Origin of the sequence: Hymenobacter nivis (assembly GCF_003149515.1) — a bacterium.
Classification (GTDB): domain Bacteria; phylum Bacteroidota; class Bacteroidia; order Cytophagales; family Hymenobacteraceae; genus Hymenobacter; species Hymenobacter nivis.
Genome location: NZ_CP029145.1, coordinates 1948476 through 2059815 on the forward strand (window position 1 = coordinate 1948476; position 111340 = coordinate 2059815).

The window sequence follows — 111340 nt, forward strand, 5'->3', positions numbered from 1 at the left end:
CAGGCCCTGCGCGGAGCCCTGCAAACCGGCCGCCTGGGCCTGGTAGTACTGGCCGATGCCGCGCCGCTGCCCGCCGCTACCCCGGCGCGGGCCGATTTTGCCGTGGTGCCGCACCCTACGGCAGCCACGCCCCAACTGCTAGCCTGGACCGATGCGCCCGCCGCCGTGCGCGCCCCGCTGCCCGCTACGCTGCGCCCCAGTACCGCACTTCAACCGCTGGTGCAGGGCCCCGACGCGGCACTGGTGGCCGCCAAGCGCCGCTTCGGGCTGGGCGCGGTGGTCGTATCGGTAGTACCCGAAACCTTCCGCTGGGCCCTGCAAGGGCAGGACGCCGGGTATGCCTCGTTTTGGAACCGGCTGCTGAGCGCGGCCACGCCCGCCGCGCCGGCCGCCGCCACCTGGCGCGTAGCCACGGGCTGGCCCAAGGCCCAGAACTCCACGGCATTGCACTTAGAAGCGGGGGCCTTCCCAAGCGCGCCGCCCACTGTGCGGGCACTGGCCGGGGGCCCCACCGTGGCCCTGCCCCTGCGCCAGGACCCGCGCCTGCCCGAGTGGAGCACGGCCCTGTTTTGGCCCGCCGCGGCCGGCTGGCACCAGGTGCAGGGCCCCGGCAAAACCAGTTTTTCCTTCTACGTGTTCGGGCCCGACGACTGGCAGGGCCCCGAGGCCCAGCAGCGCCAGCTGGCCGCCGCGCAACGTGCCAGCGCCGCCCCTGGCCCGGCCGCCACAGCCCCCGGCGCGGTGCAGGAGCCCTGGCCGGCGGGCTGGTTTTTCGGCTTGTTCCTGCTCGCCGCGGGGTACTTGTGGCTGGAGGAAAAGCTGTAGCTTCGGGCTTTCTAAGTTAATAAAACGGTCATGCTGAGCGCAGTCGAAGCACCTCTGCCGCAGCAGTAATTAATAAGTTAGTCTGCGGGAGAGATGCTTCGACAGGCTCAGCATGACGGCCTTAAGGCACCCTTAAGATAACCCAGCAGCTTCTAACAAAACCGTTCAATACGGATGGCTAGCGGTGGTTTCGGGGATGACTACGAGGTAATCGTAGCCCAGCAGCACGCGCTGCACGGGCTGGCCCACTACCAGCTTGCCCGCGCTGAGGGCCCGGCGGGCGGGGCGCAGGTCCACCACGTTCCAGGCGGGGCCAGTGGTTTGGTCGAAGAACAATTTTAGCGACGGCTCCTCGGCGGCAGTGTAGGCACGGGGCTTTGATGAGGGACTGGGGCTCAGGCTAGTGGCTGCGGTGCCTTGCTTGCCCATCACCAGAATGTGCAGCGATTTCTGGTCCTGCGCCTCGGCCAGATCCTGCGCCAAGTTGCCCACGTCGTAAAACTCGCCAAACGAGGCCAGGCTGAGGCCCCGCGCCAGGTGGTTGGACCCGAATTTGAACAGCATTTTGGGCAGCGGCTGCCCCGCCGGGCCCTGGGCACTGCGGGCGTAGCGCAGCAGGTTGCGGCGCATCAGGTTCAGGCGCTCCTGGTGGCCGCCAGTGCCGTGGATTTGGCCCTGGTAAATCTGGTAGCTTAGGGCATAGTCGTGCACCATTTGCCGCACGGCGGGGCCCTCCTCGTGGGTGGCGGCCACCAAGCTGTCGAGGGCGCTTTGCCGCTGCTCGGCCATGCTGAACTGGTCCTTGCCTGCGTGCTCAAACGCCTCGCCTTGTGCCTGGTAGGCGGCAGCCTGCCGGCGCAGGTAGGCCCGGGCGGGCTTGCCTTTGGCCGGTTCGGCCAGCAGGGCGTAGAAGCGGCCGGCCATGGCAATGAACACCTGGTCGAGCCCCAGCACTTGCACGCGCTGGGCCCGCAGCGTTCGAATCAGCTCGAACTCTTCGGCCCAGTTGTAGAAGCACAGCGCCTCGGGGTACTGCTGCAAATAAGCCGTAGGGGGCCCCGGCTGCGCCGCTAGGGCCGTCAGGTCCTGGGCCACGTAGGGGTCAATTTCGGCCACGAACACCGCCGGCTTGAGCACCTGCGCCACGGCCGCCGTGAACAGCGGAATCTGGGCCAGGCCGTGGGCCTCACCGATAAACACAAACTAGCTCTTTTGGATGCTTTGCTGCAACTTATCCCAGCCCGCGCCGGAAAACTGGGCCCCAGCGGCCATCAGCGGCAACTAGTGCTGCCGGATGAGGCGCGTGAGGGTACTGTCCTGGGCGCGGACGGGGCCGGCGGGCCACCAGGCCAGCAGAACCAGCAGCAGCGCGGGCAAAAAGCGGGGCCCCCAGCGGAGGCAGCAGGGCGCAAAAAAGGTGGCATATGGCGGGCAAAGTGTTGGTTGACAGGGCGAAGGTGCCCGGCCGGCCCCGCCCCCTGCAAAAATATTATCCCAACCGCCCCAAATTGGCTGTAACACCAGAGCCCCTGGCCCGGTACCCGCGGCGGGCGGGTTGCTCCCAGGAAACCAGGCTTTGGGATAATAAACTACCGGCAGCGGTTCGGCGCGGGTAGCCTTGGCCCAGCAACCATACCCGCCGTTTTCCACCCTCTTTCACCCCCTTACGTTCTGTTTATGAAACTCTTCCGCTTATTGCTGCCAGCCCTGGTGCTAGGCACCACCGTAGCTGCCGTACCGCCCGCAGCCCCCACCACTACCCCCGCGCCCACCGCCCAGGAAGTGCGCGACGTGCCCGCCTTCACGAAGGTGAACCTGGCCACGTCGGTGGCCGTGGAGGTGCAACAGGGCAGCCCGCAGCAAGTGGTAGCGGAGGGCGCACCCGACGACCTGGCCCAGCTGCGCACCACCGTGGACGGAGGCCGCCTGCTCATCGAAACCAAATCGGGCGCCGACTGGAAGGAGTTTCTGCGCAGCCACCGCAACTTGGGCAAGGTGACCGTGCGCATCACCATGCCCACCATCAACGCGCTGAGCGTGAGCAGCTCCGGCTCGCTTAGGGCCCCCAGCGTGCGGGCCGACAACCTGACGCTGAGCGTGAGCAGCTCCGGCTCGGTGGACGTGGCCCAGGTGCAGGCCACCCATGTGCGGGCCGCGGTGAGCAGCTCGGGGCACGTCGGCATCGGCCAGCTGCAGGCCACCGAGCTGCACTCGGCCTTGTCGAGTTCGGGCAGCATCAAGGTAGCTAGCGGCACTTGCCCACGCCACGAGGTAGCCATCAGTGGCTCGGGCTCGGTGGCGGCCCCCGACCTGCGCTCGGCCGCCTGCGAGGCGCGCATCAGCGGCTCGGGCAGCTGCCGCGTGCAGACCACCGAAACGCTCGACGCCCGCATCAGCGGCTCGGGCGAAGTGTTCGTAACCGGCAACCCCAAAACCACGAGCCGCACCAGCGGCAGCGGCGGTGTGCGCCGAGGGTAGGTTTTTAGCTGTTCGTTGCTCGTTGTCGGTTGTCAGTGAACTAATCAGGCCGTCATGCAGAGCGCAGCGAAGCATCTCTACTGCGTAACTAATCCAATCAATTGGGTTTGCTGCCGCAGTAGAGATGCTTCGCTGCACTCTGCATGACGGCCTGATTATTACGTGACATCTTAACTATCAACCACTCACGGACAACGAGCAACCGACAACTAAAACTACGCCGCCTGCTTTTGGGCGTGCCAGAGTACCAGCTGCCAGCCGGCGGGGCCCTTGATGTAGGCTACCGCGTACTTGATGCGGGTGGTGAGGGGCTGGCCGTCGGGGCCGGGGCCCAGGTCGATGCGCACGGTGCCGTTCACGAGGGCCGTGCGCTCGTCGTTGTAGGGGCGAATGCTCAGGGCCTCGATGTCCACCTGGTCGTAGCGGCTTTGGCCGGCGCGGATGCTGGCGAGGTAGCTCGCCTTGGTGTCCTGGTGGCCGTTGGCGTGGGTGTAGACGAGGTCGTCGGCGAAGATTTTTTCCAGCACGGCGTAATCCTTGGCTATTTGCGCGGCGAAGCGCTGGCGTTCGAGCTGTTCAACTTCCTGAATGGCGGTCATTTTGAAAAGGGAAAGCGCCCGGCCAACCCGGCTGGGGCCCCGCAAAGAAACCACCCGCCCGACGCATCAGCCCCGACGGCCGCATCGGCGGCACCCGCGAAATGGCCCGGGCCGGCCGCGACGCGGAGCAAATCGTGCGGGCCCCGGCGCTGGTGCTGGCGCGCACCAGGCGGGTGTTCATGCCCCACAGCAAGGCAAGTGCTTCTGGCTGCCGGGGAGGGAAACTACTAGATAAACGAACATTTGTTAGTTAATTCCAGTAGCTTTGTTATCTCCCAACCACCCCGGCGCTTATGCTCTTCAACCCCGCGGCCGAGCGGATGCCCCTGCCCCAGCTACGGGCCCTGCAAAACGACCGCCTGCGCGCCCAAGTGGCCTACGTGCACGCCCGGGTGCCGTTCTACCAGCAGCGGCTAGCCGCGGCGGGCCTCACGCCGGCGGGCTTCCGCGGTCTGGAGGACCTGCCCAAGCTGGGCTTCACCAAGAAGACGGATTTCCGGGATCATTACCCCTTCGGCCTGTTTGCGGTGCCCGAAGCCGAGGTGGCGCGGCTGCACTGCTCCAGCGGCACCACGGGCAAGGCCACGGTGGTGGGCTACACCGCCGCCGACCTTGCCGTGTTTGCCGAGCTGGTGGCCCGCTCGCTGGCCGCCGCCGGCTGCCGGCCGGGCATGAAGCTGCAAAACGCCTACGGCTACGGCCTCTTCACCGGGGGCCTGGGCATTCACTACGGGGCCGAAAAGCTGGGGCTGACGGTCATCCCCGTGTCGGGCGGCAGCACTGACCGGCAGCTACAGCTGCTGCAAGACTTCCGGCCCGAAATCCTCTGCGCCACGCCCTCCTACGCCCAGGTGCTGGCCGAAGAAATCGAGCGGCGCGGCCTGGACTTAGGGGCCATTAACCTGCAATACGCCGTGCTGGGGGCCGAGCCCTGGACAGAGGCCATCCGCCAGCAGGTGCAGGCCGGACTGCGGGTGGCGGCCACCAACATCTATGGCCTGAGCGAGATCATGGGCCCCGGCGTGTCGCAGGAAGACGTGGACGAGCGCGGCACGGGCAGCTACGTGTGGGAAGACCACTTCTACCCTGAAATTGTGGACCGCCTCACCGGCGAGCCCCTCCCCCACGGCGCACCAGGCGTACTGGTGCTCAGCACCCTGACGAAGCAGGCGCTGCCCATTCTGCGGTACTGGACGGGCGACATTACGCACCTTTCGTACGAGCATTCGGGCAAGCGCACCCACGTGAAAATGGGCCCCATCCGCGGGCGGGCCGACGATATGCTCATCATCCGGGGGGTGAATTTCTTCCCCACCCAAATCGAGGACCTGCTCCAGCACGCGGAGCATCTGAGCCCCTGCTACCAGGTGGTGGCCACCCGCCGCGGCCGCCTCGACGAGGTGGCGGTGCACGTGGAAGTGGCCGCTGCTCTATGGCAGGCCCTGGGCCTGGGGGCCCCCGGCGCCGCGCCGGGACCCCCGCCCGATGCTCTGGTGCGCGTGCAGGGTGCGCTGGCCAAAAAAATCAAGGACAACATCGGCCTCAGCATGGCCGTGCACCTGGTGGGCCCCGGCCAGCTGCCGCGCAGCGAGGGCGGCAAGCTCAACCGGGTGCAGGACCTGCGCCACCTCTAGCCCCGGGGCCCCTGAACACTACGCTTAAACTGACTAATAATTAGCTTCTTATAATGGTAGAGACCAAGAAGATATCGAAGCGCCAGCTCATTTTGGCCGAGGCCGCCAAGCTCTTCAAAGACCGGGGCTACAGCGGCACGTCGATGCGCGATTTGGCCGGGCAGGTAGGCATGGAGGCGGCCAGCATGTACAACCACATCAAGGCCAAGGACGAAATTTTGGCCAGCATCTGCTTCCGGATTTCCGACCTCTACATCTCGCAGCTGGGCGAAATTTCGGCTACCGACGCCAGCTACGGCGACAAAATCAAGGCCTTGATTCGCCTGCACATCCGGCTGATGGTGGAGGACGGCCCGGCCGTATCCGTGGCCAACCATGACTGGAAATACCTGCCAGAGCCCAAGCTGGGCGAGTTCAAGCAGGCCCGCAAAACCTACGAGAAAGGCTTCGCCGCCCTCATCGAGGCCGGCATTGCCGCCGGCGAGTTCCAGCCCGTGAACGTGTCAGTGGCCTTGTTCACCATCCTCTCCGCCGTGCGCTGGATAGAGCTGTGGTACCGCCCCGGCCGCGAGCTATCGGCCGAAGAGCTGGAGGCCAACATTATCACCGTGCTCCTCCACGGCCTGGAGCGGCATTAGGGCGGCTTCTTGGTTCATGTACCGCAGCGCGAGCTTTAGCTGCGGTGCCCATCAACCTGGGTTTTGCGCTAGTGGTGCTTAGTTAGCTCAACGGTAAAACCGTCCTGGGGGCCCTTGGGTGCGGCCCGCAGCAGTCCGGGGCCGCGGTACCTTTGGGGGCCCCAAGCCCCATCCAAGCCCGTGCTGCCAGTATCACCATTATTTTGCCAAGGGTGTTTGGCGCTGAAGCAGCAAGCGCGGCTGAAAAAGCCGATCTGTTCCGCGCGCCTCCGGGCCCCCGGGAACCAGGCGCCGTAGCGCGAACTTTGCAGTTCGCGGCCCTCGTTTCATCTTGCCTTTTATCGTTTAACTACCAGAGTTGTTCCTGAATAAAAAACCGTAAAAAAAGAGCATCCTGCTTCGCTCGTGCTGCATGAAGTTTTACCTTTTTTCAGTTCAGGAACAAGCCTACCGTCTAAAAGCGCGGACTACAACCAAAAGGCAGCGTAGCTACAGTCCACGCCACGGCTTGCTGCTTACCATTTTGCCCGTTCTCTTCTTTGGCCACCCTACCACCCATGAGCCGCTTCCATTCCCTCGCTGTTAAAAGTATTACCCGCGAAACGCCCGACTGCGTGAGCGTATCATTCGACGTGCCCGCCGAGCTGCGCGAAGCCTTTAGCTACGTGCCGGGCCAGTACCTCACACTGCGCCGCACCCACGGCGGCGAGGAGTTACGCCGCTCCTACTCGCTGTGCAGCAGCCCCTTGGACGACGAATGGCGCGTGGCCATCAAGCGCGTGCCGGGCGGCCGGTTTTCCAACCTGGTGGTGGGCGACGACGGCCTGCGCCCCGGCGACCGGCTCGACGTGATGCCGCCGCAGGGCCGTTTCACACCGCCCGCCCTGCGCCCCGAAAATGCCAAGCTATACGTGCTCTTCGCGGCGGGCAGCGGCATCACGCCGGTGTTTTCCATCGCCAAAACCGTGCTCCTCGCCGAGCCCGACAGCCAGGTGTACTTGGTGTATGGCAACCGCGGCCGCAACTCCATTATATTTAAGGAAGGCATTGAGGCCCTGAAAAATAAGTTCCTGCGCCGCCTGAGCGTGTACCACGTGCTGAGCCGCGAGCAGGGCGACGCCGACCTGCTGTTCGGCCGCATCGACCGCGAGAAAACTACGCAGTTTTTGCAGAAAATCGTGCCCGCGGGGCGCATCGATGAGTGCTTCATTTGCGGGCCCGAGGAGATGATTGTGGGCGTGCGGGAAGCGCTGGCCGACGCCGGCGTGGCCCCGGAAAAAGTCCACTTCGAGCTGTTTGCTACCGGGGCCCCCAAGGCCGCCCAGGGCCCCAGCCGCCCCGCCGGCACCGACGATCAAAAGAGCCAGGTCACCGTGCAGCTCGACGGCCGCGCCTACCGCCTCGATATGTCGTACTACGGCGACACGATTCTCGACGCCGCCCTGGCCGCCGGAGCCGACGCGCCCTACTCTTGCAAAAACGGCATGTGCAGCACCTGCCGCGCCCGCATCACGGAAGGCACCGCGGCGATGGACGTAAACTACTCGTTATCAGAAGATGAAATAGCCCGCGGCTACGTCCTCACGTGCCAGGCCCGACCCACCGCGGCCCAGGTAGCGGTGGATTTCGACCAGTAGCGCGGGGGCGATGCAGCGGCGTCGGTAGCGGGGCCCGGTTCGGGCGGCGGCAACCTAGAATAATTTTCAAGTCAGTGTACAGTCCATACGAACGGCGTGTAGAACGGAGTGGCACTCCGTTTCCGGGCGAACGCCAAACGGAGTGCCACTCCGTTCTACAGCACCAGGTACGCCGATTCAAAAGCCGCTCTGGCTTTACCGCATTCCGCTCGTTATGAATAGCTTCGAAACCATTCTGGTGTTGTTGGCCCTGCTCGCGGCCCTGTCGGTGCTGTTCCAGCGGAGCCGGCTGCCGCAGGCGGTGCTGCTGGTAGCGGCGGGCCTGGCGCTGGGCTTCGTGCCCGGTCTGCCCCCCATCAAGCTGGAACCCGACGTCGTGTTTCTGCTGATTTTGCCGCCGCTGCTCTACTACGCGGGCTTCAACCTCACCTGGCAGGATTTCAACCACTACCGCCGGCCCATTTTGCTGCTGGCCGTAGGGCTGGTGGCGTTCACGACGGTGGCCGTGGCCGTGGTGGCGCACTACTTCCTGCCGGGCTTCGGCTGGCCGCTGGCGTTCGTGCTGGGGGCCATCGTGTCGCCGCCCGATGCCGTGGCGGCCAGCAGCGCCACCCAGGGCCTGGGCCTTCCCAAGAGCGTGAGCGTGACGCTGGAAGGCGAGGGCCTGGTGAACGACGCCACCGCCCTGATTGCCTACCGCTACGCCGTAGCGGCCGTGGTCAGCGGCGGGTTTGTGGCGTGGCGGGCGGGCGGGCAGTTTGTGCTGGTGGCCGGCGGCGGCGTGGCCCTCGGGGTGGCGGCTGGCTACGGCACGGCGTGGCTGCAAGCCCATGTGCGCGAGGCCACGACGGCCACGGTTATTTCGCTGCTGCTGCCGTTTCTGGTGTACTTGCTGGCTGAGCGCTTGGGGACCTCGGGGGTACTGGCGGTAGTGTTCATGGGCCTGGTGATGTCGCAGCGGGCCCCGGAGGTATACTCGGGGCCCACGCGCCTGCAAAACGCCAGCTTTTGGCGCGTGGTCAACTTCCTGCTGAACGGCTTTGTGTTCATCCTCATCGGAATGCAGCTGCCGGCCGTGCTGCGCGGCCTGCCGCCCGGCAACTTGCCCGCGCTGTGCGGGTACGGGCTGCTCATCAGTGCCGTAGCCATCGTCATCCGCATCGTGTGGATTTTTCCGGTCACGGCACTCGTCACCTTTTTCCGCCGCTCAACCGGCGACCCGGGCCCGCCGCTCATCAGCTGGCGCGAGCTACTGGTAACCTCGTGGGCCGGCATGCGCGGGGTGGTGTCACTGGCCACGGCCCTGGCCCTGCCGCTGGCACTGGCCGACGGCCGCGCCTTCCCGCAGCGAAACGTGCTGCTGTTCCTCACCTTCGCTGTTATTCTGGTGACGCTGCTGGTGCAAGGCCTCACGCTGCCGTGGCTGGTGCGCCGCCTGGGCGTGCACGGGGAAACGGCCGCCGCCGACCGCCACGAGCAGGCCCTGCGCCTGGAGCTTGCCACCGATTCGCTGGCGTTTCTGCACGACACCCTGGCCCCCTGCACCGCCCCCGAGGTGCTAGCCCTGCTGGAGCAGCGCCTCACCCAGCAGATCGACCTGCTGCAAGCCAACGCCGACGAGCCGGCAGCCCCCGGCGCGGCCGGACCGGGCCCCGGGCAGCGCCGGCATCAGCAAGTGCTGCGTACCGATTTGGCCTTGGTGCAACACCAGCTCGGCCTGCTTGTGCAGCACCACAAGCAGGGCCACGCCGAGGTCGAAACCATCCGCAAGCTCCAGCGCGAGCTGGATTTGGCCGAACTGGACCTGCAAACGCAGCTGGAGGAAAGCGGCGCAGTGGGTAACTAAGGGCCCCGGCGCAACGGGAAGGACGCGGAGCCGCGGGGCCGGGCGGGTCGGGCCCTGGGCCCTAATTCTTGGATGTTATCCGAATAGGGAGTGTCATACTGACGAAAGAAGCATCCTATCAAGATAGAACAGGTCGTTCAGCGGTGGTAAGTAAGCAGTCAGTAGCAAGACCATAATGATATGATAATCAAGAATCAGCACGATTCTTACTACTCATTACTTTTGTCTTGCTACCTATTACTTGCCAGCCAAGAACTTGCTAATGTTGTCGTTCAGAAACTTCGCGTCGGCGGGGTTGCTGGCGGCCCCGGCGGTGTGGCCCCACAGCGACGGGATGGGCAGCAGCGTGACGCCTGGAATGAACGCGGCCTCGTAGCGCGCATCACCCACGGGGAAGTACAAATCCGTTTCCGACGGCATATAGAGGATGGGCACTTTGATGCTGCGCAGGGCCTTCTCAACGTCGCCGCCGAAACCGGGCGTGGTGCCCACGTCGTGGCGCTCCCAGGTACGCATTTGCAGGATGAGGTCGTTGGCGTCGGCCCCGGGGATGAAGTCGGTGCGGAAGCCATTGAGCACCTGCTCGAACGTGGTGCCGGGCGGCGAATACGTGCGCCACAGTTCTTTGCGCCACCACTCCTGCGAAAACAGCCAGCCCGTCCAGACCGTGCCAAATGCTTCGAGGCCCTTCTTGGGCGGTGCGGTGTAGTCGCCGTTATTGAAAGTGGCGTCGGCGGTGAGGGCCGCAATCTGGCCTTCGAGGCGCACCACGCCGTGCGGGTAGTTCTTGGCCGTGCCCGACGTGCCCACGATGCGGTCGGCAAAGGTAGGGTAGCTCACGGCCCACTGAAACGCCTGCTGCGTCCCCATCGAAAAGCCGATGATGGCGCGCAAATGCGTAATCTTGAGCTCTTTCGTCAACAGTTCGTGCACCGCCGCCACGTTGTCGCGGATGGTCATGACGGGGAAGCGGGGCCCGTGGAACGGCTCGGGCGTATTGCTGGGCGAAGACGAATGTCCATTACCAAACAGCTCGGTGGTCACTAGGAACAGCTTGGCCGTGTCCAGGGCCTGGCCGGGGCCGATGAGCCACTCGTAGCCGTGGTGGTCGGCCATATAGTGCGAGGGCAGCAGGATGGCGTTGTCGCGCTTGGCGTTGAGGTGGCCGTAGGTGCCGTAGCCCACCCGGGCCTGGGGCAGCACCGCTCCGCCCTCGGTGCGGAAGTTGGCCAGCACAAAGAAGTGGTGCGGTACCCGGTCGGCGGGCTTAGCGGGGGTTTGGGCCCCGGCGGCGGCGAAGCACAGCAGCAGGACAAGGGTAAGGAGTTGGCGCATAACGAGCAGGTTGGGAAGGCGAAACGGGCGGCGCACGGGTAGTTTTCGCCCCGCGGGCCCGGCTGCCCGTAAAGGTAGCCAGCGCACGGTCCCGCCCGGGCCCCTCATGCGTCCTTCATCCGCCCCGGCAATGGACCAGCTTTCTACCCCGCCGTCTTCGCCGGCTTCCCTCACCGGCTACGCGCGGCGCGTGGGCATTGCGGTGGGCATCGTCTCCGTTGTCTTGTTCTCAACAGGGCTATTGGGCACGGCCTTCGGGGTGTTTTTGCGGGTGCTGGCGGCGCTGCTCATTGCGCTGCCGCTACAAGCCGGGGCCCAGTGGCTGCACCGCCGCACCCGCCTGCCGCAGGGCCTGGCGCTGCTACTGGTGGCGCTGCTGGTGGTGGGGGCCCTGGTAGGCACGGGCTGGCTGTTTTCAACGCACATCGGCGAGCAAGTGGCCGAGCTACGAAAGCAGCTGCCGCAGGCCCTGCGCGACGTGCAGGCGCGCGCGCGCGGCACCGAGTGGGGCCAGTGGGTGGCCAACGAAAAACTGGATTTTGGTAGCATCACGGGCGGCGGCTCGGCTTGGGTGGGCCGGGTCACGGGCATCTTCTCCACCACCTTCGGCGTGCTGGCCGATGGCTACGTCATCATCTTCCTGGCCTTGTTCATTGCCTTGCAGCCCAAGCTGTACCGCGCCGGCCTGGTAATGCTGGTGCCCAAGCCCGGCCGCGCCCGGGCCCACGAGGTGCTCGACAAAATCAGCGATACGCTGGTGAAATGGGTGCTGGGCCGGCTGGTGTCGATGCTGGCCGTGGGCGTGCTCACGGCGCTGGGGCTGTGGGCGTTGGGCCTACCGCTGGCCTGGGTGCTGGCCCTGTTCGCGGGACTGGTCACGTTCATTCCCAACATTGGGCCCATCGTTGCGATGGTGCCGGCGCTGCTGCTGGCCTTCTTCCACGGGGGCTCCACGGAGGCGCTGTACGTGCTGGCGCTATACCTGGGCGTGCAAACACTGGAGAGCGTGGCCGTGTCGCCGGTGGTGCAGCAGCGGCTCATTCTGCTGCCACCCGCCCTCATTTTTGTGGGGCAGCTGGTCATCGGCTCGTTCACCGGCCTGCTGGGCCTTACGCTGGCCACGCCCATCATCGCCATCGGCGTGATTCTGGTGAAAATGCTCTACGTGCAGGACGTGCTGGGCGACGATTCGGTGGAGCTGTAGCGCGGACGCGGCGCGTCCGCGCTACAGCTCTACTTCAAGGCCAGAATCTGCTTTAGCTCGGCCGGCGACACGGTGAGCAGGCCCACTTTGGGCAGGCGCTCGGTGAGGATGCGCCAGTTGGGTTCCTGCCGGAAAATGGGTTTCAGCAGGGCCAGGGCAGCGGGCACCTGCTGCTTGTTGGCCAGCGTGATGGCGTGCCAATACTTCATTTCGAGGTTCTGGGGGAACATCTTTTCGGCGGCCTGGTACTCCTGAACGGCGGCGGGCATGTCGTTTTTCTCCACAGCCAGGTCGCCGGCGTTCATGTGGTCGTAGGCCCGATGCAGCTTGAGGAGGCGGTGCAGCTCGGGCAGCGGGGCGGGGCTGTCGTCCACGCGCAGGTCCACGAGGCGGTCGGCCCAGGGGCCCTCGGTGGCGGTGCCGCGCACCACCAGCAGCGCCGCCGACTGCCGGCCGCGGACGTCGCCCCCGGCGGCCTGGGCCGCGTCGAGGGCTCCCAGCACGCGCTCGGCCAGGGGCAGGGCGGCGCCGGCTTCGTAGGCCCGGGCCATCGCGCCCCACACCGTGTTGTTCAGCATCATGTTGGCCTGCACCGAGAACTGGGGGCCCTGCTGGTGGCCGGCCATATCCACGCACTTTTTGCCGGTGTGCGTCGCCACGCGGCCCTGGTTGTCGAGGATGGCCACCTGGCGCACGTCGCGGCTTTCGTCGGCGGCCAGCAGCTCGTCCAGCGCCTGCTGGGCGGTTTTGCCGCTTTTCAGCAGGGCCAGGCCGCGCAGGCCGAACGACTTGTTAGTGAACGACTGGGTGGCCACCACGCCCACCCCGGCCTCGGCCCAGCTGACGGAGGTGCCCACCGAAAACCAGTGGCTTTGCACCGCCACGGCCATTTCGCCGGTTTTGGCGTCGCGGGCCACAATGCTGAAGGTATGAGCCAGCGGGTCGGTGGCGGAGTAGATGGACTGGGCGGCGGCGGGCAGCGCCAGCAGGGCCCCCAGCGAGCAGCAGAGCAAGTAGCGTAACTTGTGTAGCATTGGGCAGAACGATGAATAAATGGTAGTAAAAAGCAGTATCTGCGCGGCGTAGCGATGCATCTTTGCGTCTCAGGGTTGAACGGCTTGGCTGGGCACTGCTACCGCTGGTCGTTCAATCCTGAGACGCAAGGATGCGTCTCTACACCGTTCTGCTGGCAATCCAAATCGTGGCGAGGCAATGAATCTGCCGCGGCCCAAGGTACGGCCGGTTCCGGGGCCCCGGTATTTTTTCCTTACTTTTACAAACTAACGCTTGTTAGCCCTTGTTAGCTGTTCTATGGAAACGCTCGAAAAAGACCTCAGCCGCGACGACCAGTTTCAGGCCCGCATCGATGCCGACGTGCGCATCGAGCCCAAGGACTGGATGCCCGACGCCTACCGCAAAACCCTGATCCGGCAGATTTCGCAGCACGCGCACTCCGAAATCGTGGGTATGCTGCCCGAAGGCAACTGGATTACCAGGGCCCCCAGCCTGAAGCGCAAGGCCATTTTGCTAGCCAAGGTGCAGGACGAGGCCGGCCACGGCCTCTACCTCTACAGCGCCGCCGAAACGCTGGGCGCCAGCCGCGACCAGATGCTGGCCGACCTGCACAGCGGCAAGGCCAAGTACAGCAGCATCTTCAACTACCCCACCCTGAGCTGGGCCGACATGGGCTGCGTGGGCTGGCTCGTGGACGGCGCCGCCATTCTCAACCAGGTGCCGCTGTGCCGCACCAGCTACGGCCCGTATGCCCGGGCCATGGTGCGCGTGTGCAAGGAGGAGAGTTTTCACCAGCGCCAGGGCTTCGAGATTATGCAGACGCTCTGCGCCGGGGCCCCCGTGCAAAAGGAGATGGCCCAGGAGGCCCTCAACCGCTGGTGGTGGCCTACGCTGATGATGTTCGGCCCGAAGGATTCGGAATCGCCCAACACCGAGCAGAGCATGAAGTGGCGCATCAAGCGCTTCACCAACGACGAGTTACGCCAGAAATTCGTGGACATGATGGTGCCCCAGGCCGAGTTCCTGGGCCTGACCGTGCCCGACGAAAAAGCCAAATGGAACGAGACACGCCAAGCCTACGACTTCGGCGAAGTGGACTGGAACGAGTTTTGGAGCGTAGTAAAAGGCAACGGCCTCTGCAACCACGACCGCCTGCAAGCCCGCGTGCAAGCACACGAGGGAGGTGCCTGGGTGCGCGAGGCCGCCTTGGCCCACGCCGCCAAGCGCGCCGCGCGGGAAGTAGTGGCGGCATAGGGGCCCGGGGGCCCCAACGGGGGAGACTCACCCCCGGCCCCTTTCCAAAAGAGAGGGGTGCGTTCAATTTGCTCCTTATCAGTACTGACTCCTAGCTGACGACTGGCACCCCTCTCTTTTGGAGAGGGGCCGGGGGTGAGTCTCCCCCAGGGCCCCATCTCCGCACATAGTTTAAAACAGTCTTCAAAAAATGGTACAATCAGAATGGCCCCTGTGGGAGGTATTCATCCGCAGCAAGCAGGGGCTGGACCACAAGCACGTGGGCAGCCTGCACGCCGCCGACGCCACCATGGCCATGCAAAACGCCCGCGACGTGTACACGCGCCGCCTGGAGGGCGTAAGCATCTGGGTGGTGGAGTCGACGAACATTCACGCCTCCAACCCTGACGAGGCGGCCGAGTTCTTCGATCCGGCGGCCGATAAAGTATACCGGCACCCCACGTTTTATACCGTGCCGGACTCCATCAAACACATGTAAATTCCTAGCGCGGTTTTCAAGTTGGTGTACTCGGTAGCTTTTAGCTTTCGTTGCACTGCATGAATTCAGACAAACGCTAACAGCTATTGGCTAAAAGCTAACCGCTCAGAAAATGGACCACCCCGCTGATTTGCAACCCGCCCCCGCCGCCATTGCCCACGCCCCCACCGTGCGGCAGCAACTCTTCGAGTTCGTGCTGCAACTGGCCGATACCAGCCTCGTGCTGGGCCATCGCCTGAGCGAGTGGTGCGGCCACGGGCCCGTGCTGGAGCAGGATTTGGCCCTGGCCAACATCGCCCTCGACCTGCTGGGCGAAACCCGCAGCCTCTACCAATACGCTGCCGAGCTGGAAGGCCAGGGCCGCACCGAGGACGACCTCGCCTATCTGCGTCCCGCCACCGCCTACCGCAATCCCCTGCTGGTGGAGCAGCCTAACGGCGACTTCGCCCACACTGTGGTGCGCCAGTTCTTGTTCGACAACTACCATTACCACTTGCTGTTGGCGCTAAAAGAGGGCCCCGACGCGCCCCTGGCCGGCATCGCCGGGAAGTCGGTGAAGGAGGCCGCCTACCACCTCAAGTGGAGTTCGGAGTGGGTGATTCGCCTGGGCGACGGTACCGCCGAAAGTCGCCAGCGGCTGGATAAAGCTCTGGCCATCCTCTGGCGCTACGCCGCCGAGCTGACCGCCCCCACCGCCACCGAGGCCGCCCTGCAAGATCTCGGCCTCGTACCCGATTACGCCGACATTTTGCCCGCCATGCAGGCCCACGCGGCCCACGTGCTGGCCGAAGCCACCGTGCCCCTGCCCCAAATCGCGCCCTTCGCCCAAAAGGGCGGCAAGGCCGGCCAGCACTCCGAGCACCTGGGCTACCTGCTCGCCGAGCTGCAATATATGCAACGCGCCTACCCCGGCCTGACGTGGTAGTTTTTTAAGCTGTTAGCTATCTACTATTTTAAGCTATTAGCTGTCAGCTACTAGCTGTTAGCTTTTTTAGTATGAATACCGCAACAACAGAGCTAACAGCTAACGACCAACAGCTAACAGCCAAAGTATGGCAGCTGCTGGAGGAAGTGACGGATCCCGAGGTGCCCGTGCTTAGCATTCTCGACCTGGGCATTGTGCGGGCCGTGCAGGTGGCGGGCGAGCAGGTGACGGTGACCATCACGCCCACCTACTCGGGCTGCCCGGCCATGAACACCATCGCCACCGACATCCGCCTGCGCCTGCTGGCCGAGGGCATCACGCAACTCACCGTGCACAACCAGCTCAGCCCGGCCTGGACGACGGACTGGATGAGCGCCGCGGGCCGCGCCAAGCTCACCGCCTACGGCATTGCCCCGCCCGTAGACGGCACTGCTACCGGCCACGTGCTCAATCTCTTCGGCAAGGCCACGGTCGTAGCCTGTCCGCTGTGCGGATCGGAAAATACCCAGCTCATCAACCAATTCGGCTCCACGGCGTGCAAGGCGCTCTACCAGTGCCAGGACTGCCGCGAGCCGTTCGATTACTTCAAGTGCCACTGACGCTTATCATTTAATATTTATCAGTTAACATTTAACATTTATAAGTATTCAGATTATTGAAAATAAGCTAACTACTTAGCTTTACCCTGTTAAATATTAATTGATAAATGTTAAATGATATGACCATCGGAATCATCGGTAGCGGGGCCATGGGCGCGGGCATTGCCCAGGTACTGGTTACCGCCGGCCATCCCGTCCGCCTGCTCGACCAGCACGCCGGGGCCCTCGAAAAAGCCAAGGCCGGCATCGAAGCCAATCTGCGCCGGCTGGTGGAGAAAGGCCAGCTCACGGCCGACGCCGCTGGCCTGGCCGCCGCCCGCCTCCAGCCCACCACCAGCTTACCCGATTTTGCCGACTGCGAGCTGGTGATTGAGGCCGTGGTGGAAGACCTAGCCGCCAAGCAGCAGCTGTTCCGCGAGGTGGAGCTAGTGGTGGCCCCCGCGTGCATTCTGGCCAGCAACACGTCGTCGCTCTCGCTGGCGTCCATCGCGGCGGCGTGCCAGCGGCCGGAGCGGTTCATTGGCTTGCACTTTTTCAACCCAGCGCCGCTCATGCGCCTGGTCGAAATCATCCCAGCAGTGCAGACGCGCGCCGGCTTGGCCGACGAGTTGCGGGCCCTGGTGCAGGGCTGGGGCAAGCAGCCCGTGGTGGCGCAGGATACGCCCGGCTTCATCGTGAACCGGGTGGCGCGGCCCTTCTACAGCGAGGCCCTGCGCATGATGGAAGAAGGCATTGCCGACGCGCCCACCATCGATTGGGCCCTGACGACGCTCGGCGGCTTCCGCATGGGGCCCTTCGCACTGATGGACTTCATCGGCCACGACGTGAATTACCGCGTGACGGAAGCGGTGTTCGCCGGCTTTTACTTCGACCCGCGCTACCGGCCCGCCATTGCCCAGAAACGCCTGCTGGAAGCTGGCTTTCTGGGGCGGAAGTCGGGCCGTGGCTTTTATGATTATTCCGCCGGGGCCCCGGTGCCCGCCCCCACCCCGGATGAGGAGCTGGGCCACCTCATTCTGTACCGCATGCTAGCCATGCTCATTAACGAAGCGGCCGACGCGCTGCACCGCGGCGTGGCCTCGGCCGGCGACCTGGAGCTGGCCATGACCCAGGGTGTGAACTACCCCCACGGCCTGCTGGCCTGGGCCGACGCCCTGGGCCCGCCCCGTGTGCTGTCCTGGCTCGACGCCCTCTACGACGAGTACCACGAGGAGCGCTACCGCGCCAGCCCGCTGCTGCGCAAGCTGGCACGCACCAATCAGTTATTCATTCCGCATGAGCGCGTTGCCCAAGCCTGACGCCGGGGCCCCCACCACGGCCGAAACCGTTAAAAACCTGATGCTGGCCCACGATGCCTTCAGCCGCTGGCTGGGGGTGGCTGTGGCCGCGGTGGGCCCCGGCTACGCCTGCCTCACGCTGGCCGTGCGCCCCGAGATGCTCAACGGCTTCGGGGCCCTGCACGGCGGCGTCACGTTTGCGGCCGCCGACACGGCCTTCGGGCTGGCCTGCAACAGCCACGGCCGCCAAGCCGTGGGCCTGAGCGTAACCATTGACTACCTCGCAGCCGGCCGCCCCGGCGACGTGCTCACCGTGGAAGCCCGCGAGGAAAGCCTCACGCATAAAATCGGCGTGTACCAGGTGCGCATCAGCAACCAGCACGGCGCCGCGCTGGCCCTTTTCAAAGGCACTGCTTACCGCTCAGACAAGGAAATCCCAATTTAAAGCAGACTGTTACACAGCTGCAGCTACGCTGACCTTCGGTTGTAGTCCGCGGCTTTCGCTTCGTCCTGCCGATAATTGTTTAGAAGCTATTTGAGTTACTAAAACACTCATGCTTCGACTGCGCTCAGCATGAGTGTTTTATCGATTCGAGTAACTTTTAACAAATACCGTTCAACAGCGCGGACTCGCAGCGTCCACGCTACTTTAACTTATGAAAGACGCATTTATCGTTGACGGCATTCGCACGCCGATTGGCAACTTTGGCGGGGCCCTGGCCACCGTGCGGCCCGACGACCTGGGGGCCCTGGTCATCCAGGAGCTGCTGCGGCGCAATCCCTCGGCCGACCCGGCCGGCGTGGCCGACGTGCTACTGGGCTGCGCCAACCAGGCCGGCGACGACAACCGCAACGTGGCCCGCATGGCTTTGCTGCTGGCCGGCCTGCCGGCCGCGGTGCCCGGCGAAACCGTGAACCGCCTCTGCGCCAGCGGGCTTTCGGCCGGCGTGGCGGCGGCCCGCGCCATTCAGTGCGGCGACGGCGACCTGTTCATCGCCGGCGGCGTGGAGAGCATGACCCGGGGGCCCTTGGTGATTTCCAAGGCCAGCGCCGCCTTCGGGCGCGACGCGCAAATGGCCGATTCGAGCTTCGGCTGGCGCTTCGTCAATCCCCGCATGGAGGAGCTGTACGGCACCGACGGCATGGGCGAAACGGCCGAAAACCTGGCCGAGCGCGACGGCATCAGCCGCGCCGACCAGGACCAGTTTGCCCTGGCCTCGCAGCACAAAGCCGCCGCTGCCCAAAGCAGCGGCCGCCTGGCCCAGGAGATTGTGCCCGTGCCCATTCCGCAGCGCAAGGGCCCCCCGGTACTGTTTGCCGAGGACGAATTTATCAAGCCCAGCACTACCCTGGAGGGCCTGGCCAAGCTGCGCCCCGCCTTCCGAAAAAGCGGTGGCACCGTGACGGCCGGCAACGCCTCGGGCCTGAACGACGGGGCCGCCGCCCTACTCCTGGCCTCGGAAGATGGGCTGAAGCAGTACAATCTCACGCCGCGGGCCCGCTTCGTGAGCATGGGCGTGGCCGGCGTCGAGCCGCGCTTCATGGGCATCGGGCCGGTGCCGGCTACTCAAATGGCGCTGAAAAAAGCCGGCCTCACGCTGGATCAAATCGACCTGATTGAGCTGAACGAAGCCTTCGCCGCGCAGGCGCTGGCCTGCATCCGGGCCCTGGGCCTGGCCGACAACGACCCGCGCCTCAACCCCAACGGCGGCGCCATTGCCCTGGGCCATCCGCTGGGCATGAGCGGTGCCCGCCTGCTCCAAACCGCCGCCCTGGAGCTGCACCGCCAGCACAAGCGCTACGCTTTAGTGACGATGTGCATCGGCGTGGGCCAGGGCTACGCCGCGATTATCGAACGGGTGTAAACAGCTCTGAACAGCTGTAGCGCGGACTTTAGCTACGCTACAGCTGTTCAGAGCTGTAGCGTAGCTAAAGTCCGCGCTACATTCTAATCTTTCTTCCATATGTCTACCCAACTACTTGAAAACTATACCCTTGGCCGCTGGCTACCCGGCGGGGGCCCCCAGCAAGAGCTGCTTGACGCCAGCACCGGCGAAATAATTGCCCTGGCCAATACCGAAGGCGTTGACTACGAAGAGGTTTTGGCCTACGGGCGGCGCGTGGGCAACCCGGCCCTGCGGAAAATGACCTTTCACGAGCGGGGGCGGATGCTGAAGGCGCTGGCCTTCCACTTGCAGGAAAAGAAAGAGGTTTTTTACGAGCTGAGCTACCGCTCGGGGGCCACGCGGGCCGACTCGTGGATTGACATTGAGGGCGGCATCGGCAACCTGTTTGCCAACGCCTCGCTGCGGCGCAAATTCCCCGACCAGCCGTTTTACGTGGAGGGCGAGCCGGTGGGCCTGAGCAAGGGCGGCACCTTTGTGGCCCAGCACCTGCTGGTGCCCAAGGAGGGCGTGGCGGTGCACATCAACGCCTACAATTTCCCCATCTGGGGCATGCTGGAGAAAATTGCTGTGAACCTGCTGGCCGGCATGCCCGCCGTGGTGAAGCCCGCCGTGCCCACGGCCTACCTCACCGAGGCCGTGGTGCGTGAAATCATCGCCTCCGGCATTTTGCCCGCCGGGGCCCTGCAACTAGTCTCGGGCTCAGGCCAGGGCATTCTCGACCACCTCACTTACCAGGACGTGGTGACCTTCACCGGCTCGGCCACCACCGGCCGGCTGCTGCGCGCCCATCCGCGCATTATTGAGGAGGCCGTACCGTTTACTATGGAGGCCGACTCGCTGAACGCCGCCGTACTGGGGCCCGATGCGAAGCCGGGCACGCCGGAATTCGACCTGTTTGTGAAGGAAGTGCGCAAGGAAATGACGGCCAAGTGCGGGCAGAAGTGCACCGCCATCCGCCGCGCCATCGTGCCCGCCGAGCTACTAGAGGACGTGCAGATTACCCTGGGCAAGGCCCTGGCCCAGACCACCATCGGCCACCCGCGGGCCGAGGGCGTGCGGATGGGGGCCCTGGCCGGCCGGGCGCAGGCCGCGCAGTTCCGGGCGCGGGTGCAGGAGCTGGCCCGCCACTCGCCCATCGTGTACGGCACGCTGGATGACGTGGAAATCCGGGGCCAGGAGCTGGGGGCCCACGCCGGCCGGGGCGCCTTCGCCTCGCCCATCGTGCTGCGCAACGACGAGCCATTTCGCCACCTCGACTCGCACGAAATTGAGGCCTTCGGGCCGGTGGTGACGCTGATGCCCTACCACGATTTGGGCGAGGCCGTGCAGCTGGCCAACCTAGGCAAGGGTTCGCTAGTCTGCTCGCTGGCCACGGCCGACGCGGGCGTGGCCACGGAGTTTGTGCTGGGCGCGGCCACCCACCACGGCCGCATTCTGGTCCTCAACGAGGAGATGGCCAAGGAAAGCACCGGCCACGGCTCGCCGCTGCCACAGCTCATCCACGGGGGCCCCGGGCGGGCCGGCGGCGGCCAGGAAATGGGCGGCATCCGGGGCGTGGAGCACTTCATGCAGCGCGTGGCCCTGCAAGGCTCGCCGAGCATGGTTACCGCCATCACGCAGGTGTACCAGACAGGTGCTAAGCAAATCGAGCGCGACAAGCACCCGTTCCAGCACTACTTTGAGGAACTGGAAATTGGGCAGACCTACACCACCCACCGCCACACCGTGACGGAGGCCGACATCACGAGTTTCGCCCAGGTATCGGGCGATAATTTCTACGCCCACGTGGACGCTACTTCCCTGGAAGGCACGCTGTTTACGGGGCGCGTGGCCCACGGCTACTACATCCTCAGCAAGGCCGCCGGCATGTTCGTGGACCCGCGCAAGGGCCCCGTGCTGCTCAATTACGGCCTCGACGAGTGCCGCTTCACCAAGCCCGTGTACCCGGGCATGACCATCGGCGTGCAGCTCACGGTGAAAGAGAAAGTTGGCCAGGAAAAACGCGACGACACCGACGTGGCCAAGGGCATCGTGCGCTGGCTGGTGACCGTGACCGACGAAACCGGCGACACCGTGGCCGTGGCCACGATTTTGACGATGGTGAAGAAGCGCGACCAAAGCTAAAAATCCGTAGGAGAAGCCGTTTGCTGGGCACAGTGCGTTTGCCAGAGCCTTTCCACCGCGTTTTTATACTCGTCACGAAGTAGGGTACGGGGCTTGTTCCCGCCCGTCGTTGAACGAAAGCCGACTGAACCGTTCAAGGACGGGCGGGGGCAAGCCCCTCACCCTACTTCGTTTTCGCATTCCACTTCGTGAGCAGTATAAGCAGCTGCTTGACTTAGTTTTTTGGCTCCTGGCACGGGGGCAGCGACGCAAGGATGCGTTGCTGCCCCCGTTTTTGCGTTAACGCGAACAGCTTTTACGGGCGTTGAGCGATGCGGCAGAGGCATTTTAGGGAGAACTAGGCGACTTTTCTCGCAGGCGCCAAGAAATTGTTTGGGTCATTAAAATACTAATAATGAACGTTTAGCATATCTTTATGACCAACTCAAGCCTTTCGGGTTGGCGGCCGGCGCCGGCCAACAAGGTGGGGCGGGCCTTGGGGCCCCTGGGGTTTATTTCGCATACGTACCTATACTTGTGCTGGGCCCAGCTACGTCCGCGCTGCTCGCTGTTTTACTGGCTGCCTACCTACCCCACCCGGCCATGCCCATTGCCCCCTCCTCCCCCGCTGCTCCCCAAGGCGTTGCGCCCCCAGCGCCCGAAAAGGCCCGCGCCGAGTATACGGAAACCGCCCTCGCCCTGGCCCAGGCCCGCATCGCTGCCCTCGAAGGCCAGCTGGCGGCCACCGTCGAAACCGCTCAACGCCCATACGCCCAGCTAATTGCCTTGGTGCAGGCCCTGCAAGTGGGCCTGGTACTAGTCGACCCCGAAGGCCAGATACAGTTCGTCAATCCGCACTTTTGGGAGCTGTTTGGCCTGGCGCCCCGGGCCATCCCGGGGCCCGGGGCCCCGCCCCTGGTCCCGGCCGATATATTTATCGACGGGGCGTTTGAGGACCCGGCAGCCTTCGGGGCCCGGGCCCGGGCGCTGCACGCGGCAGGGCAAACGGCCCTGCAAGAGGCGTTTGCCCTGGCCGACGGGCGGGTAGTGGAGCTGGATTACCTGGTGCTGGACCAGGGGCAGGGCGGGCGCCTGATTTGCTACCGCGACGTGACCAGCCGCTACCAGCGCGACGCGCAGCTGGTCGCGCAGCGTGCCTTCTACGAGTGCGTGCTGGCGCAGGTGCCCATCGCGGTGGCCGTGTTCGACGCCGACCACCGCTACCTGTTCGTCAACCCTGCGGTGGAGCCCGACCCCGTGGTGCGCGCCTGGATGCTGGGCAAAACCAGCACGGAAGCCTGCCAGCGCCGCCAGCGCCCGCCGGCCGTGGCCGCGCAGCGCGCCGCCGCCTTTGCCAATGCCGCGCGCACGGGCCAGGAAGTGGCGTGGGAAGAAACCAGCCTGGGCCCCGGTGCGGCGCGGCAAATGCTGGTGCAGTACCGGCCCGTGCAGGGCCCCGATGGGGCCCTGCACCAGGTAATCAGCTCCAGCACCGACGTTACGGCCCACAAGCAGGCCGAGGAGCGCCTGGCCGAGCAGCAGGAATTTTACGAAGCCGTGCTGAACCTGCTGCCAGTGGACGTGGCCGTATTCGACGCCGACCACCGCTTCCTGTTCGTCAACCCCTCGTCCATCTCGGACCCCGTGGTGCGCCAGCAAATCATTGGCCTCACCAACACGGAGTACTTTGCCCAGCGCCCGGGGCAGCCCGCCGCGCTGGCCGCGCAGCGGGAGCAGTACTTTGCCCAAGCCGTGCGCACCCGGCAAGACGTGGTGTGGGAAGAACTGCGCCCCAACGGGCCCCGCGGCCCGCAGCTGATGCTGCGGCACCTGCGGCCCGTGTTTGGGCCCGGCGGGGCCCTGCGCCTGATGGTGGGCTCCGGCATCGACATCACAGCCCGGTATGCGGCCGAAGAAAGCCAGCGCCAGGCGCAGGAGCAATTGCAGGAGCAGCAGGCTTTCATCCGCCAGGTGGTGGACGCCCTGCCCGCCGTGCTATACATGATGGGCCCCGACGGCCGCCCAGCCTTCGCCAACGCGGCTTTCCAAACCTCGATATTGCACAGCGACTACGCCCAGCCCGGCTCCGAAAAGAACGCCGTTGTGCAGGACGAGCTACGGCAGATCAGGGCCCTCAACGAACTGGTTATGCGCACCCAGCAGCCCCATACGAAGGAACTACCCTTTACGCCGACCACCGGCGGCACACGGTATTTCCACGTGTACAAGCAACCCATGCGGCAGCTCGACGGGGCGCCGGGCATCCTCACGGTGAGCACCGACGTGACCGAGGTGAAGCGGGCCCGGCAGGCCCTGGAGCAGCGCGAAAAGCAATACCACGACCTGGTGCACTACTCCCAGGCCCTCATTTGTACCCACGACCTAGATGGCCGGCTGCTCTCGGTGAACCCGGCCATCGAGCGGCTCATGGGCCGCCCAGCCGCCCAACTAGTGGGCCTGTACCTGCAGGACGCCCTGCTGCCCGAGCACCGCGCCGAGCTGCAAAGCTACCTTGCTGGCACCCTGCCCGAGCTACCCGAGCCCCGCACCGTGGCGGTGCAAACCGCGGCCGGCGAGCGGCGCTACCTGCACTACTATACCCACCGTGTGGCCGAGCCCGGCCAGCCGCCCTACGTGGTGGCCTCGGGCTACGACGTGACGGCGGGCGTGCGGGCGCAGCGGGCCCTGGAACAAGCCAAGCAGCAAGCCGAGGAAAACGCCCGCGCCAAGGAGGCCTTCCTGGCGCACATGAGCCACGAAATTCGCACGCCGCTGAACGGAGTGCTGGGCATGGCCGCCCTGCTTCAAAAAACGCCCCTCACCGAGCCGCAGGCGGAGTACCTGCACACCATGCAGCACGCAGGCCGCCACCTGCTGGCCCTGCTCAACGACGTGCTGGAAATGGCCAAGATCACGGCCCAACAGCTCGAGCTTGACCATGCGCCCTTCGACCTGGCTGTGGTGCTGCAAGGCGCCTGCCAAACAGTGGCCGCCCTCGCCGAAGAAAAAGGCTTAAATCTGACGGGTACCCTCTGGCCCGAAGGCCTGGCCCCGCGCGTGCTCGGCGACGCGTACCGGCTGCATCAGGTGCTGCTCAACCTGCTTGGCAACGCCATCAAGTTCACCGAGCGGGGGCGCGTGCGGCTGGGGGCCGACGTGCTGCGCGACGCCCCCGGGGCCCTCACCGTGCGCTTCTGGGTGGAAGACACCGGCATTGGCATCGCCCCCGAGCAGCAGGCCCACATCTTCGAGGCCTTTGCCCAGGCCGGCGCCGAAACCAGCCAGCGCTTTGGCGGCACGGGCCTGGGGCTGGCCATCAGCCAGCAGCTGGTGGCCCAGATGGGCGGCGTGCTGCGCCTGACCAGCACGCCCGGCCACGGCACCACGTTTGCGTTTCAGCTCACGCTGCCCCGGCCCATCCCAGCCGCCAAGCAGGCGCCGCCAGCCGCCCCCCCGGCCTACGATGGGCTCCGGGGCCGGCGCGTGCTGCTGGCCGAGGATAACCCCGTCAACCAGTTCATTGCCGTGGTGGTGCTGGAGCGCTGGGGCATGCAGGTGCAGGCCGTGGCCAACGGCACCGACGCGCTGGACTACCTGCGTACCCAGCCCTTCGACGCGGCCCTACTCGACATCCGGATGCCGGGCCTGAACGGGGTGGCCGTTACCCTGGCCATCCGCCAGCACCCCGACCCGGTGCGCGCCACCGTGCCCATCATCGCCCTCACGGCTAACGCCTTCGATACCGACCGCGCCGGCTACCTCGCCGCCGGCATGGACGCCTGCCTCACCAAACCCTACGAGGAAGCCGCTCTCTACCAGCTGCTGGTGCAGCTGCTAGCCCGCGCCCAGGGCCCCGAAGACTAAGTTCTGTTTTGTTAGTCAATATCTTATGAATTAACTAGCAACTGACAATGAGAGCAGCTTCAGGTCCGTGTACGGTCCGGTTGGCCAGCAGTAACCAGGCTATACACGGACCTGAAAACTACTCTAATAACCAACAACCTGGCAGCCGGCCGTAGGCCCCGGGGCGGAGGGGGCCCCAGCGCAGGGCTACCTTTGCGGCGGGAATGGCGCGCGTGGCGCCAGCCCTTTTGCCCGCTGCTCGTTGTGAAAGAACACCTCCGCCCTACCCTACTATTAGCTTACCCCGTCGTCCTCTCGCAGCTCGGCCACATGCTGGTGAGCGTATGCGACTCGGTGATGGTGGGTAACCAGCCTGGGGCCCTCGGCACGGCCTCGCTGGCCGCCATCAGCGTGGGCGTGAGCACCACCAACGTGCTGCTCATCCTGGGCATTGGCCTGAGCATGGGGGCCGTACCGCTGGTGGCCGCCGCCGCCGGCCGCCGCGACGAGCCCGCCCTGCGCCGCCTGCTGGTGAGCAGCGTGTGGCTGTGCACGCTGGCCGGCCTGGTGCTAGCCGGCCTCAGCGAGCTGCTGCCCCGCGTGATGCCCCACCTCGGGCAGGCCCCGGCGGTGGTGGCCATGGCCGCGCCCTGGGTGCGGGTGGTGGGCTGGTCGCTGCTCCCGCTGATGGTATTCCAGGGCTTCCGCGAATTTGCCGAGGGGCTGGGCCTCACGCGGCAGGCCATGTGGCTGTCCATCGGGGCCAACGTGGTGAACGCGCTACTCTGCTACGCCTTCATCTTCGGGCACTGGGGGGCCCCGAAAATGGGCCTCATTGGCTCGGCCTGGGCCACGCTCATCTCGCGCGTGCTGATGGCTATCCTCATGGCCGGCTACGTGCTGCGCGCCGCGCGCCTGCGCCCCTACCGCGCTACCGCGGCCGGGTGGCTGCGGCCCCACACGGCGGTTCTGCGCCGCCTGGTGGGGCTGGGGGCCCCCATCGGCAGCCAAATGATGTTTGAGATGGGCGCCTTCGCCTTTTCGGCTTTGATGATTGGCTGGCTGGGCGCCGTGCCCCAGGCGGCCCACCAAATCGCCATCAACGTGGCGGGCGTGACCTACATGGCGGCCAGCGGCATTGCGGCGGCGGCCACCATCCGGGTGGGCAACCTGCGCGGGGCCGGCGACGCGGCCGGGGCCCGGCAGGCGGGCTTCGCGGCCTACTGGCTGGCGTTTGGCTTCATGAGCAGCATGGGGCTAGTGCTGGTGCTGGCCCGCCACCTGGTGCCGCAGCTGTATAACCACGACCCCGCGGTGCTGGCCCAGGCCAGTACGCTGCTGCTCATCGCGGCCGGCTTCCAGGTATCCGACGGCTTGCAGGTGGTGGGCCTGGGGGCCCTGCGCGGGCTGGAGGACGTGAAGGTGCCCTCGCTGGTGGCCCTGCTGGCGTACTGGGCGGTGGCGCTGCCGCTGGGCTACTTCCTGGGCTTCCACCTGCACCTGGGGGCCCCGGGCGTGTGGGCGGCGCTGCTGCTGGGCCTTACCATCGTGGCCGGGGTACTGCTGCTGCGCTTCCGCCACGAAACCGAACCGGGGGTCCCGCTGTCCACCGGCCCCACCACGCTCTTGCCCGAAGCGGAACTGCTAAAAGCGTAACCGTAGCACGAATTGTAGTGCGGACTTTGTAGTCCGTACTACAATTCGTGCTACGCACTTTTCGGGCCTGGTTGTTGTTTTGGCGGCCTTCCAATTGATGGCTTATTCCGCTATGCGTACTATTTTTTTAGGATTTGCTTTATTACTGGCGGGGCCCCGGGCAGCCAGTGCCCAGGCCCCCGCCAAGCCCGCCGCGCCCAAGCCGGCGGGCATTGCCTGGGCCACCAACCGGCCACTCACGTGGGCCGATTTCCAGGGCCGGCCGAAGTTTGGCGAGCCCGAGGCGGCCCTTACCTCAGCCGATTTGCTGTCGGACGCCAAGTGCGTCGATTTTGTGTTTTCGGCCACCGTTACGCCCACCTTCGACCCCATTACCTCGTGGGTGCGCGATGCCAAAGCGGCTTCGCCCGCGCTGCTGCGCCACGAGCAGCTGCACTTCGACCTGGCGGAGGTGTACGCCCGCCACCTGCGCCAAAAACTTAAAACCGCCACCCTCGACTGCCAGAAGCTGCAACCCGCCTTCGGCCGCCTCACCCAAGCCGTGTACGACCAGTGGAGCGACGAGGAAAACCGCTACGATATCGACACCAACCACGGCCTCAACGCCGCCAAACAAGCCGTTTGGGAAAAGAAAGTGCAGCAACAACTGGCTGAAATGGCGGCGTTTGCGCAGTAGTTATCAGTAGGCTAATAAGGCCGTCATGCAGAGCGCAGCGAAGCATTTCTCCCGTGGCAGTGAACCCAATCGATTGGATTAATGCCGTGGTAGAGATGCTTCGCTGCGCTCAGCATGACGGCCTGGGGGCCCTACTACCAACTGACAACTGACTACCAAACCCCTACACCAAACGGGTGCCGTTGGGCACGGGGGCGGCCACGGCGGCCAGCACGATGTGGCCGTCAGCATCGGCGAGGCCCGTAACTAGGACTTCGGACAGGAACTTGCCGATTTGCTTGGGCGGAAAATTGACCACGGCCAGCACCTGGCGGCCCACCAGGTCGGCGGGCGCGTAGTGGTGCGTGATTTGGGCGCTAGAGTTTTTCAGGCCGATTTCGGGGCCGAAGTCGATGCGCAGCCGGTAGGCCGGGCGGCGGGCTTCGGGGAAGGCACGGGCCTCCACGACGGTGCCCACGCGCAAATCGACGCGGGCAAATTCTTCCCAGGCGAGCGGAGTGGCGGGCGGGTCCAAAGCTACAGGGGGTGCCCGGCGGGCGGGCCGTAGCGGGGGTTGGTGGGGTCGAAGCGCCGCATGCGGCGCTCCAGCGAGTCCACCACGATGACGTACATCTCGTCGAGGTCCTTGCCGTGCACGCCGTAGTAGCGCACGCTGTGCTGAAACGACGAATCGGTCATGCGATAGGTGCGGAACACGTTTTTCTGCTGCGACAGGAACAGGGCCCGGGCCGAATCGGGCTTGAGACCTGCGTTTTCCACCCGCGCTTCGAGCAGGTGCAGGTCGATGAGAGCCCCCACCAGCTGGGGGCGGGGCACGAGGTCGGCGGGGCGCAGGGGTTCTTCGGGGCGCTGGCAGGCGGGCAGGGCCCCGGCGGCGGCCAGGGCTCCGGCCAGCAGCCAGGGGCGGCAGCGGCGGTTCACTGGGCCAAAGTTACGCCCCGGCCGTAGCTTCGCCGCCATGAACCCCGCCCCCCCCTCGGCCCTCACCGACCTGGTGCGCCGCCTGCGCCACCTCGAAATCCGCATTCGCCGGGCCGTCGAGGCGCAGGTGCAGGGCAACGCGCGCTCTATCCTTAAGGGCACGGGGCTGGAGTTTGACGACGTGCGCCTGTACCAGTACGGCGACGAGGTGCGGGCCATCGACTGGGCGGTGAGCAGCAAGGGCCACGGCACGTTCGTGAAAACCTACAAGGAGGAGAAGGAGCAGCAGGCGCTGGTGCTGCTCGACGTGAGCGCCTCGCTCGATGCCGGGCCCACCGCGCGCCGCAAGCTGGACCTGGGCCGCGACATTGCCGGGCTGCTGGCCCTGTCGGCGGCCCGCCAGAATACGCCGTTGGGCCTGCTGGCGTTTTCTGACCAGAAGGAGCTGTACCTGCCCCCCGCCAAGGGCATGCGCGGGGCCTATGCCCTGGTGCAGCGGCTGTTTGCGCTGGTGCCCCGGGGCCGCCACACGGCGGTGGGCGCGGCCATCCGGCAGGCGCTGGGGCTGCTCACGCACCGCAGCCTGGTGGTAGTCATTTCCGACTTCCTAGACCAGAACTACGAGCGCGAAATTGCCCTACTGGCCCGCCGCCACGACGTAGTGATTGTGCAGGTGCACACCCCGCGCGAGCAGCAGCTGCCGCGCCTGGGCATTGTGCCCCTGCGCGATGCCGAAACCGGGGCCACCCGCTGGGTGAACACTTCGGCCCCCGGCTTCCGGGCGCGCTACGCCGCCGGGGCCCGGCAGCACGCCGCCCACCTAGCTGCCCTGTGCCGCCGCCACCGCGCCAGCTACCTGGCTCTGAGCACCGAAGAAGACTTCGTGCCGCCGCTGGTGGCCTTCATCCGCCAACGCAACCGCACCGGGGCCCGTGGCTAAAGCGCGCACGCAATTAGGGGCACTGGCGCTGGCCGGGGCCCTGGGGGCCCTGCTGCTGGCCGGCCCAGCGGCGGCCCAGGGCCCGGGCGCGGACCGGCCGGAAGGGCGCTTTTTGCAGCCCACCACGCGCATCGGCCAGCCGCTCGACTACGAGCTGAGCTACCTGCACGACCCGGCCGAGGAAGTGGTGTTCCCGGATTCGCTGGCTGGCTTCGCGCCGTTTGAGTACGCCGGGCGCAGCTACTCGCCCACGCTCACGCGCCAGGGCCGCAGCCTTGACCGGGCGGTGTACCACCTGCGCACGTTTTCGCTGGCCCCGGTGCAAACCCTGGCCCTGCCCGTGGCCGTGCTCAGCGGCGCCGATACCTTGACGCTGCGCCCGGCCCTGGCCACCGTGCGCGTGCTGCTTTCGGCCCCGGCCGCGGCGCTGGCCCCGGGGGCGGGGCCCCCGGCCCTGCGCGCGGCCACGGCCCTGGCGCCGGTGCCGCCGCTGTTCAACTACCCTTACTGGCTGGCTGGCACGGGGGCCCTGCTGCTGGGGCTGGCGGGCAGCGCAGCGCTGTTTCGGCGGGGCCTGCGGCGGCGCTACGAGGCCTACAAGCGGCGCAAAAACCACCGGTATTTCCTGGCCCAGTTTGCGCGCCACGCCGAGCGGTTCACGCTCTCGCAGTCGGCGGCCAACGTGGAGCGCGCCGTGGCTTTGTGGAAAAACTACCTCGCCGGCCTCGAAAACAACGCCCTTAACTCCTTCACCACCCGCGAGATTGTGGACTACTTCGGCCACGACGACGACGTGCGCCGCGGCCTGGCCACCACCGACCAGGTGATTTACGGCAACGGCCTACCCGACGACGGCGTGGAAATCGAGCGCGCCTTCCAGCGCCTGCGCGTGTTTGCCGAGCACCGCTACGCCGTGCTGGCGCAGGCCGCGTAGGGCCCCGGCGAGAACCCTAGCGCACCAGCGCCCGGCCCACTACCAGGCACGAATTGATGAGGTTGTGGGTGGCCATGGCGGCAAAACAAGAGCCGCTGCGTTCGCGCACCCACAAAAACAGGGTACCCCACAACACCAGGTCCGCCACTTGCCCGGGCCAAAACTGCACCTGCGGTACCACTTGCAGCGGGCCGGTGCGAAAAGTGACGCCGTGCGCCAGTACAAAAAGTAGCACGCTGACCACGCCGCCCCAACTGGTGCGCGTACCCAAAAACGGCAGGTTGCGCGGAAACGCCCGGCCCAGCAAGCCCAGCAGCGTGCCCCGGAAAAACAGCTCCTCAGCAATGCCCGGCATGGTCAACTGGTACCAGAAGCTTTCCCACGCCTGCGAGGGCCCGTACCCCTGAGTGATGAGGGCACTTACCAACTGCACCGTGGCCAGCCCCGCCACCACGGCCCCCACCACGCGCCAACTGCCGGGCTGCGGCCGCACTAGGCCGGTTTCCAGCGGGCTCACCCACTTGAATTTGTAAATGACGAGCAAGGACACCAGGATGCTAAACAGCTTGCCGGTCCAATTATATTTCAGACCGAACAGCAACGCCGGCCACCAAATCGGCACCATGAGCACAAATTCGCCCACGGCGCACAGGAGCGCCGCCAAAACGATGGGGCGCGGGGCCCGCACCAGCCGCGGGGCGCACAGCAATAGGCACAAGAAACCCCAAAAAAGTCCGTTCATGGCCAAAGTAGGCGTGGCACCAGCGACAGCGTTTCCACGGCCGCTAAGTAAGCACGCGGGTAAGCAAGCCAGCGGGCGGCGGGGCTACCCAGCTACTTTTGCAGCGGCCCACTCATTCTCGTTCCATGCGCATTATTTCCGTAAATATTGGCTTACCCCAGGACGTGGAATGGCACGGCCAAACCGTGCGCACCAGCATTTTTAAGCGGCCCGCCGTGGGGCCCGTGGCCGTGCTGGCCGAACACCTGGCCGGCGACGGCCAAGCCGACTTGCGCGTGCACGGGGGCCCCGACAAGGCTGTTTACGCCTACCCGCACGAGCACTATACCTACTGGCAGCAGCACCTGCCCGCCGAGCTACTGGTGCCGGGCGCGTTCGGCGAGAACCTGACCACCAGCGGCTTGCTCGAAAGCGCCGTGCCCGTGGGGGCCCTCTACTGCGTGGGTACCGCCGTGCTGATGGCCGTGCAGCCCCGCCGCCCCTGCGCGAAGCTGGGCATCCGCCTGAACGACCCCACCATGGTCCGGCGCTTCGAGGAAGCGCGGCGCAGCGGCGTGTACTTCCGGGTAATACAAGAAGGAACAATCCAGGCCGGCGACGCCCTGGTGCTCGTCGAGCCCAGGCCCCCCGGGGACGTTACCATCCAGGACATGGTGGACGGCATCGCCTTACCCAACAAAGACTTCGCCAAAATCGAAGCCATGCTGCGGCTGCCCAGCCTCTCGCCTTCCTGGCGCGCGCGGCTCGAACAAATGCTCGCTGCCAGCGGCCACTGAGGCCCCGGCGGCCGGGGGCCCCAGCCAGTGCAGGCGCAGCGGCGGCGCGCCCTGGCGGAGCAGCGCAAAGTGCGGCACGGCCGGGGCGTTTTGGGCACCCACCCCGGCCGGAGCGGCCTGCCAGGGCCCCATTTTACTTGCTAAAGTGCACCTAGCGCGGTGGCCAAGGCAGTGTATGATATGGTCCTACCGATCCGCCGACTTTTTCAGCCGGCCGATTGCCATTAGGGAGAACAGGCGGATGCTGGTCAACCGGTCGGCCGGCCGAAAAAGCCGGCGGACCGGGCCGTGCCCTGGCTTGGAAACCGCGTTAGGCCTTGCCAAGCCGCGCAAGCATTCTTCGGACTCCAACGCCTCGCTCACGGCCCTTGCCGCCTTCGCTTGGCGGCGCTTGGCCAGGGCGCCCCGGCGGCACCCGTACTTTTGCGCCAATGAGCGGCTTCCCCGAGTTTTTGCGCTACGCCACCCTGGCCGGCTACCAGTGGCAGCACCCGCTGCTGCTGCTACTCATCGGGGCGGTGCCGCTGCTGTTTTTGCTGCGCCGGGGCCTGGCTCACCGCTGGCGCGCGCAGGTGCCCGTGACGCTGGCGCCCGGCGTGGCTCCCGGAGGCGGGGCAGTGGCGCTGCTGCGCTTCGTGCCCGACGCCGTGCTGGGCCTGGCCTTGGTGCTGGCCATCGTGGCGGTGGCCCGCCCCCAGCGCACCGACGAGCGGTTGGAACAAACCGGCCGCGGCATCGACATTGTGCTGGCCGTGGACGTGTCAGGCTCGATGGAAATCCAGGACCTGCGCCCCAACCGCCTCGAAGCCGCCAAGCGCCTGGCCACGGCCTTCGTGAACCGCCGCGCCGGCGACCGCCTGGGCCTGGTGGCCTTCGCCGGCACGGCCTACTCGCTGGCCCCTCTCACCACCGACTACGACCTACTACGCGAAGACCTGGCCAGCCTCAAGCTGGGCCTGATTGCCGACGATGGCACGGCCATCGGCACGGCATTAGGCGTAGCCATCAACCGCTTGCGTGAATCGACGGCCCGCTCGCGTGTCTGCATTCTGCTCTCGGATGGCGAGAACACCGGCGGGGCCCTCGACCCGCTGCTGGCCGCCCGCCTGGCCCACGCCTACGGCATCCGCCTCTACACCATCGGGCTGGGCAAGGACGGCTTCGTGCCCTTCGGCCAGGACTCGCTGGGCCACCCGCGCTACGTGCAAACCCGCCTCGACGAAACCACCATGCGCGAGCTGGCCCAAGCCGCCGATGGCCAGTTCTTTCGGGCCACCGACAACGCCGCCCTGAGCCAGGTATTTGCCCGCATCGACGGCCTCGAAAAATCCGACATCCGCCAGCTGCGCTACCGCAACACCAAGGACTTTTACCGCCCCTACCTGGCCCTCAGCATCGCGCTGTGGCTGCTGTGGCTGGCCCTGAAAAGCACGTTCCTCAGCAACCCGCTGGAGGATTAGCTGTTGTTGAGTAGCCGATGGCTTCGGTGCTGTTAGGCCATTCCGGGCTGCTGGCTTTTCGCCGGCTGCCCAGTAATCGCTGCACCACCGCCAGCCGTTGTCCAGGGCCCCAGCCGCCCCAACGATTAGCAGGCAGCCGGCGGAAAAGCCGGCGGCCCGCCCCTACCCCACCCTACCTTTGCCTTATGCCCAGTATTGCCGACAACATCCACGCGTTTGAAGAGAAAATAGCCGGCACCGGGGCCCGGCTGGTGGCCGTGACCAAGACCCACCCCGTGCCGCTGCTGCAAGAGGCCTACGCCGCCGGCAGCCGCCTCTTCGGCGAAAACAGGCCCCAGGAAATGGCCGAAAAAGCCCCCCAGCTGCCGCCCGACGTGGAGTGGCATCTCATCGGTCACCTTCAAACCAACAAGGTCAAGATCATCGCCCCGTTCGTGCACACGGTGCAGAGCGTGGACAGCCTGCGCCTGCTGCAAGAACTTGACCGCCAAGCTGCCCGCCACGGCCGCGTCATCCGCGGGCTACTGCAATTTCACATCGCGCAGGAGGAAGCCAAAACCGGCCTTTCGCTGGCCGAAGCCGAGGAAATCCTGGCCTCCACCGAATTTGGGGCCCTGCAACACGTGCGCCTCACCGGCGTGATGGGCATTGCCACCAACACCTTGGACGAGGCCCAAGTCAGCCAGGAGTTCAACCAGCTCCGCAGCTTCTTCGACGCGCTGAAAGTCAAGTACTTCACTGATGATACCGAGTTCCGCGAAATCTCGATGGGTATGAGCGGCGACTACGCCCTGGCCCTGGCCGCGGGCAGCACGCTCATCCGCGTGGGCAGCGCCATCTTCGGCCAGCGCGGGTAGCAGCTGTAGCGCGGACTTTAGCTACGCTGACCTTCGGCTGTAGTCCGCGGCTTTCGCTTCGTCCTGTCGGTAATCATGCGGCGACCGTTCAAAGACGCGGACTCGCAGCGTCCACGCTACAACCTAATAACTTCAACTCCCTCATTATGACTGCTCGCCTTCTCATTCAACTTGCCGCCGGCCTGGGCCTTTTGGGCGTGGCCATCGGTGCCTTTGGGGCCCACGGGCTGCGGCCCATGCTCGAAGCCTCGGGCCGCTTCGACACCTTCGAAACTGCGGTGCGCTACCAGTTTTACCACACGCTGGCCATGCTAGCGGTGGGCGTGTTGTGGGTGGCGCGCCCCGAGCTGCGCCTGGGCCTGGTGGGCAACCTGTGGCTAGCGGGCGTGCTGGTGTTCAGCGGCTCGCTGTACACGCTGTGCTTCACGGGTATCACAAAGCTGGGGGCCGTGGCCCCGGTGGGCGGCCTGCTGCTCATCGGCGGCTGGCTGGCCCTGGCGCTGGCCGTGCGCAACCTATAGGGTCCCAGGCCGAGGCCCTGACTTGTTCCGAACCGCACGCAAAAAGGGCGGCCCGCTGGTGCGGGCCGCCCTTTTCAGCTCTAGCAGAAGCAAGTGGGTTATTAGTTGCTTGTTGTCAGCCAGGGCTTTGTTGATAAGCTAAACGAGCAACTTAGTTGGCTTTGGTAGTGCTGGCGGCCGCAGCGGCACCAGCTTCCTTCACCTCGCCCACGAGCGATACGGTGGCGGGGCCCGCGGTGGCGTTCGACTCGATGGTCAGCACTTTGTTCTGCATGCCCATTTTGCCGGCCGAGTTGAAGTGGGCCGAGAGGGTGCCGGTTTTGCCGGGCATCACGGGTGCTTTGCTGTACTCGGGCACCGTGCAGCCGCAGCTCACCCCAATGTTGGAGATGATAAGGGGCTGGTTGCCAGTGTTCTTAAATTTGAAAGTATGGTCAACCATACCGCCCTGGGCCACCGAGCCAAAGTCGTACTTCGACTCTTCGAAGGTGATGGCGGGGCCGGCCGTTTTAGCGGCCGCGGGCTTCATGGTTTGGGCCTGGGCGGTGAAGCCGGCGGCGGTCAGGCTCAGGGCGAGCAAGAGGACTTTTTTCATAATTGTAGCGAAACGGGTTGAGTTGAGGAGCAGCAGAAAGGCGACGGGTAAAATTACGCGTTTTGGCGGGCTTGGCAAATCCGGGGCCAAAGCCCGCAGAAACCCCTAAATCGCTGCTACCACCAACAGCCGCCCTAGCCCTTAAATTCCTTGGAGTACGGAAACTGACGCGAAGCCTTGCGCATAATGGTCGTCACGATGGAGTTGGTGTCGGAGCCCAGCCCGCGCGACAGGCTCTTGTCGTACTTCCACAGCAGCTCGCCAGTTTTGCCATCGTTGATGCTGATGGCCAGCTTGCCCGTGTTAGTGGCCCCACCGAAGCCCACCACCATCGTCATGGCAAAGGCGGCCCCGCCCGACATGGGCTGGCTGCTGGCAAACGTGCCCGAAATGATGCCGTCGACGCCCAGCAGGGCCGCCAGCTGCTCGGGCGTGAACGTGGCCACGGTGGCCGGCGTCACGCCCTTTTGGGCCAGCAGGGCATTGGTGCGAGTGGCGTCCTGGATGTCCACCGTCAGGTCGTTTTCAGCCTTGCGCTTAAGAAAATACGATTGCAGGGCGCTCTGCACGTCGAGCCCTTCGCGAGCTTCGAGGCGGGCCACGCCCTCGGGGCCCCCGCTCTTGGCTACCTCGTTGGGGCGCAGCTGCAACGCCACGGCAAAGGGCAGCACGGCGAGCATTTTGTGGTCCTGGGCCAGCTCCCGAAACTTGGGATTGGTGTAGATTTCGCGGCTCTGGGCCCCGGCTAGCTGCGCGCCGCCCAACACGAGCAGCAGCATTAAAGCAAATACTTTTTGCATAAAGAAAGGAAGCGGGAAAAAGGATTAAAATAAGGCCGCAAGCTACGTGTAGGACCTATATATTCCCAATATATATTCTTCGATGCTTTTATTTATTGCGCACCATTTCCCCACCGGGCCCCTCAGTCCTCCACCGGCGGGTCGCTCACCAAGCGCTGCTGGAAATTGAGCAGGAACAGCCGCTCCGAGGCCCGCGTGATGGCTGTGTACAGCCAGCGCGCAAACTCGCCGGCCAGCGGCTCGTCGGGCTTCAGGAAGCCGTGGTCCACAAACACGGCCTGCCACTGGCCGCCCTGGGCCTTATGGCAGGTGAGGGCGTAGGCAAACTTAATTTGCAAAGCGTTGAGGTACGGGTCCTTGCGCATTTCCTTGTAGCGCTCGGCCTTGGTTTTGAGGTGGGCGTAGTCGGCGGCCACGGCTTGGTAGAGCTCGTTGTTGCGGTCGGCGGGCAGGGCGGGGCTCTCGGTGTGCAGCGTGTCGAGGAGCAGCTTCACTTCCAATTCGGGCTCGTCGGGGTAGTCCACCAGCCGCACCCGGGCCTGGGCAAAGTGGAAGCCGTACACCTCCTCGCGGCGAATTATCTTGCTGATTTGCAGGAAGTCGCCATTGGCTAGAAACCCGATTTCCGAGTCCTTGTCGAGCCAGTAGTAGTTGTTGCGCACCACCATCAGGTAGTCGCCGCCCTCAATCTCCTCCTCGGCATCAAACAGGGCCCGGCGGATGAGCTGGTTGTACTGGTTGGCGTTGCGATTCGAGCGGCAAATAATGGTCGTGTTCTCGTGCCCGAACTCGCGGTAGGCCCAGCGCAGGCCGTCCTCCAGCTTGTCGCCGCCCATCTTGAACATGTCGCGGAAGCCCAGGGTGTGCAGCTGAATGTTGGGCACCGGCTGCCGCAGCTCCTCGCGTAACTCCGTGGCGTTCACTAGGATGCCCGAGTTCAGGGCCTGGCGCATCACCTGGCGCAGCTCCACGGTGGCCACCTGGGCCCGGAAGCGGTGGGCCAGGCCCTCAGGGTCGAGGGCGGGGCTCAGGAGCTGGCCCACCGGCGGCAGCTGAGCCGTGTCGCCAATCAGCAGCAGCTTGTTGGTTTGCTTCTCAAACACGAAGTTCATCAAATCGTCCAGCAGCCCAGTTTCGCCAAACGCCTTTTCGTCGGAAATCATCGAGGCCTCGTCCACGATATAGAGCATCTGCTCCATCCGGTTGGGCTGCCGCTGGAAGCTGAGCCGCTCGGCCGGGGCCCCCGAGGTTTGGCGGTAGATTTTCTTGTGGATGGTGCCGGCCGGCACGCCCGCGTAGCCGGCCATCACCTTGGCGGCGCGGCCCGTGGGGGCCATCAGCGTATACTTGCGCTGGAGCTGGTGCAGCCACTGCACCAAGGCGCTGACGACGGTGGTTTTGCCCGTGCCCGCGTAGCCGCGCAGCACAAACACCTTGCGCCCAGGCAGCTGGTCGCGCAAAAACTCGTCGAGCTTGGTAAAGAGCAGCGCCTGGTCGTCGGTGGGCTCGTAAGGAAAAAAATCGCGGACGGAAGGATGGCGGATGGAAAGCATTGTTATTTAATTCGGTATAAATCACCGTCTTCAAAACCGACATAAACCGGTCTATCATTCCCTAGGAACGAATTATTCACTGGACTTTTTCTCAGAACCCTTCCGAGGGAGTAAATAACCTTGAGCAGCACCCAGTACCATTCTTGTTCCTCAAGGGCAGGGGTGATCAATTCCTCCTTGGCAAGAAAATCGGGTGGATCAGCGGCCCATTCGTCGTCCGCTTCATCGTAATTTTTCGAGCCTGCTAAGTAGAGGACGTAGCCATCTTCTACCTCACCAAGGCCGAAGCGGAAAGCCACGATGTCTTCAGTTGGCTTCTCATTTTTGGTAATCTCGTGCAGCCAATTTTCCAATTCCGTTTGAAAAGCGTACGAATTTTCCATGTGCATTTTAAGCTCCAATGGGTTAAGAATTCGGCTCAATCACCGCCATTGTGGCCGAGGCTTTGGCCACCAGCAGGCCGTCGCACCACACCTCGGCTTCGCAGAAGTGCAGGCGGCGGCCGGCCTTCAGCACCCAGCCAATGGCGGTGAGCTTGTGGCCCACGCTGGGATGCAGGTACGACACGCGCAAGTCCGCCGTGACCACGCCGTGGTCGTCGGGCACGAGCGTGACGGCGGCAAAGCCCGCGACCAAGTCGGCCATCGTGGCCACCATGCCGCCGTGCACGAAGCCGCGCTGCTGCTTGTGCTGCTCGCCGATGAGTAGTTCTGCCTCGATGCGGCCGGGCGCAATCAGGGTCAGGTCGGCCCCCACGTGGTGCATAAAGTGCTGGCGCAGCAGCTTGCGGCGGATGCGGGATTCGAGGTCGTCGGCGGGGTCGGGGTTGGACGAGTTAGGTGTCAAGGCGTGGGCAAAGCGGATGGGCGCACGGTATTATGTACTTTTTTGTACTTGTCGCAATTTTTAAGGGCGTTTAAGAACTGATTTCGGACAGCTTTCCGCAGCTTAACCCAGTTCTGAGGGCCCTGGGCAAAGATAGGCGGCGGGCCGGGCGCACCTAGCCGGAGCTAACCGGCAACTTTTCCTGCTACTTTAAGGTCGTGGAGACCATTCCCTTTACTGAGTATATCGCGGCCGGGACCCTGGGCCTAGGCCTGGCCGCCAGCAGCGGCTTCCGGGTGTTTGTGCCACTGCTGGCGGCTAGCGTGGCGCACCACTTTGGGTAGCTACCGGCGGCGCCGGGCTTTGCGTGGCTGGGCTCGTAGGCGGCCATGCTGGCGCTGGCCGCCGCCACGGTGTTTGACTGCCGGTGGTTGATAACGTGCTCGATACGCTCACCACGCCGGCGGCCGTGGTGGCCGGGGCCCTGCTGATGACGTCCTCCCTGCCCCACCTCGACTCCGTGCTGCGGTGGGGGCTGGGCATTGTGGTGGGCGGCGGCACGGCCGGGCTGGTGCAGGGCGGCACGGCGCTGCTGCGGGCCGGCGCCACGGCCAGCACCAGTGGCCTGGCCAACCCCGTACTGGCCACGCTCGAAAACGTGCTGGCCGTGGGCAGCACCGTGCTGGCCGTGGCGCTGCCGCTGGTGGCCGGCGCGGGGGGCCTGGCGTTGGTGCTGTTCGGGCTGGGGTGACTGCGGCGCTGGCGGCAGCGGCGGGCGGTGCGCCGCGCCGGGGCCCCATTGGGGTGGGGCCCCGGGGCCCTTGCGGCATCCTACGCGCATTTTTTGCGTACAGCCCCCCGCGCCCGGCCCACTGCCGGGCGTTTTCTTGCGCTGTAATGCCCGATTCTACCCTGCCGCCGACCGACCCATTGCTGGCACTCTACGCCGGCCAGGTGCGCGTGCGCGTAGGCGGCCTGCTGCTGCACGACAACCGCCTGCTGCTGGCTGCCCACCGGGGCCTGCTGCCCGCGGGGGCCCCGTTTTGGTCGCCGCCCGGCGGGGGCTGGCAGTTTGGCGAGAGCCTGCACGAGGCGCTGGTGCGCGAATTCCAGGAAGAAACCGGGCTGGCAGTGCGGGTGGGCCGCTTCCTGCACTTGCACGAGTTCCGGCGCGACGGCTTGCAGGCCCTGGAGCTGTTTTTTGAGGTGCTGACCGCCGACGGGGCCCCGCCCGCCCCGCGCCTGGGCCACGACCCCGAGCACGCCCCCGACGCCCAGCTGCTCACCGGGCTAGCCTGGCACACGCCCCGGCAGCTGCTGGCCCTGCCGCCGGCGCATGTGCACCCGGTGCTGCGCGGCCTGCTCAGCGTCGACGACGTGTTCGTGCCGCAGCTGCGGTTTGGGGGGTAAAGCGGGCGGGGCGCGCGGCCGTATCTTGCGGGGCCCTTCGGCTTTTTGCTTTGCCCGTGCCCGTTTCTACCGCTCCTTTCCCTGCTTCCTCGGCCGCGCCCGTTGCCCCGGCCGCATTGTTGCGCCTGCGCGACGATAGTTTCGACCCCAACCACCGCGCCGCCTATAACCTATACCTGGCCGTGGGGGCCGGCCGCCTACGCATGGCCGCCGTGGAGGTGGCCCGCCAATCGTTTGTGCTACTCGAAGACTACGCCCTGCCGCCCGGGGGCCTGCCCACCCTGGCTGCCGCCCACGACTGCCTGGGCCGCGCCGGCTGGCACGCCGTGCGCCTGGCTACCACCGGCCGGGCCTTCACGCTGCTGCCTGGGGCCCTGTTCCGGCCCGGCGACGAGGCCGCCGCTCTGCGCCTGCACCACACCCTGGGACCCGCCGAGGCCGCCTACGCCCGCCCCCACCCGGGCCTCGATTTGGTGAACGTGTTTGCCGCCGATGCGGGCCTGGCCGGCTGGCTGGCCGCTACCCACGGACCCAGCGGCCAGCTGCTGCACCACACCAGCGGCCTGCTGGCGGGCCTGGCCCACCAGCGCGACGCCGGGGCCCCGCGCCAGCTCTACCTCTGCCTGGGAGCCCAGGAGCTGACGCTGGTGGTGCTGGGCCCCCAGCAGCTCCAGTACTGCAACGTGTTCCCCTTCACCACTGCCGAGGACGTGCTCTACTACACCGTGCTAGTGATGCAGGAGCTGGGCCTGAACCCCGACCAGGACGAGCTGACCGTGTGGGGCGAGCTGACGCATGATTCGGCCCTGTTCACGCTGCTGCGCAACTACGTCCGCAACGTCCGTTTTGGGCCCAGGCCCTACGACTTACTCTACAGCTACCGCCTCAACGAGGTGTTTGAGCACCACTACTTCGACCTGTTTAGCCTACACTTTATCTAAGTGAATTATGAATTGACTCATGCGAGGCCGGGCAATTCATAGTTTTTAACTTTTAATTTTGGCGGTGGTCTAAGACGGGGTGGTCCGGCGAGGCTTCGTCGGGCCACTCTTGGTAGAAAACAGCGGCTCCGGGGCATCGTAAGAGTGGCCCGACGATGGAAAAAGTCGCCGGACCACCCCGTCTTAGACCACCGCCACAATTTTTAATTCATAATTCACCCTCCCGTGCCCCGCATTGCCCTTTTTCCTGGTTCGTTTGATCCGTTCACCAATGGGCACCTCGACGTGGTGCGGCGCGGTACGGCGCTGTTTGACAAGGTGATTGTGGCCATCGGTACCAACAGCAGCAAGCAGCGCTACCTGCCGCTGGAACAGATGCTGGCGCTCATCCAAGGCGTATTTGCCGACGAGCCGCGGGTATCGGTGCGCACATTCCGGGGCCTTACGGCGGTGTACGCCCGCGAGGTAGGGGCCCAGTTTCTGCTGCGCGGGCTGCGCAATACCACCGATTTCGAGTACGAAAACACCATTGCCCAGGCCAACCGCCACGTCAACCCCGGCCTGGAATCGGTGTTCCTCATCACGGCCCCGCCGCTGGCGGCCATCAGCAGCACCATCATCCGCGACATTCACCGCTACGGCGGCGACGTGCGCGACTTTGTGCCCTACCCGATGCCGCCCGCCCCGCCTTTTTAGCGCTGTTTTTAAATCGCCAAGCCTGTGGAACAGTCGTGCTTCACTGCGCAAGCGCCAGGTATGCACGACGACGACTGTTGCCTGCTTTTGGTGCAGCAACGAGCCAGAACCTAGCCGCTACCCGCGGGGCACGATGCGCAGGCCCACCAGCTGGGTGCTGCGGTTGAGGGCGAACACGGGCAACAATAAGTAGGCTGGGGCCTCGGCCAGCAGGCCGGTGCGGCGCATGAGGGCGTCCTCGTCGTTGCCCAACACCAGCAAGTCGAACACCCGGCGGGTGCGGGCGTCGTAGCTAGCCACTACCGTCAGGCCCAGCGGCTGGAAGGCCAGCGTCGAGTCGGTTCCGGACCGTCGCACGGGGTCCTGGAAACCGGCAGGCAGGGCCCGGGCGGGTCCCAGCTGCCGGCGCACCTCGTCGATGGAGCGGCCCACCACGGCCGCCATGTTCACGGCCGGGGCCGCCGCCGTGCGGGTGAGCGGCACCAACCCGCGGGCGGCGGGGCCATCCGCGCGTTCGCGGGCCCGCGAGCAGGCCAGCTGCGCCGCAGCTGCCAGCAGAAGCAAGGGCAGGAACTTAGCGGGACGGCTCATAGCGGCAAGATGACCTTATTTCCCGGCGGTGGTAGTTTCTTTCGACGGCTTACCGCCGCCGGCCTTGCTCAGGTAGTGGCGCATCACCAGGGCGATGGAGGCGTAGGAATCGTCGAGCTTGGCCAGGGCCTCCTGGGGCGTCATCCAGCGCACTTCCTCGATGTATTCCTCGGCCTGGGGCTTCATTACGGAGTCGTCGAGGCACTGCATCACGTACCAGCTGGTTTTCTTCAGCATTTTGTTGCCCTTGTAGGCGTAGCTGTGCCAGGTACTGGGCAGCTCCTCGCCGATGGCCAGCTTAATATTGGTTTCCTCCTCCACCTCGCGCAGGGCCCCCAGCACGGTGTCTTCGTCGCTTTTGAGCTTGCCCTTGGGCAAATCCCACTTACCGAGGCGGTAAATCATCAGTACCTGGCCGTTCTTTACCACCAGCCCACCGGCGGCCTTGGCAATCTTGAACTGGTCCTTGAGGTGTTGGATGAGCACCGTTTTCTTGCGCACCAGCATGGTGAGGGACTTCAGCTTTTTGAGCTTTTTCACCTCCATCAGCCGCAGCAGGCGGTCGAGGAACGCGGTTGTGACATCGCGCACCAGCACGTCGCCCACCAAGTCCTTGGACGTAAACTCCTGCTCGGGGCCCAGCACCAGGTCGTACTTGTGTTTGTATACTTTCTCGCTTAGTTTTTTGATAACCAGCGGAATATCGTTGATGAAGAGATTCATCGAAGCAAAGGTCGGGGAATGAATGGGCCGCCGGGCCCCGTGGGGCCCGCCCTGCAAGATACGGGCCCGCGCCGCTTTGCGTGGGCCGGGGCCCATCTTTGCCGCATGAAACGCATCGGCCTGCTCTCCGACACCCACGGCTACTTCGACGAGCGCATCGCGCACCACTTGCGCGGCTGCGACGAGATTTGGCACGCCGGCGACTTCGGCACCGCCGCCGTGGTGGGGGCCCTGGAAGCGCTGGCGCCGGTGTTCCGGGGCGTGTACGGCAACATCGATGGGGCCGATGTGCGCCGCACCGAGCCCCTGGTGCAGGATTTTGTAGTGGAGGGCCTGCGAGTGCTCATCACCCACATCGGCGGCTACCCGGGCCACTACGCCCCGGCGGCCCGCCCCCTGCTCGACGCCGCCCGGCCCGGCCTGTTCGTCACGGGCCACTCGCACATCTTGCGCGTCGTGCCCGACAAAGCGCGCGGCCTGCTGCACCTCAACCCCGGCGCCGCCGGCCGCCACGGCTTCCACCAGGTGCGCACGCTGCTGCGCTTCGGCGTCGAGGCCGGCAAAGTGGTGGACTTGCAGGCCGTAGAACTGGGCAAGCGCGGGGCCCTGGAATAGTGCCGCAGTTTTGGGCAAGCGGCCGGGCAAGCGGTCCGCGGGCAGGAGCCGAGTGGCTTGCCGGGGGCCGAGCATTGCTACTTGGGCATTTTTGCTACGTCGCCCAAGGTCAGCATCTTGTAGGCAACGCCCAGCACGGCGGCGTTTTCTTCCACCGTGTCTTTAAACCCGGCCTGCCGGCGGCGTTGGTTCACCTGCGCCGGGCCCTGGATTGGCCAAACGAAGGGCGGCTGCCCGTTGTAGCTCCTCACCTGCGTGCCGTACAGCTGCTCTTTGCCATCATTCATCAGCTGGCGGTCCAGCATCGTGGCGTACCGGAAGAAGGGCAGTTCCCCCTGGTCGGCGGCCGCTTTCATCATCGGCAAGTTCTGGGGAATTGTGGCTGGGGTGTGCTGGATAACGCTCCACACAGCCTCGTTGGTGGGCGCGCCTACCAGCGACTTACCAGGGTAACCGTACTGCTTCACAATGGCTTGTACGCGCCCCAGGTCAGTTGCGTCCACCCGGTGCATCTGGTCCATGATGGTGGCGTTAAGCGTGGCTTTCGTCACTCCCAGCGCGGCCGCCAACGAATCCGGGTTGCGGTTGATGCGCGGGTCAAACAGCATGGCGCGGTAGCGCTGGTCCACCTCGTAAATGCTGTCGAGCTCGTGCTTGAGCCGGAGGTTGAGCTTTGCCTGCGCTGCCGCTGGCAAGGCCCACGTACTGAGCAGGGCCGCGTAAGTGAAAGGTTTCATGCCCCCAAATTAGGGCCACGCGCTCGAAAATAGGCCAGGCGTTACTGCCCAGCTCCTTCGCTCGCTTTCGGGGATGGGGCTCCCGGCATCAAGGGGCCCGAATAAAACGCAAAAAGCGCCTTCCCCGCTGGGGAAGGCGCTTTTAAACTATAGCAACTGCTAGGCAAAAAGCCTTACAGAGCGATTTCGGGCTTGGGGTGCTCGCCGCTCTGGCCGTCGGCGTTCACGGGCTTGGTTACGGCTTCGGCGGCGTCAAAATCGGCGGCGTTCTCAGCGGTTTTGTCGGCGGCCGGAGCTTCGGCGCCCACGGCGTGCTTCACGGTGTCGGCCACTTCTTTGGCTTTTTCCACCACCTCTGAGTGGCTTACTGCGTCTACGGCACCGCTCACAGCCTGCTTGGCTTTTTCAAACAACGATGAATCTTCTTTAACAGCGGGAGCCTCGGCTTTGGCGGCCGGAGCGGCGGCTTTAGCGGCGGGTGCCTCGGCCTTAGCGGCCGGGGCCGCGCCTTCCGGCGTGGTGAAGCGGCTCTTCAGCTCGTCCAGGTCCACGTTTTTCAGCACCGGGGTGCGGAGCAGGTTTTTGATGATGTGCTGCTTGTTGTTGGCGCGGGCAATGTTTTTGCGGTGCTTGCGCTTGAGGCGGGTAACGGACATGGTGCCGGGCGGTTAAGGTCTTATTGCTTAGGAAATGGAGGGCAAAAGTACGGTTTTAATTCGGAAAGTAAAAACGGGGGAGCATTTTATGGGTTTAGGGCCCACCCCGGGGCCCCACGGGCTACTTTTGCTGTGGGCCACCACTGGCCCATTGCCCGGTTTTTCTTCGCTGCCCCCGCTATGCCCTCTCCCGCCCTGCCCCTCGTTGATTTGCGCTCCGACACCGTGACGCGCCCCACCCCGGCCATGCTCGAAGCCATGTTCGGAGCCCCCGTGGGCGACGACGTGTACGAGGAAGACCCCACCGTGGCCCGCCTCGAAGCCGCCACCGCCGCCCGCTTCGGCATGGAAGCCGGCCTGTTTTGCCCTTCCGGCACCATGACCAACCAGATTGCCATCAAGGCCCACACCGAGCCGCTGAGCGAAGTCATTTGCGAACAAACGGCCCACGTGTATCTGTGGGAAGTGGGCGGCATCGCCTTCCACTCGGGGGCCAGCGTGGCGCTGCTGCCCGGCGAGCGGGGCCGCCTCACGGCCGCGCAGGTGGAGGCCGCCATCCGGCCCACGAACGTTCATTACCCCATCACGCGCCTCGTCTGCCTCGAAAACACCCACAACCGCGGCGGCGGCAGCTGCTACGCCTGGCCCGAGCTGGTGGCCATTGCCGAGGTGGCGCGCCGCCACCAGCTGCCACTGCACCTCGACGGGGCCCGGGTGTTCAACGCCACCGTGGCCACCGGCCAGCGTACCGAGGACTATGGCCAGCTGTTCGATTCCATTTCGGTATGCCTGAGCAAGGGCCTGGGGGCCCCGGTGGGCTCGGTGCTGCTGGGCTCGGCGGCGTTCATTCAGAAGTGTAAGCGGCTGCGCAAGGCCTTCGGGGGCGGGTGGCGGCAGGCCGGCTACCTGGCCGCGGCGGGCCTCTACGCGCTGGAAAACAACGTGGACCGCCTCGCCGACGACCACGCCCGCGCCGCCCGCCTCGCCGGGGCCCTGGCCCAGCAGCCCTACGTAGCCGAGGTGCTGGCCCCGGAAACCAACCTCGTCATTTTCCGCCTGCACGCCGCCCTGCCCACCGCCACCTTCCTGGCCCACCTGGCGGCCCACGGCATCAAGGCCAGCGAGTTTGGGCCCCAGTGGGTGCGCTTCGTGACGCACCTCGACGTGGACGACGCCGGCCTGGCCCGCGTGGAAGCGGCACTGGCAATGAGTGAGTCGGTGAATTAGTGCGTCGGTGAAGGAATGAGTTGGTGAGTACAGGCACGGAAGCCTTGACATTTTACTTGCCCCCGCACGTACCAGTTCACCAGCTCTCTCCTTCACCGACGCACAACTCACTCCTTCACCAACGCACTAATTCACCGACTCATCTATTTGAATGGAACTCTATAATGCCCTAGCGCTGCTACTAACCACGGCGGCGGCCTTTGCCTACCTCAACCAACGCTTTTTGCGGATGCCACCGGCCATTGGGCTGATGGTGTTGGGGCTGGGGGCCTCGCTGGCGCTGGTGGGGCTGGCGCAACTGGACTACGCGCCGGTGCTGCGCCTGGCGCGGGTGGTGGAGCGGCTCGATTTCAGCAATTTGGTGGTGCAGGTGATGCTGGGGTTCCTGCTCTTTGCCGGGTCGCTGCACGTGGACACGCGCCGGCTGGGCGCGCTGCGCGGGCCGGTGGGCCTAATGGCCACGCTGGGCACGCTCTTGAGCACGGGCGTGGTGAGCGGGGCCATGTACGTGCTGCTGCCGTGGTTTGGGCTGCCCACGCCGTTTATCTACTGCCTGGTGTTCGGGGCCCTCATTTCGCCCACCGACCCAGTGGCAGTGCTCAGCATCCTCACCAAGGCCAACATTGATAAGACCCTGGAAACGAAGATTGTGGGCGAGTCGCTGTTCAACGATGGTGTGGGCCTGGTGCTGTTCGTGGTAACGCTGGAGGTGGCCACCGTGGGACCCCAGGACTTCTCGGTGGGGCGCGCCCTGGCCCTGTTTGCGCAGGAAGCCTTGGGCGGGCTGGTGCTGGGCACGGCCCTGGGCCTGGGCGGGGCCTGGCTGCTGCGCAGCATCAACCACTACCAAACGGAGGTACTGATTACCCTCGGGCTGGTGGCCGGCGGTACGGCGCTAGCCTCGGCCTTGCACACCTCGGGGCCCCTGGCCATGGTAATGGCCGGCCTGCTGGTGGGCCACCTCAGCCGCACCCGCGACGTGCTCTCGGACGAGTCGCAGGACTACGTAGACAAGTTTTGGGAGCTGCTCGACGAGGTGCTGAACGCGCTGCTGTTTGTGCTGATGGGCCTGGAGGCGCTGGTGCTAAAAATCAGCACGCACACGCTGCTGGCCGGGCTGGCGGCCGTGGCGGTGGTGCTGGCGGCGCGGGCCGTGGCGGTGGCCGTGCCGCTGCGCATTTTGCGCATCGGCGCGGCCTTTCCCAAAAACGACGGCAGCTTCCCGGTGCTGGTCTGGGGCGGACTGCGCGGGGGCCTCTCGGTGGCGCTGGCCCTGAGCCTACCCACCGCCCTGCCGCGCGAGCTGCTGGTGGGCCTTACCTACGTGGTGGTGGTGTTCAGCATCGTGGGCCAGGGCCTCACCATTGAGCCGCTGGTGCGGCGGCTGGGGCTGAGCAAGGACCCGGCCCCGACCGACCACTAGGCGCGGGGGCCGGCCGTTTTTTCTTGTTTGCCGTTAAAAGTCTGCATGAATTTATTTGTTATCGGCGATGTGCACGGATGCTTCCACACGTTCAGCGCCTTGCTGCGGCACTGGCGGCCGGCCACCGAGCGCCTCGTACAAGTGGGCGACCTCGTGGACCGCGGCACCGACAGCCCCGGCGTGGTGGAGCTGGCCCGCCAGCTCCAGCAGCACGACCCGGAAAACGCTGTTTTCATCATGGGCAACCACGACTGGGGCATGGCCCAGCACCTGGGCCCCGGCGGGCCGCTATCCGAATGGCTGAGCTGGGGCGGGCGCGAAACGCTGCACCAGTACCAGTTCCGGCACCCGGCCTGGCTGGGGCCCCACACGGCCTGGCTAGCCGAGCGGCCCTACTTCTGGGAGAGCGACCACTTGCTGATTTCGCACGCCGGCCGGGCCGATACCACGTTCCCATTCGACCCCACCAACTCCGACGGCTCGCTCTGGCGCCGGGGCCCCCTGCTAAACCTGGGCAAGCTGCAAGTAGTAGGCCACACCCCCACCGACGACGGCCGCCCCCGCTTCGACGCCGCCGCCCTGGCGCTGTACATCGACACGGGGGCTTACCGCGGCCAAACCCTCACCGGCGTGCGCCTGAGCGAAACGGGCGAGGTGCTGGAAATTATCTCCCTGCCCACCGACCCGCGCGATTTGTACTGAGCCCGGAAGCAATTTTGCGGGGGTTAGGGTTTGCCAGGGGCCCCAAGCTGTCATACTCATCTGATGTCCGCGCAGCTGAGCATGACGTCTTCCTATCTAGCCAGCCAATTACAGGTTCTTAACCATGCCCCAGACCGCCGCCCTCCAGCACCTCAGCGCCACCGATGCGGTGCTGGCCGCCCTCATTGCCCGGGGCCCCGCCATTGCGCCCCGCGCCCACGAAGACCTGTATCTGGCCCTGCTGCGCGCCATTGTCAGCCAGCAGATTTCGACCAAGGCGGCGGCGGCCATCTGGGGGCGGTTCACGTCGTTATTTAAGCCCGAGGGCTACCCCGAGCCGCGCATCTTGCTGGAAATGAGCGAGGACGACCTGCGCCAGGTGGGCCTCTCGCGTCAGAAAGCCGGCTACCTCCAGGCCATTGCCGCGTATAACGAGCGCGGCCTGCTCGACTACGAGCACCTCACCAGCCTCTCGGAGGAAGCCTTCACCCAGCACCTGACTGCTATCCGGGGCGTAGGCCGCTGGACGGCCCAGATGCTGCAAATGTTTGCCCTCGACCAGCCCGACGTGTTTGCCGAGGGCGACCTAGGCATCCAAAATGCCATGCGCCGCCACTACGGCCTCGAAACTACCGGCCGGGCCCTGCAAAAAGAAATGCTGGCCCTGGCCGAAGCCTGGCGCCCCCACCGCACCCTGGCCTGCAAGTACCTCTGGCAGAGCCTCGACCAAAAAACCGAACTGGAGCCGCTGACGGTTGTAAATCAATTAAAGTAAAAGCTGTTATAGGAAATCGTCGGCACGTTATGCTGAGCGCAGTCGAAGCATCTCTCCCCCTGACTAAACCATGGTTTACTGCTGCGGGAGAGGTGCTTCGACTGCGCTCAGCATGACCGTTTGATTAACTCAAACAGCTTTTTAGCAGTTAGTCCTTACCCGTCAGCTCGATTTGCTCGATGCACTTGTAGAGGCTGCCCTTCTTCTGCATGATGCCGATGTTGTTGATGTTCAGGCGCATGTTGTAGGTGCTCTCGTTCAGGAAGTGTAGCACGGGGCCCAGGGTTTCGGGCGTGGTGTCGTGCAGGGCCAGCGAGAGGTGGGGCAGCCAGCGCGAGGGTGCGTTATAGCGGTCGGCGCCCTTGCAGAGCGGCTGCGTCACGTCCAGTACGCGCTGGTGCAGCGAGTTGAGGTCGAACGAGCGCAGCACGGGGATGTAAATCACCGGTTTGGGCCCCGGGAAGATGCCGATGCCGGTGGTATAGGCCGAGAATGACGGCGTAGTGGCCGCCACTTCGGCCAGCGACTCGCGCAGCGTTTCGGTGCTGCGCACGGCCGCCAGCATGAAGGTGAAGTGCGGTGCCGGCGTGGCCTGCACGGCCTTCAGACCAAACTTGGCTTCAAGCTCGGCAATGATTTTGTTGACCCGCTGGGCATTGCGCGGGTGCAGCATAGACGTGATGGCGAGCATTGCAACGGGCAAAAAAGCGAACGAAAACCCGGGGGCCCGGGCCCCTACTGGAACCGCAGCCGGGCGATGGTGAACTGGCTCACCGGCGGCTGTTGGTTAGCCTGTAAGGCGTTGAGGTTGGAATAGAGCACGTAGCCGTCGGTGCCGGCGCGGGCGGCCAGGGTGGTGGGGTATTGCGGCAGCGTGGCGAAGGTACCGCCGAGCGCGGCGGCGCCCCAGCCGTTGGTGGTGGTCAGGCGCTGCACCTTGGCCTGGGCGTTGGTGCTCACTTGCAGCGTGTTGTTATCTTGCAGGCGCAGGCCGTCGGCGCCGGTCAGGTTCAAGCCGGTGGTGGCTACGCGGGTGAAAGTGCTGGGGTCGCTGAGCGGCACCTTGAACAGGGCCCCCGCGTCGGACTTGGCCACCAGCAGGTAGCCGTCGGGGTGGTACACGATACCATTGAGGCCAAACGTGCCGGCCGGGGCCGTGAATTGCGCGCTGTTCAGCAACACCGTGGCGTTGCCCTGGAGGTCCACTTTGTAGATGACGGGCGCGAAGCTGTCGGTCACGTAGGCGTTGCCCTGGGCGTCCACGGCAATGTCGTTGGCGAAGTGGTTGAGGCCGGGCAACAGGGCCCCCAGGTCCACGGCGCGCACCAACTGGCCGTTGTCGCGGTTGAAAATGACCAGGCGCGCCAGCTTGCGTAGCGTGGCCGTACTGGTGCGGGCGGCGTTGTAGCCGGGGTCCGACACGGCCACCAGTACGCGGTTGCGGCCGGCGTCCAGGTTCAGGCCGACGCTCGACACCAGGGCGGCGTCGGTGGCAAACTCGGTGTAGGTACCGTTGTCGGCCACGGCGCCCACGGTGCCCGCGGTTTGCGAGCTCACTAGGAAGCGGCTGCCGGCGGCGTCGTACTGCACGCCTTCGGGGTAGAGGGCCGGCTTGGTGAATACCACCGTTTCGGGCGCCTCGGGCTGGGCAATCGGAATATCGTTTTTGGAGCAGGCGGCCAGGGCCAGCAGGCCGGCCAGCGGGGCCAGGCGACGGGCGGGGGCCCTAAATGAAGCGAAGAGAAGCGAGCGAACGGGCATGAATCGGGAATGAATGCAACGGTGGTTGCGTTGCCATACGCCCTGGCGCGGGGCGCGGTTGTACCGCCGGGGCCCCGGGGCGGTAGCGGCCAGGCTTTGCGCGCCGTACCTTTGCCCTTCAATACGCCGCACCCGATGATTTCCATTTCCGACCTCGACTTTCACTTTGGCTCCCGTGCCCTGTACGATAACGCCAGCCTGCACATCAAGCCCAAAGATAAAATTGGCCTCATCGGCCTCAACGGCACCGGTAAATCCACGCTGCTGCGCCTGCTGGTGGGCGAGTATAAAGCCGACGGCGGCAGCATTTCGATGAGCAAGGAAGTGAGCCTGGGCTTCCTCAACCAGGACTTGCTGAGCTACGACACCCACGAGAGCATCCTGCACGTGGCCATGCAGGCTTTTGCGGAGGCGCTACGCTTGCAGGACGAGATTGAGGCGATTTTGGTGAAGTTCGAAACCGACTACACCGACGACCTGGTGGAGAAGCTGGCCAACTTGCAGGAGCGGTTCGAGGCCCTGGGCGGCTACACCATGCAGTCGCGCGCCGAGGAAATACTGGAGGGCCTGGGCTTCGGCACTGAGGAGCTACCCAAACCGCTGAAGTCGTTTTCGGGCGGCTGGCGCATGCGCGTAATGCTGGCCAAAATCCTGCTCCAGCAACCCTCACTGCTGCTGCTCGACGAACCCACCAACCACCTGGACCTGCCGAGCATCAAGTGGATTGAGAACTACCTGGCCGACTACGAGGGCGCCGTCATCATCGTGAGCCACGACCGCGAATTCCTGGACCGCACCACCAATACCACCGTAGAAGTGACCGGCGGCAAGCTGGTGCCCTACGCCGGCAACTACTCCTATTACCTGGAGGAAAAAGAGGAGCGCAACCTCATTCAGAAGGGCGCTTTTGAGAACCAGCAGTCGCAGATTCGGGCCGCCGAGCGGTTCATCGAGCGCTTCAAGGCCAAGGCCAGCAAGGCCAAGCAGGCCCAGAGCCGCGTGAAGGCCCTGGATAAATTGGAGCGCATCGAGGACGTGGCCCAGGACTCGGCCAAGGTCAACATCAAGTTCCAGTTCAAGGTGGAGCCCGGCCGGCACATCCTGCGTATGGAGCACGTGACGAAGAAGTACGACGAGAAGCTGATTTTCCGCGACACGAACGTGCACATCGAGCGGGGCGACAAAATCGCGCTGATTGGGGCCAACGGCAAAGGCAAATCGACGCTCATGCGCCTGGTGGCCGGCACCGAGGCCCCCACCGCGGGCAAGCACCAGCTGGGCCACAACGTCATCATGTCGTTCTACGCCCAGCACCAGCTCGAAAGCCTGACCCTGGACAACGAGATTTTGCAGGAGATGAGCGAGGCCGGCTCGAAGCGCAACGACATGGAGCTGCGTTCGGTGCTGGGCTCGTTCCTGTTCACGGGCGAGGAAGTGTTCAAGAAAATCAAGGTGCTGAGCGGCGGCGAGAAAAGCCGCGTGGCGCTGGCCAAAACCCTGATTTCGGAAGCCAACTTCCTGCTGCTCGACGAACCGACCAACCACCTGGACATGGTGTCGGTGAACATCCTCATCCAGGCCCTGGAGCAGTACGCGGGCACGTTCATCGTCATCAGCCACGACCGCTTCTTCGTGGAGAACGTGGCCACCAAAATCTGGTACATCGAGGACTTCCAGCTGAAGGAGTACCCCGGCACCTACGCCGAGTACGAGCAGTGGCAGGAAGACCGCGAGAAGGCCGCCAAGAAAGCCGGCCTACCCAGCCCCAGCGCTCCCAAGCCCCAGCCCAAGGAAGAGAAAAAAGCCGAAACCTCCCCCGCCAAAACGTCGTCGCCCGACCAGAAAAAGGCGCTCAAGGAATTGGCCGAAGTAGAAGCCAAAATCGACACCCTGGAAAAAGAATTAGCCGGCTACGAAAAAGAGCTGGCCGACCCCAAGATTTACCAAAACACCGCGCAGCTCAAAGACGCTACGGTGAAATTTGAGCAGGTAAAAAAGGAACTGGGCCGCATGAACGACCGCTGGGAAATACTGGCGGAGATGTAATTCTGGATAGCTATTAAAGTCGAAAGCCTCTCTCGGAGCCATTGCTTCGGGGGAGGCTTTTTAATTGGTACTAAGTACCGACGGGGGGGGGGGAATTTATTATCCGCTAAGTACCCGTTGGTAAATAGCTTATGTTAAAACAGATAGTCATGCTGAGTTCGTTCAAGCATATATTCTATTTAACTAACTCTAAATGTTATATTTAACTCCGAATAAGAGATACTTCGACTGCGCTCAGCATAACGTTCTTTACATCAAACAAATTAGCAATGGGTACTTAAATACCAGCCATAGTCGCAACTACCGTAGACGTCATCATGGTAATATAGTAATTCGTGCAGTGAATTGCGGTTAGCAACAATAATTCTTTATTTTCTAGGTTTTCGAAAGCGTCAGTTGATATCAATTGATAATCAAAGTTCATTTTGGACCACTGCAGATTTGGCTTAATAGTTAGCAATTTTTCTTCGTTACTAAGTAAAACAAAAATATTTTTTAGAATACTTATTTGCTTTATTATAAAGCACTGACCTATGTCACTAATTTTTGAATTAATTATAATTTGCCCTTTCCAATTCATTTCAAAGTCTAGCAGAGTTCTCTCGTTGTGCTTGACTTCAATGGTTGTTCCCCAAAATCCTTTTGGCCTAATTGTAAAATTCGCATCACCACTAACTAGCTGAATTTCTGCCTTGAATGAATACCAGCTTTCGTACTTTAAGCGTCCAACCAAAGCGTCCGCTTTTGTTAAATTGAAATCTTTGGTATTTGTCGATTTAACCTCGTAGTCCGCCATATTTTTCTTTTTTGGGGTTAATGGTACAAGCCATAATAGTTGGATGGCAGCCGGTGCGCCCACGCCGGGCGCTTTGCTAGGCAGGCCGAAATAACTCATTAAACTGCAACCTATCCCCCACTTCCTCACAGAATCTGGCAGAACTCCAGCCGTTCGCCGTCGGGGCCCAGCAGGTTGAAGAACTTGCAGCCGCGGGCCCAAAAATTTAGGAAAACGGGCTGGTCTTCGATGATGGTGATGCCTTCGCTTTTCAGTAGGGCGTAGGTGGCGTCGATGTCGTCCACGTCGAAGGCCACGTGGTCGATGCGGCCGTCGCGGCGCTGCCGCACGCGACGGCGTTCGGGCTCGGGCATTTAGTAGCCTTCGAGGATGATATCGCCGCGCTGCATCACTGACACCTGGCCGGGGGCCCCGGCGTGGTCGAAGGTGGCGTTCGTGGCGCGGTGGAAACCGAGCTTTTCGTAGAAGGCCTGGGACGCTTCCAGGTCGGTGATGGGCAGGCCGACGTGTTGCAGGCGGTTCGTTTTCAACCCAATAGCAGGGCAATCGTTTTTGGTTTTACTGCTTGTCTAAGAATACGAATATCTTTTCGTAAGCGCTGGTTAGCTCGTTTGCGCTGGGGCTGTGCAGGCCTTCGGGCAGGAAAAGCACCACGTTTTTATTGGGGTCTTTATTGAGCAGTACCACAAACTTTTCGAAGGTGCTGGCCGGAACCTGGTCGTCCTTTCCCCCGTGCCACAAGAAAAATGGCGGATCGTTTTTATCGAAATAGGTTATCGGCTCATACTTGGCAACAGTTTCCTTGGAGGCGAAATCGGCGGAGGGGAAGAGCGCAATTCCAATCTCCTTCATAATTGGCACTTCGTTGCTTGTAAAAACCTGCTCTACTACGTCCAATCCGTCAACAGGACCCGAGAAGTTTATGACGCCGGCAATTTTAATTCCGCTGTCTAGCTTATTAGGGTATGCCGGATCGTTGGCTGTAGCCGCCACCATGCTGGCAATGTGGGCCCCGGCAGAAAATCCCGTAAGTATTACCCGGTCTAAATTGAGCTGGTAAGTTGCGTGGTTGGCTTTTAGGAAATTTAAGGCGTTAGTTAAATCTTCCGTTGCAATTGGAATTCCCCGCTTCAGGCGGTAATTCATATTAACCACATTTAACCCCTTTTTTAAGTAGGGTTGGATGTAGCGTTCTTCATTAGACTTATCACTTACATAATACCCACCGCCGTGCAAGAAAACGATAGTAAAGTTTTTATTTTTCAGCTTGTTTGCACTCGCTGACATATAAATATCCATGGTTTGCTCTTTGTCGGTACCATAGGGCACATCCTTCTTTACCTGGTAGGTTGTTTTTATTTGTTCGTCTGTTTTATCAACTATTGAGACCAGTTTAGCAGAACACGAGCTGAGTGCCAGCGAAACGAATAAACCGAAACTAAGAATATTTTTATTCATGGCGGTAATGCTTTCTGAGTTGCGGCTAGGCGGGTGGTGAGGAATTAGGAGTTGGTTCCGCGCTTTCCAAGGCGGGGAAGCTGGGCCCCGCGGGGGCGGGCATTCGGGGGTTTTGGGCCACGATGCCCGGGCCAGCGCCGGGCGGTGCGAATATCGGTACCGTTTGCCAATGGTGGGCCCGCGCGGAGGGGCCGCAAATTGAGGCCGCGGCTGCGCCTGTACTCCGCGGGCCACGGGCGCGGCGGCTGGCCGGGGCAGCGGAGCCCGCATCCTGCACCCGGCCGTACTTTCGCCCCATGCGCTTCCTGCCCTACCCGTTCCTGCTCCTCGCCGCGGCCTGCGTGCCGCTGGGCACGCCCATCACCTCCACTTCCACGGCCCCTACTACCGTTAATCGGGCCAGCGCGGGGGCCCCGGCGGCGCCCGCGCTGCGCTACGCCGACTACACCTATTCGCCGGCCGTGCAGAGCGTGCAGTGCTACGTGGCCACGGGTACCAACACGGCTGTGTTTCAGCCGCCGGTGGTGCCGCTGGGCCAGAGCCAGTCGCTGGCGCTGGAGTTTGACGTGCTCGGCGACCAGGCCCCGCGCCTACTGGCCCGGCTGGTGTACTGCGATGCCAACTGGCAGCCTTCGACGCTGATTGACAACCAGTTCCTGACCGACATCAATGAGTTTCTGATTACCGACTACAAGATTGGCATTGGCGGAAAGGTGCCGTTTTTCCACTACGCACTGCGGGCCCCGGCCCTGAAGGTGAGCGGCAACTACCTCTGGGTGGTGCAGGACGGGGCGGGGGCCCCGCTGCTCTCGCGCCGGCTACTGGTGTACGAAAACCAAGTAGCGGTGACCCTGGAGCTGGGCCTGGCGCCGGGCGGCGACCAGCGCTTCACGCTCCAGCAGCTCAATTTCGGCATCAGCTACGGCGGCGTGGATTTGGTGAACCCCGCCGCTGAGGTGCAGGTGGTACTGCGCCAGAACTTCCGCTGGGACAATGCCCGCTACGGCCTGCGCCCCACCTTCGTGCGCGACGCCGAGCGCCGGCTCGACTACCAGTACTTCAACTACGAGAACACGTTTCCGGGCCTGAGCGAGTACCGCTACTTCGACACCCGCTCCATCCAGACCGTGGGCCAGAACGTGCTGCACCTCGACCTACGCGCCCGCCCCACGGCCGTGGCCCTGGTGCCCGAAACCACCCGCGCCGGCCTGGGCTACTTCCAGTACATCGACGCCAACGGCCGCCGCGTGTTTGAGAGCCGCGAGTACGGCAACGGCACCACCAACGCCGACTACGCCGACGTGACCTTCCAGCTCCGCGCCGACCAGCCCGCCCCGGGCCCCGTGTACGTGCTGGGGGCCCTCACTGACTGGCAGTTGAAGGACGCCTACCGCCTCACCTACGACGAGGCCGCCCATATGTACACCGGCCGCGCGCTGCTAAAGCAGGGTTACTACAACTACAGCTACGCCGTGGCCCGCCCCGACGGCACGGCCGACGAAACTTACTTCGAGGGCAGCCACTACGAAACCGAAAACCAGTACGACCTGCTGGTGTACTACCGCCCGCCCGGCACCCGCACCGACCTGCTCATCGGCTACCAGGCCATTGATGCCAACGCCCGGCAGTAGCTGGGGGCTCTAAAGGGAGCACAATAAAATTATAAAACGGTCATGCTCATCTGTCGTTCGCGCAGCCGGAGCATGACCGTTTACAAGTCTTAATTGCCCTTTAGGGCCCCAGGACAGCCTACTGCCCGCTGAGCTGGGCGCTGACCTTGAGCGTGAGGGGCTGGGGCCCCATGTAGCCCCCGGGCATGCGGCCGCCACCGCCACCGCCGTAGCCCCGGCCGCCGTAGCCGCCGCGCCCGCCCATGCCGCCGCCGTAGCCACCGTTCATGCCACCGGCACCCACAACGCTCATGTCGCTATTGTTGGCACCACTGGGCGCGGGCACGCGGTTGCTGAGCACCGTGACGCCCACCTTAGCGCGCTGGCCGCTGGCCAGGTTGGGCACCTTGCGGTATAGCAGGCGCAGGGGCACGGCCAGCTCGTACACGATGTTGTCCTGCGCGTCGAGGGCCAAGCCGAGCTTCACGCCGAGCGGCGATTGGGTGTCGGTGTAGGTGGGCTCCTTGTTGCCTTTGTAGTTGAGCAGCTCCATGTCGTGCACGTCGGCCAGGGCCTGGGCCAGGCGGGCGCGGCGGTCTTTGAGGCTCATGGGAGCGGTGGCTACCGGCTGGCCGTTGGCGTCAAGTGCGGGCTTGGCCATGGGCTCGGGGTGCAGCTTGTAGCGCACGCCAAACTGCTGCTGGTTTTGCCCCGTGCTATCGAGCCATACCGTGAAGCCCTGGCCCAGCAGCCGCCCCTGCGTCATGGGGTCCGATACTTTCAGGCGCACGTACACCGCCCGCTGGTCGTTGAGCACCGCGTACTGAAGCTTGCTCCCGGCGTCGTAGCGCAGCGAGTCGGGGCCCCAGTCGGTGCTTTGGCCGTCGATGGTGGGCGGCGCAGCGGCGAAGCGGCTGGGGTTGGCGGCCTGGGGCTGGCGGCCGCAGGCAATGAGCAGCAGCGCGGCCGGGAGGCAGGCGGGCAAGGAACGAAGTGGTGTCATGGGCAAGGCAAAAGGACGTAACTGCGCAAATTTACGCTCCGCGCCGCCCCAGTCAGATGTAGATTTAGTGAAGTACTTGTAACTTTGGCACCACTTTAGTGCGTTGTAGGGAGCAACGCCACTACGGCCGCGCTAGTACTATTCGTTTTACATCCTTTATGAACCTTGCGTTTCTCCGCGCCGGGGCCCTGGCCGTACTACTGCCGCTGGCCAGCGCCGCCCCGTCTACCCCGGGCTTGCCCACCGCCCCCACCGCCCACCCGCTGCAAGGCGCCAAGCCCGACCCGGCCGTCATCGCCCAGTTTGGCCTCTACAACAACCCCGCCCTGCAACGCCTCATCAACGCCAAGGGCCAGCAGATGGAAGCCGTGTCGGATCGCCCCGGCGACTACGGCTTCACCATCGTCGACTCGCCGGTCATCAACGCCTTTGCCACGCCCGAGGGCCACGTGTACTTCACGCGCGGCATCATGGCGTACTTCAACAACGAGGCGCAGTTCACCGGCGTGCTAGGCCACGAGTTGGGTCACATCACTGCCCAGCACGGCAAAAAGCAGCAGCGCAACAACACCTTTGCCGGCATCGGCATGTTGCTGGCCCAGCTTGCAGCTCCCCAGGTCATGCAGTCCATTGGGGGAGTTGTTCAGCAGGGCGTTGGGTTGTGGATGCTGAAGTACAGCCGGGGCGATGAAAACGAAGCCGACGGCCTGGGCGTGAAGTACTCGACTAAAATTGGCTACGATGCCAGCCAGATGGCCGACTTTTTCCTCACCCTGCAACGCACCGAGGAGCAAAGTGGCTCGTCCACGCCCACCTTCCTCTCCACCCATCCCAACTCGGCCGACCGCTACCAGCGGGTGAAGGGCCTGGCCGCGCAGGCCAAGCAAGCGGTGGGCAACCGCCCGCTGGCCGTGAACCGCGACGCCTACCTGCGGGCCATTGAGGGCCTGCCCTTCGGCGACGACCCGCGCCAGGGCTTCGTGGAGAATAACGTGTTTTATCACCCCGATTTGAAGTTTCGTTTCCCGGTGCCCAGCGGCTGGAAAACCCAGAACTCGCCCGAACAATTCCAGATGGCCGAGCCCAGCGGCAAGGCCCTGCTGGCCTTCGCAGGGGCTGGCACCGGCACGCTCGACGCGGCCGCGCAGGCCTTGGTGAAGCAGTTGGGCCTCACCGGGGCCCAGGCCCAAAACACCACCATCAACGGCTTCCCTACCGCCGTAGTGGAGGGCGACCAGGCCGCCCAGAGCCAACAGAGCACCGCGGCCCACGTGCGCGCCTACCTGCTGCAAGACGGCAAGTCCATCTACGCCTTCATCGGCCTGGCGCCGGCTGCCTCGTTTGCTACCTACGCGCCGCAGTTTGCCGCCGTGGCCCAGGGTTTCAGCCGCCTCACCGACGTCAGCAAACTGAACCGCCAGCCCGAAAAAATCCGCATCAAAACCGCTACCGGCACCACCACGCTCGCCGCCGCCCTGGCCGCCAACGGCATCGCCCGCGGCCGCTACGAGGAGCTGGCCATCCTCAACGGCATGAAAACCACCGACCGGCTGAGCAAGGGCATGCTCTACAAAGTGGTGGGGAAATAATTTTTTAACCTGGTTGATTTCACTCTACCCCGGGGCCCTAGTATCCCCGGGGCCCTAATTTCCACACTGGCGCTGCCGCCGGCCAATTTTTCTGCATGGCTTCGCATTCTGCTAACCTTCCCCCGCCTACTGCCTGGCAGCGCCTGACGCGCATGCTGGACACGGAGCGAAAGACGATTAACTACATCATTTTCTACGCCATCGTTACGGGCCTCATCAGCCTGACGCTGCCGCTAGGCACTCAGGCGGTATTCAATTTGGTATCGATGGGGGCCGTATTTTCGTCGACCTACATCCTCATCGGCGTCGTATTTCTGGGCGTAGTGCTGGGCGGCATTCTGCTCATCGGGCAAATGACGCTAGTGGAAGCCATCGAGCAACGCCTATTTGTCAAGGCCGCCATCGAGTTTGCCTGGCGCCTGCCACGCATCAAGCCTGAGGCCCTGGAAGGCGCCAACCCGCCGGAACTAGTGAACCGTTTTTTCGACATCCTGACCATTCAGAAGAGCCTCACCAAAATCCTGATTGACTTGATGTTTGCGGCGTTTCAAGTGCTGTTTGGCGTTATTGTGCTATCGTTTTACCACCCGGTATTCATTGCGTTTGGCCTGCTCACCATTCTGCTGCTGGTGCTCATCTACGCCCTGAACTACCGCCGCGCTCTGCGCACCAGCATCGAAGAATCGGCCTACAAGTACGAGGTAGTGGCCCTGCTGGAGCAGGTGGCCAGCGACCTGCCCGCTTACCGCCACGACGAGGCGCGGCAGGAGCAAGCGCTGGCCCGTACCGACGAGCTGACGGCCGAGTACCTGAAGGCCCGCAACGGCCACTTCCAGGTGCTGAAGCGGTACTTTACCTACACAGTGGCCCTGCGGGCCCTGCTCACGGGGGGCCTGCTGGTGGCGGGCACACTGTTCGTAGTGTCGCGCCAGATGACGCTGGGCCAGTTTGTGGCCGCTGAGATACTGATTGTGCAAATCAGCGGCTCGATTGAAAAACTGATGACCGGAGTGAGCACCATCTTCGACAGCCTGACCGGCGTGGAAAAACTGGCCGCCGTCACGGATTTGCCCCTCGCCGATAATCGCCCCGCCCATGCTTAACCTATCTAACCAAAACGTGGACCAAGCGGTGTGGCAGGAAGCGCCCCGCCTAGCCCGTCCCGAACTGCTCGACCCCGAGGGCGGGCGCCGGCTGGGCCGCGTCATGATGGTAGCGGTCTTGGTATTCTTCATCATCCTGTTTTTACCCTGGCGGCAAAACATCGAAGGCAGCGGCACCCTCACGGCCCTCACGCCCCAGGACCGGCCCCAGACGGTACAGAACGCCATCGCGGGCCGCATCGAGCACTGGGCCGTGCGCGAGGGCCAGCTCGTGCGCCGCGGCGACACGCTACTCACGCTCTCCGAAATTAAGGACGAGTACTTCGACCCCAACCTCCCCGAGCGCCTGGGCGAGCAGCTGGCCGCCAAGCGCGGCAACGTGGCCGCCAATGGGGCCCGTATCGCGGCCGCCAGCCGCCAGATTGTGGCCCTGCGAATGAGCCTGGTGGTGGGCCTGGCCGCCGCCCGCAACCGCGTGCAGCAGGCCCGCAATACGGTAGCGATGGACAGCGCCGACCTGGTGGCCATCACCAACGCCTACCGCATTGCCCAGAACCGGCTGGCCCGCTACGAAGCCGGCTACCAGAACGGCCTGTTTTCGCTCACCGACATTGAGGCCCGCCGCCTGAACCTACAAAACGACCTGGCCAAGGTAGTATCGCAGCGCAACAAGCTGGGCAGCAGCCGGCAGTCCCTGGACAACAGCGTCATCGCGCTGACCGAAATCCAGGCCAAGTATCAGGAGAACCTGGCCAAAACCGAGTCCGACCGCAGCTCGGCCGTGTCGAGCCGGGCCAGCTCGGAGGGTGAGGTAGCGGCGCTGCGCAACAAAATCAGCAACGTAGCCGTGCGCCGCGGCCTCTACATCGTACGGGCCCCACAAACCGGCTATCTGGTGCGCACCCTCAAGGCGGGCATCGGCGAAACCATCAAGGAAGGTGAGGCCATCGCCACGCTTCAGCCCGAGGCCCCGGTGCTGGCCGCCGAACTGTACGTGCGCGCCATGGACGTGCCGCTCATCCAGCGGGGCCGGCAGGTGCGGCTGCAATTCGACGGCTGGCCGGCCATTCAGTTCTCGGGGTGGCCGTCGGTGGCGGTGGGCACGTTCGGCGGCACCGTGTCGGTGATTGACGTGGTGAGCAGCACCAACGGCCGCTACCGGCTGCTGGTGCGCCCCGTGCAAACCCAGCCCGGCGACCAGCCCTGGCCCCCGCAGCTGCGCCTCGGCTCGGGCGTGTACGGCTGGGTGATTCTGGATTCGGTGCCCGTATGGTACGAAATCTGGCGTCAGCTCAACGGCTTCCCCCCCACCCTGACCACCACGCCCGACGGGTCGCCCATCAAGGCGGAGGGCGGCAAAGGAGAGGGTAGCAAGTCGTGAGGACAGTTCAAAAATTAGCGGCGGTTGTACTGGGGGCCCTGCGGCGCGGAGCCCTGCCCCTACTGCTGGCGCTGGGGCCCCTGGGCCTGCGGGCGCAGGGCCTGCCGGCGGGGCAAGGGGCCCCGGAGCAGCTCGGGCCGGACCAGCTGGCGCCCGGGCAGCTCGCACCGCGCCGGCCCACTTCGGACCCGGCCACGCCGGGGAAGCTGGCTACGCCGGCCGCGCCGCTGCTGCTGGGCGGGGACCCGGCCGGGCCCCGCGCGGCCCTCGACTCCACCCGCGTGTTCTCGCTGCAGGACCTGGCCGAGCTGGTGTTTGCCAACCACCCCATCGTCAAGCAGGCGGTCTTGCTCAGCGCCAAGGCCCAGGCCCAGGTGCAGCAGGCCCGCGGCGGCTTCGACCCGAAGCTGGGCGCGGGCTTCGACCGCAAAGTGTTCGGGGGCACCAACTACTACAACGACTGGACCAACGAGCTGAAGGTACCGCTGTGGCCGGGCGGCGTCGACCTGAAAGCCAGCTACGACCGCTACGTGGGCACCTACGTCAACCCGGAGTACCGCACGCCCCTGCCCGGGCTGGCGGGCATTGGCCTGTCGGTGCCGTTGGGCCAGGGCCTGCTCATCGACGCGCGCCGCAGCACTCTGCGCCAGGCCCGCATCATGGTGGCTGCCGCCGAGGCCGACCGCGTGAAGCAAATCAACGAGGTGTGGCTGCAAGCGGCCAAGGACTACTGGTACTGGTACTACACCTACCAGCAAACCGCGCTTATCCAGGAAGGCGTAGCACTGGCCGAGGGCCGCTTCCGGGCCGTGAGCCGCCAGGTGGACGCGGGCGACAAGGCTCCCATCGACTCGGTGGAGGCGCGCATCACGGTCCAGGACCGCCTCTTGCAGGCCGAGCAGCTGCGCGTGGAGCTGCAAAACGCCCGCCTCGTGCTGTCCAACCACCTCTGGAACCGCGACGCCCAGCCCGTGGAGCTGCCCACCCGCGCCGTGCCACAGGCCGTGCGCCTGGCTCCCGTCGACACCACCGACCTGAACCGCCTCAGCGCCCTGGCCGCCGCCCAGCACCCCACGCTGCGCAAGCTGGACGCCAAAATCCGCCAGCTCGGCATCGAGGAGCGCTACCGACGCGAGCTGCTCAAGCCCAAGGTCAACGTGAGCGGCACGCTGCTGAGCCAGGGCGATTTCTACCGCACCGAGCTGCCGGCCACCTACGGTTTTGGGTGGAATAACTACAAGGTAGGCGTCGATTTTGCCTTCCCCCTCTTCCTACGCCTGGAGCGCGGCAAGCTCCAGCAAACGCGCATCCAAGTGCAGGAAACTGGCCTGGAGCAGCAGCAGAGCCGGCGCACCATCCTTAACCAGCTCACGTCCACCTACAACACGCTCAAGGCCTACGAGCGCCAGCTTGCTCTCCAGGCCCTCACCATCGACAACCAGCGCACCCTGCTGCGGGCCGAGCTCACCAAGTTCAACCTCGGCGAGAGCACCGTTTTCCTCATCAACACCCGCGAAACCAAGCTCATCGACCTCCGCCTGAAACTGGCCAGCCTACAGGCCAGCTACGAAAAATCACTGGCCGAGCTGTACTACTACGCCGGCACCCGCACCCCGGGCACGGAATAAAATCAAGTAGCTTGGACTGTGTAGTCCAAGCTACATGCTGGGGGCCCCAATTCATAGCAAACCAGCTCGTTTCCAAGCAAAAGGCCCGGCGTTTGCGCGCCGGGCCTTTTGCTATTAATTATGCTCAAAATCCATTATCAGCGGGCTCAGACGTTGAAGCGGAAGTGCATAATATCGCCGTCCTGCACCACATAGTCCTTGCCTTCCACGGCCATCCGGCCGGCTTCCTTAATTTTTACCTCGGTTTTGTACTCTTGGTAATCAGGCAGTTTGATAACCTCGGCGCGGATGAAGCCCTTTTCGAAATCGGAGTGGATGACGCCGGCCGCCGCGGGGGCCTTGTCGCCGCGGTGGATGGTCCAGGCGCGCACTTCCTGCACGCCGGCAGTGAAGTAGGTGATGAGGTTCAGCAGCTCGTAGCTGGCGCGGATGAGCTTGTTCAGGCCCGACTCAGTGAGGCCGTACTCGCCCAGGAACATCGCCTTCTCGTCGGGGTCTTCCATCTCGGCAATCTGCGACTCGATGGCGGCCGACACCAGTACCACTTGGGCCCCTTCGGTTTTCACGTGCGCCCGCAGGGCGGCCACGTGGTTATTGCCGTCGGTAGCAATGCTGGCTTCGTCCACGTTGGCCACGTAAATCACGGGCTTGATGGTAAGCAGCTGCAAGTCGGCCACGGCCTCCAGGTCGTCGGCGGTAGCGGCCACGGCGCGGGCGTTCTGGCCGGCTTCGAGGGCGGTTTTAAACTTCTGCAGGCCCGCAACTTCCTTCTTGGCCACGGCGTCGCCGGCCTTGGCGCTGCGCTCCGATTTCACCAGCTTCTTGTCGATGCTCTCCAAATCCTTGATTTGCAGCTCGGTGTCAATCACGTCCTTATCGAACACGGGATCTACGCCGCCGGCCACGTGCACGATGTTGGGGTCGTCGAAGCAGCGCACCACGTGGATGATGGCGTCCACCTCGCGGATGTTGGCCAGGAATTTATTGCCCAGGCCCTCGCCCTTACTGGCGCCTTTCACGAGGCCGGCAATGTCGACAAACTCGATGATGGTGGGCAGCACGCGCTTGGGGTTCACCAGCGCCTCCAGGATTTGCAGGCGCTCGTCGGGCACGGTAATCACGCCCACATTGGGCTCGATGGTGCAGAACGGGTAGTTGGCCGATTCGGCTTTGGCGTTGGATAACGCGTTGAACAGGGTGGATTTGCCGACGTTCGGCAAGCCCACGATACCGCAGCGGAGGCCCATTTTAGTTAATGATAAATTGTGAATTATGAATTGTGAATTGGCGCAATTCGGCCGCAAAGGTACGACTTGCCGTAGCGTAGATTCTGTAAATCCACAGGTAACGGCAACCAAAGCCTATAGCGCGGACTTTGTAGTCCGCATCTTTGAACGGTTGATACACAATAATCGGCCGGGCGACGCAGACTACAAAGTCCGCGCTACAGCCGAACGATTGCCGCTGAGACGAAGTAAAAACCGCAGCGCCCACGCCACTGCCAAAACGGCGCGAATAGACCAAGGTCCATTCGCGCCGTTGCGTAGCCAAATGCGTTACTGGGGCCCCCTAATAGCTGTCGTCGCTGCGGTTGGCGTCGAAGGCGGGGCGCTGTTCAGCGGCGGGGACGTCGCGGCGGTCGCGCTCGTCGTACTCGCGGGGGCGGTCCAGCTCGGCCACTTCCTCGGGGGTTAGCAGCTCTTCGCGCACGTAGTCCACGGCATCCTGGAGAGCGTCCACAAATTTCAAAAAATCTTCTTTATACAAGAAAATCTTGTGCTTTTCGTACGAAACCGAGTCGTCGCTGTTCTGGCGGCGCTTGCTTTCGGTGATGGTCAGGTAGTAATCCTGGCCGCGGGTGGCTTTCACGTCGAAGAAATACGTGCGCTTACCGGCCTTAATGCGTTGGGAATAAATCTCTTCCTGGTCGGGGCGGTCGTCCACAGGCGTTGGGTGGGTAAAGTTGATGAATAGAACAATCGATTGATGTAAATTCGAATGTAGGTACGGTGAGGCAAAGAAAAAAGCGCCCGGGGCCCCGCTGTGGTATCTTTGAACAGGGCCCCCGGGGCCCCGGCCCACCCTTTCGCCTGCCCATGCCCGCCCCCGACCTCGCCGCCGTCCGCTCGTTCGAAAACCTGGAATTCCTGGCCCGCCAGCTCGTCGACGGCTTCATCACTGGCCTGCACCAATCACCCTACCACGGCTTTTCGGTCGAGTTTTCGGAGCACCGCCTCTACAACCCCGGCGAGAGTACCCGTCACATCGACTGGAAGGTATTTGCCCGCACCGACAAGCTGTTCGTGAAGCGCTACGAGGAGGAAACCAACCTGCGCGCTCACCTGCTCATCGACGTGAGCCCGAGCATGTACTACCCTACCCCGGGCCACGCCAAGCTAACTTTCAGCGTGGTAGCGGCGGCAGCTTTGGCTACGCTCCTCACCCGGCAGCGCGACGCGGTGGGCCTCGTCACCTTCGCCGACCGCGTGGAGCTGCAAACGCCGGTGCGCTCCACCACCACCCACCGCCACGCCGTGCTGCTGGCCTTACAGCGCCTGCTGGAGCGCCCGCCCGCCCCCGCGGGGCCCCGGCGCGGCACCGACGTGGCGGGCGTCATCCACACCATCGCCCAGCAAATTCCCAAACGCTCACTCGTCATCCTCTTCAGCGACATGCTGGGGCGTGATGCGGCCGAGCAGGCCGCCGCGCTGGCCGCCCTCCAGCACCTGCGCCACCAGCACCACGAGGTGCTGCTCTTCCACGTGCTCGACCGCAGCACAGAGGCCAACTTTGACTTTGCCGAGCGCCCCTACATCTTCGAAGACGTGGAAACGGGCCAGGAAATCAAGCTCCAGCCCTCCCAGATTCGGGAGCAGTACCGGGCCGCCATGGCCACTTTCGAGCAGGACCTGGCCCTGCGCTGCGGGCAATTGAAGATTGATTTCGTGCCCGTGGACGTGCGCGAGCCCTTCGAAAAAGTGCTGTACGCCTACCTGGTGAAGCGCGGCAAGGGCCGCTAAGGGCCCAACTTGCCCCTACTTTTGTTGTAGTACCCATCACCCACGCTCCCCCTCAGCACCATGTACCAAATTCTGCTCTATCTACACTCTTACCTCCGCTACTTCGTGCTCGGGGCCGGCCTCGTGGCCGTGTACCGCGCCTACGTGGGCTGGACCGGCCGCCGCCCGTTTAGCAAGGGCGACAACGCCTTCGGGGCCAGCTTCGTGGGTTTCATGCTGTTGCAGCTCATCGTGGGCTTGGGCCTGTACTTCGGCCTGAGCCCCTGGGGCCTGAAGGCCGTAAAAGTGGCTGGGGCCCTGAAAGACCCAATAGTGCGCTTCTTCGGCGTGCAGCACGTGGCCCTGATGGTGCTGGCCATCATCATCGCCCAAGTCGGCCGCACGCTCTCCAAAAAGCGCCTCAACGACACAGCCAAGCACAAAACAGCCTTCATCTACTATGGCGTCGCCCTATTCTTGGTCCTGCTCATGATTCCATGGGGTATCTGGAACCCGTACCGGCCGCTGTTCCGGTATTAGGCAGCAATACTTTATGGCTGCAAACCCAAGTACGGAATCAGGAGAAAGCTCGACGCTCGTGCAAGTTGAGCAAGCTATTGCCAATTATGCGAAGGCTTATGATGCCTTGGAACAGTTGCAAAATCCTCGGGGCCCTATTCCCCAAGGTGACCAAAAAACAGGAGCTGTGGGCGAGTTTTACGCCCACCTGTACTTGCTCGGCAAATACCCCAATGCGGACGTTATTTTTGGGGGCAACGGCAATCCTGTCTGGGACATTAAGGTGACAGATAACGAATCTGTCTGGCATGTACAAGTCAAGACGGTATCAGCCTTTTCGAAAACAGGGCGTTTATCACCAATTCACGTAGGTTGGCAAGAACTGTACATCATTCGATTGAACAAGCAACTACAACCGGATGGCTTTTGGCAAGTAAAGAGTGATATGGCACTTCCCAAATACATCAATGCTCCCCTTTCGAACCAATCTTCTTCAATTGCTAAAGCGGGGCTGTTTAGCCATAATGAAATTGATGACTTCAGCAAAAACGTTGCCGCAGGAAAACTGAGGTGCATCGTAGCTATCACCGGCTAATTCTTTGTTTTCACTCGCGTGCGTTGCGCTATAAATGAAAAAGCTTTCCCAGTACGCAGTGGGAAGGCTTTTTCATGCAAATAATTCTACAGTAATATCCTATCTGAAGCTTCGAGGTACTGGGCAATGATCCAGCGGGCCCCGGCGGCCGGCCGTGCAACCTTTTCGGCCACGCGGGGGTCATCTAGGCGCTCCCGCTTTTTTCTGTCCGTACGCATGCGCTTGCCTCTGCTTTTTGCCGTTTCCCTCGCGCTGTTCAGTTGCAGCAAAAGCGACGACCCAAGCCTGGCACCCAGCGCGGGCACAGAACTGGCAACGGAAGACGACTGCGGCGCGCCGGGGCCCAGCGGCTACCATGTGCTGCTGCGCACCCAGCAGCAAGCCGTGCAGCTGCCGGGCACGGTCGAAACGTTTCTATTCAGCAAAGACAACGTGTTCAATACCAGCGGCGGCGACCACCTCATCGCCTCCCTCATCCGGCAAGGCGACCTGCTGAGCCTGCGCTACTGCGGCGTGGTGCACGACGGCCTGACCACCGATATCGGGCCCGCCCAAAGCGCCATCAGCCTCCAGGATTTGCCAGCCCAGGTGTACCGCCTACGCATCACCGTGCGCAACCGCCACACCACCGGCACCCTCGACCTGACCACCACGCCCGCCCGCCTCAGCATCGCCGATACTACGGTGGCCGCCGTGTGGCGCTAGCGGGGCCCCCGGGCCGCTAGGGTTTTGCGCACGGGCGGCGTAAACTCGTGGCGCACCAATCACCCCCTGCCATGACCGCCGACTTCCTCGCCAGCACCAAAAAGCAGTTCGCCTACTACAAGCTGCTGGGCGAGCAAGCCCTGGCCCAAGTGCCCGACGACCAACTCAATTGGCAGCCCAACGCGGCCAGCAACAGCCTGGCGGCCATCGTGAAGCACTTGTGGGGCAATATGTTATCGCGCTGGACGGATTTCCTGACCACCGACGGCGAGAAACCCTGGCGCTACCGCGAGGCCGAGTTCGACAACGACCTACGCACCCGCGCCACAGTGCTCGAAAAGTGGGAAGCCGGCTGGCAGTGCCTGTTTAGGGCTCTCGACGGGCTGACGGTGGCCGATTTGGGCCGGGTCGTGTACATCCGCCACCAGGGCCACACCGTGGCCGAGGCCATCAACCGGCAACTGGCGCACTACCCCTACCACGTGGGCCAAATGGTGTTCCTAGCCCGCTTGGTGGCCGGCGACGCGTGGCAGTCGCTCTCCATCCCGCGCGGCGCATCGGCAACCTACAACGCCGATAAATTTGCCCAGCCCCCGCACCAGGCACATTTCACCGACGAGCTTTTGGGCGGCGCCCCGCTTTAACAAGGCTGATTTTTGCGCAGGTTAGGGCCCCGGTGTGGGCAAATCCTTCCCTAGGCGAGCGGGAAAGGCTAACGTGCGCGGCAATTCACCCCGGCCGCTGGTAGCCGTGGCGCCGGGTTTCGTAGCGAAAAGACGGGGATTGGTCGAGTGCAATTTTTCGGGTTGCAACTACAGTAAGCCGCGCGGCATCCCGTCTACATACCAGCCTTGCTGCTTCACCCCATCCCGCCCGTCATGCTTTACCTATTTGGCCGCCTCGCCCTCAGCGATTCTTATTACTTCCAGCAGGAGGAAGAAGATTTTGACTACCAGCAAAAGATGAAGGACCGCCGCCCCGAGGGCCCCCAGCCCGCCCCTCGTGCGGCAGTGGCCGACCGCCGCCGGCACCGCAGCCGCTACTTCCCGTTGCGCATTAACTCAGGCAGCGCAGCTTAGCGCGGTTTCAGTGTGCGGACGGTAGCGTGCAGGATGCGGGGCATGTCCCGGCCCGGCCCTTGCGCTGTAACAGCGGTTCCATTCCCGGGCGGTCAGAGACACGCACCACACCCTACGCACACCAATCCTGAAACCGCGCAATACCTAACGAAACAGAGCTCTTGTCAGAGTCCGAGGAGCCCTGTTTATCGCAAAAAGGCCCGCCGCTGACAATCAGCGGCGGGCCTTTTCGAAAAGTTAAGCGGCAGTTATTGCCCCAGCACAATCGCAAAAATCAGCGGGGCCACGATGGTGGCGTCGCTTTCGATGATGAATTTCGGCGTTTTCTCGCCCAGTTTGCCCCAGGTAATTTTCTCGTTGGGTACGGCACCGGAATAGCTGCCGTAGCTGGTAGTCGAGTCCGAAATCTGGCAGAAGTAGCCCCACAGCGGCACGCTGGTGCGGCCCAGGTCCTGGTGCAACATGGGCACCACGCAGATGGGGAAGTCGCCGGCAATGCCGCCACCAATCTGGAAGAAGCCTACTTTGCTTTCGTCCGTAGCCTGCTTAGTGTACCAGTCGGCCAGGTAAATCATGTACTGGATGCCCGTGCGCATGGTGTGCACGTTCTTGATGTCGCCGGTGATGACGTGGCCAGCGTAGATGTTGCCGAGCGTCGAGTCTTCCCAGCCGGGGCAGATAATGGGCAGGTTTTTCTCGGCCGCGGCCAGCATCCACGAGTCCTTAGGGTCAATCTGGTAGTACTGCTCCAGCTCGCCGCTGAGCAAAATCTGGTAGAAGAATTCGTGCGGGAAACAGGCTTCGCCGGCCTTGTCGGCCTTCTCCCAGAATTTGAGCACCGTGTGCTCCAGGCGGCGCATGGCTTCCTCTTCGGGAATGCAGGTATCGGTCACGCGGTTCATGTGGCGGGCCAGCAGGGCCTGCTCGTCGGCGGGCGTCAGGTCGCGGTAATTAGGTACCCGCTCGTAGAAATCGTGGGCCACCAGGTTGAAGATATCCTCCTCCAGGTTGGCGCCCGTGCAGCTGATGATCTGCACTTTATCCTGGCGAATGAGCTCGGCCAGCTGAATACCCATTTCGGCAGTGCTCATGGCCCCGGCCAGGGTAATCATCATTTTGCCGCCTTCGGCGATGTGCTTATTGTAGCCGTCGGCCGCGTCGATGAGGGCGGCGGCGTTGAAGTGGCGGTAGTGGTGCTTGAGGAAATTGGTGATATGCATTTTTTAAGCTGTTAGCCTTTAGCTGTTAGCCATTAGCTTTTGGGAGATAAGTCGGTATGGTGCTGTACGAAAAGCCAACAGCCAAACCTTACGCCGGCTCGGCGATAATCAAATTATGGTTGGTGTAGATGCAGATGTCAGCCGCGATGTGCAGGGCGTCTTCCACCATCTGGCGGGCGGTGAGGTGCGGGGCGTGCTTCTTCAGGGCCAGGGCGGCGGCCTGCGCGTACATGGCCCCCGAGCCGATGGCGGCCACGTCCATGTCGGGCTCCAGCACGTCGCCGGTGCCGCTGATAATGAGTAGCTCGTCTTTATCGCAGACCACCATCATAGCTTCTAACTTACGCAGGTACTGGTCTTTACGCCAGTCTTTAGCCAGCTCGATGGCGGCGCGCTTGAGGTTGCTGCCGTAGGCGGCCAGCTTCTCCTCGAAGCGGTCGAGCAGCATGAAAGCATCGGCTGTGGATCCGGCAAAGCCGGTGACCACCTTGCCGTCGTTGAGCTGGCGCACTTTGCGCACGTTGTTTTTGGCCACGTGCTTGTCCATGGTGGCCTGGCCGTCGGCCCCGAGGGCAATCTGGCCGTTGTGGCGCACGCCAAGCACGGTCGTGGAGCGAATTTTTGGGAGCATGGGGCAAAAATACGCTCCTTTCACCGGGCGCACCGCAGCGGCCGCGTTTACCAAAAAAGCGGCCGGCCTCCCAGGGCCCGGCCGCTCGTAAAAAAGCTCAAGCCGTGCGGCCGTTGCGGGCCCCCAAGGGGGCCCGCAACGGCTAAACTGGCAGCGTCTTTTCGGAAAATGGGATAGGCAGGGGTTTGATGCAGTTGACGGCCCACTTGAAAAACCGCACCCATATGCCACGCTGCTGCTCCAAGAAGACACCAATGATAACTGCCACGACGGTGACCGAAACGATGGCGATACACATCTGAGACACGTCGTTTGCGCGCCACCCGAACGCGGCACGCCACAGCACAAGCAAGGGGTAGTGTAAAATGTACAGTGGGAACGACAAATCGGCAATCGTGCGCAGCAAATTCACCGCTGCAGGTTTTACGGCGTTGCTTCCCGCGGGCAACAGCCAGACGGCCAGCGCGAAGATGATTCCCGTCAGCCAATCGGTCAGGAACCGGTTAGCGTAGAAAAAAGGCTTGCGCCCCAGATTATAGGGAAAATCGGGAACGTAAATCACCACCAGGACCGCTACAAAAATCAAAACACCCACCAAGGCCCACCCGCGTTTAATTGTAAACGTAGGCGCAGGTATGCGGTAAGCCAGGAAACCGAGTACCCAGATGGGCATCAGCAAAAGTATTTTGGGACCCGCCACACAACACGCCAACACGATCAATATCAGCGACTTGGCACCGGGATGCCGAAAAAACCAGAGCCCAAAAATGGCGTAGTACCAAAACTCAAAGCTCAACGACCACAACGGATTATTGATGGGCGGCGAGGCCGAAAGCAGCCCTATTTCATTGCAAAAAGCCAGACACAACGCGTAGCGGGGCAACGGGTTGCCACGGGAATAGCTCGCGGAAATTACTGGGTCTAGGTAAGACACGGCGAACTCGATGAGCGCCGTGATGACTAGGGCCGGAATCAACACCGAGTATAGACGGCTGAGGCGGGCCACGGCATACTGCCGGGGCCCCCGGTTATTGTTGGTGGTGGTGTAGGCAATAAGGTAGCCGGACAGCACGAAAAACACAATAACTGCGGCGTGCGACAGATCGTCGAAAATGGCTAGCAAACGGGGGTAGCCGGGCAACCACTGGTACGAAGCATGCCAAACCAAAACAACGAGGGCTGCTAGCAAGCGCATCCCGTCGAGGAAGATGCTGGAGTCACCACTAATTGCCCGTCTTTTCAACGCATCCATAGCAATATAAGGAAATATTAAAGTAAAATTTTAATAAATTCTACGTCATTTTATACATCTACAAAGATAAGATATTTAATAAGCATAATATTTTGTTGCGCGGCCCAACATGGCTGCCAATTAAAATTTTTATCCCTTGTGCTTGGGCAAACCGGCGCGTGCTACTAGCAGCTGGTTTGCCCAAGCGCAACCGTTTCTAAAACCGGGCCTGGAGCTTGGCAAACAGGAAGCGGCCGTTGCTGCCCATCTGCACGGGATCCCAGGCGCCGCCGGTTTCGGTGGCCTGGGGGTTGAAGAAGTTGGGGTACTTATTGAACAGGTTAGAGCTGCCCACCGAGAGGCGCAGCTGGTTGGTGAGGGCGTAGCTCAGGGCCACGTCGGTGGTTAGGCGTGGGTTGTAGCGGTTCAGGTCGCCGTTGTAGTCGATGAGCGACACGCCGCCGAACTCCACGAACCGCACCAGGGCCCCGAAGCGGCCGAGGCTGTAGTCGAGGGTGAGGTTAATTTTGAAGGGCGGTGCCGAGGCCTTTACAAACGCCTGCTCGCGGGCCCCGAAGAAGATATCTTCCTTGCCGGCCAGCAGCGGCGTGGCTTGCACACTCGTGACGTTGAGGCGGTTGAGGTTGGCAGCCAGCGTGGTGGTGAGGCGGCCGATGCCCACGCCCAAGGTGTTGGCCACCACGGCGTCGAGGCCAAACGTGCTGGTGGAAGCCGCGTTGGCGAAGAACTGGGCCTGGCCCACGTTTAGGGCCGTGAGGGTAGGCCCGATGATGTTATCGTCGCTGCCAAACGTGCCGGTTAGCACAATCCGGTCCTTGATGTGGATGTAGTAGCCGTCCACGGTAAACGTCAGCACTGAGCCGGCGCGGCCCGTAAAGCCGACGCTGGCCGACCGGGACAGCTCCTGCCGCAGCGCCGGGATGCCCACCGCCCGCGACACCGGCCCGTCGTTGCGGTCGAGCAAAATATCTACCGGCTTACCCCCTACCACGTTGGTAAACACGGTATTGAAGTTAATTTGGGCCAGCGACGGGGCCCGAAAGCCGGTGCTCAGCGTGCCGCGCAGCGAGAAGGCGTCGCTCAGCTTGAGGCGCGTGGCCAACTTGCCGGTGAAGTTGCTACCGAAGTCGGTGTAGTTCTCGAAGCGCACCGCGCCCTCCACCAGCAGGGCCTTGGTCACGTCCAGCTCGGCGTCGGCGTACACGCCGATGTTGCTGCGACTGGCCTTCACCTCGTTGCGCGGCTGGAAGCCGGGGAAGCCCTGGGACCCGCCCGGCCGGTCGTTGAGGGCCCCCGGATATTTGAGGTACGACCCCGCTTCGCCGGCAAACAGCGCGTACCATTCGCGGCGGTACTCGCTGCCGAAGGCCAGGTTGAGGCCCTGCAACACGGTTTTGTAGTTGCGGCTCACGTTGAGATCCACCACGTCTTGCTGGAGCTGGAAGCCGCCCGCGTCGAACGTCGTCGGCGACTGGGGCCCCAACGTCGCGTTCAGCGTATTTTTCACGCCGTAGTGGAAGTTGTTGGAGCCAAAGCCGTTGCTCAGGTCCACGTCCCACTGCCCGAAGGTGCCGCGCATGCCGGCCACCCCTTGCCCGTCAAAAATGCTGCTCGTGATGATGGGGTCGAAGCCGTTGGGATAGAGCGTGGCGTTGCTGCGCGGGTTCGGGATATCGTGGCCCAGGCTGTCGGTGCCGATGGTCGGGAAGCGGGTGTAGGCGTAGGCGTCACCCTTGCGCACGTTGATGCCGCCGAACACGTAGGCGTACACTTTCTCGCTCAGCGGCAGCTTGCTGTTGAGGTACACCGATGTATTGGTAGCCTTGGGGTCGCCGTACTCGCGGCGCTGAATGCCGTCGGGGGCCGGCACGTTGGCGCGCTGGGTGTGCTCGCGCAGGTTGAAGTCGACGGTGGCGTTCACGAAGCCGCCCTGGCCCACGGCCACGCCGTAGTTGGCGTTGGCGTTGAAGTTGCCCCCGTCAAAAGTCTTGTCGTCGAAGCGGTACTTGGCCGTGTAAGCCCCGTAGTTAGCGTTAGCGGTCAGCTCCTTGGTGCTGGTTTTCAGCACGATGTTGATGACGCCCGCAATGGCATCGGAGCCGTACTGGGCCGAGGCCCCGTCGCGCAGAATCTCAATACGCTCGATGCTGGCAGCTGGAATCGTGTTCAGGTCGGTGCCCGTGTTGCCGCGGCCGCGGCTGCCGAACAGGTTTACGAGCGCCGACTGGTGCCAGCGCTTGCCGTTCACGAGCACCAGGGTTTGGTCGGGGCCCAGGCCGCGCAGGCTGGCGGGGTCCACATGGTCGGCGCCGTCGGCCCCGGTCTGGCGGTTCGAGTTGAAGGACGGCGCCACGAATTGCAGCAGCTGGTTCACGTCGAGTTGGCCGGTTTTGGCCGTCACCTGCCGCACGTCGATGATGTCGACCGGCGAGGGCGAGTCCGTCACCGAGCGGTTGAGGCTGCGCGTGCCCACCACCTGCACGCCTTCGAGGGCCGTGCTGTTGGCGGCCAGGTGCACGGCCACGGGGCCCTCGGTGCCCACTTCCTGGCTGGTGTAGCCCAGGGCGCTGATTTGCAGCCGCGGCTGGGCCGTGCGGGCGCGCAGTACGAAGCGGCCCGCGGCGTCGGTGCTGATGCCGTTGTTGGTACCTTTTTCCACCACCGTGGCCCCAATGATGGGGGCCCCCGCCGCATCGAGGATCTGGCCCGATACGGTGCGGCTCTGCGCCCAGGCCGTGCTGCTGGCCAATACGAGCGGTACAATTAGTAGTTTTTTATTCATAATGCAAGGAACTGTGTGATGGTCCATAAATATAGACTATTTTCCATACCACCCCCGCTCGTTAGGGGCCCCAACGGGTTTAAAAGCAGAGAATCAGCCCGGTGGGGGCTGATTCTCTGGGTTACTCTAAAAAATTGCGTGGCTTAGGCGGCGGCCAAGGGTCAAATCAGCATCCGCATAGGGTCTTCCAGCAGCGCTTTCAGCGTTTGGAGGAAGGCCGCGCCGGTGGCGCCGTCCACCACGCGGTGGTCGCAGCTCAGCGTCACCTTCATGATGTTGCCGATGGCCAGCTGGCCATCCTTCACCACGGCGGTTTGCTTGATGCCTCCCACGGCCAGGATGCAGGCATCCGGCGTGTTGATGATGGCCGTGAACTCGTCGATGCCGAACATACCCAGGTTGCTGATGGTGAAGGTACTACCCTCCCACTCGGCGGGCTGGAGCTTCTTGCTCTTGGCCTTGCCAGCCAGCTCCTTCACTTCGATGGCAATCTGCGAGAGGCCCTTGCCGTCGGCGTTGCGGATAACGGGTACCAGCAATCCTTCGTCCACAGCCACGGCCACGCCGATGTTGATGACCTTATTCTGGCGAATCCGGTCGCCGAGCCACGACGAGTTGACCACCGGGTGTTGGCGCAGGGCCACGGCCGACGCCTTGACCACCAGGTCGTTGAAGCTCAGTTTCACCGGCGAGAGCGTGTTGAGTTGCGTACGCACCTCCATAGCCTTGTCCATCAGAATTTCCATCGTGAGATAGAAATGCGGAGCTGTGAACAGGCTCTCCGACAGGCGCTTGGCAATCACCTTGCGCATCTGCGACACCGGCGTGTCGGTGTAGGTGCCTTCGGCTGCGGCGGGGGCCGGCGCGGGGGTCGGCGCGGCTTTGGGCGCCGGCGCGGCGGGCGCGGCCGCGGGCAAGGCAGCGGCAATATATTCGTTGGGGGCCGTGGCGGGCACGGCGGCGGGCACAGCGGCAGGTATGGCGGCCGGGGCTGGCGCGGCTAGGCCGGGCGCGAAGGCTTCCACGTCGCGCTGCACGATGCGGCCGTTGTCGCCGCTGCCCTTCACCTGGGCCAGGTTAATGCCTTTTTCCTTGGCGATGCTCTTGGCCAGCGGCGAGGCCAGGATGCGACCGGCGGGCGCGGCGGGCTCTTCAGCTGCAGCAGCCGGCGCTGGGGCCCCGGCGGGGGCCGCCTCAGCCGCAGTGGGGGCCGGGGCAGCACCGCCGCTCTGGCCGCCCAGCAGCGACTGAATATCAGCGCCTTCCTCGCCGATGATGGCCAGAATACCGTCCACGGCCACGGCTTCCCCGGCCTTAGGGCCCGTGTAGAGCAGGGTGCCGTCCTCGTAGTTTTCGAGCTCCATGGTGGCTTTGTCGGTCTCGACTTCGGCCAGGATATCGCCGGCTTTCACCTTGTCTCCCACCTTTTTCAGCCAGGCGGCGATGGTGCCTTCGGTCATCGTGTCGCTCATTTTGGGCATGAGAACCACGGTGGCTTTCTTGCCGTTGGCGGGCGCGGCGGGGGCCGTGGAAGCCGCAGGTTTGGGAGCTTCAGCGGCGGGGGCCGGGGCGGGCTTGGGGGCCTCGGGCGCCGGGGCCGGGGCGGCCCCGGCCTTAGCCTTGGGGGCGGCGGGGGCCCCACCGCCGTTCAGCAGCGCTGAAAAATCTTCGCCCGGCTTGCCCACAATGGCCAAAATACCGTCTACGGCCACGGCTTCGCCTTCTTTCGGGCCGATGTAGAGCAGGGTGCCGTCGTCGTAATTTTCCAGCTCCATGGTGGCCTTGTCGGTTTCGACTTCGGCCAGGATATCGCCGGCTTTCACGTTATCGCCTACTTTTTTGAGCCAGGCCGCGATGACGCCCTCGGTCATCGTGTCGCTCATTTTGGGCATTTTTATGATTTCGGCCATCGGGTTGTCGCGCTTGGGTTAATTAGGCCAAAATTAGCCCGAAAAGTTGGGCGCACCAACCGGCCAGGGCCCACCTGCCGCCGGCCGCCGCGCTCAGCTTTGCAAATGAGCGGTGTCCAGAAAATTTTTCACCGTGAACACTTTGCCGGTATACTCCAGCTTGTACAAGCACAAGTTGCTGTGTTCGAAGCCGCCCATGCAGCTGAGCGGGTAGTGCAGCAGCTGGCAGAGCAGTACGCGCAGGGCCCGGCCGTGCAGGCATACGAGCACGGTTTCTTCGTCGGCGCGGGCCGTTAGCAGCTCGATGAACGGGCGCTGGCGGGCGGCCACTTCGGCGGGGCTCTCGCCGCCTTCGAGGCGGGCGCAATCGTCGCCGGCGGCCCAGGCGGCCAGCGTGGCGCGGTACTCGGCGTCTTCGGCCACGGTGATGCGGGTGCCCTCGCGGCGGCCCCAGCTGATTTCGTTCAGGGCCGCGTGCGCCTCGTGGGGCAGGCCCAGGTCGAGGAAGCCCTGCACCGATTGGCCGGTGCGGCGCAGCGCCGAGGTGTACACTTTAGCAAACGGCACGCGGCCGTAAGCGGCAAAAAACTGCGCGGCCTGGCGGCGGCCGGTGTCGTTCAGGTCAGAGTCGATGCCGCTGCCCTGCACAATGTTTTGCACGTTGAAATCGGTCTGGCCGTGGCGCAGCAAAAAGATGATCCGGGGCCTCACGTTTCGGGGTAGTTTTGCGGAACAATGGCCCAAAGTACGGGTTTGAATTCAGTACCCTACTAAATTGAGGCGTCATGCTCATCTAGCATCCGCGCCAAACACCCATAAATGACCCTCGACGAAGTAATGGCCTGGACGGCCGCCCGCCCCACCCTGGCCGACGCCCTTGGCATTGAACTGACCGCTCTCACCGCCGACTACATCGAGGGCCGGATGCCCGTGGATGGCCGCACCCACCAGCCGATGGGCCTGCTGCACGGCGGGGCCTCGGTGGCGCTGGCCGAAACGCTGGGCAGCGTGGGGGCCGCCAGCCGCGTCGACCCCGCCAAGCAGGCCTGCGTAGGCCTGGAAATCAACGCCAACCACCTGAAGGGCGTGCGCGACGGCTGGGTGCGCGGCCGGGCCACGCCGGTGCACGTGGGCCGCAGCACGCAGGTGTGGGAAATCCGCATCACCCACGAAGAAACGGGGGCCTTGGTCTGTATCAGCCGCATCACGATGGCCGTAGTTGACCTGCCCCGCTAGGTTTTCGTTGTCAGTTGTTCGTTGTCGGTTGTTCGTCTTTTGGCCCGCAGTCGGCCATGAATGCCTCGCCTTTCTTGTTTTGACCAACCCCTCCATGCCGCTCCCCGAACCGCGCTTGCTGTTGTGGCCGCCTGCCGCGGCGGGCTTGGGGGCCCTGGCCCGGCTGCGCCACCTCGTGGCGGGGGCCCTGCGCACGGGCCGCCCGCTGGCGGTGTGGCGCGAGCCCGGCGCCGGCCGCCCGCAGCTGCTGGTGAGCCGCTCGCTCGAAGCCGCCTACACCGGCCTGCCGCCCGCCCTCGACGCGGGGGCCCCGGCGGGCTTCGCGTTCTTCCCCTTCCGCGAATCCGACCACAACCCGGCCTTTTTCCTGCCCGCCGACGTGCGCTACGACGCGGCCCGGCCCGATGCCGTTCTGGTGGCACCGGCTGCCCGCGCGCTGCTGCCCAACATCGCGGCCTGGCTGGCGCTGCCCACGCCCGCCGCGCTGGCCTGGCACCACAGCCCGCAGCCCGCCCCGGCCGCCGCCACCGAGGCCGAGTACACGGCGCTGGTGCGCGAGGGCGTGGCGGCCATCAAGGAAAAAACGGTGCTGAAGGTGGTCAGCTCGCGGGCAGCGCGCCGGCCGCTGCCGGCCGGGTTCGACCCGCTCGCGGCGTTCGACAAGCTCAGCGCGAAGTACCCGCAGGCGTTCGTGTCGCTGGTGAGCGTGCCGGGCGCGGGCACCTGGCTGGGGGCCACGCCCGAGGTGCTGGCCGAGGTCACGGCCGACGGGCACTTCCGCACCGTGGCGCTAGCCGCCACCCAGCCCGTGACGGAGGCGGCCTCGCCCCGCACGGCCATTTGGCGGCAAAAGGAGATTGAGGAGCAAGCCCTGGTGGCGCGCTTCATCGTGAACTGCTTCAAGCAGTTGCGCCTGCGCGAATACCAGGAAACAGGGCCCCGCACTGTGGTGGCGGGCCAGCTCCTGCACCTGCGCACCGACTTCGAGGTGGACCTGAACGCAGTACCCTTCCCCAACCTGGGCACCGACATGCTGCGCCTGCTGCACCCCACCTCGGCCGTGGGCGGCATGCCCCGGCTGGCGGCGCTGGCGTTTCTGCACCAGCATGAGCGCTACGACCGCGCCTATTACAGCGGCTTTCTGGGCCCCGTGAACGTGGCCGCGCCCGGCATCGCCCGCCTCTTCGTGAACCTGCGCTGCCTGCAAGTGCGCGCCCACGAGGCCATCCTCTACGCCGGCACCGGCCTGACGGCGGACTCGGACCCCGAGCGCGAGTGGCAGGAAACCGAAATGAAACTGCAAACCGTAGCCACGGTTTTACAATGAGTATCTACAAACAAAAAGGTCGTCATGCGGCGCGCAGCGAAGCATCTTTCCGGCGCCAGTAATCCCAAATTTAGTTACGCGGGAAAGATGCTTCGCTGCGCGCTGCATAACGACCTTTTATCCCCGAAATTAATTATTACAATTAGCCGCGTTAAATGAATAACCAAGCCGTTTTCAACATCGCCGAAATCTGCGCCCGGCACGGAATTACCGACGTGGTGCTCTCGCCGGGCTCGCGCTCGGCGCCGCTCGCGCTGGCCTTTGCGCGGCACCCGGCCTACCGCGGCCGGCTGCGCGTGGTGCCCGACGAGCGGGCGGCGGCGTTCATCGGCCTGGGCATTGCGCAGGCCACGCGGCGCCCGGTGGTGCTGGTGTGCACCAGCGGCACGGCCGGCCTCAACTACGCGCCCGCCGTAGCGGAGGCCTTTTTTCAGCAAATCCCGCTGCTAATTCTCACCGCCGACCGGCCTCCGGAATGGATTGACCAGCTCGACGGCCAGACCATCCGCCAGCGCAACCTGTACGGGGCCCACGCCAAGGCGGCGTTCGATTTCCCGACCGATACCACCCACCCCGACGCCAAGTGGCACGCCGAGCGGATAATTAACGAGGCCATTAATTTGACGCAGGCGGGCCCCGCCGGGCCAGTGCAGGTGAACGTGCCGCTACGCGAGCCGTTTTACCCGAAGCTGGGTGAGGTAGTGGTGTACGAACAGGACGTGAAGATTATTCGGGAGATACCAGCCACTGGAACGCTTAGCTTATCGGAATCAACCGAGTTGCGCCAGCGACTAAGAAACGCTGGCCGGGTGCTTGTAGTAGCAGGCCAGTACCCAGCAAATGCGCCGCTTGCGGCGGCTTTGAAAAGCTTCGCGTTGGCCTACCGGGCCCCCATAGTGGGCGATGTTATTTCTAATTTGACCGACGGGCTAAGCCAGATTTTAGGCAAGCAGGATATATTCATTGCGGGTCTTTCTGAAGACGAGAGAAATGAACTTCGGCCCGACTTACTTATCACGTTTGGACAGTCGTTAATTTCTAAAAGCCTGAAGCTATTTCTACGCAATGCCGCGCCATTAATTCACTGGCACGTACAAGCTGCGGGCCCGGTGGCAGATACTTTTCGTTCTCTAAGTGAAATTATTCGGGTCGAACCGACTAGTTTTTTTCGCAGTATTGCCGCGGGTAGTTCTCCCGATGCTTCAATAAACGATTCGACAACTCATTACAACTTGGGCTGGGGTTCGGCGCAACAACACGGGGAAACGGCGCTTAATAATTTCTTCGGTAGCCAGCGCGGCCGTTACCAGGAAGTCCAAGAGCCGTTCAACGAGTTTTCGGCCTTTCGCCACGCGCTAGGGGCCCTGGCCGACGGCACCGCCCTGCACCTGGCCAACAGCATGGCCGTGCGCTACGCCAACATCCTGGGCCTGCCGCAGGGCCGGCAAATTGAGGTGTTTGCCAACCGCGGCACCAGCGGCATCGACGGCTGCAACAGCACCGCCGTGGGTGGGGCCCTGGCGCAGCCCGCGCGGCCGGTGGTGCTGCTCACCGGCGACGTGGCGTTTTTCTACGACCGCAACGCCTTTTGGCACAACTACCCCACGCCAAATTTGCGCATCGTGCTATTCAACAACCACGGCGGCGGCATTTTCCGTATGATTGATGGGCCCCGGCAGCAGCCGGAATTGGAAGAGTTTTTTGAAACCCACCAAGCCCTGACGGCCGAGAACTTATGCCGCGATTTTAAGCTGCGCTATTTCCCGGTTGCTTCGTTCGACGAACTAGATGCCGCGCTACCGGTTTTCTTTGCGGCCGAAGGCGGCGCGGCAGTGCTGGAAATTTTCACCGATAGTAAAACCAACGCCGCCTTCTTTGAGGAATACCGCGCGGCCGTGAAAGCGGCTTTTTAGCGCAAGGTTTCGCGAAGTTTAACACTGCGTTTCGCGAAACCTGACAGATGCAATACTGCGAAACTTAAATTTTAAACCTAGCAAAACTTCGCGCGATATGTCTGAAAAAATTGAATGGACCCCGATTAAGGAGTTCAAAGAAATCCTCTTCTCCCAGCACGGGGGCATCGCCAAAATCAGCATCAACCGGCCGCAGGTGCACAACGCCTTCACGCCGCTCACAGTGGATGAGATGATTGAGGCGATGGACATCTGCCGCAACCGCACCGACATTGGCGTGGTCGTCTTCAGCGGCGAGGGCGGCAAGGCCTTCTGCTCGGGTGGCGACCAGAGCGTGCGCGGCCACGGCGGCTACGTGGGCGAAAACGCCGTGCCCCGCCTCAACGTGCTGGACTTGCAGAAGATGATCCGCTCCATCCCGAAGCCGGTGATTGCCATGGTGGCGGGCTGGGCCATCGGCGGGGGCCACGTGCTGCACGTGGTATGCGACCTGACCATTGCCGCCGACAACGCCCGCTTCGGCCAAACGGGCCCCAACGTGGGCTCGTTCGACGGCGGCTTTGGGGCTTCGTACCTGGCGCGCGTGGTAGGCCAGAAAAAGGCCCGTGAAATCTGGTTCCTCTGCGACCAGTACGACGCCCAGGAAGCCCTCGACATGGGCCTGGTGAACAAGGTGGTACCCCTCGAAAAATTGGAGGAAACCACCGTGGCCTGGTGCCACAAAATACTGCAAAAGAGCCCGTTGGCCCTGCGGATGCTCAAATCCAGCTTCAACGCCGAACTCGACGGCCAGGCCGGCATCCAGGAGCTGGCCGGCAACGCCACGCTGCTCTACTACCTCAGCGAAGAGGCCAAGGAGGGCAAAAACGCCTTCCTCGAAAAGCGCCAGCCTGACTTCTCGAAATTCCCGAAATTTCCGTAGTCGCGGCGCGGCACCGCAGCAAAAAGCCCCGTCAGTTTGGCTTGTCCTTACCCAAATCTTTTGCTGGCTTCTTGGAAGTAGCGTGAGCGCCTTTTTTCGCTGGCTAACACCACTCGAAAAGCCGCAATCTGGGCAAGCACTCGTCTAAAAAAGCCCTTCCGGCCGCATGGCCGAAAGGGCTTTTGAATTTTGGGCAAGGACAAGTCAGTTTAGCAGGGCTTTTTGCGTATAACCAATTACTAATCAAACCCATCAAAAGCTGCCGCCCATGAACTGGCAGCCCCAACACCAGGAGAAAAACTGGCGCAGCCGCGCGTGCTTGCGCTCCTTTTTGGCGGCCTTGGCGGCCTGCTCGGCGGGCGTGCGGGTGGGACGGGCGATGCTTTCAACAACGGGCGCCGGGGGCGCGGGCAGGTGCGGATGGGAGGTCATGGCCGTAGGGATTAAATGGGAATTAGGTAATAATAACGATTTTTTTCGACAAAGGCAAGCCAAATTGTTCCGACCGTTGTTGGCAACTTGCTCAGTGCCTTTGGCGTGTGGGTGCGCGGGCCGCCCCCGCTACGCGTTTACCTGACCGCCCCCAGGGCCCTCTTCTTTGCCGCATGACGGACGCTGAATTTCACGAGGCCCTCGGGCGCATCCGGCGGCGGCACTGGCTGCACTACGGGGCCCAGGCCCTGCTGATGGGCGGCGCGGTGCTGGCCACCGGCCCCCGGATGGCGGTGGGCGCCGCCGCCAACCCGCGGCTGGCCACTTGGCCGGCGCTGCTGCTGCTGGGGGCCCTGGTGCCGGTGGTGGGGGCCCTGCTCTACGCAGTGTCGCGCGGCCTGCGGCCCAATCTACGGCGCCCGTATGCCGAAAACCTGCGCATCTACCAGGCGCGAACGTTGCTGCGCGACAGCTTATTGAGCCTGCTGGCCCTGCCCCTACTGGCCTCCTACGTCGTCACGCAGCAGGCCACGGACCTGGCCATTTGCGGCGGCCTACTGCTAGTTTTGGGGCGGCTGACGGTACCGTCAGTCAAAACGTACCAGCGCTGGCTGGTCCGCTAGGGCCCCGGCGGGGTCCGGCGGGCGGCTTGGGCCGCCGGTTTATCTTGCTTGCCATGGCCTCCTCCAACCTTCCCGATTCCCTGCTGCTCAACGGCCGCGAATTCGCCTACGCTGCCATCCAGCAATACCCCACCGCTGTGCCCGCCGACCTCAACGGCTACGAGGCCCGCGTGCTGGAGCGCGTGCGCGAGTGGCTGAACGGCTCGCAGGAATTCACCCTCACCACGTCGGGCAGCACGGGCACGCCGGCGCCCGTGGTGGTGCGGCGGCGGCAGTTGGCGGCCTCGGCCCAGCGCACCGGCGACTTTTTCGATTTGGGCCCCGGCGACCGGGCCCTAGTATGCCTCAACTGCGAGTACATCGGCGGGCTGATGATGCTGGTGCGCGGCCTGGAGCGGCAAATGCACCTCACCATGGTGGAGCCCCAGGCCGACCCGCTGGCCCTGGTGCCGGCCGACGCCGCGTTTGACTTTGCCGCCTTCGTGCCCTTGCAGCTGCGGGCCGTGCTGGCCGCCGGCCACGCTCCGCGCCTCAACCGCATGAAAACCATCTTGGTGGGCGGGGCCCCGGTGGACGCCACGCTGCTGGCCGCCATCCAGGCCCAGCTCACGGTGCCAGTGCTGCTCACCTACGGCATGACGGAAACCTGCTCGCACGTGGCCCTGCGCCGGCTGAACGGGCCCCAGGCCACCACCGCCTTCCGGGTGCTGCCGGGTATTGCGGCCGGGCAGAACGCGCGCGGCTGCCTTACGCTGCGCGGCGACGTGACCAACGACCAACTCGTCGTCACTAACGACCTAGTGGCGCTGGACGCTGGCGCCCACACGTTTGAGTGGCTGGGCCGGGCCGATTTCGTCATCAACTCGGGCGGCGTGAAGGTGCCGGCCGAGAAGGTGGAGCTGGTGCTCGACGTGGCCCTGGCCGAGCTGGGGGCCCCGCGCCGCTGCTTCGTGGCCGGCCGGCCCGACGAGCGCCTCGGCCAGGCCGTGGCCGCCTACGTGGAGGGCCCCGCCCTGACCGCCGCTGCCGAGGCCCAGCTGCGGGCGCTGCTGGCCGCCCGCCTGGGCAAGTACGAGCAGCCGCGGCACCTCGTGTTCGTGCCCGAATTTCACACCACGGCCTCGGGCAAGCTCGACCGGCCGGCCACGCTGCGCAGCCTCGAAACCCCGGATTTGCTCGGATGAAGGGGCTATTTTTGAAGTTTTGGGGCCTTGGGCTGCTGACGCTGCTGCTGATTGCGGGCAGCCCCGCGGCCCGCGCCCAAAGCGTGGCCAAATCGGCCCGCATCGCGCCCAAGGCCGATACCACCACCACGCCCGCCGTGGCCCCAGCGGCCGGCGGCGCCGCCGGCCTGCCGGCCACCGAATTTGAAACCTACAACGTGAAGGGCAGGGGCGTACGCTACACGGCCGCACTCACGGGCCTTTACACCACGGGCACCGTCGCGCGCATGTTCCTCAGCACCAGTCACACCGTCAACCTGTCGTTCAAGGGCGGGCACTGGCTGGCCCCGGCGGCCCTTAGCTTCAGCTACGGCAAGCAGGACGGCTTGCAGCGCGAGCGCGAGTTTTTGCTGCTCACCACGCCCACCTACCAGCAGGGGCGCTACAAGTTTTACACCCTGGGCCAGGTGGAATACAGCAACCTGCGCGCCATCGACTACCGCGTGGTGGGCGGCCTGGGCGTGGGCTACCAGCTATACAAGGACACGATGCGCAACGAAGTGAACGTGAGCTATTTCCTGCTGCGCGAAGAAACCCAATATTATACCGATCTGCGCCGCCAGGTGCTGCGCCACTCGCTGCGCGCCAAGGGCCAGTACACGCGGGGGGCGGCCACGCTCACAGCCCTGGTGTATTACCAGCCGGCAGTGAGCGACGTTAACGGCGACTACCGCGTGAATGGCACGGGGGCCCTGGCCGTGCGCCTCTCGCGCCACCTGGCCCTGGCCGTTACTTACTCCTACGCGCTCGAAAGCATCAACGTAGAGGGCCGCGCCCCCGTGAACACCAACCTGTCGGTGGGCTTTACCTACGCGGCGGGCAAGTAGCGGCTAGCGGGCCGCGCGCGGGGCCGTCGGGGCCAGGCGGGGCACCACGCGGGCTGCCGGGGCCACCGGCGCAGCGGCCGGGGCCACGGCGGCAACCGGGGCTACCGGCACCGGCGGGGGCCCCGGGGCGCTACCGCCCTTGGCCAGCCATACGGCCGGTAGCAACAATAACCCAAAGATCCAGCGGACACCACGGGCGTCAGGCACAAACGCAGAAATCCAACCGAAACGCATACAAGTACCATTTATTGTGGAGACGAAGGCAAACATAAGTCGTCGCTGCCCACGCCACAAGAGTCCGCCCGCATAATTATTCGCGGCGCAGCCCTTTTTGGGGAAATAGCCGCTCGCGGCCCCGCACCACAGCTACCAAATCGTTGAGGAAGAGCTTGCCGCGCAGGTAAAAAATGGGCCCGCTAAGCTCCTTGCGCACCGTGCGGTTCACAAATACCGGAGCCCACCAGCCGGCGCCCGCCACCAACCCGACCCAGCGAAAAATGCGCATTTGGACATTCGTGCTAGGCTCGATGACGCCCATGGAGTCGTGGAGCGTTTCCTGGATGCTGCCGTCGGGCGATGCGTACTCCACGTAGGCGTTGCCGAGGCCCGCTTGCAGGGGCACGTCAGCTCCCAGCGGCGGTTTTCGAGGAGCACGTACTCGCCGTAGAGGGCCAGCTAGTCTTTCAGCGCGGCCTCGATGGCGGCCACAGTTTCGACCCCATCGGAAGGGCGCGGCGCGTATTTTTTGATCAGGCGGCCGTCGCGCCCGATGAGGTAGTAGCTGGGGTAGCCATTCACCTGGTATACCTCGGCTTCGTCCGCGCTGGGCGCGCGCAGGTGTACGCTGTTGGGGCTGGTGAAGTGCTTGCCGGTCAAAGTTTTCTGCCACTTTTCTTCGGAGTCGCCCACCGCAATGTAGAGAAATACCACGTCGCGGCCGGCAAACTGCTGCTTGAGCGCGGGGGCAAAGTTGATCATCTCGTTCATGCAGGGGCCGCACCAGGTCCCCCAGAAATCGAGGTACACGACCTTGCCCCGGAAATCACTCATCGTCACTTTTTTGCCCTCATTGCTCAGCAGAATGAAAGCGGGGACCGGTTGGCCGGCGCTTAGCTGTTGGATAGCCGCTAAGCGCCGGCCCTTGACAAATGCTTGCCGAATGTCGCGCGCCATCGCCGAGTCACGGTTGTGCTGCCGGAAAGTGGGGTAGAAAGCGAGCGCCCCGGGCAGGTTGGTGCGGATGTTATCCGTTAGCAGGACCTCCATGGTCCAGTCGCGGATTCGCCCCGCGCCCACCTCGGCCGTGGCCAGCCGGTAGAGCCGCGGGCCCTGGGCGGGGTCGGCGCTGAGCTTACCCGCGGGCACCAGGCGGTTCTGGTAACCCATTGTAAAATTTGCTACCAACGACCTATCGGCAATGCTACGCCCCCAGTGCTGGCTTAGCTCCCGCGCCGGTACTTCGGCCAGGAAGTTGAAGTACGTCTCTGGCAGCGTCTCACCGGACGGAGTAGGCCATTGCCTCCGAGCGTAGTAAAGGAGCGCAATGGCCCAATCGGCCGCGATGGTGGTCTGGGCCTCGCGCTGAAAAAGGGCCGGTAGCGGGTGGATGCGGGCGTAGTCAGCCAAGAAGGCGAGGCGCTTCCGCCGAAAAGCGTCGGCGCACTGCCGCATTTCGGGGGGCGTGGTGGCGGGGCCTATTCTGTCCATCGGCCGGGGGTCGTTGCCGGGCGGGCTGTACTCAAACAACCACTGCGACCGGGCCAGGTAATTGTTGGCGTTAGCCCCCCGGCCACTGTACACAAGGCTATTATCAAAATCGCTAAACTCCAGCGTCAGGCGCAGCTGGTCGCCGGGCGTGAGGTAGAGCTGGGTACGCTGCCCGGCGTACTCGAAGCTAACTGGCAGCGGGGCGGCGAGGTCCTTCACCTCAAACTGAAAATCGCCGGCTGGGCTGAGCACCGTTTTCAGCTGCTGCTCGTTGATTAGCAGCCGCACGGTATCGCCGGCCGGCGCGTGGCTGAGGTGCCCGCTGAGACGGGTTACGAGCGGGGCGGGGGCCCCGGCCAGCAGGCGGAGCGCCGTGCCAAAGGCCAGCGCGGGAAGGAGCAGCAGTAGGCGCATGAGCAGAAAGCAGTTAGGTGGGGAAGTCAGTTCGGCAAGATAGAAGCGGTTGGCTATTAATGCCCGGCGCCCGCCGCTTCGCCCCGCCCCACGGCGGCTTGGCCCGGGCGCGGGGGCGCTTCGCCCCGAATGGGCGGCCGGCCGGCGGGGCCAACTTCTACTTTTGACGCAGCTACCGCCTCAAACGCCGCCCATGCCCACGCCCGATTTCCTGTTTTCGCTGGCCAACCCCGCCGCCCTGCTCAGCTGGGCCCTGCTGATGCTGGCCCCGCGCAGCCGCTTCGCTAAGGCGCTGGTGCTCAATGGGGCCCTGCCGCTGGGGCTGGCCGCGGCCTACGCGGCGCTCATCGCGGCGCACTACCTGGGGCCCCACGGCGGCGAGGGCGGCTTCGGGTCGCTGGCGCAGGTGGCGGCCTTGTTCCGCGACCCGTGGGCGCTGCTGACGGGCTGGGTGCACTACCTCTGCTTCGATCTTTTTACCGGCGCTTGGGAAGCGCGCGATGCCCAGCGCCGCGGCCTGCCGCACGCGCTGGTGGTGCCGGCGCTGGCCCTCACGTTCCTGTTCGGGCCGGTGGGGCTGCTGCTGTACTTCGGGTTGCGCGGGCTGTGGGCCCGGAAAGCCAAAACTGCTTCTTCGTCAATTAATTAACGCCTCTGCTCATGGAAACGCTGCTGCCTTTCGCCGCTCGCCCAACTCCTACGGCCCTGCCCGCGGCAGCCGGGGCCCTGCGCATTTTGCACCGCGCCAACCCGGCGCTGTCGGGTGCCGGGTGGCTGCACGTGGGGCTGGCGGCGCTGGCCCTGGCGCTGCTGCCCCTCGACCACCGCCTCGTGGCGGGGGCCCTTGTCTGGATAAAGCCGCTCAAGTTTGCCCTCTCGGGTGCGGCCTACCTCTGGACGCTGGGCTGGCTGCTGGCCGACCTGCCCGCCACGGCCCAGCGGGCGGTGCGCCGCCTCAGCGGCGGCGTGGCCTTAAGCATGGTGGTCGAAATCGTTGTCATTTTCATGCAGGCCGGGCGCGGCGTTTCCTCGCACTACAACGCGAGCAGCGCCCTCAACGGCCTGCTGTTCGGGCTGATGGGGATTTTTATTGTGCTGAACACCGTACTGGCCGCCTGGGCCCTGTACCTAGCCTGGCGCTACCGGCCGCACGGTCCGGCCGGCTACGTGTGGGGCCTGCGGCTGGGGTTGCTGGTGTTCCTGGTGGGCTCGGCGCTGGGCGGATTCATGATTCATGCCCACCAGCATACCGTAGGGGCCCCCGACGGCGGCCCCGGCCTGCCCGGCCTGGGCTGGAGCACCGTGGCCGGCGACCTGCGCATTGCCCATTTCCTGGGCCTGCATGCTTTGCAGGCGCTGCCGCTGCTGGGCTGGGCCCTGAGCCGCTGGGCCCCGCGCCGGGCGGTAGCCGGCACCTGGCTGGGCACGGCGCTGTACGCGGCGGCCGTGGGCGCGCTGCTGCTGGGGGCCCTGGCGGGCCGCCCGCTATGGGCCGGGCATTGAGGCCGCAGCGTGCAATCTATGCCATTCTGTTCTTAGTCAATTATACTGCTCACGAAGTGGAACGGGAAAACGAAGTAGGGTGCGGGGCTTGCCCCCGCCCGTCGCTGAACGGTTCCGTCGGCTTTCGTGCAACGACGGGCGGGGGCAAGCCCCGCACCCTACTTCGTGACAAGTATAAAATGGAGTTATCACCCTCTTCTTCCTACCCAATGCACCGCTTTCACCTACGCACTCTCGTTCAGATTTTTGCCTTCGTCATCGCCTTGACCGAGCTCGCCAGCACGCCGGCAGCGGCGCAAAAAGCCCGCGCCAAGGGCGCGGGGGGCCCGGCGCTGCTCACCGGCGAGGTGGCCTTCCGCACCTCCGATTCGGTGCGGCTGTTTGTGAAGGTTTCGGGCCGGGGCGTGCCGTGCGTGTTTGTGCACGGCGGGCCGGGCGCGGGTAGCTACGCCTTCGAGCAGCTGGCTGGCCGGGCCCTGGAAGGCCAGCTGCAAATGATTTACCTCGACCAGCGCGGCAGCGGCCGCTCGGCCAGCGCCCCCGGCCACAACTACCGCCTGGCCCGCCAGGTGCAGGACCTGGAGGAGCTGCGCATTCGGTTGGGCCTCAAGCAGTGGGTGCTGCTGGCGCACTCCTTCGGCGGCGTCATCGCCACGGCCTATGCCCAGCGCTACCCGGCCCGGGTACAGGCCCTCATCCTGGCCAACGCCGTGCTGAACCCCTCGGCCTCGCTGGCCAGCATGGTGCATTATGGCGACAGCCTGCTGCCCGCCGCGGCCCGCCCCCAGCTGCCGGCGGGCGCGCCGCTGCCCCAGCAGCTGGGCCTGGTGATGCAGGCCCTGGGCCAGCAGAACCTCCTCTACCAGCTGCAATACGCCGCCGATACCACGGCGGCCCGCGCCGGCCGCGTGGCGCGCCAGGTGCCCGGCAACCAGGACTTTGCGGCCCACGTGTTCGACTTTCCGGAGTACGGGCAGGACTACGCGCCCGCCACGGCGGCCCTGGCCATGCCCGTGCTGGTGCTGGCCGGGCACGACGACTACACAGCGGGGCCCCGGCACTACCGCTCGTTCCGGTTTCCGCGCCAGCAAGTGGTGGTGCTGCCCGGCCGCCACAACTCCCTGATTGAGCAGCCCGCGGCAACCCAGCGGGCGGTGCGCACCTTTGCGGCGGCGCTGCCCGTGCGCTAGCCCGTGCCCATGCCTTTGCCCGCTTCTCCCCCGCTTCGTGACCGCCGCCTGGTGCTGGGCGGGCTCGTGCTCATCAGCCTGGTGATGACGCTGGCCAGCGGCCAATGGGCGTTTCAATCGGCTCTACATTTTAGCGTTACCTGGGGCTGCTCGCTGCTCTATACGCTGGTGCTAGGCCTGGGCAACCGCGAAATCTGGCGGCAGCTGCAACGGCGCTACCCACACGTGGCCCAGACGCGGCGGCGGCTGTGGTACCTGGGGCTGGGCAGCGTGGCCTACACCAGCGTAGCCACGGTGGCCGTCACGCTGGGGCTGGCCTGGGCGCAGCCGGGCGTCAATGCCTCGCCGCGGGCGCTGCTGCTCATCGCGGCCATCAACCTGGTGCCCACGCTGGTGGGGCAGCTCATCTACGAAAGCCGCCACTCGTTTCAGCAGTGGCAGGAAAACCAGCGCCGCGCCGACCAGCTCGCCCAGGCCCAAACCCAGGCCCAGCTCGACGCCCTGGCTCAGCAGCTCGACCCGCACTTTCTGTTCAACTCCCTGAACACGCTGGCCGCCCTCATCGACCCCGCCAACGCCCTCGCCCAGCAGTACCTGGAAGGCCTGGCGGATGTGTACCGCTACGTGCTGCTGGCCCACGACCGCCCCACCGTGCCGCTGGCCGAGGAGCTGGCCTTCGTGCGCACCTACGTGGCGCTGCAAAAGGTGCGGTTTCGGGACAACGTGCAGGTGTGCTACGACGTACCGCCCGGGGCCCTGGCCCGCCGCGTGGCCCCGCTCAGCGTGCAGCTGTTGGTAGAGAACGCGCTGAAACACAACGAGGCTTCGCGGGCCCGCCCGCTGCACCTGCGCCTGGTGGCCGATACCGCCGCCGGGGCCCTGCGCGTGGAAAATACCTGGCAGCCCCGCCCCGCCGGTCTGGCCCCCGGCACCGGCCTGGGCCTGGCCAACGTGCGCCGCCGCTACGCCCTGCTGGGGGCCCCGCAGCCGGTGGAAGTCGCGCAGGAAGGCGGCACTTTTGCCGTCACGCTGCCCCTACTCGACGCTTGAGCCACGTATTTTTCGGTTTGGGAACCGTTGGCGGTGGTTTCGGCCACTTTAGTTTGCGGGCGGCTAGGGGCCCCGGCTACTTTTGACGAGTTGCTGCTTCCCGCGGGAAGCCGGCAGTTTCCTTCACTCCTTGCCCCGCCCCGCCATGCCCCTGCTGTTTCTTCTCGTTTACGCCGGCTGGTTCTTGTCAGAAATTCTGCTCAACCGCCTGCTGCGCTCCTCGGGCACCGACCAGCCCCACGCCGACAAGCACTCACTGGGCCTGATTTGGGCCACGCTCATCGGCGCAATCAACCTGGCCGTGTACCTGGCGGACCACTACCGCTGGCCGGTGGGCCCGCAGCGCCTGGTGCCCGCGCTGGGGCTGGCCCTCGTGGTGCTGGGCGTGGTGCTGCGGCTGTTGGTTATCCGGTCGCTGGGCCGGTTTTTTACGGTCGACGTCACCATTCGGGAAGGCCACCAACTGAAGACGGACGGTTTTTACGCCTACCTGCGCCACCCTTCCTACGCGGCCTCTTTGCTGTCGTTCGTCGGCTTTGGCCTTTCGCTCAACAACTGGCCGGCGCTATTCGTGGTTACCACCGCCACCCTGGCTGCCTTCAGCTACCGCATCTGGGTCGAAGAAGCGGTGCTGGCCCGGCAGTTTGGCGCCGCGTACCGCGCGTATCAGAAGCGCACGAAACGGCTGATTCCCGCCCTTTACTGAGTTAGGACGCACGCCAGGGGCACCGGCTGAACGAAGGCAGAGCCCAGGGGCCGGATTCAGCAAAACGTGGCACTACCTTCCTGCCCTCACTCCTGCCCCCACACCCTCCTACCACTTGACCGTTCTCATCCTCGAAGACGAGTACCCCGCCGCCGAGCGCTTGCAGCGGCTGCTAGCCCAGGCCGCACCCGGGGCCCAGGTGCTGGCCGTGCTCGATACCGTGGCCGGGGCCCTGGCCTGGCTGGGGGCCCACCCCGCGCCCGGCCTCATCCTCAGCGACATCCAGCTAGCCGACGGCCTCAGCCTCGACGTGTTTGCCCAGACCCTGGTGCGCAGCCCGGTCATCTTCACCACCGCCTACGACCAGTACGCCCTGCAAGCCTTCCGCGCCAACGGCATCGATTACCTGCTGAAACCCCTCAAGCTGGCCGAGCTGCAAGCCGCCCTGGCCAAGCTGCCCGCGGGGCCCGAAGCGGCGGCCGGGGCCCCTGCCTCGTTCAACATCGAGCGCCTGCTCGACGCCCTGCCCCGCCCCCAGCGGCCCCACAAAACGCGGTTTCTGGTGCGCCAGGGCGAAACCCTGCTGCCCCTGCCCACCGCCGACGTGGCCTGGTGCCAGAGCCGCCACGACACCACCACGCTGGCCACCCACGACGGCCGCCGCTTCGTGGTAGACTACACGCTAGAGCAGCTCGAAGCCCTGCTCGACCCGGCCCAGTTTTGCCGGCTCAACCGCCAGCTCATCGCCCAGCTGCCGGCCGTGCGCCGGCTGGTGCCCCACTTCGGCGGCAAGCTGCTGGTGGCCCTGCACCCCGCCCCCACCGACGAGATTGTGGTGAGCAAGGAGCGCGCCGGGGCCATCAAAACCTGGCTGGAGGGCTAAGCCCGGGGCCCTATTCCTGCGTACCTTGTTCCTTCACTCGCCCCGGTTTTTATGGACGTTATCAAGCTCAAAACCCCAGTCCTGGACCGCCTCACTGATGCAGAATTCTACGAGTTCTGCCAGGACCACCGCGACTTGCGCATCGAGCGCGGCACCGACCACCAAATCACCATTATGCCTTCCGCCAGCTCTGAAACCGGCGCTACCAATAGCGAAATCAACTATCAGCTGGCCCACTGGAACCGCCAGCACGCGTTAGGAAAAACCTTCGATTCGTCAGCCGGCTTCACACTTTCCACCGGGGCCATGCTCTCGCCCGATGCCAGCTGGGTGGCCCAGGCGCGCTGGGACGCGCTGGCGGCCGACGACCGGCGCGGATTCGCCCGCCTCTGCCCCGACTTTGTAGCCGAGCTACTCTCGCCCTCCGACCGCCTCACCGACACGATGCGCAAGATGGAGCACTAGCTCGAAGCCGGGGCCCGGCTGGGCTGGCTACTGGCCCCGGCCAGCGAAACAGTGTTCATTTTCGCGCCCGGCCAGCCCGTGCGCATCGTCCAGGGCTTCGACCAGCTGCTCAGCGGCGAGCCCGTGCTGCCCGGCTTCGCCCTGGAGCTGCACCACCTGCGGCCGGTTAGTTGATAATTATACTCACCACGAAGTGCGGGGCTTGTCCCCGCCCGTCGTTGAACGATTGGCACATGCTTCGTTCAACGACGGGCGGGGACAAGCCCCGCACCCTACTTCGCGACGACTACAGCTATTGGCGATTGGTTCGACGTTCAAAAAAAGCTAACAACTAACAGCTAACAGCCAGCAGCTGACAGCTAACGTAGCTACCGATCCAGCCAACTTTTGAACAGGTTGACTTTTTCGCGGCTCACCAGTACCTGGGCGTCGGGGGCGGCGGGTTTTAGCACGGTTTGCAGGCGCGAGTTGGTGTAGTGGATGATGTCGTGGATGGCAACCTGCTGGACCAGGTAGGCGCGGTTGAGGCGGAAGAACCGGGCCGGGTCGAGCAGGGCTTCGAGCTGCTCCATCGTGTAGTCGACCACGTACTTGCGGCCCTCGGCGGTTTGGAGGAAAGTGGCTTTTTCGAGGCTGAAAAAATACGCCACCTGCTCGACGGGCACCACTTTGAGGTGCTCGCCCACCCGCACCACAAACTGCGTTTTGTAGCTGGCCGCGGGCGCGGGCTGGCGCAGCTGCTGCACCAGCTGGGCTAGGGCAGCGGCGTCGAGCAGCGGCGCGGCGGGCGCGGGGGCCCCGGCGGCGGGCGGAGCCAGGCGCTGGCGCAGCTTGGCCACGGCGCCGCGCAGTTCCTCCTCGTCGATGGGCTTGAGGAGGTAGTCCACGCTGTTTACCTTGAAGGCGCGCAGGGCATACTGGTCGTAGGCGGTGGTGAAAATGACCGGGCACGTCACCGCCACCTGCTCGAACAGCTCGAAGCTGAGGCCGTCGGCCAGGTGAATATCGAGGAAGAGCACGTCGGGCGCGGGGCCGGCTTGCAGCAGGGCCACGGCCTGCGCCACCGACTCGGCGGGCCCCAGAATCTCGAACGGCTCGGGCAGTTTGTGGAGCAGCGCGGCCAGGCGGCGGGCGGCCAGCGGCTCGTCCTCAACGAGTAAAGCGCGAAGCATGAATTAAGGAAATGTGTGGAATGTGTGGGATGTGTGGGATGTGCGAAGGTGAAAGGAAGGTTGTTTGAAAAGCTTGTTGACCGCCAGTATAAACTTCATGCTGAGTCTGTTGAAGCATCTCTAATGCTCAGCTGATCCAATTGATTACTGCCGCGGGAGAGATGCTTCGGCTACGCTCAGCATGACGTTCATACTGACGGCCAATAAGCTTTCCAAACCGCCCCTTTTTCACAGCTTCAGCAGCGGCAAGGTTACGACGAACTCCTCGCCCACGGGGCCCGCCGCCACGGGCCGGTCGGTGAAGAAAACGTAGCGGGCGCGCAGGTTGGCGAGGCCCCGGCCCGAGGCTTCGCCGGGGGCCAGGCGGCGGGGGCGCCGGGTGTTGCGCACGGTGAGGGTAGCGGCGGCCGCGTCCACGGCCACGCGCAGGCGCAGGGGATCGGCCTGGTAGGCGGTGTTGTGCTTGAGGGCGTTTTCGAGCAGCAATTGCAGGGCCAGCGGCGGCAGGAACAAGCCGGCCAGGGCCCCGGTAGGCGGCACATCAAGCTCCACTTGCAGGGCCTCGTCGAGGCGGGTTTTTTGCAGAAATACGTAGGCTTCGGCGAAGGCCAGCTCTTCGGCCAGCGGCACCAGCTCCTGGCTTTGGCTGTCGAGCACGTAACGGTACACGCTGCTGAGCTGCCGGATGAAGCGCACGGCACGGGCCGGGTCGGCCTCTTCTACTAGGCTGGTGAGGGCGTTGAGCGCGTTGAAGAGGAAGTGCGGATCGACCTGCCGGCGCAGCGAATCGAGCCGGGCCACGGCGCTTTCCTTCTCCAGCCGCTCGGCCCGCACGGTGGCCTCGCGCCAGGCCAGCAGGAAGGAGCGCGAGTGCATAAAGAGCGAAATAACCACCGTGGTGAGCAGCGGCATGGCCGAGTTCGCGAAGAACTGGTGGCGCAGGGTGTAGCCCAGCGGCCGGTGAAACAGCAGCACCGCCGACAGCTCGCCCACCAGCACAATCACCAGCAGCGAGGCCAGAAACGACGTGCCCACCGTGAGCAGCAGGCGGCGGATGGGCTGCTCGCTCCAGCCGGTGCGCAGGTTCAGCAGGTCGGCGGTGTAGGCGTTGGCAAACCACAGCCCCGCCGCGTAGCAAAAGGCGATGCCGAACGACACGGTGTAGCCCAGCGGGTCGCGCCAGGGCGGCGGCGCAAACAGCAGGGCGGTAACCGCGCAGGCCAGCATTATCCAGCCCAGCACCCGCCCAAAGGCCCGCACATTGGAGCGCGCCACAGTCGTCACCCAGGGCGTGCCGGGCGGGGCGGCATCGGCATAGGGCGGCGAATACGGCGGGGCGGGCGGCGGCAGGGGCAAGGGCACGGCGGGCGGAGCAACGAGGGAGTGAGCCATAAAAATAGCGGCGGGTAGCGCAAAAGAAACGGGCGCGGGGCCCCCTAGGGCCAGAGCCGTTAAGTTCTGGCAGGTCGCCCTCCGCGAACGCCGCACCCCCCGGCCCCCTTCTCCGAAAAGGAGAAGGGGGGACTAGTTTTTAGTCTTAAATAAAGCTAGAAATTAGAACGGTAACTAGCTCCCCCTCTCCTTTTCGGAGAGGGGGCTGGGGGGTGAGGCGCACGCGGAGGGCGACCTGCCAGCAAGTAGCAGCGCCCCCCCCCTGGGGCCCCCGGCGCTACTTGCTGGCCTGGGCGGGCGCGCCGTATTCTTTCATGCGGCCCAGCACCTGGCCCTGGCCCCAGTTGGGCGCCAGCGGGCCGGCGGGCTTGAAGGCCGCAAACTTGGCCTGGGCAGCCTCGAACAGCGGCCGGGCCGCGGCGGCGCCCCCGCCGTACTCTGATGGCATGTAGTACAGGTTGTTGGCGGCAATCAGGTACGGGCGGGGGTTGGCGGGGTTCAGGGCCCTGGCTTGGGCCGCGGCGTCGCCGGCCAGCTCCGAGTATTGCTGGCCGCGCTCCATGGGCGACACCCGCAGCCGGGCCTGGTACACGTAGGCTTGCAGCGCGAGCAGCTCCGATTCGTCGCCCTTCAGCTGGCGGGCCTGGCCGAGGGCCTTTTCGGCCTGGTCGAGGGTGTTGTCTTTGGCGGTGGCATTATCCTGGCTCCCAAATGTGCTGATGGCTAGGGCGTAGGCTTGGTAGTAGCGGGGCAGCCAATCGGTGGGGGCGGCGGCGGCGGCGCGCTCCATTTTGGCCGCCCCGGCTTGCAGCACGGCCGGGTCGCCGGTGCTCGTAAGCGCGGCAATGGCCTGGGCCATGCCCTCGGCGTAGCCGGCGGGCGCGGCGGCCGTGGCGGCGGCTTTGGCGGGGGCCCCAGCTTTGGGCTGGGCGGTGGCGGCGAGGGCAAAGGCAACGAGGGCGAGGGTGAACAGCGACTTTTTCATGGCGTGGGGTTGGGGTGAAAAGGGGGTTGGGTGCGTTGGTGATTCAAAGGTGGCCGCCCGGCCCGGGGCCCCCAAACGGTTGTTCCCGAAGTGTCATTTGGGGCGGATGAACCGGCGAATTGGGGCCCCAGCGCGGGGCGGCTTCCGGGCTAATCCGGGGCCACCTCGGTATTCCCGGAGGCCTTCTTATTAATGGAGATGAACACGCCCACAAACAGCATGCGCGGGGCCGAGGGGGCCAGGGCCACGCCCTGGTACTGGCCGCTAGCGTCGGGGGCGGCGGCGTAGCGGTAGCCGTAGGTGTTGGCGCGACCCAGCACGTTGCTGGCGGCCACGTTCACGATGATGTACTGGCCCAGCAGGTGGGTGAGGTAGCTGGCGCTCAGGCTCAGGTCCTGGTAGCTGGGGGTGCGGGCCTGGTTGTAGCCGGGTTGGTTGGGGTCGTAGTAGGCGCGGGGGCTGTTGTAGGCGGCGGTAGCCCCGAACTGCGTGTGCAGCTTCGGCACCCAGTACTTGGCCACCACGCCTAGGGCGTAGCGGGCGGCGAAGGTGGGCACGGGGTCGGCGCGGTACTAGCGCACGGTGGCGAGGTAGCCGTAGCTCACCCAGTAGTCGAGGCGGGGGCCCGCTGCGGCGGTCGCGCCAGAACAGGTCGAAGCCCCGGGCGTAGCCCTGGCCGCCGTTGCGGTAGGCGCCGGCGGCGTAGAAATTGGCCGGGTCGTAGGTCACCAGCTGGGCGTAGCTTTTCTGGTACACTTCGCCCCGCAGCGTGCGGCCGGCGGCGCTGCGCGCGTAGCTGAGCTGCACGTGCTGGGCGCGCTCGAAGCCCAAATTGTGCGTGAAGCTGAGCAGGTCGTTGGCAGGCGTTTGGTAGAAGTAGCCGGCGGCGGCCGTCAGCTGGCCGTGGGGCCCCAGGCGGTAGGCCAGGACCAGGCGCGGGGCGGCGTTCCACTGCCTGAGCAGGGCCGAATACTCGGCGCGGGCCCCGGCGCGGCCGGCCAGGCGGTGGTTCAGCACCAGCTCGCTCTCGGCAAAACCGGCCACGCGCTGCTCATCGAAACCCGTGCACAGGACGCTGGGGGCCCCCGGGGTGCCGGGGGCGGCGGCGGCGGGCCGGTAGGTTTGGCGGTAGCGCTGGGCCAGGCCTTCGGCGCCGATTTTCAGGTTGAACCAGGTGCTGGCCGAGTCGTTAGTAAGCACGAGGCGGGCCACGGCCGGCTGCTCCACGTCGCGCACGGCCAGGGCGCCGGGGCGCACGTCGTTGTCGTCGTGGGTCAGGGCCAGGCCGGTGTTCAGGCTCCAGCCGCGGCGCAGGGGCCCCCGGCCCAGCACCACGGTCAGCTCCAAGGGCTCAAACCCGATGAGCCGCACCACCAGCGGCAGGGCCCCAGCGGCGTGCCCGGTGCTGAAGCGGAAGCGCCCGAGCGAATCGGTGCTGGCCCCATCGAAGGTTGATTTCAGGAAGACGTTGGCCCCGGATAGGGGCTGGCCGGCGACGCGCTGTTTGCGCGGCCCCTCAATCCACTCGGGCAGTGGCTGAACGCGGTGGTGCGGCCCAAGTACGGGGCCCACCCCGAGGTGCGCGAAATCGAGCAAATGCTCCAGCAAATGCTCAGCACCGGCCGCGACCTGACCGCCCAGTACAAGCGCAACCGCATCGAAGAAGCCCGCGCTGGCCTCGACCGCGTGCACACCCAGGCCGAGCGCATCGACGCCCTATTCCAGCAGCTGGAACCCAGGGCCAAAATATCCCAGGCCGCCTAATTTTTCCTTTGCCGATTAACGCTGCGGGCGGCTCCCACCCGGAGGCCACTCGCTTTTTGTTGCAGCGCGGGCGCGTCACTCGCTTCGCCCCATCGGCGGCCGTTGCAGTTGTAGCGCGGCCTTTAGCTACAGCTGCGCTACTACAAATTGAACAGCGCGGCGGCGTTGCGGGTAGTGGCTTCGGCCACGGCCTCGGGCGACTGGCCCAGTAAGGCAGCCACGCGGTGCAGCACCAAGGGCAGGTAGGCGGGCTCGTTGCGCTTGCCGCGATGGGGCACGGGGGCCAGGTAGGGGCAGTCGGTTTCGAGCAGCAGGTGCTCCAGGCCAATGCCGGGCAGGAATTGGTCAGCCCCGCCGTTTTTGAACGTGGCCACCCCGCCAATGCCCAGCTTGAAGCCCAGCCCGATGGCCTGCGCCGCTTCCGCAGGCGTGCCCGAGAAGCAGTGAAACACCCCGCGCAGGGTGCCGTCCTGGGCCGCCGCTACCAGGGCCACGGTTTCGGCGAAGGCCTCGCGGGTGTGCAGCACGATGGGCAGGCGGTGCTGCTTGGCCAGGTTCAGCTGAATTTTCAGGGCCTCCTGCTGCTCGGCGAGCAGAGTTTTGTCCCAGTACAGGTCGAGCCCGGCCTCGCCCACGGCGGCAAAGGGGCGGCGGCCCAGCCACTCCTCCACTTCGTAGAGCTGCGCTTCGAAGTTGCGCGTTACGGAGCACGGGTGCAGGCCCATCATGGCGAAGCAGGTTTCGGGGGCTTCGGCTTCCAGGGCCAGCATGCCGTCGATGCTGCTGTGGTCGATGTTGGGCATGACGATGGTGCCCACGCCCGCATCCTGGGCGCGGCGCAGGGCAGCGAGGCGGTCGGGGCCGAACTGCTCGGAGTAGAGGTGGGCGTGCGAATCGGTGAGGTGCATAGCGCGGGCAAAGGTCGGGGCCCCAGGGCGGGCAAGCCAAACCGGCCACTGGCCCCCCGGCGATGGGACTACTATTCCTTGGGACTCCGTTTGCGTTCAGGTCATTAATAATCAATACGTAACCCAAATATCAGCACGCCGGCCAAAACAGTTAAAACGCATAGATACGTTTCGTAACTTATAAATAAGTTGATAAACTGAAAATACCGTTATATATTTGGGTATGGAAGAACTCACCAAAACCGAGGAGCGCATCATGCAGGTGCTGTGGGAGTTAAAGAAGGCGTTCGTGAAGGACGTCATCGAGCGCTTGCCCGACGAGCCCAAGCCGCCCTACAACACCGTGTCGTCGGTGGTACGCATTTTGGAGCGCAAGGGCTACGCGGGCTTCAAGGCCTACGGCAAAACCTACGAATACTTCCCACTGGTGAGTAAAATGGAGTACCGCACCGCCAGCTTCAAGCGCATGCTTAGCCAGTATTTCGACGATTCGCCCACGGCCTTGGTGTCGTTCATGGTGGAAGAAACCCTGAGCCAGCGCGAAAAACAGCAGCTGCTCGACCTACTCCACAATTCCGAAAATCCCGCCGACGATGCTCGCTAACAGCCTATTGTACCTGGCCGGGGCCAGCTTTTGCCTGACCGTGTTTGCCCTGGCCTACCGCTTGGCGCTGGCCCGCCTCCCCGCCTTTGCCTGGAACCGCGCCTACCTGCTGGGGGCCCTGGCGGCCGGGGTGCTACTGCCCTTGGCGGCGCGGCTGGGGCTGGCGGCGCTGCTGCCACGGGCCCCGGGGGCTCCGGCGGAGGCACTGGTGGTGCTGCACTGGTCGCTGGGAGCCTCGGCAACGGCCGCTGCAACGGCTCAGGCCGGCGCCCCGGGGCCCGACTGGGCCGCCTTGGCGCTGGTGGTACTGGCAGCCGGCTACGGCTGGGGGGCTCTGCGCCGGCTACGGGCGGCGGCACGCAACCTGGGGGCCCTGCGGCGGCTGATCCGAGGGCACCCACGCACCGCGCTGGCGGACTGCACGGTGGTGCACCTGCCCGCGCCCGGCCTGCCGGCGTTCTCCTTCGGGCGCTACGTGTTTCTGTCGCCCCTGCACGACGCGCTAAGCGCCGCCGAGCGCGACCAGCTGCTGCGGCACGAGCAAGTGCACGTGCAGCAGCGCCATACGCTCGACTTGCTGCTGGTGGAGGCCCTAGGCGTGGTGTTCTGGTTCCACGGCGTGGTGCCCTACTTCGGCCGGCAACTAAAGACGGTGCACGAGTACCTGGCCGATGCGGCGGTGGCACGGGCCCCAGCCGGCCGCATACCTTACGGTGAGCTGCTCATTAAGCTGGCAGCCCAGCAGCCGCCCTTCGCCTTGGTGCACGCCTTTGCGCACAAACAGGTTTTTCTCCGCATCCGAATGCTCACCCAACCCCCCACCACGCCCATGCAAAAGCTCCGTTTTCTCTTCGTGCTGCCCGTGGCGGCTTTCGCATGGGTCGCCACGGCCTGGGCCACGCCGGCCCCCAGCGCCCCCACATCCAGGGGCCCCAGCGCCCGCACCCTGGTCGCCGCGCCGGGAGCCCCGCGCATCGGCCGCATCAGCTGGCGGGGCAACGCGGCGGTGCCCACGGCCCGCCTGAACGAGGCGTTGGACCTGCGAGCCGGCGACGCCTACGACTCGCTGGCGGTGGAAAAGCGGCTGGCGTACGACCCGGCCGGCACTGATGTTTCTTCCCTGTACATGAACCACGGCTACCTGTTTTTCCAGGTAGCGCCCGTGGCCACGCGCCAAGCCGACGGCACCGTGGACCTGGCCTTTACCGTCGCGGAAGGCCGCAGGGCCCAGCTAGGCCGCGTTTTCATCACCGGCAACCTCGACGCTTCCGCCAAAGCGGCGTTGCTGAAGCAGCTGCCGCTGCGCGGCGGCGACGAATTCAGCCGCGCTAAACTCATCGAAACCAACCGCTTTCTGGCCCAGGAAGGCCAGTTCGACCCGCAGAAAATTGGCATCAACCCCCAGCCCGTGATGCGCCCCACCGAGGCCACCGATTTGGTGGACATTGAGCTGGTGCTGACGCCTAAATCGCGGCCTTAATCATTAGTATATAGCACATTTGACCAGGCAAGAGCAGTAACGCACACCCTGTAGTTCGCGCTACTGCTCGGCCTGACCTCAAACCAATATAAAATAGCCCCACCGCGCGCGCCGGTACGTTTTCAGCAATTGCTGAGCATAGGGGCGCACGCCAGCTTCCAGCGGACGGCGTGCCCCGCGCCGGGGCCCTAAATTGGCCACCTTAGCCAACGAAAGCGCTTGCCATTACCATGTTCAACCCCCGCCAAATAATGTTCCTGGCCGCTACCGCCGCCCTGCTGCTGCCGGCCGCCGCCCAACTACCCACCCGGCCCGCTACTACCAACGCATTGCTACACAATGCCCTGATTACTACAACAGCTGCACGGCCTGCCAACTTTGTGCGCCAGCACGGGGCCCTGCGAGTGGAAGGCACGCAGCTGGTGGACCAGAAGGGCGAAAAAATTGCGCTGCGGGGCGTGAGCTTCGGCTGGCACAGCTTGTGGCCGCGCTTTTATAATGAAAAGGCAGTGGAGTGGCTGGCCCAGGATTTCCGGTGCAACGTGGTGCGGGCGGCCATGGGCATCGAGGTGGGCGAGCGGTGCTACAAAAAAGATCCGGCGTTTTCGAAAGCCAAGGTGAAGGCGGTGGTGGACGGGGCCATTAAGGCCGGCATCTACGTTATCATCGACTGGCACAGCCACAACATCAACCTGGCCGAGGCCAAGCAATTCTTCGGCGAGGTATCGAAAACCTACGCCAAGACGCCCAACGTCATCTACGAAGTGTTCAACGAGCCCGACCAGGAAAGCTGGCCCGAGGTAAAGGCCTACGCCGAGGAAATTATCAACGTCATCCGCGCCAACGACCCCAGCAACGTTATCCTCGTCGGCTGCCCGCACTGGGACCAGGACATCAACCTGCCCGCCGCCGACCCCATCCGGGACCAAAAGAACCTGATGTACACGATGCATTTTTACGCCGCTACGCACGGCCAGTGGCTGCGCGACCGCACCGACGCGGCCATCGCCAGCGGCCTACCGGTGTTCATTTCCGAATCGGCGGGCATGGAGGCCTCCGGCGACGGGCCCCTGAACCCCACCGCCTGGCAGGCCTACACTGACTGGATGGAAGCCAAGGGCCTGAGCTGGATTACCTGGTCGATATCAGACAAAGACGAAACGTGCTCGATGCTCCAGAAATCGGCCAGCGCCACAGGGCCCTGGAAAGACGCGGACTTGAAAGAATCGGGCCTGAAAACGCGGGGATATGTGCGGCGCTACAACGTGGAGAAGTAACGTTTTGGCCCGACCCGGCCTCAGCCCTGGTCGCAGTTTAGCGCGTAGCGCGCAACTGCTAGCCGGTAAATGGGGCGAGTTTGCAACTCGCTGCCACGCAGTGGCGAACTTGCCCCAGGGCCAGGAACGCAGTTCCATCGGACCGCTGCACGGCCCTGAATCGCGCTCACCCCATTCCCCGGCCGACAGTTACGCGCTAAACTGTGGCCAGGACCGGGCCGGCCGTTGACTCAGTCGTAGCGGCGGCCCTTCCATACCACGGCCCCGCCGAAGAAGCGCACGTAGCCCATGCCCAGGGTGAGGGCCAGCGCGTAGCCCTCGAAGAGTGGCAGCAGCCAGGGGCGCGGGCGCAGGCCGGCGCGGCGGTAGCACACGGCCGCCAGGGCCCCCTGCCCCGCCAGGCGCGCGCCCCACAGGGCCAGCGCCAGGCCCGGGGCCCCCGCCCAGACAAGGGCCCCCAGCGCCGGCCAGAAGCTGCTGTAGGCCAGCAGCTCCAGGCGCAGGCGCAGCGGCAGGGCCTGCACGCCACGCAACCAGCGGTGGCGCTGCCGCAGCAGGGCCCGCCAGGTGGGCATGGGCAGCGAATCGGCCCGGGCTTCGGCACTGAACACGTGGCGGAAGCCGTAGCCGTGGCCCAGCACGGCCCGGAACAGGGCGTAGTCTTCAGTGACGGAGAACGGCAGGGCTTCGTAGCCGCCGGTGGCCTCGTAGGCGGCGCGCGTCACGAGCATATTGTTGCCCATGGCCGTAACGGGCCGGCCCGTGGCACTCACCACTTGGATGAGGCCCAGCGAAATCAGCCAGTCGAGGCCCTGGAGGCGGTCGAACAGCCGGGGGCCCTGCACGGCGGTGATGCCCGTGACGGTGCCCACGCCGGGCGCGGCGTGGGCCAGCAGGGCGGTTATCCAGGTGGGCGGCAGGTGGATGTCGGCGTCGGTGACGAAGAAATACGCGGTGGTGGCGCGGCGGGCCAGGTGGGCCAGCACGTTGGCCTTGCCGCGGGCCGTGCCCAGGGCCTCGTCGGCGATGGGCACGACTTCAAAATGCCCTTCGAAGCCCCGCATGGCCGCCGCGGCCACGGCGGCGGTGCCGTCGGTGCTGCTGTCGTCGCCGAGCAGGATTTCCAGCAATTCGGGCGGGTAGCGCAGGGCGCGCAGGCTGGCCAGGCAGCGCGGCAGGGCCGCGGCTTCGTTGCGGGCGGCCAGCAAAATGCTGACGCGGGGCAGCGGCATCGGCAGCGGCCCCGCGGCGGGGGCCCCGCGCCGGGTGGCCAGGGCCCCCGCCGAGCCGGCCAGCACCAGCAGCCACAACAAGCAATACAGCAGCAGGAGAGTCGTCATCACTGGTCTATGAGCTATTTAGGAATTTACCAGAACGTCATGCTTCGACTCAGCACGACGTTCAATTTTGAATTTTCAGACTTCCTGGAGCGGTTTCGGAGTCAATGGAGGTAGGGGCGGGGCTGGCCCCCGCCCGTCGCTGAACGGAATCGGTGGATTGGCGCGAACATCCGGGCGGGGCCAGTCCCGCCCGGATGTTCGCGCTAATCCACTGACTCCGAAACCGCTCTAAACAGCCCCATTATTTGAATCAGCGAAATCACGATTAATCATTTTAAATCAGTGATTTAAGTCAGCGATGCGAACTCGTAGCCGCGCCGGGCAAAATGAGCCAGTACCCGCGGCAGCACGTAGCGCAGGCGGGCGCTGGCCTTGCGGCTGTCGTGAAACACGAGGATGTCGCCGGGCCGGGCGGCGGCCAGCGTCAGATGCAGGCACTCGGCGGGGGCCAGTCGGGGGTCGTAGTCGCGGGTGAGCACCGACCACTGCACCACCCGAAACCCAGGCCGCAGCGCCCGCAGCAGCGGCCACGTGAGGCGGCCGTAGGGCGGCCGGAACAGCGGCTTTTCATTAGCTATTAGCTGCTGGCTGTTAGCTGTTAGCTTTTGGTCAACCGTAGTGCTAACCGCTAATAATGAATCCAGGGCCTGCTGGCACTGGGCCACGCCGGCCAGGTACTCGGCACGGGGGGTTTGCCAGGCGCTGCGGTGGTGCTGGGTGTGGTTGCCGAGGCGGTGGCCGGCGGCCAGGGCGGCGCAGGCAATTTCAGGGTAGCGGGCGAGGTTGTCGCCCACGCAAAAGAAAGTGGCCTTAGCGCCGTGCTCCGCCAACTGCGCTAGCACCCAGGGGGTTTCCTCGGGAATGGGGCCGTCGTCGAAGGTGAGGTAGAGGCGCGGCCGGCCGCTGGGGCCCGCGGCGGGGCCGCGCCACTCGGCCCCCGGTAGCAGGCGGTGCAGCAGCTGGGGCGGGCGCGTGAGCAGGGCCGCTTCCAACCAGCTCATCAGCGGGCCCAGCATCAGCGGGCGATGCGCATGTAGGGCACGCCGGCACCGGGTAGCGGGCCCAGCACCTGGGCCAGGGCCTTCAGAAAATTGGCCGCCGTGTCGGGCCGGCCGGCGGCGGGGCCCCGGCCGAGCTGGCGGTAGTGCTCGCCGCGCCACTCGCCCACCGCGGTGGGCGTGCCGGCCTCGTCGGAGCTGCGGCCCAGGGTGGCTTCGAGCAGGAAGTAGCGCGGGCGCGGGGCATCGGCGGCGGCGGCATCGGCCGGGCCGGGGGCCCCAAGGCCGACGGCGGGCGCGTCGTCTGCCGCCTCGTCGTTGTCATCCTCTTGGTCTTCGTCGTCCGCTTCGTCTTCGTCGGGATAATCTTCTTCCTCAGGCTCGTACACCAGGGCCCCGAAGTGGGCTTCGGTGCTAGCTTGGGGAGCGGGCAGGTGCAGCAGGGCCACGGCGCGGCCGGCCACCTCGTGCCAGGTCAGGCGCAGGCCACGGGATGGCACGTGCTCGGCGGGCGGGAGGCCTTCGGCGGCCTTTTCCCACATGTAAAGCAGCAGCTCGCGGGCCAGGGCGGGGTCGGCCAGCTCGCGGCGCACGGCGGCGGGGCGGCGGCCGGCCAGCTGGGGCACGAGCACGTGGGCAAAAGTATAAGGATGCGGACGGGCCATAAGTGGGGCAAAAGTAGGCCGCCCGGGTTTAGTTGGCGGTTGTTAGTTGTCGGTTATTCGTCGCCCGTGGCTTGTTATCCATCACCTAAACGGAGCAGGGGCCCCAAACTTGCCGCAGCGGCGCTACGGTTTCTTCGGCAGCAGAGCGCGGATTTCGGCCAGCTGCACCACGCCGGTGGCCAGCAGGATGGGGCCGAACAGGGCCCCCATCAGGCCTGCCTCCAGCCACCAGGGCAAGGCCAGGCCGGCGCGCGCGGCCCACCACGCCCCGCACAGCAGCCCGAAGGCCAGCAGCAGGCGTGCCAGCAGGGCCCACGGCAGGGCCACGCCGGTGCGCCGCGCCACCAGCACCAGGTAGGCCCCCGACACGGCCACGGCGCACACGAGCGTATTCAGGGCCGCGGCCACGGCCCCGAAGCGGGGCAGCAGCACGATGTTCAGCACCACGTTCAGGGCGAGGCTGGCGGCCACGGCGCGGCTCACGGCGCCCTCGTGGGTAGTGCTGGTGAGCAGGGTGCTGTAGATGGCGAAAAAAGCGTGCACCAGCACGTTGAGGAACAGAATGCGCAGGCAGAGCGCCATCTTGGCCAGCTCGTCGGGGCGGCTATGGTGGAACTGCCAGAACAGCACTTCGCCCCGAAACAGCCCGAACGCCACCGCGAACAGCAGCGGCGCGGCCACCACCCGCTGCCCAAACCAGAGCAGCTTGCGCTGGGCCTCGGCGTCGTGTGGGGTACTGGCAAACTTAGCAAAAAACAGCGGCAGCACCGTCCAGGCGTACATCATTACGGCATCGGCCCAGCGGTAGGCCCCCGCGTAGTAGCCGGCCTCGGCGGGCGAGTGCAGGCGTTCGAGCATCACCATGTCCACGCGCTCGTTCACGCCGTAGAGCACCGCCATCAGGGCAAAGGGCAGGCTGGCGCGCAGGGCCTGGCGCGCCCGAGGCCCCTCCCAGCGGTAGCGCACGCGGCCAAACAGGCGCGTCATCAGCCCGTAGAAGAGCACCGCCGTGAAGGCCGCCGCCCCCAGCCGGGCCCCCACGTAGCTGCCCAGCGTGAGGCCGCCCGGCAGCAGGGCCAGGATGGCGGCCAGCAGCAGGGCTTTTTCGAGCACCGAGAGCACGGCGTCGGTGTTGAAGTGCTGGCGGGCCTGCACGGGGCCCCGCAAAAACTGCCCGTACTGCGTGAGCAGCAGCGCCGCCGCCACCCCCGCCAACAGCCCCAGCTGGGGGCCCCGGTAGCCCAGCACCCAGCCCACGGGCAGCAGCACGGCCAGCCCGGCCAGGCCCAGCCCCCCGCGCAGGGGCAGCAGCACCGGGAATTCCTGGGCCAGAAACTCGGGCGCGGCGGCCAGGCGCTGCACCACGTAGGGCGTCAGGCCCAAGTCGGCGAGGGCGGCCACGGCGATGGCCAGCGCCGAGAGGGCGGCCACCAGCCCGAAGGCCGCGTGGCCCAGGCGGTCCTGCACCAGGTTTTCGACCACAATCCAGCCGGGCTTAATGGCCAGGTTGAGCAAAACGACGAGGCTGATGTTGCCGAAAAACCGTTTGATGCGGGGTATGCGTTAGGGCGGCGCGGGCACCGCACCCACGCCGGGCAAAGCTACGCCCCCGGGCCGGCCGGGCCCCTCCCCTACTTCATCCGGCAGCTGAGGATCGTTACGTCGTCGGCGAACTGATCGGTGCCGCCACCGAAGGCGCGGATTTCGCGCAGCAGGGTTTCGTGCAGGCGTGGCAGGGGCAGGTAGCGGTTCTGGGAGATGACGCGCAACACGCCTTCCTCGCCGAACTCATTACCCTCGGCGTCAAATACTTCCGTGAGTCCGTCGGTGTAGTTAAAGAGCAACGAGCGGGGCGGTACCTGCACTTCGCCCACCTCCAGGCCGGGCAGCTCCTCGATAATGCCGAGCATGACGGAGCCCGTTTTGAGGAACTGCGGGGGCCCCTGGTCGGACAGCAAAATGGGGTCGTTGTGGCCGGCGTTGATGAAGCGCAGGTGCCGGGTGCGGCAATCGTAGATGCCCAGGAAGGCGGTGATAAACTTCTCGCCCCCGGCGTTGCGAAAGATTAAGTGATTGAGCTCGTGGGCAATAACGGCCAAGTCGACGCCCTGGCGCAGCAGCGTGCGCAGCCCGGCCTGGAAGTTCGACATGAGCAGGGCCGCCGCCACTCCCTTACCGCTCACGTCGGCGATGCAGAGCAGCAAGCGGTCGGCGTCAATTTCCACCACATCGAAGTAGTCGCCCCCTATTTCGGTGTGCGGCACATAGGTGCGGGCCACGGCCACGGCCGCGTTGTTGGGCAAGTGCGTGGGAAAGAGCAGGCGCTGCACGTCCTGGGCAATCTCGATTTCGCGGCGCAGGGCCGCCGCGGCCATCCGCTGGCGGGTGAGGCGGCGGTTTTCGACAGCCCCAAGCAGGATGTTGGCCAGCGTTTCGAGGAACTTGACGGCCTCCTCGCCCGCGTAGTCGGCCTGGGCCGTGCCGATGAACACGTAGGCAAGCACCTGGTCGGCGAGGCGCACCGGAATCACGGTTTCGAAGCCCGCCCAGGCGGGCCCCAGGCCGAGGGCGGCCACGGGGCAGGGCGTGGCGTGGCACTGGGCGCGTACCGCTTCGGGCAAGGGGCCCATCACCGCCGGAAACGCTACTTCCTCCCGAAAAACGCCGTCGGTAAGCACGTACAGGGCCAGGCGCCGCACCCCGAGCTGGCCGATGAGCGTAAACTGAAAAATCTTGTAGAGCGCGGCCTCGTTGGTCGCGTCCTGGGTGATGGCCTGGGTGATTTCGAGCAGCGCGGTGAGTTCGCGCTCCTTCAAAAAAAGGCGTTTATCGGGGGTAACGTTAGCCATAAGCAAAAAAAAGGGCCCTAGCGCAGCGCTGTTTTGGGGTCGTAGGCGTCGCGCAGGCCATTACCCAGCAAATTAAAGCTCAAAACCAGTAGCGAGATGGCCGCGCCCGGCAGCACCGTCAGCCAGAGGCCGGCTTGGGTGCCCAGCAGGTCGTAGCCCTCCTTCACCATCAGGCCCCAGCTGGGGGCTGGCGGCTGCACCCCCAGCCCGAGGAAACTCAGGCCGGCTTCGAGCAGGATGGCAGCGGCGAAGTTGCTGGTGGCCAGTACCAGCAGGGGCCCCCGCAGGTTGGGCAGCAGGTGCCGGGCAATGAGCCGCGAGGTGGGCAGTCCCAGCACCCGCCCGGCCTCCACGAAAGTGGCCGAGCGCAGGCTCAGCAGCTGCCCGCGCACCACGCGGGCCACGTCCACCCACATCGTCAGCCCCACAGCTACGAAGCTGACCCACACACCTTTGCTATCCAGCGCCAGCGAAATGGCGATGACCAGCATAATGCCCGGGATGCTCCACACCACGGTCATCACCCCCAGCAGCACGCTGTCAATCCAGCCGCCGAAGTAGCCGGCCAGGGCCCCCACGGCCATGCCCAGCGCCATCGAAATGAGCACCGCCACCAGCCCAATGCCCAGCGAAATGCGCGTGCCCAGCAGCAGGCGGCTCAGCTCGTCGCGGCCGGCCTTGTCGGTACCTAGCCAGTAGGTGCGGGCCACGCGCGGCCCGGCGGCCACGCGCTGCGGGGGCCCCGGCGCGGTGCCGGGCTCGGCCCAGGGCCGCACCAGGGCCGAGTCGGGGCCCTGGACTTGGTAGGCAGCGATGGGCGCTTCCTCGTAGGTGGGCTCGCGGCCGCGCCACCAAGTGCGGAAAATATTGCTGGACGGGCGGCCGGCCAGCGCCGAATCGGGCAGCGGCCGGCGCAGGAAATCTACCGTGAGGCCGGGGCCCTGCTTTTGCAACGCCACGAAGCCGTGGCTGGCGTCGGGCGAGTTGTCGGGCAAAATCCAGTAGCCGAGCACCGACACCAGCGCGCACAACGCAATGAACACCAGGCCGAATACGGCGGGCCGGTTCTGCCACAGGCGCTGGCGCACGTAGTAGCCCGGCGGGCGGGCGGCCGGCGGGGCGGGCAGCACGGGCGGGGCCACGGCTAACGGGTGTTGTGGCGCAGCAGCCCCTCCTTGGAGGCCAGAAAGCTGGCGTCGGTGGCAATGGCGCCGTAGGAGGTGGGCTCGTAGGCCAGCTCGGTGTCGGGGTCGGGCCAGTAGCTGCGAATTAGGCCCTGCTCCAGCAGGCTGCGCAGCTGCTCGCGCAGCTCGGCCACGGGTAGGCCGGTTTTTTCCAACAAGGTGCGGAAGGGGGTGACGAAGTACAGCTCGTCGAGCAAGTCGAATTCAGGGTCGGTCACGGGAGGCGGAAAGCGGCGGGGGAAAGGGGGTGGGCAAAGGTAATTGCGGGGAAGGTTTGGTTCCAGCATTTGGAAAATCTGCTACATTAGCAACTATGGGTGTTTGCTACTCAAGAAGCAGTAAACACATAGCCTCCTTGACACTTACGCAAAGCACAATGATTCTGGGCGATTTTATGCAATTGCGTAAACCTAGATGTTATCTGCAACCCTAAAACGGCACTGTAATTATGAAAGAAGACATAAAGAAAATAAGAGAACTGCTCGACAATATTGAAAATTCTAACACACAAACGGACAGTGAGAGTGTTAAAGAAACATTTGACCTATTTGAACTTCCACAACTTATAAAGGACATCGTTGACTTTTTACAACCAGTTATTTCTCCTTATGAAATGGATGTATATTGGTTTCTATTCAGGCATTCAATCCTTGAAAACGGAAATGTATTCATAAGGGCTAGTAACGCAAAAATTGCAAAAGGTATTGGTTCAAAATTTAAAAACTTGGACAGTCAAAATCCGAGGTCAGGAGAAAAAACTGTTGCAGAGAATTTAAGATCATTGGAAATCTTAAATGTGATAAAAAAAGTTGGAGACACTAATAGGGAAGGAACATTATATAAAATATTTCTACCAGAAGAGATTGAAATCTGTAAAGAAAAAATG

General features: G+C 64.5%; 112 protein-coding genes and 1 pseudogene (2 of these 113 only partly in view). 66 read left to right on the forward strand and 47 right to left on the reverse strand.

Going from position 1 to position 111340, the window contains the following annotated elements; genetic code table 11:
• Positions 1-825, forward strand: partial view of a hypothetical protein gene (locus DDQ68_RS08455; protein ID WP_162549950.1) — the end only. It extends 981 nt beyond the left edge of the window; only the last 825 of its 1806 coding nucleotides appear in the window; its start codon lies beyond the left edge, outside the window; it ends in the stop codon at positions 823-825.
• A 165-nt stretch (positions 826-990) separates the two neighbouring features.
• Here DDQ68_RS08455 and DDQ68_RS08460 read toward each other — a convergent pair whose 3' ends face one another.
• On the reverse strand, positions 991-2025 hold the full coding sequence (locus tag DDQ68_RS08460; RefSeq protein ID WP_109655905.1) for a hypothetical protein: 1035 nt from the start codon (positions 2023-2025) through the stop codon (positions 991-993).
• 477 nt (positions 2026-2502) lie between these two features.
• On the opposite strand from DDQ68_RS08460, the gene DDQ68_RS08465 reads away from it, so the two are divergent.
• Positions 2503-3303 (forward strand): head GIN domain-containing protein, encoded by an 801-nt coding sequence (locus tag DDQ68_RS08465; protein ID WP_109655906.1) that lies wholly within the window; start codon positions 2503-2505, stop codon positions 3301-3303.
• Positions 3304-3518: 215 nt separating this feature from the next.
• On the opposite strand, the gene DDQ68_RS08470 is transcribed toward DDQ68_RS08465, so the two are convergent.
• Positions 3519-3902: a nuclear transport factor 2 family protein gene (locus DDQ68_RS08470; protein WP_109655907.1), complete on the reverse strand. Its 384-nt coding sequence runs from the start codon at positions 3900-3902 to the stop codon at positions 3519-3521.
• A gap of 293 nt (positions 3903-4195) precedes the next feature.
• Here DDQ68_RS08470 and DDQ68_RS08475 point away from each other — a divergent pair, with 293 nt between their 5' ends.
• The 4 genes from DDQ68_RS08475 to DDQ68_RS08490 all read left to right on the forward strand — a co-directional run bounded on the left by DDQ68_RS08475 (position 4196) and on the right by DDQ68_RS08490 (position 9657).
• Positions 4196-5536, forward strand: coding sequence for a phenylacetate--CoA ligase family protein (locus DDQ68_RS08475; protein ID WP_109655908.1), 1341 nt, complete (start codon positions 4196-4198; stop codon positions 5534-5536).
• A 53-nt stretch (positions 5537-5589) separates the two neighbouring features.
• Positions 5590-6174 (forward strand): TetR/AcrR family transcriptional regulator, encoded by a 585-nt coding sequence (locus tag DDQ68_RS08480; RefSeq protein WP_109655909.1) that lies wholly within the window; start codon positions 5590-5592, stop codon positions 6172-6174.
• A 557-nt stretch (positions 6175-6731) separates the two neighbouring features.
• On the forward strand, positions 6732-7811 hold the full coding sequence (gene paaE / locus DDQ68_RS08485; RefSeq protein WP_109655910.1) for a 1,2-phenylacetyl-CoA epoxidase subunit PaaE: 1080 nt from the start codon (positions 6732-6734) through the stop codon (positions 7809-7811).
• Positions 7812-8025: 214 nt separating this feature from the next.
• Positions 8026-9657 (forward strand): Na+/H+ antiporter, encoded by a 1632-nt coding sequence (locus DDQ68_RS08490; protein WP_109655911.1) that lies wholly within the window; start codon positions 8026-8028, stop codon positions 9655-9657.
• 237 nt (positions 9658-9894) lie between these two features.
• On the opposite strand, the gene DDQ68_RS08495 is transcribed toward DDQ68_RS08490, so the two are convergent.
• The gene (locus tag DDQ68_RS08495) at positions 9895-10992 is read right to left on the reverse strand and encodes an alpha/beta fold hydrolase (RefSeq protein WP_109655912.1); all 1098 of its coding nucleotides are present in this window, start codon (positions 10990-10992) and stop codon (positions 9895-9897) included.
• A 130-nt stretch (positions 10993-11122) separates the two neighbouring features.
• Between DDQ68_RS08495 and DDQ68_RS08500 the strand changes: the two genes are divergently transcribed.
• The gene (locus DDQ68_RS08500; RefSeq protein ID WP_109655913.1) at positions 11123-12196 is read left to right on the forward strand and encodes an AI-2E family transporter; all 1074 of its coding nucleotides are present in this window, start codon (positions 11123-11125) and stop codon (positions 12194-12196) included.
• Between the two features lie 29 nt (positions 12197-12225).
• On the opposite strand, the gene DDQ68_RS08505 is transcribed toward DDQ68_RS08500, so the two are convergent.
• The gene (locus DDQ68_RS08505) at positions 12226-13230 is read right to left on the reverse strand and encodes a DUF1028 domain-containing protein (RefSeq protein WP_109655914.1); all 1005 of its coding nucleotides are present in this window, start codon (positions 13228-13230) and stop codon (positions 12226-12228) included.
• 277 nt (positions 13231-13507) lie between these two features.
• Between DDQ68_RS08505 and paaA the strand changes: the two genes are divergently transcribed.
• The 11 genes from paaA (at position 13508) to DDQ68_RS08560 (ending at position 27928) form a co-directional block, all read left to right on the forward strand.
• Positions 13508-14464, forward strand: a complete 957-nt coding sequence (paaA, locus tag DDQ68_RS08510) for a 1,2-phenylacetyl-CoA epoxidase subunit PaaA (RefSeq protein ID WP_109655915.1) — start codon at positions 13508-13510, stop codon at positions 14462-14464.
• A gap of 190 nt (positions 14465-14654) precedes the next feature.
• Positions 14655-14942 (forward strand): 1,2-phenylacetyl-CoA epoxidase subunit PaaB, encoded by a 288-nt coding sequence (gene paaB, locus DDQ68_RS08515; RefSeq protein ID WP_109655916.1) that lies wholly within the window; start codon positions 14655-14657, stop codon positions 14940-14942.
• 112 nt (positions 14943-15054) lie between these two features.
• Positions 15055-15867: a 1,2-phenylacetyl-CoA epoxidase subunit PaaC gene (paaC, locus tag DDQ68_RS08520; RefSeq protein ID WP_109655917.1), complete on the forward strand. Its 813-nt coding sequence runs from the start codon at positions 15055-15057 to the stop codon at positions 15865-15867.
• A 71-nt stretch (positions 15868-15938) separates the two neighbouring features.
• Positions 15939-16466, forward strand: a complete 528-nt coding sequence (gene paaD, locus DDQ68_RS08525; RefSeq protein WP_109655918.1) for a 1,2-phenylacetyl-CoA epoxidase subunit PaaD — start codon at positions 15939-15941, stop codon at positions 16464-16466.
• 119 nt (positions 16467-16585) lie between these two features.
• Entirely contained in the window at positions 16586-17764 is a 1179-nt protein-coding gene (locus DDQ68_RS08530) for a 3-hydroxyacyl-CoA dehydrogenase NAD-binding domain-containing protein (protein ID WP_109655919.1), read from the forward strand.
• Entirely contained in the window at positions 17742-18188 is a 447-nt protein-coding gene (paaI, locus tag DDQ68_RS08535; RefSeq protein WP_109655920.1) for a hydroxyphenylacetyl-CoA thioesterase PaaI, read from the forward strand. Before DDQ68_RS08530 ends, paaI begins: the two co-directional genes overlap by 23 nt.
• Before the next feature lie 211 nt (positions 18189-18399).
• Positions 18400-19608, forward strand: a complete 1209-nt coding sequence (gene pcaF, locus DDQ68_RS08540; RefSeq protein ID WP_109655921.1) for a 3-oxoadipyl-CoA thiolase — start codon at positions 18400-18402, stop codon at positions 19606-19608.
• A gap of 99 nt (positions 19609-19707) precedes the next feature.
• A complete protein-coding gene (gene paaZ, locus DDQ68_RS08545) occupies positions 19708-21774 on the forward strand; it encodes a phenylacetic acid degradation bifunctional protein PaaZ (protein ID WP_109655922.1) in 2067 nt (688 codons plus the stop codon).
• A gap of 582 nt (positions 21775-22356) precedes the next feature.
• On the forward strand, positions 22357-25617 hold the full coding sequence (locus DDQ68_RS08550) for a PAS domain-containing protein (RefSeq protein WP_162549951.1): 3261 nt from the start codon (positions 22357-22359) through the stop codon (positions 25615-25617).
• Between the two features lie 243 nt (positions 25618-25860).
• Positions 25861-27252 carry an MATE family efflux transporter gene (locus DDQ68_RS08555; RefSeq protein ID WP_245897383.1) on the forward strand — a complete coding sequence of 464 codons (1392 nt, stop codon included), beginning with the start codon at positions 25861-25863 and terminating at the stop codon, positions 27250-27252.
• Between the two features lie 112 nt (positions 27253-27364).
• Complete coding sequence (locus tag DDQ68_RS08560; RefSeq protein ID WP_162549952.1) at positions 27365-27928, forward strand: DUF922 domain-containing protein; 564 nt, start codon at positions 27365-27367, stop codon at positions 27926-27928.
• 163 nt (positions 27929-28091) lie between these two features.
• Here the strand turns inward: DDQ68_RS08560 and DDQ68_RS08565 are convergent, their stop codons facing one another.
• Together DDQ68_RS08565 and DDQ68_RS08570 are read right to left on the reverse strand one after the other, a co-directional pair.
• Entirely contained in the window at positions 28092-28442 is a 351-nt protein-coding gene (locus DDQ68_RS08565) for a tRNA-binding protein (protein WP_109655926.1), read from the reverse strand.
• Positions 28443-28444: 2 nt separating this feature from the next.
• Positions 28445-28849, reverse strand: a complete 405-nt coding sequence (locus tag DDQ68_RS08570; protein ID WP_162549953.1) for a DUF4296 domain-containing protein — start codon at positions 28847-28849, stop codon at positions 28445-28447.
• 37 nt (positions 28850-28886) lie between these two features.
• On the opposite strand from DDQ68_RS08570, the gene DDQ68_RS08575 reads away from it, so the two are divergent.
• Both DDQ68_RS08575 and DDQ68_RS08580 read left to right on the forward strand, forming a co-directional pair.
• Complete coding sequence (locus DDQ68_RS08575) at positions 28887-29789, forward strand: DUF58 domain-containing protein (protein WP_109655927.1); 903 nt, start codon at positions 28887-28889, stop codon at positions 29787-29789.
• Complete coding sequence (locus tag DDQ68_RS08580) at positions 29782-30723, forward strand: hypothetical protein (RefSeq protein ID WP_109655928.1); 942 nt, start codon at positions 29782-29784, stop codon at positions 30721-30723. The genes DDQ68_RS08575 and DDQ68_RS08580 overlap by 8 nt, the downstream gene beginning before the upstream one ends.
• 16 nt (positions 30724-30739) lie before the next feature.
• Here the strand turns inward: DDQ68_RS08580 and DDQ68_RS08585 are convergent, their stop codons facing one another.
• Entirely contained in the window at positions 30740-31465 is a 726-nt protein-coding gene (locus DDQ68_RS08585; protein ID WP_162549954.1) for a CPBP family intramembrane glutamic endopeptidase, read from the reverse strand.
• A gap of 125 nt (positions 31466-31590) precedes the next feature.
• Here DDQ68_RS08585 and DDQ68_RS08590 point away from each other — a divergent pair, with 125 nt between their 5' ends.
• From DDQ68_RS08590 to DDQ68_RS08605, 4 genes are all read left to right on the forward strand, one after another.
• Positions 31591-32241 (forward strand): MOSC domain-containing protein, encoded by a 651-nt coding sequence (locus DDQ68_RS08590; protein ID WP_109655930.1) that lies wholly within the window; start codon positions 31591-31593, stop codon positions 32239-32241.
• Positions 32242-32672: 431 nt separating this feature from the next.
• Positions 32673-33701, forward strand: a complete 1029-nt coding sequence (locus tag DDQ68_RS08595; RefSeq protein WP_109655931.1) for a VWA domain-containing protein — start codon at positions 32673-32675, stop codon at positions 33699-33701.
• A 185-nt stretch (positions 33702-33886) separates the two neighbouring features.
• Positions 33887-34558, forward strand: coding sequence for a YggS family pyridoxal phosphate-dependent enzyme (locus tag DDQ68_RS08600; protein WP_109655932.1), 672 nt, complete (start codon positions 33887-33889; stop codon positions 34556-34558).
• 146 nt (positions 34559-34704) lie between these two features.
• Positions 34705-35079: a DUF423 domain-containing protein gene (locus tag DDQ68_RS08605; RefSeq protein WP_109655933.1), complete on the forward strand. Its 375-nt coding sequence runs from the start codon at positions 34705-34707 to the stop codon at positions 35077-35079.
• A 151-nt stretch (positions 35080-35230) separates the two neighbouring features.
• Here the strand turns inward: DDQ68_RS08605 and DDQ68_RS08610 are convergent, their stop codons facing one another.
• From DDQ68_RS08610 to DDQ68_RS08630, 5 genes are all read right to left on the reverse strand, one after another.
• Positions 35231-35674 (reverse strand): DUF1573 domain-containing protein, encoded by a 444-nt coding sequence (locus DDQ68_RS08610; RefSeq protein WP_109655934.1) that lies wholly within the window; start codon positions 35672-35674, stop codon positions 35231-35233.
• A 134-nt stretch (positions 35675-35808) separates the two neighbouring features.
• Positions 35809-36474 carry a DUF4136 domain-containing protein gene (locus DDQ68_RS08615; RefSeq protein WP_170121920.1) on the reverse strand — a complete coding sequence of 222 codons (666 nt, stop codon included), beginning with the start codon at positions 36472-36474 and terminating at the stop codon, positions 35809-35811.
• Positions 36475-36596: 122 nt separating this feature from the next.
• Entirely contained in the window at positions 36597-38027 is a 1431-nt protein-coding gene (locus DDQ68_RS08620) for an ATP-dependent DNA helicase (protein WP_109655935.1), read from the reverse strand.
• A 2-nt stretch (positions 38028-38029) separates the two neighbouring features.
• The gene (locus DDQ68_RS08625) at positions 38030-38410 is read right to left on the reverse strand and encodes a hypothetical protein (protein ID WP_162549955.1); all 381 of its coding nucleotides are present in this window, start codon (positions 38408-38410) and stop codon (positions 38030-38032) included.
• 22 nt (positions 38411-38432) lie between these two features.
• Positions 38433-38873: a PaaI family thioesterase gene (locus DDQ68_RS08630; protein ID WP_245897384.1), complete on the reverse strand. Its 441-nt coding sequence runs from the start codon at positions 38871-38873 to the stop codon at positions 38433-38435.
• 197 nt (positions 38874-39070) lie between these two features.
• On the opposite strand from DDQ68_RS08630, the gene DDQ68_RS08635 reads away from it, so the two are divergent.
• The 5 genes from DDQ68_RS08635 to coaD all read left to right on the forward strand — a co-directional run bounded on the left by DDQ68_RS08635 (position 39071) and on the right by coaD (position 41899).
• Entirely contained in the window at positions 39071-39196 is a 126-nt protein-coding gene (locus DDQ68_RS08635; protein ID WP_109655937.1) for a DUF4126 family protein, read from the forward strand.
• Between the two features lie 83 nt (positions 39197-39279).
• Positions 39280-39603, forward strand: a complete 324-nt coding sequence (locus DDQ68_RS08640) for a DUF4126 domain-containing protein (protein ID WP_162549956.1) — start codon at positions 39280-39282, stop codon at positions 39601-39603.
• 146 nt (positions 39604-39749) lie between these two features.
• Positions 39750-40262 (forward strand): NUDIX domain-containing protein, encoded by a 513-nt coding sequence (locus DDQ68_RS08645; protein ID WP_109655939.1) that lies wholly within the window; start codon positions 39750-39752, stop codon positions 40260-40262.
• 56 nt (positions 40263-40318) lie between these two features.
• Complete coding sequence (locus tag DDQ68_RS08650) at positions 40319-41203, forward strand: DUF3822 family protein (RefSeq protein WP_162549957.1); 885 nt, start codon at positions 40319-40321, stop codon at positions 41201-41203.
• 225 nt (positions 41204-41428) lie between these two features.
• Positions 41429-41899, forward strand: a complete 471-nt coding sequence (coaD, locus tag DDQ68_RS08655) for a pantetheine-phosphate adenylyltransferase (RefSeq protein WP_109655941.1) — start codon at positions 41429-41431, stop codon at positions 41897-41899.
• Between the two features lie 117 nt (positions 41900-42016).
• Here the strand turns inward: coaD and DDQ68_RS08660 are convergent, their stop codons facing one another.
• A complete protein-coding gene (locus DDQ68_RS08660; RefSeq protein ID WP_109655942.1) occupies positions 42017-42490 on the reverse strand; it encodes a hypothetical protein in 474 nt (157 codons plus the stop codon).
• Positions 42491-42505: 15 nt separating this feature from the next.
• Positions 42506-43213: an NUDIX hydrolase gene (locus DDQ68_RS08665; protein WP_109655943.1), complete on the reverse strand. Its 708-nt coding sequence runs from the start codon at positions 43211-43213 to the stop codon at positions 42506-42508.
• A 105-nt stretch (positions 43214-43318) separates the two neighbouring features.
• On the opposite strand from DDQ68_RS08665, the gene DDQ68_RS08670 reads away from it, so the two are divergent.
• Positions 43319-43828, forward strand: coding sequence for a metallophosphoesterase family protein (locus tag DDQ68_RS08670; RefSeq protein WP_068234424.1), 510 nt, complete (start codon positions 43319-43321; stop codon positions 43826-43828).
• A gap of 77 nt (positions 43829-43905) precedes the next feature.
• Here the strand turns inward: DDQ68_RS08670 and DDQ68_RS08675 are convergent, their stop codons facing one another.
• Positions 43906-44565, reverse strand: a complete 660-nt coding sequence (locus tag DDQ68_RS08675; RefSeq protein ID WP_109655944.1) for a DUF6624 domain-containing protein — start codon at positions 44563-44565, stop codon at positions 43906-43908.
• Positions 44566-44738: 173 nt separating this feature from the next.
• Positions 44739-45221 carry a hypothetical protein gene (locus DDQ68_RS08680; protein WP_109655945.1) on the reverse strand — a complete coding sequence of 161 codons (483 nt, stop codon included), beginning with the start codon at positions 45219-45221 and terminating at the stop codon, positions 44739-44741.
• Positions 45222-45401: 180 nt separating this feature from the next.
• On the opposite strand from DDQ68_RS08680, the gene DDQ68_RS08685 reads away from it, so the two are divergent.
• The 4 genes from DDQ68_RS08685 (at position 45402) to DDQ68_RS08700 (ending at position 49348) form a co-directional block, all read left to right on the forward strand.
• A complete protein-coding gene (locus DDQ68_RS08685) occupies positions 45402-46448 on the forward strand; it encodes a threonine aldolase family protein (RefSeq protein WP_109658372.1) in 1047 nt (348 codons plus the stop codon).
• 151 nt (positions 46449-46599) lie between these two features.
• Entirely contained in the window at positions 46600-47871 is a 1272-nt protein-coding gene (locus DDQ68_RS08690; protein ID WP_109655946.1) for a cation:proton antiporter, read from the forward strand.
• Between the two features lie 45 nt (positions 47872-47916).
• Positions 47917-48573, forward strand: a complete 657-nt coding sequence (locus DDQ68_RS08695) for a metallophosphoesterase (protein WP_109655947.1) — start codon at positions 47917-47919, stop codon at positions 48571-48573.
• 124 nt (positions 48574-48697) lie between these two features.
• Complete coding sequence (locus DDQ68_RS08700) at positions 48698-49348, forward strand: DNA-3-methyladenine glycosylase family protein (RefSeq protein ID WP_109655948.1); 651 nt, start codon at positions 48698-48700, stop codon at positions 49346-49348.
• A 148-nt stretch (positions 49349-49496) separates the two neighbouring features.
• On the opposite strand, the gene DDQ68_RS08705 is transcribed toward DDQ68_RS08700, so the two are convergent.
• Both DDQ68_RS08705 and DDQ68_RS08710 read right to left on the reverse strand, forming a co-directional pair.
• Positions 49497-50039, reverse strand: coding sequence for a 2'-5' RNA ligase family protein (locus DDQ68_RS08705; protein ID WP_109655949.1), 543 nt, complete (start codon positions 50037-50039; stop codon positions 49497-49499).
• A gap of 44 nt (positions 50040-50083) precedes the next feature.
• Positions 50084-51109 (reverse strand): SMP-30/gluconolactonase/LRE family protein, encoded by a 1026-nt coding sequence (locus DDQ68_RS08710; RefSeq protein WP_109655950.1) that lies wholly within the window; start codon positions 51107-51109, stop codon positions 50084-50086.
• Between the two features lie 135 nt (positions 51110-51244).
• Between DDQ68_RS08710 and abc-f the strand changes: the two genes are divergently transcribed.
• The gene (abc-f, locus tag DDQ68_RS08715; protein ID WP_109655951.1) at positions 51245-53155 is read left to right on the forward strand and encodes a ribosomal protection-like ABC-F family protein; all 1911 of its coding nucleotides are present in this window, start codon (positions 51245-51247) and stop codon (positions 53153-53155) included.
• Between the two features lie 277 nt (positions 53156-53432).
• On the opposite strand, the gene DDQ68_RS08720 is transcribed toward abc-f, so the two are convergent.
• The 3 genes and pseudogenes from DDQ68_RS08720 to DDQ68_RS08730 form a co-directional block, all read right to left on the reverse strand.
• A complete protein-coding gene (locus DDQ68_RS08720) occupies positions 53433-54050 on the reverse strand; it encodes a hypothetical protein (RefSeq protein WP_162549958.1) in 618 nt (205 codons plus the stop codon).
• 26 nt (positions 54051-54076) lie between these two features.
• Positions 54077-54481 (reverse strand): annotated as a pseudogene (locus DDQ68_RS24415) (VOC family protein).
• A 28-nt stretch (positions 54482-54509) separates the two neighbouring features.
• Positions 54510-55409 carry an alpha/beta hydrolase gene (locus DDQ68_RS08730; protein ID WP_162549960.1) on the reverse strand — a complete coding sequence of 300 codons (900 nt, stop codon included), beginning with the start codon at positions 55407-55409 and terminating at the stop codon, positions 54510-54512.
• A gap of 296 nt (positions 55410-55705) precedes the next feature.
• On the opposite strand from DDQ68_RS08730, the gene DDQ68_RS08735 reads away from it, so the two are divergent.
• The gene (locus DDQ68_RS08735; protein WP_162549961.1) at positions 55706-57040 is read left to right on the forward strand and encodes a type IX secretion system plug protein; all 1335 of its coding nucleotides are present in this window, start codon (positions 55706-55708) and stop codon (positions 57038-57040) included.
• A 118-nt stretch (positions 57041-57158) separates the two neighbouring features.
• On the opposite strand, the gene DDQ68_RS23445 is transcribed toward DDQ68_RS08735, so the two are convergent.
• A complete protein-coding gene (locus DDQ68_RS23445) occupies positions 57159-58022 on the reverse strand; it encodes a hypothetical protein (protein WP_211320252.1) in 864 nt (287 codons plus the stop codon).
• A 158-nt stretch (positions 58023-58180) separates the two neighbouring features.
• On the opposite strand from DDQ68_RS23445, the gene DDQ68_RS08745 reads away from it, so the two are divergent.
• The 4 genes from DDQ68_RS08745 (at position 58181) to DDQ68_RS08760 (ending at position 63723) form a co-directional block, all read left to right on the forward strand.
• Positions 58181-59611 carry a M48 family metalloprotease gene (locus DDQ68_RS08745; protein WP_109655956.1) on the forward strand — a complete coding sequence of 477 codons (1431 nt, stop codon included), beginning with the start codon at positions 58181-58183 and terminating at the stop codon, positions 59609-59611.
• A 95-nt stretch (positions 59612-59706) separates the two neighbouring features.
• Positions 59707-60714, forward strand: a complete 1008-nt coding sequence (locus tag DDQ68_RS08750; RefSeq protein WP_109655957.1) for an ABC transporter transmembrane domain-containing protein — start codon at positions 59707-59709, stop codon at positions 60712-60714.
• Entirely contained in the window at positions 60707-62095 is a 1389-nt protein-coding gene (locus DDQ68_RS08755; RefSeq protein ID WP_109655958.1) for an HlyD family secretion protein, read from the forward strand. Before DDQ68_RS08750 ends, DDQ68_RS08755 begins: the two co-directional genes overlap by 8 nt.
• The gene (locus tag DDQ68_RS08760; RefSeq protein ID WP_245897385.1) at positions 62092-63723 is read left to right on the forward strand and encodes a TolC family protein; all 1632 of its coding nucleotides are present in this window, start codon (positions 62092-62094) and stop codon (positions 63721-63723) included. The genes DDQ68_RS08755 and DDQ68_RS08760 overlap by 4 nt, the downstream gene beginning before the upstream one ends.
• Positions 63724-63869: 146 nt before the next feature.
• Here the strand turns inward: DDQ68_RS08760 and ychF are convergent, their stop codons facing one another.
• Together ychF and DDQ68_RS08770 are read right to left on the reverse strand one after the other, a co-directional pair.
• Positions 63870-64970: a redox-regulated ATPase YchF gene (gene ychF, locus DDQ68_RS08765; RefSeq protein WP_109655959.1), complete on the reverse strand. Its 1101-nt coding sequence runs from the start codon at positions 64968-64970 to the stop codon at positions 63870-63872.
• A gap of 322 nt (positions 64971-65292) precedes the next feature.
• Entirely contained in the window at positions 65293-65667 is a 375-nt protein-coding gene (locus DDQ68_RS08770; protein ID WP_109655960.1) for a DUF3276 family protein, read from the reverse strand.
• 152 nt (positions 65668-65819) lie between these two features.
• Between DDQ68_RS08770 and DDQ68_RS08775 the strand changes: the two genes are divergently transcribed.
• The 6 genes from DDQ68_RS08775 to DDQ68_RS08800 all read left to right on the forward strand — a co-directional run bounded on the left by DDQ68_RS08775 (position 65820) and on the right by DDQ68_RS08800 (position 69620).
• Positions 65820-66743, forward strand: coding sequence for a DUF58 domain-containing protein (locus DDQ68_RS08775; RefSeq protein WP_109655961.1), 924 nt, complete (start codon positions 65820-65822; stop codon positions 66741-66743).
• Between the two features lie 60 nt (positions 66744-66803).
• Complete coding sequence (locus DDQ68_RS08780) at positions 66804-67262, forward strand: hypothetical protein (RefSeq protein ID WP_109655962.1); 459 nt, start codon at positions 66804-66806, stop codon at positions 67260-67262.
• A gap of 13 nt (positions 67263-67275) precedes the next feature.
• Positions 67276-67836 carry a hypothetical protein gene (locus DDQ68_RS22725; RefSeq protein ID WP_162549962.1) on the forward strand — a complete coding sequence of 187 codons (561 nt, stop codon included), beginning with the start codon at positions 67276-67278 and terminating at the stop codon, positions 67834-67836.
• 216 nt (positions 67837-68052) lie between these two features.
• Positions 68053-68541 (forward strand): hypothetical protein, encoded by a 489-nt coding sequence (locus tag DDQ68_RS08790; RefSeq protein ID WP_109655964.1) that lies wholly within the window; start codon positions 68053-68055, stop codon positions 68539-68541.
• 71 nt (positions 68542-68612) lie between these two features.
• Positions 68613-69185, forward strand: coding sequence for a DUF1572 family protein (locus DDQ68_RS08795; protein WP_109655965.1), 573 nt, complete (start codon positions 68613-68615; stop codon positions 69183-69185).
• A gap of 234 nt (positions 69186-69419) precedes the next feature.
• On the forward strand, positions 69420-69620 hold the full coding sequence (locus DDQ68_RS08800; RefSeq protein ID WP_109655966.1) for a hypothetical protein: 201 nt from the start codon (positions 69420-69422) through the stop codon (positions 69618-69620).
• Between the two features lie 248 nt (positions 69621-69868).
• On the opposite strand, the gene DDQ68_RS08805 is transcribed toward DDQ68_RS08800, so the two are convergent.
• The 6 genes from DDQ68_RS08805 to DDQ68_RS08830 form a co-directional block, all read right to left on the reverse strand.
• Positions 69869-70840, reverse strand: a complete 972-nt coding sequence (locus tag DDQ68_RS08805) for a deoxyhypusine synthase family protein (protein ID WP_109655967.1) — start codon at positions 70838-70840, stop codon at positions 69869-69871.
• 88 nt (positions 70841-70928) lie between these two features.
• Positions 70929-71471 carry an ATP-dependent protease subunit HslV gene (hslV, locus tag DDQ68_RS08810; RefSeq protein ID WP_070739090.1) on the reverse strand — a complete coding sequence of 181 codons (543 nt, stop codon included), beginning with the start codon at positions 71469-71471 and terminating at the stop codon, positions 70929-70931.
• A 142-nt stretch (positions 71472-71613) separates the two neighbouring features.
• Positions 71614-72723 carry an acyltransferase family protein gene (locus tag DDQ68_RS08815; RefSeq protein WP_109655968.1) on the reverse strand — a complete coding sequence of 370 codons (1110 nt, stop codon included), beginning with the start codon at positions 72721-72723 and terminating at the stop codon, positions 71614-71616.
• Positions 72724-72919: 196 nt separating this feature from the next.
• Positions 72920-75505: a TonB-dependent receptor gene (locus DDQ68_RS08820; RefSeq protein ID WP_109655969.1), complete on the reverse strand. Its 2586-nt coding sequence runs from the start codon at positions 75503-75505 to the stop codon at positions 72920-72922.
• 161 nt (positions 75506-75666) lie between these two features.
• Positions 75667-77415 carry a pyruvate dehydrogenase complex dihydrolipoamide acetyltransferase gene (locus DDQ68_RS08825; protein WP_109655970.1) on the reverse strand — a complete coding sequence of 583 codons (1749 nt, stop codon included), beginning with the start codon at positions 77413-77415 and terminating at the stop codon, positions 75667-75669.
• A 93-nt stretch (positions 77416-77508) separates the two neighbouring features.
• On the reverse strand, positions 77509-78126 hold the full coding sequence (locus tag DDQ68_RS08830; RefSeq protein ID WP_109655971.1) for a histidine phosphatase family protein: 618 nt from the start codon (positions 78124-78126) through the stop codon (positions 77509-77511).
• A 108-nt stretch (positions 78127-78234) separates the two neighbouring features.
• Between DDQ68_RS08830 and DDQ68_RS08835 the strand changes: the two genes are divergently transcribed.
• The 4 genes from DDQ68_RS08835 to menB all read left to right on the forward strand — a co-directional run bounded on the left by DDQ68_RS08835 (position 78235) and on the right by menB (position 82813).
• Positions 78235-78651: a hotdog fold thioesterase gene (locus tag DDQ68_RS08835; protein ID WP_109655972.1), complete on the forward strand. Its 417-nt coding sequence runs from the start codon at positions 78235-78237 to the stop codon at positions 78649-78651.
• 94 nt (positions 78652-78745) lie between these two features.
• Positions 78746-79978 (forward strand): chorismate-binding protein, encoded by a 1233-nt coding sequence (locus DDQ68_RS08840; protein WP_109655973.1) that lies wholly within the window; start codon positions 78746-78748, stop codon positions 79976-79978.
• A 155-nt stretch (positions 79979-80133) separates the two neighbouring features.
• A complete protein-coding gene (gene menD, locus DDQ68_RS08845) occupies positions 80134-81891 on the forward strand; it encodes a 2-succinyl-5-enolpyruvyl-6-hydroxy-3-cyclohexene-1-carboxylic-acid synthase (RefSeq protein ID WP_109655974.1) in 1758 nt (585 codons plus the stop codon).
• A gap of 97 nt (positions 81892-81988) precedes the next feature.
• On the forward strand, positions 81989-82813 hold the full coding sequence (menB, locus tag DDQ68_RS08850) for a 1,4-dihydroxy-2-naphthoyl-CoA synthase (RefSeq protein WP_109655975.1): 825 nt from the start codon (positions 81989-81991) through the stop codon (positions 82811-82813).
• Positions 82814-83065: 252 nt separating this feature from the next.
• Here the strand turns inward: menB and DDQ68_RS08855 are convergent, their stop codons facing one another.
• The gene (locus tag DDQ68_RS08855; RefSeq protein ID WP_109655976.1) at positions 83066-83245 is read right to left on the reverse strand and encodes a hypothetical protein; all 180 of its coding nucleotides are present in this window, start codon (positions 83243-83245) and stop codon (positions 83066-83068) included.
• A gap of 173 nt (positions 83246-83418) precedes the next feature.
• Here DDQ68_RS08855 and DDQ68_RS08860 point away from each other — a divergent pair, with 173 nt between their 5' ends.
• Genes DDQ68_RS08860 through DDQ68_RS08875 form a run of 3 tightly spaced genes read left to right on the forward strand, consistent with a single transcriptional unit; the run spans position 83419 to position 85918 of the window.
• Positions 83419-83868 carry a hypothetical protein gene (locus DDQ68_RS08860; RefSeq protein WP_109655977.1) on the forward strand — a complete coding sequence of 150 codons (450 nt, stop codon included), beginning with the start codon at positions 83419-83421 and terminating at the stop codon, positions 83866-83868.
• Between the two features lie 53 nt (positions 83869-83921).
• On the forward strand, positions 83922-85052 hold the full coding sequence (locus tag DDQ68_RS08865; RefSeq protein WP_109655978.1) for an AMP-binding protein: 1131 nt from the start codon (positions 83922-83924) through the stop codon (positions 85050-85052).
• Positions 85049-85918: a DUF481 domain-containing protein gene (locus DDQ68_RS08875; RefSeq protein WP_162549963.1), complete on the forward strand. Its 870-nt coding sequence runs from the start codon at positions 85049-85051 to the stop codon at positions 85916-85918. Before DDQ68_RS08865 ends, DDQ68_RS08875 begins: the two co-directional genes overlap by 4 nt.
• Positions 85919-85921: 3 nt before the next feature.
• Here DDQ68_RS08875 and DDQ68_RS22730 read toward each other — a convergent pair whose 3' ends face one another.
• The 3 genes from DDQ68_RS22730 to DDQ68_RS08885 all read right to left on the reverse strand — a co-directional run bounded on the left by DDQ68_RS22730 (position 85922) and on the right by DDQ68_RS08885 (position 88039).
• Positions 85922-86083, reverse strand: coding sequence for a hypothetical protein (locus DDQ68_RS22730; protein ID WP_211320253.1), 162 nt, complete (start codon positions 86081-86083; stop codon positions 85922-85924).
• Between the two features lie 145 nt (positions 86084-86228).
• Positions 86229-86540, reverse strand: coding sequence for a hypothetical protein (locus DDQ68_RS08880; RefSeq protein WP_109655980.1), 312 nt, complete (start codon positions 86538-86540; stop codon positions 86229-86231).
• A gap of 53 nt (positions 86541-86593) precedes the next feature.
• A complete protein-coding gene (locus DDQ68_RS08885; protein WP_109655981.1) occupies positions 86594-88039 on the reverse strand; it encodes a TlpA family protein disulfide reductase in 1446 nt (481 codons plus the stop codon).
• A gap of 193 nt (positions 88040-88232) precedes the next feature.
• On the opposite strand from DDQ68_RS08885, the gene DDQ68_RS08890 reads away from it, so the two are divergent.
• From DDQ68_RS08890 to DDQ68_RS24260, 8 genes are all read left to right on the forward strand, one after another.
• Positions 88233-88688 (forward strand): ABA4-like family protein, encoded by a 456-nt coding sequence (locus DDQ68_RS08890; RefSeq protein ID WP_109655982.1) that lies wholly within the window; start codon positions 88233-88235, stop codon positions 88686-88688.
• Between the two features lie 11 nt (positions 88689-88699).
• Positions 88700-89542 carry a hypothetical protein gene (locus DDQ68_RS22735; RefSeq protein ID WP_162549965.1) on the forward strand — a complete coding sequence of 281 codons (843 nt, stop codon included), beginning with the start codon at positions 88700-88702 and terminating at the stop codon, positions 89540-89542.
• A 209-nt stretch (positions 89543-89751) separates the two neighbouring features.
• Complete coding sequence (locus DDQ68_RS22740) at positions 89752-90732, forward strand: alpha/beta fold hydrolase (protein WP_162549966.1); 981 nt, start codon at positions 89752-89754, stop codon at positions 90730-90732.
• Between the two features lie 15 nt (positions 90733-90747).
• Positions 90748-91782, forward strand: a complete 1035-nt coding sequence (locus DDQ68_RS08900) for a sensor histidine kinase (protein WP_162549967.1) — start codon at positions 90748-90750, stop codon at positions 91780-91782.
• Between the two features lie 145 nt (positions 91783-91927).
• On the forward strand, positions 91928-92488 hold the full coding sequence (locus tag DDQ68_RS08905) for a methyltransferase family protein (RefSeq protein ID WP_109655984.1): 561 nt from the start codon (positions 91928-91930) through the stop codon (positions 92486-92488).
• Positions 92489-92603: 115 nt separating this feature from the next.
• On the forward strand, positions 92604-93371 hold the full coding sequence (locus tag DDQ68_RS08910; protein WP_109655985.1) for a LytR/AlgR family response regulator transcription factor: 768 nt from the start codon (positions 92604-92606) through the stop codon (positions 93369-93371).
• Positions 93372-93422: 51 nt separating this feature from the next.
• Positions 93423-93836 carry a Uma2 family endonuclease gene (locus DDQ68_RS08915; protein ID WP_211320254.1) on the forward strand — a complete coding sequence of 138 codons (414 nt, stop codon included), beginning with the start codon at positions 93423-93425 and terminating at the stop codon, positions 93834-93836.
• Positions 93837-93887: 51 nt separating this feature from the next.
• Positions 93888-94010, forward strand: coding sequence for a hypothetical protein (locus tag DDQ68_RS24260; protein ID WP_281271098.1), 123 nt, complete (start codon positions 93888-93890; stop codon positions 94008-94010).
• 194 nt (positions 94011-94204) lie between these two features.
• Here DDQ68_RS24260 and DDQ68_RS08920 read toward each other — a convergent pair whose 3' ends face one another.
• From DDQ68_RS08920 to DDQ68_RS08940, 5 genes are all read right to left on the reverse strand, one after another.
• A complete protein-coding gene (locus DDQ68_RS08920; protein ID WP_109655986.1) occupies positions 94205-95008 on the reverse strand; it encodes a LytR/AlgR family response regulator transcription factor in 804 nt (267 codons plus the stop codon).
• Between the two features lie 228 nt (positions 95009-95236).
• Positions 95237-96400 (reverse strand): sensor histidine kinase, encoded by a 1164-nt coding sequence (locus tag DDQ68_RS08925; protein WP_109655987.1) that lies wholly within the window; start codon positions 96398-96400, stop codon positions 95237-95239.
• Positions 96401-96677: 277 nt separating this feature from the next.
• On the reverse strand, positions 96678-97385 hold the full coding sequence (locus DDQ68_RS24265) for a hypothetical protein (RefSeq protein WP_109655988.1): 708 nt from the start codon (positions 97383-97385) through the stop codon (positions 96678-96680).
• Between the two features lie 149 nt (positions 97386-97534).
• Positions 97535-97705, reverse strand: coding sequence for a hypothetical protein (locus tag DDQ68_RS08935; RefSeq protein ID WP_162549968.1), 171 nt, complete (start codon positions 97703-97705; stop codon positions 97535-97537).
• A complete protein-coding gene (locus DDQ68_RS08940) occupies positions 97650-98981 on the reverse strand; it encodes a TonB-dependent receptor (RefSeq protein WP_162549969.1) in 1332 nt (443 codons plus the stop codon). Before DDQ68_RS08940 ends, DDQ68_RS08935 begins: the two co-directional genes overlap by 56 nt.
• Here DDQ68_RS08940 and DDQ68_RS08945 point away from each other — a divergent pair.
• Entirely contained in the window at positions 98964-99149 is a 186-nt protein-coding gene (locus tag DDQ68_RS08945) for a hypothetical protein (RefSeq protein ID WP_109655990.1), read from the forward strand. The genes DDQ68_RS08940 and DDQ68_RS08945 overlap by 18 nt on opposite strands.
• 140 nt (positions 99150-99289) lie before the next feature.
• On the opposite strand, the gene DDQ68_RS08950 is transcribed toward DDQ68_RS08945, so the two are convergent.
• Positions 99290-100057 (reverse strand): TatD family hydrolase, encoded by a 768-nt coding sequence (locus DDQ68_RS08950; RefSeq protein ID WP_109655991.1) that lies wholly within the window; start codon positions 100055-100057, stop codon positions 99290-99292.
• Between the two features lie 223 nt (positions 100058-100280).
• On the opposite strand from DDQ68_RS08950, the gene DDQ68_RS08955 reads away from it, so the two are divergent.
• From DDQ68_RS08955 to DDQ68_RS08965, 3 genes are all read left to right on the forward strand, one after another.
• Complete coding sequence (locus tag DDQ68_RS08955; protein WP_109655992.1) at positions 100281-100661, forward strand: BlaI/MecI/CopY family transcriptional regulator; 381 nt, start codon at positions 100281-100283, stop codon at positions 100659-100661.
• The gene (locus DDQ68_RS08960; RefSeq protein WP_109655993.1) at positions 100651-102141 is read left to right on the forward strand and encodes a POTRA domain-containing protein; all 1491 of its coding nucleotides are present in this window, start codon (positions 100651-100653) and stop codon (positions 102139-102141) included. The genes DDQ68_RS08955 and DDQ68_RS08960 overlap by 11 nt, the downstream gene beginning before the upstream one ends.
• Before the next feature lie 230 nt (positions 102142-102371).
• The gene (locus DDQ68_RS08965) at positions 102372-103418 is read left to right on the forward strand and encodes a glycoside hydrolase family 5 protein (RefSeq protein ID WP_245897387.1); all 1047 of its coding nucleotides are present in this window, start codon (positions 102372-102374) and stop codon (positions 103416-103418) included.
• Positions 103419-103648: 230 nt separating this feature from the next.
• Here DDQ68_RS08965 and DDQ68_RS08970 read toward each other — a convergent pair whose 3' ends face one another.
• From DDQ68_RS08970 to DDQ68_RS09000, 7 genes are all read right to left on the reverse strand, one after another.
• Positions 103649-104758 (reverse strand): glycosyltransferase, encoded by a 1110-nt coding sequence (locus DDQ68_RS08970; protein WP_109655994.1) that lies wholly within the window; start codon positions 104756-104758, stop codon positions 103649-103651.
• 287 nt (positions 104759-105045) lie between these two features.
• Positions 105046-105774, reverse strand: coding sequence for a polysaccharide deacetylase family protein (locus DDQ68_RS08975; protein WP_245897388.1), 729 nt, complete (start codon positions 105772-105774; stop codon positions 105046-105048).
• A complete protein-coding gene (locus DDQ68_RS08980) occupies positions 105774-106421 on the reverse strand; it encodes a hypothetical protein (RefSeq protein ID WP_162549970.1) in 648 nt (215 codons plus the stop codon). Before DDQ68_RS08980 ends, DDQ68_RS08975 begins: the two co-directional genes overlap by 1 nt.
• A gap of 123 nt (positions 106422-106544) precedes the next feature.
• Positions 106545-107936 (reverse strand): oligosaccharide flippase family protein, encoded by a 1392-nt coding sequence (locus tag DDQ68_RS08985; RefSeq protein WP_109655996.1) that lies wholly within the window; start codon positions 107934-107936, stop codon positions 106545-106547.
• A 116-nt stretch (positions 107937-108052) separates the two neighbouring features.
• Complete coding sequence (locus tag DDQ68_RS08990; protein WP_109655997.1) at positions 108053-109270, reverse strand: PP2C family protein-serine/threonine phosphatase; 1218 nt, start codon at positions 109268-109270, stop codon at positions 108053-108055.
• 17 nt (positions 109271-109287) lie between these two features.
• Positions 109288-110412, reverse strand: coding sequence for an ABC transporter permease (locus tag DDQ68_RS08995; RefSeq protein ID WP_109655998.1), 1125 nt, complete (start codon positions 110410-110412; stop codon positions 109288-109290).
• Between the two features lie 2 nt (positions 110413-110414).
• Entirely contained in the window at positions 110415-110672 is a 258-nt protein-coding gene (locus DDQ68_RS09000) for a hypothetical protein (RefSeq protein ID WP_070743910.1), read from the reverse strand.
• Positions 110673-110902: 230 nt separating this feature from the next.
• Here DDQ68_RS09000 and DDQ68_RS09005 point away from each other — a divergent pair, with 230 nt between their 5' ends.
• A protein-coding gene (locus tag DDQ68_RS09005) for an HNH endonuclease (RefSeq protein ID WP_109655999.1) crosses the window boundary here: on the forward strand, positions 110903-111340 show its 5' portion. 273 nt of this gene lie beyond the right edge of the window; the window shows 438 of its 711 coding nt (coding positions 1-438); the start codon lies at positions 110903-110905; its stop codon lies off the right edge, out of view.

Bases quoted from the DNA above. Each gene is read 5' to 3' on its own strand.
- DDQ68_RS08685 (WP_109658372.1), top strand. From the start codon at position 45,402: ATGCCCTCTCCCGCCCTGCCCCTCGTTGATTTGCGCTCCGACACCGTG.
- DDQ68_RS08780 (WP_109655962.1), top strand. From the start codon at position 66,804: ATGTACCAAATTCTGCTCTATCTACACTCTTACCTCCGCTACTTCGTG.
- DDQ68_RS08610 (WP_109655934.1), bottom strand. From the start codon at position 35,674: ATGAAAAAAGTCCTCTTGCTCGCCCTGAGCCTGACCGCCGCCGGCTTC.
- DDQ68_RS08590 (WP_109655930.1), top strand. From the start codon at position 31,591: ATGCGCATTATTTCCGTAAATATTGGCTTACCCCAGGACGTGGAATGG.
- DDQ68_RS08980 (WP_162549970.1), bottom strand. From the start codon at position 106,421: ATGGCCCGTCCGCATCCTTATACTTTTGCCCACGTGCTCGTGCCCCAG.
- paaA (WP_109655915.1), top strand. From the start codon at position 13,508: ATGGAAACGCTCGAAAAAGACCTCAGCCGCGACGACCAGTTTCAGGCC.
- DDQ68_RS08465 (WP_109655906.1), top strand. From the start codon at position 2,503: ATGAAACTCTTCCGCTTATTGCTGCCAGCCCTGGTGCTAGGCACCACC.
- DDQ68_RS08680 (WP_109655945.1), bottom strand. From the start codon at position 45,221: ATGTCCGTTACCCGCCTCAAGCGCAAGCACCGCAAAAACATTGCCCGC.
- DDQ68_RS08505 (WP_109655914.1), bottom strand. From the start codon at position 13,230: ATGCTACACAAGTTACGCTACTTGCTCTGCTGCTCGCTGGGGGCCCTG.
- paaB (WP_109655916.1), top strand. From the start codon at position 14,655: ATGGTACAATCAGAATGGCCCCTGTGGGAGGTATTCATCCGCAGCAAG.
- DDQ68_RS24265 (WP_109655988.1), bottom strand. From the start codon at position 97,385: ATGAAAAAGTCGCTGTTCACCCTCGCCCTCGTTGCCTTTGCCCTCGCC.
- DDQ68_RS08825 (WP_109655970.1), bottom strand. From the start codon at position 77,415: ATGGCCGAAATCATAAAAATGCCCAAAATGAGCGACACGATGACCGAG.
- pcaF (WP_109655921.1), top strand. From the start codon at position 18,400: ATGAAAGACGCATTTATCGTTGACGGCATTCGCACGCCGATTGGCAAC.
- DDQ68_RS08815 (WP_109655968.1), bottom strand. From the start codon at position 72,723: ATGGATGCGTTGAAAAGACGGGCAATTAGTGGTGACTCCAGCATCTTC.
- DDQ68_RS08745 (WP_109655956.1), top strand. From the start codon at position 58,181: ATGAACCTTGCGTTTCTCCGCGCCGGGGCCCTGGCCGTACTACTGCCG.
- DDQ68_RS08805 (WP_109655967.1), bottom strand. From the start codon at position 70,840: ATGCATATCACCAATTTCCTCAAGCACCACTACCGCCACTTCAACGCC.
- DDQ68_RS08990 (WP_109655997.1), bottom strand. From the start codon at position 109,270: ATGGCTAACGTTACCCCCGATAAACGCCTTTTTTTGAAGGAGCGCGAA.
- ychF (WP_109655959.1), bottom strand. From the start codon at position 64,970: ATGGGCCTCCGCTGCGGTATCGTGGGCTTGCCGAACGTCGGCAAATCC.
- DDQ68_RS08710 (WP_109655950.1), bottom strand. From the start codon at position 51,109: ATGCCCGTTCGCTCGCTTCTCTTCGCTTCATTTAGGGCCCCCGCCCGT.
- DDQ68_RS08615 (WP_170121920.1), bottom strand. From the start codon at position 36,474: ATGCAAAAAGTATTTGCTTTAATGCTGCTGCTCGTGTTGGGCGGCGCG.
- DDQ68_RS08670 (WP_068234424.1), top strand. From the start codon at position 43,319: ATGAAACGCATCGGCCTGCTCTCCGACACCCACGGCTACTTCGACGAG.
- DDQ68_RS22735 (WP_162549965.1), top strand. From the start codon at position 88,700: ATGGAAACGCTGCTGCCTTTCGCCGCTCGCCCAACTCCTACGGCCCTG.
- DDQ68_RS08925 (WP_109655987.1), bottom strand. From the start codon at position 96,400: ATGGCTCACTCCCTCGTTGCTCCGCCCGCCGTGCCCTTGCCCCTGCCG.
- DDQ68_RS08855 (WP_109655976.1), bottom strand. From the start codon at position 83,245: ATGACCTCCCATCCGCACCTGCCCGCGCCCCCGGCGCCCGTTGTTGAA.
- DDQ68_RS08750 (WP_109655957.1), top strand. From the start codon at position 59,707: ATGGCTTCGCATTCTGCTAACCTTCCCCCGCCTACTGCCTGGCAGCGC.
- DDQ68_RS08860 (WP_109655977.1), top strand. From the start codon at position 83,419: ATGACGGACGCTGAATTTCACGAGGCCCTCGGGCGCATCCGGCGGCGG.
- menB (WP_109655975.1), top strand. From the start codon at position 81,989: ATGTCTGAAAAAATTGAATGGACCCCGATTAAGGAGTTCAAAGAAATC.
- DDQ68_RS08755 (WP_109655958.1), top strand. From the start codon at position 60,707: ATGCTTAACCTATCTAACCAAAACGTGGACCAAGCGGTGTGGCAGGAA.
- paaE (WP_109655910.1), top strand. From the start codon at position 6,732: ATGAGCCGCTTCCATTCCCTCGCTGTTAAAAGTATTACCCGCGAAACG.
- DDQ68_RS08595 (WP_109655931.1), top strand. From the start codon at position 32,673: ATGAGCGGCTTCCCCGAGTTTTTGCGCTACGCCACCCTGGCCGGCTAC.
- DDQ68_RS08965 (WP_245897387.1), top strand. From the start codon at position 102,372: ATGTTCAACCCCCGCCAAATAATGTTCCTGGCCGCTACCGCCGCCCTG.
- DDQ68_RS08500 (WP_109655913.1), top strand. From the start codon at position 11,123: ATGGACCAGCTTTCTACCCCGCCGTCTTCGCCGGCTTCCCTCACCGGC.
- DDQ68_RS08560 (WP_162549952.1), top strand. From the start codon at position 27,365: ATGCGTACTATTTTTTTAGGATTTGCTTTATTACTGGCGGGGCCCCGG.
- DDQ68_RS08835 (WP_109655972.1), top strand. From the start codon at position 78,235: ATGACCCTCGACGAAGTAATGGCCTGGACGGCCGCCCGCCCCACCCTG.
- DDQ68_RS08775 (WP_109655961.1), top strand. From the start codon at position 65,820: ATGCCCGCCCCCGACCTCGCCGCCGTCCGCTCGTTCGAAAACCTGGAA.
- abc-f (WP_109655951.1), top strand. From the start codon at position 51,245: ATGATTTCCATTTCCGACCTCGACTTTCACTTTGGCTCCCGTGCCCTG.
- DDQ68_RS08605 (WP_109655933.1), top strand. From the start codon at position 34,705: ATGACTGCTCGCCTTCTCATTCAACTTGCCGCCGGCCTGGGCCTTTTG.
- DDQ68_RS08840 (WP_109655973.1), top strand. From the start codon at position 78,746: ATGCCGCTCCCCGAACCGCGCTTGCTGTTGTGGCCGCCTGCCGCGGCG.
- DDQ68_RS08875 (WP_162549963.1), top strand. From the start codon at position 85,049: ATGAAGGGGCTATTTTTGAAGTTTTGGGGCCTTGGGCTGCTGACGCTG.
- DDQ68_RS08495 (WP_109655912.1), bottom strand. From the start codon at position 10,992: ATGCGCCAACTCCTTACCCTTGTCCTGCTGCTGTGCTTCGCCGCCGCC.
- DDQ68_RS08695 (WP_109655947.1), top strand. From the start codon at position 47,917: ATGAATTTATTTGTTATCGGCGATGTGCACGGATGCTTCCACACGTTC.
- DDQ68_RS08645 (WP_109655939.1), top strand. From the start codon at position 39,750: ATGCCCGATTCTACCCTGCCGCCGACCGACCCATTGCTGGCACTCTAC.
- DDQ68_RS08705 (WP_109655949.1), bottom strand. From the start codon at position 50,039: ATGCTCGCCATCACGTCTATGCTGCACCCGCGCAATGCCCAGCGGGTC.
- DDQ68_RS08795 (WP_109655965.1), top strand. From the start codon at position 68,613: ATGACCGCCGACTTCCTCGCCAGCACCAAAAAGCAGTTCGCCTACTAC.
- DDQ68_RS08820 (WP_109655969.1), bottom strand. From the start codon at position 75,505: ATGAATAAAAAACTACTAATTGTACCGCTCGTATTGGCCAGCAGCACG.
- DDQ68_RS08735 (WP_162549961.1), top strand. From the start codon at position 55,706: ATGCGCTTCCTGCCCTACCCGTTCCTGCTCCTCGCCGCGGCCTGCGTG.
- DDQ68_RS08885 (WP_109655981.1), bottom strand. From the start codon at position 88,039: ATGCGCCTACTGCTGCTCCTTCCCGCGCTGGCCTTTGGCACGGCGCTC.
- DDQ68_RS08550 (WP_162549951.1), top strand. From the start codon at position 22,357: ATGCCCATTGCCCCCTCCTCCCCCGCTGCTCCCCAAGGCGTTGCGCCC.
- hslV (WP_070739090.1), bottom strand. From the start codon at position 71,471: ATGCTCCCAAAAATTCGCTCCACGACCGTGCTTGGCGTGCGCCACAAC.
- paaD (WP_109655918.1), top strand. From the start codon at position 15,939: ATGAATACCGCAACAACAGAGCTAACAGCTAACGACCAACAGCTAACA.
- DDQ68_RS08490 (WP_109655911.1), top strand. From the start codon at position 8,026: ATGAATAGCTTCGAAACCATTCTGGTGTTGTTGGCCCTGCTCGCGGCC.
- DDQ68_RS08800 (WP_109655966.1), top strand. From the start codon at position 69,420: ATGCTTTACCTATTTGGCCGCCTCGCCCTCAGCGATTCTTATTACTTC.
- DDQ68_RS08975 (WP_245897388.1), bottom strand. From the start codon at position 105,774: ATGCTGGGCCCGCTGATGAGCTGGTTGGAAGCGGCCCTGCTCACGCGC.
- DDQ68_RS08480 (WP_109655909.1), top strand. From the start codon at position 5,590: ATGGTAGAGACCAAGAAGATATCGAAGCGCCAGCTCATTTTGGCCGAG.
- DDQ68_RS08960 (WP_109655993.1), top strand. From the start codon at position 100,651: ATGCTCGCTAACAGCCTATTGTACCTGGCCGGGGCCAGCTTTTGCCTG.
- DDQ68_RS08475 (WP_109655908.1), top strand. From the start codon at position 4,196: ATGCTCTTCAACCCCGCGGCCGAGCGGATGCCCCTGCCCCAGCTACGG.
- DDQ68_RS08915 (WP_211320254.1), top strand. From the start codon at position 93,423: ATGGACGTTATCAAGCTCAAAACCCCAGTCCTGGACCGCCTCACTGAT.
- DDQ68_RS22725 (WP_162549962.1), top strand. From the start codon at position 67,276: ATGGCTGCAAACCCAAGTACGGAATCAGGAGAAAGCTCGACGCTCGTG.
- DDQ68_RS08665 (WP_109655943.1), bottom strand. From the start codon at position 43,213: ATGAATCTCTTCATCAACGATATTCCGCTGGTTATCAAAAAACTAAGC.
- DDQ68_RS08575 (WP_109655927.1), top strand. From the start codon at position 28,887: ATGAACCCCGCCCCCCCCTCGGCCCTCACCGACCTGGTGCGCCGCCTG.
- DDQ68_RS08730 (WP_162549960.1), bottom strand. From the start codon at position 55,409: ATGAATAAAAATATTCTTAGTTTCGGTTTATTCGTTTCGCTGGCACTC.
- DDQ68_RS08970 (WP_109655994.1), bottom strand. From the start codon at position 104,758: ATGACGACTCTCCTGCTGCTGTATTGCTTGTTGTGGCTGCTGGTGCTG.
- DDQ68_RS08585 (WP_162549954.1), bottom strand. From the start codon at position 31,465: ATGAACGGACTTTTTTGGGGTTTCTTGTGCCTATTGCTGTGCGCCCCG.
- DDQ68_RS08865 (WP_109655978.1), top strand. From the start codon at position 83,922: ATGGCCTCCTCCAACCTTCCCGATTCCCTGCTGCTCAACGGCCGCGAA.
- DDQ68_RS08660 (WP_109655942.1), bottom strand. From the start codon at position 42,490: ATGAGCCGTCCCGCTAAGTTCCTGCCCTTGCTTCTGCTGGCAGCTGCG.
- menD (WP_109655974.1), top strand. From the start codon at position 80,134: ATGAATAACCAAGCCGTTTTCAACATCGCCGAAATCTGCGCCCGGCAC.
- DDQ68_RS23445 (WP_211320252.1), bottom strand. From the start codon at position 58,022: ATGACACCACTTCGTTCCTTGCCCGCCTGCCTCCCGGCCGCGCTGCTG.
- DDQ68_RS08675 (WP_109655944.1), bottom strand. From the start codon at position 44,565: ATGAAACCTTTCACTTACGCGGCCCTGCTCAGTACGTGGGCCTTGCCA.
- DDQ68_RS08890 (WP_109655982.1), top strand. From the start codon at position 88,233: ATGCCCACGCCCGATTTCCTGTTTTCGCTGGCCAACCCCGCCGCCCTG.
- DDQ68_RS08920 (WP_109655986.1), bottom strand. From the start codon at position 95,008: ATGCTTCGCGCTTTACTCGTTGAGGACGAGCCGCTGGCCGCCCGCCGC.
- DDQ68_RS08600 (WP_109655932.1), top strand. From the start codon at position 33,887: ATGCCCAGTATTGCCGACAACATCCACGCGTTTGAAGAGAAAATAGCC.
- paaZ (WP_109655922.1), top strand. From the start codon at position 19,708: ATGTCTACCCAACTACTTGAAAACTATACCCTTGGCCGCTGGCTACCC.
- DDQ68_RS08470 (WP_109655907.1), bottom strand. From the start codon at position 3,902: ATGACCGCCATTCAGGAAGTTGAACAGCTCGAACGCCAGCGCTTCGCC.
- DDQ68_RS08720 (WP_162549958.1), bottom strand. From the start codon at position 54,050: ATGAGTTATTTCGGCCTGCCTAGCAAAGCGCCCGGCGTGGGCGCACCG.
- DDQ68_RS08690 (WP_109655946.1), top strand. From the start codon at position 46,600: ATGGAACTCTATAATGCCCTAGCGCTGCTACTAACCACGGCGGCGGCC.
- DDQ68_RS22740 (WP_162549966.1), top strand. From the start codon at position 89,752: ATGCACCGCTTTCACCTACGCACTCTCGTTCAGATTTTTGCCTTCGTC.
- DDQ68_RS08620 (WP_109655935.1), bottom strand. From the start codon at position 38,027: ATGCTTTCCATCCGCCATCCTTCCGTCCGCGATTTTTTTCCTTACGAG.
- DDQ68_RS08905 (WP_109655984.1), top strand. From the start codon at position 91,928: ATGCCCCTGCTGTTTCTTCTCGTTTACGCCGGCTGGTTCTTGTCAGAA.
- paaI (WP_109655920.1), top strand. From the start codon at position 17,742: ATGAGCGCGTTGCCCAAGCCTGACGCCGGGGCCCCCACCACGGCCGAA.
- DDQ68_RS08790 (WP_109655964.1), top strand. From the start codon at position 68,053: ATGCGCTTGCCTCTGCTTTTTGCCGTTTCCCTCGCGCTGTTCAGTTGC.
- DDQ68_RS08530 (WP_109655919.1), top strand. From the start codon at position 16,586: ATGACCATCGGAATCATCGGTAGCGGGGCCATGGGCGCGGGCATTGCC.
- DDQ68_RS08625 (WP_162549955.1), bottom strand. From the start codon at position 38,410: ATGGAAAATTCGTACGCTTTTCAAACGGAATTGGAAAATTGGCTGCAC.
- paaC (WP_109655917.1), top strand. From the start codon at position 15,055: ATGGACCACCCCGCTGATTTGCAACCCGCCCCCGCCGCCATTGCCCAC.
- DDQ68_RS08955 (WP_109655992.1), top strand. From the start codon at position 100,281: ATGGAAGAACTCACCAAAACCGAGGAGCGCATCATGCAGGTGCTGTGG.
- DDQ68_RS08700 (WP_109655948.1), top strand. From the start codon at position 48,698: ATGCCCCAGACCGCCGCCCTCCAGCACCTCAGCGCCACCGATGCGGTG.
- DDQ68_RS08950 (WP_109655991.1), bottom strand. From the start codon at position 100,057: ATGCACCTCACCGATTCGCACGCCCACCTCTACTCCGAGCAGTTCGGC.